The 113,370-nt window shown below is 59.7% G+C and carries 114 protein-coding genes, 1 tRNA gene and 1 other RNA gene (2 of these 116 cut by a window edge); 62 read left to right on the forward strand and 54 right to left on the reverse strand.

Features of this window, described 5'->3' with window-relative positions:
- Both J0F90_RS21410 and sstT read left to right on the forward strand, forming a co-directional pair.
- Positions 1–781 carry the 3' portion of a TerC family protein gene (locus tag J0F90_RS21410; RefSeq protein ID WP_033639316.1) on the forward strand. It extends 188 nt beyond the left edge of the window, so the window shows 781 of its 969 coding nt (coding positions 189–969); the start codon falls outside the window, past its left edge; its stop codon occupies positions 779–781.
- A gap of 262 nt (positions 782–1,043) precedes the next feature.
- Positions 1,044–2,279, forward strand: a complete 1,236-nt coding sequence (gene sstT, locus J0F90_RS21415) for a serine/threonine transporter SstT (RefSeq protein WP_033639315.1) — start codon at positions 1,044–1,046, stop codon at positions 2,277–2,279.
- Positions 2,280–2,332: 53 nt separating this feature from the next.
- On the opposite strand, the gene J0F90_RS21420 is transcribed toward sstT, so the two are convergent.
- Together J0F90_RS21420 and uxaC are read right to left on the reverse strand one after the other, a co-directional pair.
- Complete coding sequence (locus tag J0F90_RS21420; RefSeq protein ID WP_033639314.1) at positions 2,333–3,820, reverse strand: UxaA family hydrolase; 1,488 nt, start codon at positions 3,818–3,820, stop codon at positions 2,333–2,335.
- A gap of 20 nt (positions 3,821–3,840) precedes the next feature.
- Entirely contained in the window at positions 3,841–5,253 is a 1,413-nt protein-coding gene (gene uxaC / locus J0F90_RS21425) for a glucuronate isomerase (protein ID WP_033639313.1), read from the reverse strand.
- Positions 5,254–5,537: 284 nt separating this feature from the next.
- Here uxaC and J0F90_RS21430 point away from each other — a divergent pair, with 284 nt between their 5' ends.
- From J0F90_RS21430 to J0F90_RS21480, 11 genes are all read left to right on the forward strand, one after another.
- The gene (locus J0F90_RS21430; protein WP_015379157.1) at positions 5,538–6,836 is read left to right on the forward strand and encodes an MFS transporter; all 1,299 of its coding nucleotides are present in this window, start codon (positions 5,538–5,540) and stop codon (positions 6,834–6,836) included.
- A 119-nt stretch (positions 6,837–6,955) separates the two neighbouring features.
- Positions 6,956–7,732, forward strand: coding sequence for a transcriptional regulator ExuR (gene exuR, locus J0F90_RS21435; protein WP_004937137.1), 777 nt, complete (start codon positions 6,956–6,958; stop codon positions 7,730–7,732).
- 186 nt (positions 7,733–7,918) lie between these two features.
- Positions 7,919–8,365 (forward strand): hypothetical protein, encoded by a 447-nt coding sequence (locus tag J0F90_RS21440; protein ID WP_004937135.1) that lies wholly within the window; start codon positions 7,919–7,921, stop codon positions 8,363–8,365.
- Positions 8,366–8,501: 136 nt separating this feature from the next.
- Positions 8,502–9,182 (forward strand): DedA family protein, encoded by a 681-nt coding sequence (locus tag J0F90_RS21445; RefSeq protein ID WP_033639312.1) that lies wholly within the window; start codon positions 8,502–8,504, stop codon positions 9,180–9,182.
- 32 nt (positions 9,183–9,214) lie between these two features.
- Positions 9,215–9,553, forward strand: coding sequence for an EnvZ/OmpR regulon moderator MzrA (gene mzrA, locus J0F90_RS21450; protein ID WP_016930183.1), 339 nt, complete (start codon positions 9,215–9,217; stop codon positions 9,551–9,553).
- 243 nt (positions 9,554–9,796) lie between these two features.
- The gene (locus tag J0F90_RS21455) at positions 9,797–10,168 is read left to right on the forward strand and encodes a DUF1090 domain-containing protein (RefSeq protein WP_033639311.1); all 372 of its coding nucleotides are present in this window, start codon (positions 9,797–9,799) and stop codon (positions 10,166–10,168) included.
- Positions 10,169–10,332: 164 nt separating this feature from the next.
- A complete protein-coding gene (locus J0F90_RS21460) occupies positions 10,333–10,638 on the forward strand; it encodes an ElaB/YgaM/YqjD family protein (protein ID WP_004937125.1) in 306 nt (101 codons plus the stop codon).
- A 2-nt stretch (positions 10,639–10,640) separates the two neighbouring features.
- Complete coding sequence (locus tag J0F90_RS21465) at positions 10,641–11,042, forward strand: phage holin family protein (RefSeq protein WP_015379160.1); 402 nt, start codon at positions 10,641–10,643, stop codon at positions 11,040–11,042.
- A complete protein-coding gene (locus tag J0F90_RS21470; protein ID WP_016930185.1) occupies positions 11,039–11,326 on the forward strand; it encodes a YqjK-like family protein in 288 nt (95 codons plus the stop codon). The genes J0F90_RS21465 and J0F90_RS21470 overlap by 4 nt, the downstream gene beginning before the upstream one ends.
- Before the next feature lie 295 nt (positions 11,327–11,621).
- Positions 11,622–12,017: a DoxX family protein gene (locus J0F90_RS21475; RefSeq protein ID WP_016930186.1), complete on the forward strand. Its 396-nt coding sequence runs from the start codon at positions 11,622–11,624 to the stop codon at positions 12,015–12,017.
- A gap of 70 nt (positions 12,018–12,087) precedes the next feature.
- Positions 12,088–13,074, forward strand: coding sequence for a glutathione S-transferase family protein (locus J0F90_RS21480; protein WP_004937116.1), 987 nt, complete (start codon positions 12,088–12,090; stop codon positions 13,072–13,074).
- A 51-nt stretch (positions 13,075–13,125) separates the two neighbouring features.
- Here J0F90_RS21480 and J0F90_RS21485 read toward each other — a convergent pair whose 3' ends face one another.
- Positions 13,126–14,022 (reverse strand): LysR family transcriptional regulator, encoded by an 897-nt coding sequence (locus J0F90_RS21485; protein WP_004937113.1) that lies wholly within the window; start codon positions 14,020–14,022, stop codon positions 13,126–13,128.
- A gap of 107 nt (positions 14,023–14,129) precedes the next feature.
- On the opposite strand from J0F90_RS21485, the gene J0F90_RS21490 reads away from it, so the two are divergent.
- Positions 14,130–14,831, forward strand: coding sequence for a pirin family protein (locus J0F90_RS21490; protein ID WP_033639310.1), 702 nt, complete (start codon positions 14,130–14,132; stop codon positions 14,829–14,831).
- 57 nt (positions 14,832–14,888) lie between these two features.
- On the opposite strand, the gene rnpB is transcribed toward J0F90_RS21490, so the two are convergent.
- Positions 14,889–15,266, reverse strand: an RNA gene (gene rnpB, locus J0F90_RS21495) — RNase P RNA component class A.
- A 41-nt stretch (positions 15,267–15,307) separates the two neighbouring features.
- Complete coding sequence (rsmI, locus tag J0F90_RS21500; protein WP_015379162.1) at positions 15,308–16,171, reverse strand: 16S rRNA (cytidine(1402)-2'-O)-methyltransferase; 864 nt, start codon at positions 16,169–16,171, stop codon at positions 15,308–15,310.
- 62 nt (positions 16,172–16,233) lie between these two features.
- Here rsmI and J0F90_RS21505 point away from each other — a divergent pair, with 62 nt between their 5' ends.
- The 4 genes from J0F90_RS21505 to dolP are packed head-to-tail and all read left to right on the forward strand — an operon-like array spanning position 16,234 to position 19,850.
- Positions 16,234–18,273 carry a penicillin-binding protein activator gene (locus J0F90_RS21505; RefSeq protein ID WP_028128303.1) on the forward strand — a complete coding sequence of 680 codons (2,040 nt, stop codon included), beginning with the start codon at positions 16,234–16,236 and terminating at the stop codon, positions 18,271–18,273.
- Positions 18,270–18,623 carry a YraN family protein gene (locus tag J0F90_RS21510; protein ID WP_015379164.1) on the forward strand — a complete coding sequence of 118 codons (354 nt, stop codon included), beginning with the start codon at positions 18,270–18,272 and terminating at the stop codon, positions 18,621–18,623. The genes J0F90_RS21505 and J0F90_RS21510 overlap by 4 nt, the downstream gene beginning before the upstream one ends.
- Positions 18,624–18,674: 51 nt before the next feature.
- Positions 18,675–19,265 carry a DnaA initiator-associating protein DiaA gene (diaA, locus tag J0F90_RS21515; protein WP_004937103.1) on the forward strand — a complete coding sequence of 197 codons (591 nt, stop codon included), beginning with the start codon at positions 18,675–18,677 and terminating at the stop codon, positions 19,263–19,265.
- 9 nt (positions 19,266–19,274) lie between these two features.
- Positions 19,275–19,850 carry a division/outer membrane stress-associated lipid-binding lipoprotein gene (gene dolP / locus J0F90_RS21520; protein ID WP_004937101.1) on the forward strand — a complete coding sequence of 192 codons (576 nt, stop codon included), beginning with the start codon at positions 19,275–19,277 and terminating at the stop codon, positions 19,848–19,850.
- 39 nt (positions 19,851–19,889) lie between these two features.
- Here the strand turns inward: dolP and mtgA are convergent, their stop codons facing one another.
- The 4 genes from mtgA to mnmL all read right to left on the reverse strand — a co-directional run bounded on the left by mtgA (position 19,890) and on the right by mnmL (position 24,879).
- Entirely contained in the window at positions 19,890–20,621 is a 732-nt protein-coding gene (gene mtgA / locus J0F90_RS21525) for a monofunctional biosynthetic peptidoglycan transglycosylase (protein WP_004937100.1), read from the reverse strand.
- Positions 20,618–21,271 (reverse strand): isoprenoid biosynthesis glyoxalase ElbB, encoded by a 654-nt coding sequence (gene elbB / locus J0F90_RS21530; RefSeq protein ID WP_033639309.1) that lies wholly within the window; start codon positions 21,269–21,271, stop codon positions 20,618–20,620. Before elbB ends, mtgA begins: the two co-directional genes overlap by 4 nt.
- 237 nt (positions 21,272–21,508) lie before the next feature.
- Complete coding sequence (gene arcB, locus J0F90_RS21535; protein WP_016930193.1) at positions 21,509–23,848, reverse strand: aerobic respiration two-component sensor histidine kinase ArcB; 2,340 nt, start codon at positions 23,846–23,848, stop codon at positions 21,509–21,511.
- A gap of 92 nt (positions 23,849–23,940) precedes the next feature.
- Positions 23,941–24,879 carry a tRNA modification radical SAM protein MnmL/YtqA gene (mnmL, locus tag J0F90_RS21540; protein ID WP_033639308.1) on the reverse strand — a complete coding sequence of 313 codons (939 nt, stop codon included), beginning with the start codon at positions 24,877–24,879 and terminating at the stop codon, positions 23,941–23,943.
- Positions 24,880–25,570: 691 nt separating this feature from the next.
- On the opposite strand from mnmL, the gene gltB reads away from it, so the two are divergent.
- The 3 genes from gltB to J0F90_RS21555 all read left to right on the forward strand — a co-directional run bounded on the left by gltB (position 25,571) and on the right by J0F90_RS21555 (position 32,109).
- Positions 25,571–30,031 carry a glutamate synthase large subunit gene (gene gltB / locus J0F90_RS21545; protein ID WP_033639307.1) on the forward strand — a complete coding sequence of 1,487 codons (4,461 nt, stop codon included), beginning with the start codon at positions 25,571–25,573 and terminating at the stop codon, positions 30,029–30,031.
- A gap of 14 nt (positions 30,032–30,045) precedes the next feature.
- The gene (locus J0F90_RS21550; RefSeq protein ID WP_016930196.1) at positions 30,046–31,464 is read left to right on the forward strand and encodes a glutamate synthase small subunit; all 1,419 of its coding nucleotides are present in this window, start codon (positions 30,046–30,048) and stop codon (positions 31,462–31,464) included.
- A 165-nt stretch (positions 31,465–31,629) separates the two neighbouring features.
- A complete protein-coding gene (locus J0F90_RS21555) occupies positions 31,630–32,109 on the forward strand; it encodes a hypothetical protein (RefSeq protein WP_033639306.1) in 480 nt (159 codons plus the stop codon).
- A 63-nt stretch (positions 32,110–32,172) separates the two neighbouring features.
- Here J0F90_RS21555 and sspB read toward each other — a convergent pair whose 3' ends face one another.
- The 5 genes from sspB to zapE form a co-directional block, all read right to left on the reverse strand.
- Positions 32,173–32,673 carry a ClpXP protease specificity-enhancing factor gene (sspB, locus tag J0F90_RS21560; protein WP_025304365.1) on the reverse strand — a complete coding sequence of 167 codons (501 nt, stop codon included), beginning with the start codon at positions 32,671–32,673 and terminating at the stop codon, positions 32,173–32,175.
- A 5-nt stretch (positions 32,674–32,678) separates the two neighbouring features.
- Positions 32,679–33,320 (reverse strand): stringent starvation protein SspA, encoded by a 642-nt coding sequence (gene sspA / locus J0F90_RS21565; protein ID WP_004937082.1) that lies wholly within the window; start codon positions 33,318–33,320, stop codon positions 32,679–32,681.
- Positions 33,321–33,646: 326 nt separating this feature from the next.
- The gene (rpsI, locus tag J0F90_RS21570) at positions 33,647–34,039 is read right to left on the reverse strand and encodes a 30S ribosomal protein S9 (protein ID WP_004937080.1); all 393 of its coding nucleotides are present in this window, start codon (positions 34,037–34,039) and stop codon (positions 33,647–33,649) included.
- A 15-nt stretch (positions 34,040–34,054) separates the two neighbouring features.
- Positions 34,055–34,483, reverse strand: coding sequence for a 50S ribosomal protein L13 (gene rplM, locus J0F90_RS21575; protein ID WP_004937079.1), 429 nt, complete (start codon positions 34,481–34,483; stop codon positions 34,055–34,057).
- 264 nt (positions 34,484–34,747) lie between these two features.
- Complete coding sequence (gene zapE, locus J0F90_RS21580) at positions 34,748–35,875, reverse strand: cell division protein ZapE (protein ID WP_033639305.1); 1,128 nt, start codon at positions 35,873–35,875, stop codon at positions 34,748–34,750.
- A 231-nt stretch (positions 35,876–36,106) separates the two neighbouring features.
- On the opposite strand from zapE, the gene zapG reads away from it, so the two are divergent.
- The 3 genes from zapG (at position 36,107) to degS (ending at position 39,206) form a co-directional block, all read left to right on the forward strand.
- Complete coding sequence (gene zapG, locus J0F90_RS21585; RefSeq protein ID WP_004937074.1) at positions 36,107–36,508, forward strand: Z-ring associated protein ZapG; 402 nt, start codon at positions 36,107–36,109, stop codon at positions 36,506–36,508.
- A gap of 180 nt (positions 36,509–36,688) precedes the next feature.
- On the forward strand, positions 36,689–38,059 hold the full coding sequence (gene degQ / locus J0F90_RS21590) for a serine endoprotease DegQ (protein WP_004937072.1): 1,371 nt from the start codon (positions 36,689–36,691) through the stop codon (positions 38,057–38,059).
- A gap of 88 nt (positions 38,060–38,147) precedes the next feature.
- Positions 38,148–39,206, forward strand: a complete 1,059-nt coding sequence (gene degS / locus J0F90_RS21595) for an outer membrane-stress sensor serine endopeptidase DegS (RefSeq protein ID WP_016930201.1) — start codon at positions 38,148–38,150, stop codon at positions 39,204–39,206.
- A gap of 71 nt (positions 39,207–39,277) precedes the next feature.
- On the opposite strand, the gene murA is transcribed toward degS, so the two are convergent.
- The 7 genes from murA to mlaF all read right to left on the reverse strand — a co-directional run bounded on the left by murA (position 39,278) and on the right by mlaF (position 44,089).
- Complete coding sequence (gene murA / locus J0F90_RS21600; protein ID WP_004937068.1) at positions 39,278–40,537, reverse strand: UDP-N-acetylglucosamine 1-carboxyvinyltransferase; 1,260 nt, start codon at positions 40,535–40,537, stop codon at positions 39,278–39,280.
- Positions 40,538–40,592: 55 nt separating this feature from the next.
- Positions 40,593–40,847 carry a BolA family iron metabolism protein IbaG gene (gene ibaG, locus J0F90_RS21605; protein ID WP_004937066.1) on the reverse strand — a complete coding sequence of 85 codons (255 nt, stop codon included), beginning with the start codon at positions 40,845–40,847 and terminating at the stop codon, positions 40,593–40,595.
- Positions 40,848–40,987: 140 nt separating this feature from the next.
- Positions 40,988–41,290 (reverse strand): lipid asymmetry maintenance protein MlaB, encoded by a 303-nt coding sequence (mlaB, locus tag J0F90_RS21610; RefSeq protein WP_033639304.1) that lies wholly within the window; start codon positions 41,288–41,290, stop codon positions 40,988–40,990.
- A complete protein-coding gene (mlaC, locus tag J0F90_RS21615) occupies positions 41,290–41,919 on the reverse strand; it encodes a phospholipid-binding protein MlaC (protein ID WP_004937063.1) in 630 nt (209 codons plus the stop codon). The genes mlaB and mlaC overlap by 1 nt, the downstream gene beginning before the upstream one ends.
- Positions 41,920–41,933: 14 nt before the next feature.
- Complete coding sequence (gene mlaD, locus J0F90_RS21620) at positions 41,934–42,482, reverse strand: outer membrane lipid asymmetry maintenance protein MlaD (protein ID WP_004937061.1); 549 nt, start codon at positions 42,480–42,482, stop codon at positions 41,934–41,936.
- 4 nt (positions 42,483–42,486) lie between these two features.
- The gene (gene mlaE / locus J0F90_RS21625) at positions 42,487–43,269 is read right to left on the reverse strand and encodes a lipid asymmetry maintenance ABC transporter permease subunit MlaE (protein WP_004937059.1); all 783 of its coding nucleotides are present in this window, start codon (positions 43,267–43,269) and stop codon (positions 42,487–42,489) included.
- 4 nt (positions 43,270–43,273) lie between these two features.
- On the reverse strand, positions 43,274–44,089 hold the full coding sequence (gene mlaF, locus J0F90_RS21630) for a phospholipid ABC transporter ATP-binding protein MlaF (RefSeq protein WP_028127533.1): 816 nt from the start codon (positions 44,087–44,089) through the stop codon (positions 43,274–43,276).
- A 303-nt stretch (positions 44,090–44,392) separates the two neighbouring features.
- On the opposite strand from mlaF, the gene J0F90_RS21635 reads away from it, so the two are divergent.
- The 13 genes from J0F90_RS21635 to J0F90_RS21695 all read left to right on the forward strand — a co-directional run bounded on the left by J0F90_RS21635 (position 44,393) and on the right by J0F90_RS21695 (position 53,452).
- A complete protein-coding gene (locus J0F90_RS21635; RefSeq protein WP_028127534.1) occupies positions 44,393–45,370 on the forward strand; it encodes a calcium/sodium antiporter in 978 nt (325 codons plus the stop codon).
- A 16-nt stretch (positions 45,371–45,386) separates the two neighbouring features.
- A complete protein-coding gene (gene kdsD, locus J0F90_RS21640) occupies positions 45,387–46,373 on the forward strand; it encodes an arabinose-5-phosphate isomerase KdsD (protein ID WP_016930207.1) in 987 nt (328 codons plus the stop codon).
- Between the two features lie 17 nt (positions 46,374–46,390).
- Positions 46,391–46,945 (forward strand): 3-deoxy-manno-octulosonate-8-phosphatase KdsC, encoded by a 555-nt coding sequence (kdsC, locus tag J0F90_RS21645; RefSeq protein ID WP_021505108.1) that lies wholly within the window; start codon positions 46,391–46,393, stop codon positions 46,943–46,945.
- Entirely contained in the window at positions 46,942–47,520 is a 579-nt protein-coding gene (lptC, locus tag J0F90_RS21650; protein WP_016930209.1) for an LPS export ABC transporter periplasmic protein LptC, read from the forward strand. Before kdsC ends, lptC begins: the two co-directional genes overlap by 4 nt.
- Complete coding sequence (gene lptA / locus J0F90_RS21655) at positions 47,489–48,028, forward strand: lipopolysaccharide ABC transporter substrate-binding protein LptA (RefSeq protein ID WP_028127535.1); 540 nt, start codon at positions 47,489–47,491, stop codon at positions 48,026–48,028. The genes lptC and lptA overlap by 32 nt, the downstream gene beginning before the upstream one ends.
- 6 nt (positions 48,029–48,034) lie before the next feature.
- On the forward strand, positions 48,035–48,760 hold the full coding sequence (gene lptB, locus J0F90_RS21660; protein ID WP_004937040.1) for an LPS export ABC transporter ATP-binding protein: 726 nt from the start codon (positions 48,035–48,037) through the stop codon (positions 48,758–48,760).
- A gap of 52 nt (positions 48,761–48,812) precedes the next feature.
- Complete coding sequence (gene rpoN, locus J0F90_RS21665; RefSeq protein WP_021505109.1) at positions 48,813–50,246, forward strand: RNA polymerase factor sigma-54; 1,434 nt, start codon at positions 48,813–48,815, stop codon at positions 50,244–50,246.
- A 23-nt stretch (positions 50,247–50,269) separates the two neighbouring features.
- Complete coding sequence (gene hpf, locus J0F90_RS21670; RefSeq protein ID WP_004937038.1) at positions 50,270–50,557, forward strand: ribosome hibernation promoting factor; 288 nt, start codon at positions 50,270–50,272, stop codon at positions 50,555–50,557.
- Between the two features lie 155 nt (positions 50,558–50,712).
- Positions 50,713–51,174: a PTS IIA-like nitrogen regulatory protein PtsN gene (gene ptsN, locus J0F90_RS21675; RefSeq protein ID WP_016930212.1), complete on the forward strand. Its 462-nt coding sequence runs from the start codon at positions 50,713–50,715 to the stop codon at positions 51,172–51,174.
- A gap of 129 nt (positions 51,175–51,303) precedes the next feature.
- Positions 51,304–52,158: an RNase adapter RapZ gene (gene rapZ, locus J0F90_RS21680; RefSeq protein WP_015379177.1), complete on the forward strand. Its 855-nt coding sequence runs from the start codon at positions 51,304–51,306 to the stop codon at positions 52,156–52,158.
- Positions 52,155–52,427: a PTS phosphocarrier protein NPr gene (gene npr / locus J0F90_RS21685; protein ID WP_004937034.1), complete on the forward strand. Its 273-nt coding sequence runs from the start codon at positions 52,155–52,157 to the stop codon at positions 52,425–52,427. The genes rapZ and npr overlap by 4 nt, the downstream gene beginning before the upstream one ends.
- 294 nt (positions 52,428–52,721) lie before the next feature.
- The gene (locus J0F90_RS21690) at positions 52,722–53,033 is read left to right on the forward strand and encodes a type II toxin-antitoxin system HigB family toxin (protein WP_004937033.1); all 312 of its coding nucleotides are present in this window, start codon (positions 52,722–52,724) and stop codon (positions 53,031–53,033) included.
- Positions 53,030–53,452 carry a helix-turn-helix domain-containing protein gene (locus tag J0F90_RS21695; RefSeq protein WP_015379178.1) on the forward strand — a complete coding sequence of 141 codons (423 nt, stop codon included), beginning with the start codon at positions 53,030–53,032 and terminating at the stop codon, positions 53,450–53,452. Before J0F90_RS21690 ends, J0F90_RS21695 begins: the two co-directional genes overlap by 4 nt.
- A 3-nt stretch (positions 53,453–53,455) precedes the next feature.
- Here J0F90_RS21695 and J0F90_RS21700 read toward each other — a convergent pair whose 3' ends face one another.
- The 10 genes from J0F90_RS21700 to J0F90_RS21745 form a co-directional block, all read right to left on the reverse strand.
- A complete protein-coding gene (locus J0F90_RS21700) occupies positions 53,456–55,372 on the reverse strand; it encodes a BglG family transcription antiterminator (RefSeq protein ID WP_033639303.1) in 1,917 nt (638 codons plus the stop codon).
- 51 nt (positions 55,373–55,423) lie between these two features.
- Entirely contained in the window at positions 55,424–56,638 is a 1,215-nt protein-coding gene (locus J0F90_RS21705; RefSeq protein WP_033639302.1) for a lactonase family protein, read from the reverse strand.
- Positions 56,639–56,914: 276 nt separating this feature from the next.
- Positions 56,915–57,655 (reverse strand): 2-dehydro-3-deoxy-phosphogluconate aldolase, encoded by a 741-nt coding sequence (dagF, locus tag J0F90_RS21710; RefSeq protein WP_016930215.1) that lies wholly within the window; start codon positions 57,653–57,655, stop codon positions 56,915–56,917.
- Positions 57,652–58,770 (reverse strand): DgaE family pyridoxal phosphate-dependent ammonia lyase, encoded by a 1,119-nt coding sequence (locus tag J0F90_RS21715; RefSeq protein ID WP_033639301.1) that lies wholly within the window; start codon positions 58,768–58,770, stop codon positions 57,652–57,654. Before J0F90_RS21715 ends, dagF begins: the two co-directional genes overlap by 4 nt.
- Positions 58,754–59,893 (reverse strand): amidohydrolase/deacetylase family metallohydrolase, encoded by a 1,140-nt coding sequence (locus tag J0F90_RS21720; RefSeq protein WP_033639300.1) that lies wholly within the window; start codon positions 59,891–59,893, stop codon positions 58,754–58,756. The genes J0F90_RS21715 and J0F90_RS21720 overlap by 17 nt, the downstream gene beginning before the upstream one ends.
- Positions 59,894–59,953: 60 nt before the next feature.
- On the reverse strand, positions 59,954–60,604 hold the full coding sequence (locus tag J0F90_RS21725) for a DUF4310 family protein (protein ID WP_004937013.1): 651 nt from the start codon (positions 60,602–60,604) through the stop codon (positions 59,954–59,956).
- Between the two features lie 11 nt (positions 60,605–60,615).
- Positions 60,616–61,392 (reverse strand): DUF4311 domain-containing protein, encoded by a 777-nt coding sequence (locus J0F90_RS21730; protein WP_004937006.1) that lies wholly within the window; start codon positions 61,390–61,392, stop codon positions 60,616–60,618.
- 30 nt (positions 61,393–61,422) lie between these two features.
- Positions 61,423–61,719 (reverse strand): DUF4312 family protein, encoded by a 297-nt coding sequence (locus tag J0F90_RS21735; RefSeq protein ID WP_004937003.1) that lies wholly within the window; start codon positions 61,717–61,719, stop codon positions 61,423–61,425.
- The gene (locus J0F90_RS21740; protein ID WP_004937000.1) at positions 61,719–62,084 is read right to left on the reverse strand and encodes a glycine-rich SFCGS family protein; all 366 of its coding nucleotides are present in this window, start codon (positions 62,082–62,084) and stop codon (positions 61,719–61,721) included. The genes J0F90_RS21735 and J0F90_RS21740 overlap by 1 nt, the downstream gene beginning before the upstream one ends.
- A gap of 36 nt (positions 62,085–62,120) precedes the next feature.
- Complete coding sequence (locus J0F90_RS21745) at positions 62,121–62,447, reverse strand: glycine dehydrogenase (RefSeq protein WP_086013604.1); 327 nt, start codon at positions 62,445–62,447, stop codon at positions 62,121–62,123.
- Between the two features lie 444 nt (positions 62,448–62,891).
- Between J0F90_RS21745 and rnk the strand changes: the two genes are divergently transcribed.
- On the forward strand, positions 62,892–63,302 hold the full coding sequence (gene rnk / locus J0F90_RS21750; protein WP_004936993.1) for a nucleoside diphosphate kinase regulator: 411 nt from the start codon (positions 62,892–62,894) through the stop codon (positions 63,300–63,302).
- Positions 63,303–63,339: 37 nt separating this feature from the next.
- Here rnk and J0F90_RS21755 read toward each other — a convergent pair whose 3' ends face one another.
- The 3 genes from J0F90_RS21755 to J0F90_RS21765 are packed head-to-tail and all read right to left on the reverse strand — an operon-like array spanning position 63,340 to position 66,453.
- Positions 63,340–64,128: a sulfite exporter TauE/SafE family protein gene (locus J0F90_RS21755; RefSeq protein ID WP_016930220.1), complete on the reverse strand. Its 789-nt coding sequence runs from the start codon at positions 64,126–64,128 to the stop codon at positions 63,340–63,342.
- A complete protein-coding gene (locus tag J0F90_RS21760; protein WP_033639299.1) occupies positions 64,121–65,002 on the reverse strand; it encodes a formyltransferase family protein in 882 nt (293 codons plus the stop codon). Before J0F90_RS21760 ends, J0F90_RS21755 begins: the two co-directional genes overlap by 8 nt.
- A complete protein-coding gene (locus tag J0F90_RS21765; protein ID WP_033639298.1) occupies positions 64,999–66,453 on the reverse strand; it encodes an FAD/NAD(P)-binding protein in 1,455 nt (484 codons plus the stop codon). The genes J0F90_RS21760 and J0F90_RS21765 overlap by 4 nt, the downstream gene beginning before the upstream one ends.
- A 283-nt stretch (positions 66,454–66,736) precedes the next feature.
- On the opposite strand from J0F90_RS21765, the gene J0F90_RS21770 reads away from it, so the two are divergent.
- Positions 66,737–67,519, forward strand: coding sequence for an AraC family transcriptional regulator (locus J0F90_RS21770; RefSeq protein ID WP_033639297.1), 783 nt, complete (start codon positions 66,737–66,739; stop codon positions 67,517–67,519).
- Positions 67,520–67,523: 4 nt separating this feature from the next.
- Here the strand turns inward: J0F90_RS21770 and cybC are convergent, their stop codons facing one another.
- Both cybC and pmbA read right to left on the reverse strand, forming a co-directional pair.
- Positions 67,524–67,910, reverse strand: a complete 387-nt coding sequence (gene cybC, locus J0F90_RS21775) for a cytochrome b562 (protein WP_016930224.1) — start codon at positions 67,908–67,910, stop codon at positions 67,524–67,526.
- A 138-nt stretch (positions 67,911–68,048) separates the two neighbouring features.
- Entirely contained in the window at positions 68,049–69,389 is a 1,341-nt protein-coding gene (gene pmbA, locus J0F90_RS21780; RefSeq protein WP_033639296.1) for a metalloprotease PmbA, read from the reverse strand.
- A gap of 179 nt (positions 69,390–69,568) precedes the next feature.
- Here pmbA and yjgA point away from each other — a divergent pair, with 179 nt between their 5' ends.
- Complete coding sequence (gene yjgA, locus J0F90_RS21785; protein WP_004936968.1) at positions 69,569–70,117, forward strand: ribosome biogenesis factor YjgA; 549 nt, start codon at positions 69,569–69,571, stop codon at positions 70,115–70,117.
- A 27-nt stretch (positions 70,118–70,144) separates the two neighbouring features.
- On the opposite strand, the gene J0F90_RS21790 is transcribed toward yjgA, so the two are convergent.
- The 5 genes from J0F90_RS21790 to aaeX all read right to left on the reverse strand — a co-directional run bounded on the left by J0F90_RS21790 (position 70,145) and on the right by aaeX (position 74,311).
- Positions 70,145–70,444 (reverse strand): barstar family protein, encoded by a 300-nt coding sequence (locus J0F90_RS21790; RefSeq protein WP_004936963.1) that lies wholly within the window; start codon positions 70,442–70,444, stop codon positions 70,145–70,147.
- A 5-nt stretch (positions 70,445–70,449) separates the two neighbouring features.
- On the reverse strand, positions 70,450–70,917 hold the full coding sequence (locus tag J0F90_RS21795; protein WP_004936959.1) for a ribonuclease: 468 nt from the start codon (positions 70,915–70,917) through the stop codon (positions 70,450–70,452).
- Positions 70,918–71,197: 280 nt separating this feature from the next.
- Positions 71,198–73,165: a p-hydroxybenzoic acid efflux pump subunit AaeB gene (gene aaeB, locus J0F90_RS21800; RefSeq protein WP_033639295.1), complete on the reverse strand. Its 1,968-nt coding sequence runs from the start codon at positions 73,163–73,165 to the stop codon at positions 71,198–71,200.
- A complete protein-coding gene (aaeA, locus tag J0F90_RS21805) occupies positions 73,165–74,100 on the reverse strand; it encodes a p-hydroxybenzoic acid efflux pump subunit AaeA (RefSeq protein WP_028127537.1) in 936 nt (311 codons plus the stop codon). The genes aaeB and aaeA overlap by 1 nt, the downstream gene beginning before the upstream one ends.
- Positions 74,101–74,107: 7 nt before the next feature.
- Positions 74,108–74,311, reverse strand: coding sequence for a p-hydroxybenzoic acid efflux pump operon protein AaeX (gene aaeX / locus J0F90_RS21810; RefSeq protein ID WP_004936952.1), 204 nt, complete (start codon positions 74,309–74,311; stop codon positions 74,108–74,110).
- A gap of 314 nt (positions 74,312–74,625) precedes the next feature.
- On the opposite strand from aaeX, the gene aaeR reads away from it, so the two are divergent.
- Positions 74,626–75,537, forward strand: a complete 912-nt coding sequence (gene aaeR / locus J0F90_RS21815; protein WP_033639294.1) for an HTH-type transcriptional activator AaeR — start codon at positions 74,626–74,628, stop codon at positions 75,535–75,537.
- Here aaeR and J0F90_RS21820 read toward each other — a convergent pair.
- Positions 75,528–75,872, reverse strand: coding sequence for a hypothetical protein (locus J0F90_RS21820; RefSeq protein ID WP_033639293.1), 345 nt, complete (start codon positions 75,870–75,872; stop codon positions 75,528–75,530). The two genes, aaeR and J0F90_RS21820, sit on opposite strands and share 10 nt — an antisense overlap.
- On the reverse strand, positions 75,869–76,144 hold the full coding sequence (locus J0F90_RS21825; protein WP_016930230.1) for a zinc ribbon domain-containing protein: 276 nt from the start codon (positions 76,142–76,144) through the stop codon (positions 75,869–75,871). Before J0F90_RS21825 ends, J0F90_RS21820 begins: the two co-directional genes overlap by 4 nt.
- Before the next feature lie 207 nt (positions 76,145–76,351).
- Between J0F90_RS21825 and uriH the strand changes: the two genes are divergently transcribed.
- Both uriH and J0F90_RS21835 read left to right on the forward strand, forming a co-directional pair.
- Positions 76,352–77,293 carry a uridine-preferring nucleoside hydrolase UriH gene (gene uriH, locus J0F90_RS21830; RefSeq protein WP_016930231.1) on the forward strand — a complete coding sequence of 314 codons (942 nt, stop codon included), beginning with the start codon at positions 76,352–76,354 and terminating at the stop codon, positions 77,291–77,293.
- A gap of 693 nt (positions 77,294–77,986) precedes the next feature.
- Positions 77,987–79,669 (forward strand): PglL family O-oligosaccharyltransferase, encoded by a 1,683-nt coding sequence (locus tag J0F90_RS21835; protein WP_033639292.1) that lies wholly within the window; start codon positions 77,987–77,989, stop codon positions 79,667–79,669.
- 59 nt (positions 79,670–79,728) lie between these two features.
- Here J0F90_RS21835 and J0F90_RS21840 read toward each other — a convergent pair whose 3' ends face one another.
- The 10 genes from J0F90_RS21840 to csrD all read right to left on the reverse strand — a co-directional run bounded on the left by J0F90_RS21840 (position 79,729) and on the right by csrD (position 93,945).
- Complete coding sequence (locus tag J0F90_RS21840; RefSeq protein WP_033639291.1) at positions 79,729–80,493, reverse strand: CDP-diacylglycerol diphosphatase; 765 nt, start codon at positions 80,491–80,493, stop codon at positions 79,729–79,731.
- Between the two features lie 151 nt (positions 80,494–80,644).
- Positions 80,645–82,090 (reverse strand): metalloprotease TldD, encoded by a 1,446-nt coding sequence (tldD, locus tag J0F90_RS21845; protein ID WP_033639290.1) that lies wholly within the window; start codon positions 82,088–82,090, stop codon positions 80,645–80,647.
- A gap of 7 nt (positions 82,091–82,097) precedes the next feature.
- Entirely contained in the window at positions 82,098–82,958 is an 861-nt protein-coding gene (gene nit1 / locus J0F90_RS21850; RefSeq protein WP_033639289.1) for a deaminated glutathione amidase, read from the reverse strand.
- Positions 82,955–86,758, reverse strand: a complete 3,804-nt coding sequence (gene yhdP / locus J0F90_RS21855) for an AsmA2 domain-containing protein YhdP (RefSeq protein WP_033639288.1) — start codon at positions 86,756–86,758, stop codon at positions 82,955–82,957. Before yhdP ends, nit1 begins: the two co-directional genes overlap by 4 nt.
- Before the next feature lie 88 nt (positions 86,759–86,846).
- Positions 86,847–88,316 (reverse strand): ribonuclease G, encoded by a 1,470-nt coding sequence (rng, locus tag J0F90_RS21860; protein ID WP_016930237.1) that lies wholly within the window; start codon positions 88,314–88,316, stop codon positions 86,847–86,849.
- 38 nt (positions 88,317–88,354) lie between these two features.
- Entirely contained in the window at positions 88,355–88,939 is a 585-nt protein-coding gene (locus J0F90_RS21865; RefSeq protein ID WP_004936921.1) for a Maf family protein, read from the reverse strand.
- Between the two features lie 10 nt (positions 88,940–88,949).
- A complete protein-coding gene (gene mreD / locus J0F90_RS21870; protein ID WP_004936918.1) occupies positions 88,950–89,438 on the reverse strand; it encodes a rod shape-determining protein MreD in 489 nt (162 codons plus the stop codon).
- Complete coding sequence (mreC, locus tag J0F90_RS21875) at positions 89,435–90,460, reverse strand: rod shape-determining protein MreC (protein WP_028127540.1); 1,026 nt, start codon at positions 90,458–90,460, stop codon at positions 89,435–89,437. The genes mreD and mreC overlap by 4 nt, the downstream gene beginning before the upstream one ends.
- 94 nt (positions 90,461–90,554) lie before the next feature.
- Positions 90,555–91,598, reverse strand: coding sequence for a rod shape-determining protein MreB (mreB, locus tag J0F90_RS21880; RefSeq protein ID WP_003855260.1), 1,044 nt, complete (start codon positions 91,596–91,598; stop codon positions 90,555–90,557).
- A 412-nt stretch (positions 91,599–92,010) separates the two neighbouring features.
- Positions 92,011–93,945, reverse strand: coding sequence for an RNase E specificity factor CsrD (csrD, locus tag J0F90_RS21885; RefSeq protein ID WP_033639287.1), 1,935 nt, complete (start codon positions 93,943–93,945; stop codon positions 92,011–92,013).
- 203 nt (positions 93,946–94,148) lie between these two features.
- Between csrD and acuI the strand changes: the two genes are divergently transcribed.
- The 17 genes from acuI to J0F90_RS21970 all read left to right on the forward strand — a co-directional run bounded on the left by acuI (position 94,149) and on the right by J0F90_RS21970 (position 110,764).
- Positions 94,149–95,126, forward strand: a complete 978-nt coding sequence (gene acuI, locus J0F90_RS21890; protein ID WP_016930239.1) for an acrylyl-CoA reductase (NADPH) — start codon at positions 94,149–94,151, stop codon at positions 95,124–95,126.
- Between the two features lie 158 nt (positions 95,127–95,284).
- Complete coding sequence (msrP, locus tag J0F90_RS21895; RefSeq protein WP_033639286.1) at positions 95,285–96,286, forward strand: protein-methionine-sulfoxide reductase catalytic subunit MsrP; 1,002 nt, start codon at positions 95,285–95,287, stop codon at positions 96,284–96,286.
- Positions 96,287–96,886 (forward strand): protein-methionine-sulfoxide reductase heme-binding subunit MsrQ, encoded by a 600-nt coding sequence (msrQ, locus tag J0F90_RS21900; RefSeq protein ID WP_033639285.1) that lies wholly within the window; start codon positions 96,287–96,289, stop codon positions 96,884–96,886. It begins immediately after the preceding gene.
- A 287-nt stretch (positions 96,887–97,173) separates the two neighbouring features.
- On the forward strand, positions 97,174–97,626 hold the full coding sequence (gene aroQ, locus J0F90_RS21905; RefSeq protein ID WP_004936891.1) for a type II 3-dehydroquinate dehydratase: 453 nt from the start codon (positions 97,174–97,176) through the stop codon (positions 97,624–97,626).
- 32 nt (positions 97,627–97,658) lie between these two features.
- Positions 97,659–98,126 (forward strand): acetyl-CoA carboxylase biotin carboxyl carrier protein, encoded by a 468-nt coding sequence (gene accB / locus J0F90_RS21910; RefSeq protein ID WP_004936889.1) that lies wholly within the window; start codon positions 97,659–97,661, stop codon positions 98,124–98,126.
- A 12-nt stretch (positions 98,127–98,138) separates the two neighbouring features.
- A complete protein-coding gene (gene accC, locus J0F90_RS21915; protein ID WP_004936886.1) occupies positions 98,139–99,488 on the forward strand; it encodes an acetyl-CoA carboxylase biotin carboxylase subunit in 1,350 nt (449 codons plus the stop codon).
- Between the two features lie 418 nt (positions 99,489–99,906).
- Entirely contained in the window at positions 99,907–100,974 is a 1,068-nt protein-coding gene (locus tag J0F90_RS21920) for a cupin domain-containing protein (protein ID WP_028127541.1), read from the forward strand.
- Between the two features lie 25 nt (positions 100,975–100,999).
- Positions 101,000–101,953, forward strand: coding sequence for a lactate/malate family dehydrogenase (locus J0F90_RS21925; protein ID WP_033639284.1), 954 nt, complete (start codon positions 101,000–101,002; stop codon positions 101,951–101,953).
- The gene (locus J0F90_RS21930) at positions 101,953–104,184 is read left to right on the forward strand and encodes a cell envelope integrity TolA family protein (RefSeq protein WP_033639283.1); all 2,232 of its coding nucleotides are present in this window, start codon (positions 101,953–101,955) and stop codon (positions 104,182–104,184) included. The genes J0F90_RS21925 and J0F90_RS21930 overlap by 1 nt, the downstream gene beginning before the upstream one ends.
- 47 nt (positions 104,185–104,231) lie before the next feature.
- Positions 104,232–105,437, forward strand: a complete 1,206-nt coding sequence (locus tag J0F90_RS21935; RefSeq protein WP_016930245.1) for an MDR family MFS transporter — start codon at positions 104,232–104,234, stop codon at positions 105,435–105,437.
- A gap of 196 nt (positions 105,438–105,633) precedes the next feature.
- Positions 105,634–105,710, forward strand: a tRNA-OTHER gene (locus tag J0F90_RS21940).
- Between the two features lie 219 nt (positions 105,711–105,929).
- Positions 105,930–106,172 carry a YhdT family protein gene (locus tag J0F90_RS21945; protein WP_004936865.1) on the forward strand — a complete coding sequence of 81 codons (243 nt, stop codon included), beginning with the start codon at positions 105,930–105,932 and terminating at the stop codon, positions 106,170–106,172.
- On the forward strand, positions 106,162–107,607 hold the full coding sequence (panF, locus tag J0F90_RS21950; protein ID WP_033639282.1) for a sodium/pantothenate symporter: 1,446 nt from the start codon (positions 106,162–106,164) through the stop codon (positions 107,605–107,607). The genes J0F90_RS21945 and panF overlap by 11 nt, the downstream gene beginning before the upstream one ends.
- Positions 107,608–107,618: 11 nt before the next feature.
- Positions 107,619–108,500, forward strand: coding sequence for a 50S ribosomal protein L11 methyltransferase (gene prmA / locus J0F90_RS21955; protein WP_019453179.1), 882 nt, complete (start codon positions 107,619–107,621; stop codon positions 108,498–108,500).
- Positions 108,501–108,892: 392 nt separating this feature from the next.
- Complete coding sequence (dusB, locus tag J0F90_RS21960; protein ID WP_033639281.1) at positions 108,893–109,897, forward strand: tRNA dihydrouridine synthase DusB; 1,005 nt, start codon at positions 108,893–108,895, stop codon at positions 109,895–109,897.
- Positions 109,879–110,175, forward strand: a complete 297-nt coding sequence (gene fis, locus J0F90_RS21965) for a DNA-binding transcriptional regulator Fis (RefSeq protein WP_000462905.1) — start codon at positions 109,879–109,881, stop codon at positions 110,173–110,175. The genes dusB and fis overlap by 19 nt, the downstream gene beginning before the upstream one ends.
- A gap of 241 nt (positions 110,176–110,416) precedes the next feature.
- Positions 110,417–110,764 carry a YkvA family protein gene (locus J0F90_RS21970; protein ID WP_016930248.1) on the forward strand — a complete coding sequence of 116 codons (348 nt, stop codon included), beginning with the start codon at positions 110,417–110,419 and terminating at the stop codon, positions 110,762–110,764.
- A gap of 173 nt (positions 110,765–110,937) precedes the next feature.
- Here J0F90_RS21970 and J0F90_RS21975 read toward each other — a convergent pair whose 3' ends face one another.
- Positions 110,938–111,279, reverse strand: coding sequence for a hypothetical protein (locus J0F90_RS21975; RefSeq protein ID WP_016930249.1), 342 nt, complete (start codon positions 111,277–111,279; stop codon positions 110,938–110,940).
- Between the two features lie 248 nt (positions 111,280–111,527).
- On the opposite strand from J0F90_RS21975, the gene lpxO reads away from it, so the two are divergent.
- Positions 111,528–112,433, forward strand: coding sequence for a lipid A hydroxylase LpxO (gene lpxO / locus J0F90_RS21980; protein ID WP_004936848.1), 906 nt, complete (start codon positions 111,528–111,530; stop codon positions 112,431–112,433).
- Positions 112,434–112,734: 301 nt separating this feature from the next.
- Positions 112,735–113,370, forward strand: the 5' portion of a protein-coding gene (gene lpxP, locus J0F90_RS21985; RefSeq protein ID WP_016930250.1) for a kdo(2)-lipid IV(A) palmitoleoyltransferase. The gene runs 285 nt beyond the window's last position; 636 of the gene's 921 nt are visible here — the first part of the coding sequence; it begins with the start codon at positions 112,735–112,737; its stop codon lies beyond the right edge, outside the window.

Genomic DNA, 113,370 nt, shown 5'->3' on the forward strand with positions numbered 1-113,370 from the left:
CCTGAATGAAACCGCCGGGCGCGCCGTCGCCGATACCCAGGCGCTGGCCTTCCTGACCGGTTACCTGATCGAAAAAGCGCTGGCGGTGGATAATGTGTTCGTCTGGCTGATGCTGTTCAGCTACTTCGCCGTGCCGGCCAACCTGCAACGGCGGGTGCTGATCTACGGCGTGCTGGGCGCAATCGTGCTGCGCACCATCATGATCTTCGCCGGCAGTTGGCTGGTCAGCCAGTTCCAGTGGCTGCTGTATCTGTTCGGCGCTTTCCTGTTGTTCACCGGTATTAAAATGGCGCTGGCGAAGGAAGATGACTCGGCGATCGGCGACAAACCGCTGGTGAAATGGCTGCGCAGCCGCTTGCGCATGACCGACAGCCTGGAAGGCGAGCGTTTCTTCGTGCGCCGCAACGGCATCCTGTTCGCCACCCCGCTGGTGCTGGTGCTGATCCTGGTGGAACTGAGCGACGTGATTTTCGCGGTGGACAGCATTCCGGCGATCTTCGCCGTGACCACCGATCCGTTCATCGTGCTGACCTCTAACCTGTTCGCCATCATGGGCCTGCGCGCCATGTACTTCCTGCTGGCCAACGTGGCGGAACGTTTCTCGATGCTGAAATACGGCCTGTCGGTGATCCTGGTGTTTATCGGTATCAAGATGCTGATAATCGACTTCTTCCACATCCCGATCGGCATATCGCTCGGCGTGGTGGCGGGCATCCTGACGCTCACCTTGCTGATCAACACCTGGGTCAATCGCCGCAACGATCGCCTGGCGAAGAAATAACCATAATCTGTTATCCGGGGCGCTAGCCGCCCCGCGATTGTTTGGCAATTCCCCCAAAACGCCAAACGTTATTGCGATCACACAAATGTAACCAGTATGTTATCAAGTGTTGATCCGCGCTCAGAATTTCACCCTCGCCTCTTTCCAACCTCATTCGATTGCTGAATACTGATTCGGCAAACACACTTAGTTACAGAATCATATAAAGCTGTCCGGCGTCGTTCCCGCCGCGGCGGCCAGATAACATCAGGAAGAAAGCACTATGCAAAAACTACTACAAAAGATCACGCAGGGCAGCCTGGTCAAACAAATCATGGCCGGCCTGGTGGCCGGCATTCTGGTGGCGCTGGTTTCGCCGGCGGCCGCGGCGGCGGTCGGCCTGCTCGGTTCCCTGTTCGTCGGCGCGCTGAAAGCGGTGGCGCCGGTGCTGGTGCTGATTCTGGTGATGGCCTCGATCGCCAACCATAAACAGGGGCAGAAAACCAACATTCGCCCGATCCTGTTCCTCTACCTGCTGGGCACCTTCGCCGCAGCGCTGGTAGCGGTCGTCGTCAGCTTTATCTTCCCTTCCACGCTGGCGCTGACCACCGGCGCGACCGACATTACCCCGCCGGGCGGCATTGTGGAGGTGATGAAGGGCCTGTTGATGAGCGTGGTGGCCAACCCATTCCATGCGCTGATTAACGCCAACTACATCGGCATTCTGGCGTGGGCCGTCGGGCTGGGGCTGGCGCTGCGCCACGCTTCCGAAACCACCAAGGGGCTGATCAACGACATGTCCCATGCGGTCACGCTGGTGGTGCGCGCGGTGATCCGCTGTGCGCCGCTCGGCATCTTCGGCCTGGTGGCCTCTACGCTGGCGGAAACCGGCTTCGGCGCGCTGTGGGGCTATGCGCAACTGCTGATGGTGTTAATCGGCTGCATGCTGCTGGTAGCGCTGGTGCTCAACCCGCTGATCGTGTACTGGAAGATCCGCCGCAACCCGTATCCGCTGGTGTTCGCCTGCCTGCGCGAGAGCGGCGTGACCGCCTTCTTCACCCGCAGCTCCGCCGCCAACATCCCGGTGAACATGGAGCTGTGCAAAAAGCTGAACCTGAATGAGGACACCTACTCGGTTTCCATCCCGCTGGGCGCCACCATCAACATGGCCGGCGCGGCGATCACCATCACCGTGCTGACGCTGGCGGCGGTAAACACGCTGGGCATCGCGGTAGACGTCCCGACCGCCCTGTTGCTGAGCGTGGTGGCCGCCCTCTGCGCCTGCGGCGCCTCCGGCGTGGCCGGCGGCTCGCTGCTGCTGATCCCGCTGGCGTGCAACATGTTCGGCATTCCGAACGACGTGGCGATGCAGGTGGTGGCGGTCGGCTTTATCATCGGCGTGCTGCAGGATTCGGCGGAAACCGCCCTCAACTCCTCCACCGACGTGCTGTTCACCGCCGCGGCCTGCCAGGCGGAAGACCAGCGGCTGGCGAACGAAGACCCGCTGAAGGTGCGTTAACCCCGCCTTGCCTCATCAAAAAGGCGCTCCCTCGAGCGCCTTTTTTATCAGCCTTACAGCGTCACCCCGCTTTTAAATATCGCCAGCTCGCGGAAGTCGTTGGTTTCATTACGCGCCGGACGCCCGTTGGCGATCTCGACAATCAGGTCGATGAAGCGGCTGAGCAACGTCTCCATCGCCACGCCGTGAACCAGGCCGCCGGCGTCGAAATCGATCCAGTGCGGTTTCTTCGCCGCCAGCTCGCTGTTGGTCGCCAGCTTCACCGTCGGCACAAAGCCGCCGTACGGCGTGCCGCGCCCGGTGCTGAACAGCACCATATGACAGCCGGCGCCGGCCAGCGCGCTGGTCGCCACCGCATCGTTGCCTGGCGCGCTGAGCAGATTCAGCCCCGGCACGCGCAGCCGCTCGCCGTATTTCAACACGTCCACCACCTGGCTTAGCCCCGCCTTTTGGGTGCAGCCAAGCGACTTCTCCTCCAGCGTGGTGATGCCACCGGCCTTGTTGCCCGGCGACGGATTCTCATAAATCGGCTGCTGATGGGCAATGAAATAGCGTTTGAAATCGTTGATCATGTCGACGGTTTTGCCGAAGGTCTCCCCATCGCGACAGCGGCTCATCAGAATGCGCTCGGCGCCGAACATCTCCGGCACTTCGGTCAGCACCGTAGTGCCGCCGTTGGCGATCGCATAATCGGAGAACCGCCCCAGCAGCGGGTTGGCGGTGATACCCGACAATCCGTCCGAACCGCCGCACTCCAGGCCGAACTTCAGCTCGCTCAGGCGGCCCGGCTCGCGGCGATCGTGGCGCATCTCCCGGTACAGCTCGTGCAACAGCGCCAGCCCGGCCTCCACTTCGTCGTCCTGTTGTTGGCACACCATAAAGCGCAGCCGCCGCTCGTCCTCTATCCCCAACGTGGCGCGAAAGGCATCCACCTGATTGTTCTCGCAACCCAGCCCGATCACCAGCACCGCGCCGGCGTTGGGATGGCGCGCCAGATTTTGCAGCATGATGCGAGTATTGGCATGATCCTGCCCCAGCTGCGAGCAGCCGAACGGATGGCTGAACAGGTGAACGCCGTCGATCCCGTCCGCCTGCGTTTGCTGCAAAAAGCGCTGTTGGATCTGACGGGCGATGCCGTTGACGCAGCCGACGGTCGGCACGATCCACAGCTCGTTGCGGATCCCCACTTCGCCGCCGGCCCGTCGGTACAGCTGCACCTCGCGATCCGCCGCCTGCGGCGGCAACGTCGGGAACTGCGGCTGGTAACGGTAGCTGTCCAGATCGCTCAGGTTGGTTTTGACGTTTTGCGAATGAATGTGCTCCCCAGGCGCAATGGCCGCGAGCGCATGGCCGATCGGCTGGCCGTATTTGATGATGTCTTCGCCCTCGGCGATCGGGCCGAGCGCAAATTTGTGCCCGCGCGCCACCGGCTGCGCCAGTTGGATGACCGCGCCTTCCAGCTCAACGCACTCTCCGGCAGCCAGATCGCGCAGCGCCACCGCCACGTTATCCTGCTCATGAATCTTTATCGTACTTTGCATAAACCGGTCCCGGATAACGGCTACGCCAGTTCAATGGCGAAATAGTTTTTGGCGTTGTCGAAGCAGATGTTTTTCACCATCTCGCCCAGCAGCGCGATATCCGCCGGCGCTTCGCCGTCCGCCACCCAACGACCGATCATCTGGCAAAGGATACGGCGGAAGTATTCATGGCGCGTATACGACAGGAAGCTGCGACTGTCGGTCAGCATGCCGACGAAGCGGCTCAGCAGCCCGAGCTGCGCCAGCTGCGTCATTTGGCGCTGCATGCCGTCCTTCTGATCGTTGAACCACCAGCCGGAGCCGAACTGCATCTTGCCCGGCGTGCCTTCCCCCTGGAAATTGCCGATCATGGTGCCGATCACTTCGTTATCGCGCGGGTTGAGGCAGTAGAGAATGGTTTTCGGCAGGCCCCCCTGCCGCGCCTGGGCATCCAGCAGCCGCGACAGCGGTTCCGCCAGCGGCCGATCGTTGATCGAGTCGAAGCCGATATCCGGCCCGACGGCGGCCAGCATGCGGCTGTTGTTATTGCGCAGCGCGCCGATGTGATACTGTTGCACCCAGCCGCGGCGCCGGTATTCGCCGGCCAGGAACAGCAGCACCGCGCTTTTGAACTGGGCGCTCTGTTCCGGCGTCGGCAGCTCGCCGTTCAGGCGGCGCAGCAGGATCGCATCCAACGTCGCTTCATCGGCCTCGCCGAACACCACCACGTCCAGCGCATGATCGGCCACCTTGCAACCGTGGGCGGCGAAGTGATCCATGCGCTTGTACAGCGCGTCGCACAGCGTGCTGAAGCGGCCGATGGCGGTGTCCGCCGCCGCCTCCAACTGCCGCAGATAGTCGTTGAAGCCGGGCGCATCGATGGTGAAAGCCTTGTCCGGCCGCCAGCTCGGCAATACCTTGATATCGAAGCCACGATCGTCGGCGATCGCCCGATGGTGGCGCAGATCGTCGATCGGATCGTCGGTGGTGCCGACCATTTTCACGTTCATCTGCTGCATGATGCCGCGCGCGCGAAACGCATCCTGCGCCAATAGCGCATTACCGCGCTGCCAGATCTCATCCGCCGTGGCCGGCGACAGCAGCGTGCCGGTGATGCCGAACGGCCGACGCAGCTCCAGATGCGTCCAGTGATAGAGCGGGTTGCCGATGGTATGCGGCACCGTGGCGGCCCAGGCGTCGAATTTCTCGCGATCGCCCGCATCGCCGGTGCATAACCGCTCCGCCACGCCGTTAGTGCGCATCGCCCGCCATTTGTAGTGATCGCCCCGCAGCCAGATATCGTACAGGTTGCTGAAGCGGGTATTCTCCGCGATCTGCTGCGGCGGCAAATGGCAGTGATAATCGAAAATCGGCTGCGGCGCCGCATAATCGTGATACAAGCGCCGGGCAAATTCGCTGTCCAGCAGGAAATCTTCGCTCAAAAACGTCGCCATCTCGGGCTCCTTACTTGCCGTGCGGCACGGGGTTCGAATCACAAAAGTTATCACACCAATTTTAACTAGCGTCCAGCAGATTTTTCCCGATGTCTGCCGTTCATCCTCTCTCCACGCCCTTTTTCGCTCAATTTACCGGCAAAAATGCCCTATTTCACCGGCCACAGTATCGCTCAGGCGAATAATTCCTTTTGTGATATCACTCAACTTTTAAACCTGTATGACAGGTTATTGTCTCGCCAGCCGCATCGACGGCCACACCTTCAAACGGGGAGACATTTCGGATGCGTAAAATTAAAGGGTTACGCTGGTACATGATCGGACTGGTGACCATCGGCACCGTGCTGGGCTACCTGACCCGCAACGCCATCGCCGTCGCGGCGCCGACGCTGGAAGATACGCTGCACATCACCACCCAACAGTATTCCTATATCGTCGCCGCCTATTCCGCCTGCTACACCGTGATGCAACCGGTGGCGGGCTACGTGCTGGACGTGCTGGGCACCAAGGTCGGTTACGCCATGTTCGCCATTCTGTGGGCGCTGTTCTGCATGGGCACCGCGCTGGCCAACAGCTGGGGCGGCCTGGCGCTGGCGCGCGGCGCGGTCGGCATGGCCGAGGCGGCGATGATCCCCGCCGGGCTGAAGGCCAGCAGCGAGTGGTTTCCGGCCAAAGAGCGTTCGATCGCCGTCGGTTATTTCAATGTGGGTTCATCGATCGGCGGCATGATCGCCCCGCCGCTGGTGGTATGGGCCATCGTGGCGCACAGTTGGGAAATGGCGTTCATCATCACCGGCGTGCTGAGCCTGATCTGGGCCATTTGTTGGCTGCTGTTCTACAAGCACCCGAAAGATCAGAAGAAACTGAGCCAGGAAGAGCGCCGTTACATCCTCGAAGGCCAGGAAGCGCAGCACCAGACCTCTAACGCCAAAAAGATGTCCGCCTGGCAGATCGTGCGCAACCGCCAGTTCTGGGGCATCGCGCTGCCGCGCTTTCTGGCGGAACCGGCCTGGGGCACCTTCAACGCCTGGATCCCGCTGTTCATGTTCAAGGCCTACGGTTTTAATCTGAAAGAGATTGCCATGTTCGCCTGGATGCCGATGCTGTTCGCCGATCTCGGCTGCATCGTCGGCGGCTACCTGCCGCCGCTGTTCCAGAAGTATTTCAAGGTTAATCTGATCGTCTCACGCAAGCTGGTGGTGACGATGGGAGCGGTGTTGATGATCGGCCCCGGCATGATCGGCCTGTTCACCAGCCCTTACGCGGCTATCGCGCTGCTGTGCGTCGGCGGCTTCGCCCATCAGGCGCTGTCCGGCGCGTTGATTACCCTCTCTTCCGACGTATTCGGCCGCAATGAGGTGGCGACCGCCAACGGGTTGACCGGCATGGCGGCCTGGACAGCCAGCACGCTGTTCGCCCTGGTGGTCGGCGCCCTGGCGGACACCCTCGGCTTCAGCCCGCTGTTCGCCGCGCTGTCGGTCTTCGACATTCTCGGCGCCATCGTCATCTGGACGGTGTTGCAAAACCGCCCGGCCGCCGAAACGCAACCGGCCACGCTGCAGCCTGCCCCGGCGCGCAGCTGATCCCGCCGCCCGGCCGCCGCGCCGGGCCTCTTGCTCCTCTGGCAGCGGTGCCGAATAAGTGGTATAACAAATCCGATGGCCACGCGCCCCTTCCCACCGCACCGTATAGAGCATTCACTATGGAATTCACCGAAACCAGACGCCTGTATCAGCAACTGGCCGCCGAGCTCAAGCAACGCATCGAAAGCGGCCGCTACCCGGTAGGCGACAAGCTGCCGGCCGAGCGATACATCGCCGAAGAGATGAATGTCAGCCGCACCGTGGTGCGCGAAGCGATCATCATGCTGGAGGTGGAAGGCTATGTGGACGTGCGCAAAGGATCCGGGATCCACGTGGTGTCCAACCAGCAAAAGCACCTGGTGGTGCCGGGCGACAGCATCGAGTTCGCCACCGCCGGCCCGTTTGAGCTGCTGCAGGCGCGCCAGCTGATAGAAAGCAACATCGCCGAATTCGCCGCCACCCAGGTGACCAAACAAGATATCGTGCAGTTGATGGAGATCCAGGAGCACGCCCGTAAAGAGGATCGCTTCCGCGACTCGCAGTGGGATCTGAAGTTCCACGTGCAGGTGGCGCTGGCCACCCAGAACACCGCCATGGCCACCATCGTGGAAAAAATGTGGGTGCAGCGGGTCAACAACCCTTACTGGAAAAAACTGCATGAACATATCGACGAACGCTCGATCGCCAGCTGGTGCGACGATCACGATCAGATCCTCAAAGCGCTGATGCGCAAAGACCCTTACGCCGCCAAACTGGCGATGTGGCAGCACCTGGAAAACACCAAACAGATGCTGTTCAACGCCACCAGCGACGACTTCGAATACAACGCCGATCGCTACCTGTTCGCCGAGAATCCGGTGGTGCATCTGGATGGCGTGAACCACGAGCCGAAATAGCCACGGCGGTCAAAAACCGTCGGCTTATGTCAGGTAATGTAAAATCCGCTGAATCGATGCCGGAACCGCCGTTTGCCGTGTACTATTTCACCGTCGGCAACGTAGATTTCCCTGTTGCCAATCGTGCTATTTTGGTAGAGTTAGCCCACTTTTTTACCCATTGCTGCGGGGGCGGGACGCGAATAAATGCGCTGGTTGTTTGCCATGCTGATTGCTGTTTTCTGCTGGACCGGTTCGGTCTCCGGCCAACAGCTATGCGTGGCGTCACCCAAGCCAACCCCCAGCGCGCTGAGCAGCCTGCCGCTGCTGGCGGAGCCGGCGCTTTCCCCCTATGATCATGTGTATCGGGCGCCGGCCGAAGCGCGCCGCAAAGCCCCCGGCAAGTTGCCGCTGCTGCTGCCCAGAGCGCACTCTTTCTCCGGTTCGCTGCTCGCATCCTCCCTGCCGGCGCCGGTCTATACCCTGGCTGCAGAGCCGGGTTACCGAATTCGCTTCCCCCGCCAGGACACCCCGGCCCCCAACCGGCTTGCCCAGGTCGACTGGATGCTGGACGCTTCCAGGCAACAGAGTCGCCAGGCCGGTTGGAAAGAAAGCAACATGCAGTACCGTGGCACGCTGACTTACCACCTATGACCGGTGTCGCACCGCTTAGAAACCTTAAAGCAACGCCGTTTCATCGTTATCAGCACTCAGGATCGCCGCGCGCTTTCAGCTCACGCCCGCTCCGCCGCTGAGATAAAAATAAACAATGACGTTTTAGGAACACCGGATGGACATCATTAAAGAACTGATACATGCCTTATGGCTGCAGGATTTTGAGACGCTGGCGAACCCTTCGTTGGTGTGGACCCTCTACATCCTGCTGTTCATGATCCTGTTTTTGGAGAACGGCCTGCTGCCGGCCGCTTTCCTGCCGGGTGACAGCCTGCTGATCCTGGTCGGCGTGCTGATCGCCAAAGGCACCATGGGCTTCCCATTGACCATCGTTATCCTGACCGTCGCCGCCAGCCTGGGGTGCTGGGTCAGTTATATACAAGGCCGGTGGCTCGGCAATACGCGAACGGTGCAAGGCTGGCTTTCGCATCTGCCGGCTCACTACCATCAACGCGCTCACAACCTGTTCCACCGCCACGGCCTTTCCGCCCTGCTGGTCGGCCGCTTCCTGGCCTTCGTGCGCACCCTGCTGCCAACCATCGCCGGCCTGTCCGGCCTGAGCAACGCACGCTTCCAGTTCTTCAACTGGATGAGCGGCCTGCTGTGGGTCTTGATCTTGACGACGCTGGGCTTCGCCCTGGGGAAAACTCCGGTGTTCCGCAAGTATGAAGATCAGCTGATGTTCTGCCTGATGATGTTGCCGCTGGTATTGCTGGTGGTCGGGCTGGTCGGCTCGTTGATCGTGTTGTGGCGCAAGAAGCGCGCCAACAGCCAGAACCCGGGGAAAGGGGCGTGACAGCAAAGCGCCCGCGCTGGCAATACGTCCTGATGATCGCGCTCGCCCTGCTGGCGTTGGCGACGCTGTTGGTGCCCTGTATGGTGCGCACCGAGAGCGAGCTGCGCATCCGCGCCAGCCAGCAAGGGCTGTCGCTGCCCGACGGCTTTTATGTCTACCAGCGCCTGGATGAACGCGGCATCCGCATCAAAAGCATTACGCCGGAAGGCGATGGCCTGGTCATCCGTCTGGATTCGCCGGAGCAGCAATTGCTGGCGCGCGAAGCGTTGCAAACCATTCTGCCACCCGGTTACCACATCGCATTGAGCGAGTCCCCCGTGCCGTCGCATTGGGTGCGCGAATTTGCGCGCTCCCCGCTCAATCTGGGATAATCCCCCTTCATATGAAGGGGTTTCCTTTCATTGCCATAATCTTCATTTTCATTCGCATCGATTAGCTCAAGAATTAATCAGTCAGCACTGGGTCACGGCTGATTCTTTGGGGGCTCGCCGGTTTCATGACTATGCTGAAGGGTAACTTCAGCCGGCGATGAACGCCCTCCTCTCGCGCTGCCGCCTTCGGCAGCCAGGAAAGCGGATGCCTGTTCAGGCATCCCATGAACAAGGAACTGAAAGATGAAATTACGCCACTCCCTGTTACTGCTGTTGCCACTCTGCACGCTGCCGGCCCTCGCTTCGGCCGCAGAGGGCGGCTGCGCCGCCAAAGCGCAAGACATCCAACAGCAAATCGACTACGCCACCCAACACGGCAACACCCACCGCGTGGACGGGCTGAAAAAAGCGCTGAGCGAAGTGCAGACTCACTGCACCGAAGCCGGCCTGCAGGCCGAACGCCAAAAAAATATCGCGGAGAAGCAGCGCAAGGTCGACGAGCGCCGGCAGGAGCTGAAAGAAACGCAGCAAACCGGCAAGCTGGACAAGGTCGCCAAGAAGCAGCAAAAGCTGGCGGAAGCGCAAGCTGAGTTGAAACGCGCCCAGGCGGAATAATTTTTTTACACCAGCGGATTTATCGATGAGAGCCCCATCACACGGGATTTCTTAAGCATATGGAATTGATGTCTGGTGTTATCTGCTGGCCATCACCCCTTTGCTCCGGCGAAAAAATCCGCTATGTTAAAAGTCTGTCGAAATAAACGTTAAGGAATAATCACATGGCACATGATTCAAATGCAGAAAACTTACGCGCTGAACTGAAGTCCTTAGCCGATACGCTGGAGGAAGTGCTGAACTCCTCCACCGACAAGCCGAAAGCCGAGTTGGAGAAGCTGCGTTCGAAAGCGGAAGGCGCGCTGAAAGAGACCCGCGCTCGCCTGAGCGACGCCGGTGACAAGCTGGCTTCGCAAACCAAACAGATCGCCGGCCAGGCCGACGACTACGTGCGCGACAACCCGTGGACCGGCATCGGTATCGGCGCGGCGGTCGGCGTGGTGTTGGGCGTGCTGCTCGCGCGTCGTTAATCATGGCTGAACAACCGCAAGTTCGCGCGCAGGGCCCCGCCAAAGGGGTCCTGGATATCGGTCAGCGCATCATCACGATCCTGGTCGGCATGGTGGAAACCCGTGTCCGGCTGGCGGTAGTCGAGCTGGAAGAGGAGAAAGCCAACCTCATTCAGCTGCTGATCATGGCCGGCATGACGCTGCTGTTCACCGCCTTCGGTTTGATGAGCCTGCTGATCCTGATCTTCTGGGCCATCGATCCGGTCTACCGGCTGGTGGCGCTGGGCGCAACAACCGGCGTGCTGCTGTTCCTGGCCGTGGTCGGCACCATCTGGACGCTGGTCAAGGCTCGTCGCACCACGCTGCTGGGCGCCACGCGCAAGCAGTTGGAACTCGACCGCGCCGAACTGGAGCGCGAACCATGAGCCGCCGCCGCTACCTGGAATGGAAAAAAGAGAGGCTGATTCGCCAGATCCAGCAACAGCGTCTGGATCTGGCCGAACACAAGTCTTTGTGGCTGGAAAAGACCGAACGCATTGACCGCGGCTGGCAGACAGTGTTTGGCCTGCGCCGCTATCTGGTACTCGGTTCCAGCGTCATGGCGCTGTACGGCATCCGCCACCCCAGCAAGATGATCCGCTGGTCGCGTCGTGCTTTCGGCGCCTGGAGCGCTATTCGACTGTTTAAAAAGACGTTTTCCTCCAAGTAAGCCACTTAGCCTTTCCTTCAAACCTCCTGTTGCTCTGCCCGCATTTTCTTCCTTGATACAACGCGTCTAACCCCGGGGCCGGGCAACCTGCTGATCGGCGGTATTTTATTAGCACGCTAAAGATTCAGATTTTTTGAAAAATTACGACAGTTTTACTTGCTAACAACCTGAGCACTTCCCGCTTAACATTCACTCCATCAATACGATACGGAGCGGACAGGGTCAGAGACCCGCTACGCCGCCCGTTGATATGACTACCGCCGAACAGGCACACAAAAACACTTTGGAGTAGATGATGAAAAAATTAGAAGATGCAGGTTTGCTGGTTGCTCGTATCCTGATGCCAATCCTGTTTATCGTGGCAGGCTACGGCAAAATGGGTGACGCTTACGCCGGAACTCAACAGTACATGCAATCGATGGGCGTGCCTGGCTTCTTGCTGCCGCTGACCATTCTGCTGGAGTTTGGCGGCGGTCTGGCGATCCTGTTCGGCTTCCTGACCCGCACCGTGGCGCTGTTCACTGCCGGTTTCACCATCCTGACCGCGCTGCTGTTCCACACTGATTTTGCGGAAGGCGTAAACCAGCTGATGTTCATGAAAAACCTGACCATCGCCGGCGGCTTCATCGTGTTGGCGGTCGCAGGCCCGGGCGGCTTCAGCATCGACCGTCTTCTGAACAAGAAATGGTAATCTAAACTGTCATTCAGGGCCCGGCATGCCGGGCCCTGTCGTTTTTCACTCGGACACCAAGGAGATTCCCATGGGACAACTCGTCGATGGCGTTTGGCAAGACATCTGGTATGACACGAAATCTACCGGCGGCCGTTTCAAACGTTCAACCGCTCAGTTTCGCAATTGGGTGACCGCCGACGGTCAGCCCGGCGAACACGGCGCGGGCGGCTTCCAGGCCGAAGCGGGCCGTTATCACCTGTACGTTTCTCTCGCCTGCCCCTGGGCGCACCGCACGCTGCTGATGCGCAAACTGAAAGGGCTGGAGCAGATCATTCCGGTCTCGGTGGTGCACCCGCTGATGCTGGAAAACGGCTGGACCTTCGGCCAGGATTTTCCTGAAACCACCGGCGATCCGCTGTATCACGCCGACTTCCTGTACCAGATCTACCTGCGGGCAGACCCGCACTACAGCGGGCGCGTGACCGTGCCGGTGCTGTGGGATAAACAGCGGCAAACCATCGTCAGTAACGAATCCGCCGACATCATCCGCATGTTCAACAGCGCGTTTGACGGCGTCGGCGCTCGGGCTGGGGACTACTACCCGACCGATCTGCGCGGCAAGATCGATGAGCTGAACGGCTGGATTTACGATCAAGTGAACAACGGCGTGTACAAGGCCGGTTTCGCCACCAGCCAGGAAGCCTATGACGAAGCGGTCAACGGGGTATTCAACGCGCTGGAGCGCCTTGAGCAGATCCTGGGGCAACATCGCTACCTGACCGGCGATCGGCTGACCGAAGCCGACCTGCGTCTGTGGACCACGCTGGTGCGTTTCGATCCGGTGTACGTCACCCACTTCAAGTGCGACAAACACCGCATCAGCGACTATCTGAACCTGTACGGCTTCCTGCGCGACATCTATCAGATGCCGGGCATCGCCGAGACGGTCAGCCTGCCGCACATTCGCAACCACTACTACCGCAGCCATGCCACCATCAACCCGCACGGCATCATTTCCATCGGGCCGGCGCAGGATCTGGACGAGCCGCACGGCCGCGACCAGCGCTTCGGTTAAGGCGAAAAAAATCCCCTTGCCGCCCGGCAAGGGGATGTCATCCCACCGACGTTAACGTTGCGCGAACAGGCGCGGAATTTCGCGCAGGAACCAGGCCTTCGCCTCCCCCATGCTGTCGCGCCGCCAGGCCATGATGATGTCGGCTTCGCGGCTGTATTCCGGCCCCACCACGCGCAGCCGGCCGGCTTCGATATCTTTCTCCACCATCGGATACGGCATGGTCGCCACCCCCAACCCGGCCAGCAGCGCCAGACGTTTGTCTTCAATGGTGCTCACCGTCAGGCGCTGTTGCTTGTCCAGCAGCTGTACGGTCAACACCGGGCGCTCGCGAGCGGTATCCGCCACCGCGATGCCGCGGTATTTCACGCGGGTCACCTCGGACAACGGTTCCGGCTCCTGGTGGATAGGATGATCCGGCGCGGCGACATAAACGCTCATGACCTTGTACAGTTTGCGGGTGTTGATCTCCGACGACGCGCGAAAATGCATGTCCGGCGCGATCACAATGTCGGCGCGCCCCTGTTCCAGCCGCTCCCAGGCGCCCGCCAGCACTTCGGTGAAAATCGACACCTGGGTATTGGCCTTCAGCGCCAGCTTGTCCACCAGCGGGAACAGCAGGCTCGGCGGCGACAGCGCTTCACTGACGATGGTCAGGTGGGTTTCCCAACCGCGCGCCAGCGCCTCGGCGTCGGTGGTCAGCTTATCGGCCGCCTCCAGCAGCACCCGCCCGCGCTCCAGCAACATGCGCCCGACGTTGGTGAACTTGGTGCGGTGGCCCGAACGGTCGAACAGCACCACGTCCAATTCTTCTTCCAATTTTTGCATGGTGTAGCTGAGCGCCGACGGCACCCGGCCCAATTCGTCGGCGGCCGCGGCGAAACTGCCACGCCGGTCGATCGCATCCATCACTCTCAGCGCCTCAAGCGTGAGCGCCCGATCTCTGGCCATCACATCCCTCTGTCAGGAAATTTGAATATGCCGACCAGATTAACTGGCTAACAATCCGACGTCCAGATGCTTACCATTTGGATAATGAATTTAGAGAGCCGATTGCCATGATTACATGCAGAACAGCACAACAATGCGGGCAAGCTGACTTTGGTTGGCTGCAGGCTCGCTACACCTTTTCCTTTGGTCACTACTTCGATCCCAAACTGATGGGCTACGCGTCGCTGCGGGTGTTGAATCAGGAGGTGCTGGCACCGGGCGCGTCGTTCCAGCCGCGCACCTATCCCAGCGTGGATATCCTGAACCTGATCCTGCAGGGCGAGGCGGAATACCGCGACAGCGACGGCAACACCGCGCGCGCCAAAGCCGGTGAAGCGCTGCTGTTGGCCACCCAGCCGGGCCTGAGTTACAGCGAACAGAACGTCAGCAGCGATACGCCGCTGACCCGCCTGCAGCTGTGGCTGGACGCCTGCCCGGAACGCAATAACGAGCGGGTGCAGCGCCTGGCGCTGCCGGCGGCAGGCAACCTGCTGCTGGCCTCGCCAGACGGCGCGCAGGGCAGCCTGCAGCTGCGCCAGCAGGTTTGGATCCACCATCTCGATCTGCAGCCGGGCGAAGAACAAACGCTGACGATTAACGGGCCGCGCGCCTATTTGCAGTCGATTCACGGCACCATCGCCGCCACCGGCGAGCGCCACGAGGAACAGCGTCTGAGCTGCGGCGACGGCGCCTTCGTGCGTGAGGAGAATCGCCTGACGATCCGCGCCGAGACGCCGCTGCGCGCGCTGCTGATTGACCTGCCGGTGTAAGCCGACCGAAAAACGAAAAACCCCGCGCAACTGGCGTTGCGCGGGGTTTTCTTTTGTCGAGGGAGTTGACCGGTAAGCCGGGTTCTGTCGTGGACAGTCATTCCTCTAGGCCAGCAATCGCTCACTGGCTCAAGCAGCCTACCCGGGTTCAGTACGGGCCGTACCATGTGAACCCCTATTTGGCCTTGCTCCGGGTGGAGTTTACCGTGCCACGAACTGTTGCCAGCCGCGCGGTGCGCTCTTACCGCACCCTTTCACCCTTACCTGATCCCGCTTGCGCGGGCCATCGGCGGTTTGCTCTCTGTTGCACTAGTCGTAGGCTTGCGCCTCCCAGGCGTTACCTGGCACCCTGCCCTATGGAGCCCGGACTTTCCTCCCCTCCATCTGTCTCCCCGAAGAGGACGGCAATGAAGCGGCGACTGTCTGGTCAACTCCGGCGCGGATAGTAGCGTCGCGACGGCGGCAGGTCAACCGCTTTACGGCTGTTGTTGCTCCAGCGCGTGCTTATACAGCGCATTTTTCTTCACGCCGTGGATTTCCGCCGCCAGCGCCGCCGCCTTTTTCAGCGGCAGCTCTTTTTGCAGCAGCGCCAGCGTGCGCAGCGCCTCGAGCGGCAGCGCATCCTCCTGCGCCTTGTGGCCTTCGACGATCAGCACCATCTCACCGCGGCGGCGCACTTCATCTTCCTGCACCCACGCCAGCAGCTCGCCCACCGGCGCGCCGTGGATGGATTCCCAGGTTTTGGTCAGCTCGCGCGCCAACACCACATAGCGCTGCGGGCCCCAGACGGTGACCATGTCCTGCAGGCTTTCCAGCAGGCGATGGGTGGATTCGTAGAAAATCAGCGTGCGCGGTTCCTCCGCCAGCGCCATCAGCGTATCCTTGCGTCCCTTGGTTTTCGCCGGCAGGAAGCCTTCGTAGCAGAAACGGTCGGAAGCGACGCCCGCGGCGCACAGCGCGGTGGTGGCGGCGCAGGCGCCCGGCAGCGGCACCACGCGAATGCCGGCCTCACGGCAGCGGCGCACCAGGTGATAACCGGGATCGTTGATCAGCGGCGTGCCGGCGTCGGAAACCAGCGCAATGCTTTGGCCTTCCTGCAGTTTCGCCAGCAGTTGCTCGGCCTTTTGCTGTTCGTTGTGATCGTGCAGCGCGAACAGACGCGCGTTGATCGCGAAGTGTTGCAACAGCAATCCGGTATGGCGCGTATCTTCCGCCGCGATCAGATCAACGCTTTTCAGTACCTCTAACGCACGGTGGGTAATATCGCCCAGATTGCCGATGGGGGTGGGCACCACATACAGCGTTGATGCAGAAATGACTGATTGTTGGTGTTGATTCATTGTTTCATCCGGGTTGCCGATTTAATATTGAGCATCTTGAAAAAAACATCACTGGATACAGTATGCTTTCCTCAACATTCGTTCGTACCAAAGCAGGGCGTTCCAAGCCTGTCCGACTGACCGCAGTCATCGCCGCCGCCCTTTTCCTGGCGGGCTGTCCAAGTCGGGCCCCGCAAACGCCGCCCGCCAATATACAGGACGAAGCGAGCGCCAGCTCCGATTACTACCTGCAGCAGTTGCAGCAAAGCAGCGATGATAACAAGGCTGACTGGCAATTACTTGCTATTCGCGCCTTGCTGCGTGAAGGAAAACTGCCGCAGGCCGGCGACCAGTTGAATCAACTGCCGAAAAACCTCAGCGGCGCACAGCAGACTGAACGCCAGTTGCTGACTGCCGAACTGCAGATCGCCAACAAGAGCTACGTCAGCGCCCGCAGCACGCTGGGCCACCTGGACAGCGGTGCGCTGTCGCCGAATCAGAAGGTGCGCTACTACCAGGCGCAGATCGCCGCCAACCAGGGCAAAGCGTCGCTGCCGCTGATCCGCGCCTATATTGCTCAGGAGCCGTTGCTGACCGGCAAGGCGCACCAAGACAACCTGGATCAAACCTGGCAGGCCCTGCTGCAACTGCCGCCGCAGGAGATGAACAGCCTGGTGATCAACGCCGATGAGAACGTGCTGCAAGGCTGGCTGGATCTGCTGCGCGTCTATCAGGACAACAAGCAGGATCCCGATCTGCTGAAGGCCGGCATCAAAGACTGGCAGAACCGTTATCCGAAGAACCCGGCGGCCAAAACGCTGCCGGCTCGCCTGAACCAGGTGCTGAACTTCACCCAGGCCTCCACCTCGAAAATCGCCCTGCTGCTGCCGTTGAACGGCCAGGCGAAAGTGTTCGCCGACGCCATCCAGCAAGGCTTCGAAGCGGCGAAAAACGGCGGCTCCATGCCGGCGCCGCAGCCTCAAGCCGCGCAACCGGCCAGCACGCCGGCTCAAACGGCGCCGGCCGATCAGGCCACTACGGGTGACATCAACGCCAACGGCGCTGTCAGCCCTTCGGCGCAAGAGAGCCAGCCCGCCGTGACCGCCGCGCAACCCGCTGCGCCGTCCAGCGCGCCGATAACGCCGCCGCAGGCCGCCAACGCGCAGGTCAAAGTGTACGATACCACCAGCCAGCCGCTGGCCGCCTTGCTGAGCCAGGCGCAGCAGGATGGCGCCACTCTGGTGGTCGGGCCGCTGCTGAAAGAGAACGTCGATCAGTTGTCCGCCAGCACCACCACGCTGAACGTGCTGGCGCTCAACCAACCGGAAACGCCGAAAGACAACCTGAACATCTGTTACTTCGCCCTGTCGCCGGAAGATGAAGCGCGCGACGCCGCCCGCCACATCTGGGAACAGCAGAAGCGTCAACCGCTGCTGCTGGTGCCGCGCGGCGCCTTCGGCGATCGCGTCGCCAGGGCCTTTAACCAGGAATGGCAGAAGCAAGGCGGGCAAACCGTGCTGCGTCAGGACATCGGCTCCGCCGGTGAACTGCGCCAGATGGTGAACAGCGGCGGCATCCGCATGACCGGCACGCCGATGTCGAGCGCCCCGGCGCCGCAGAGCGTCACCATCGCCGGGCTGACCATTCCTGCGCCGCCGAGCGACGTGCCCGCCGCCACCGGCGGCAGCGTCGACGCGGTGTATATCGTCGCCACGCAGTCTCAGCTGACGCTGATCAAACCGATGATCGACATGGCCACCAGCTCGCGCGGCAAGCCGGCGATGTACGCCAGTTCGCGCAGCTACCAGGCAGGCGCCGGCCCGGACTTCCGTCTGGAAATGGAAGGCCTGCAGTTCAGCGACATCCCGCTGCTTGCCGGCTCAAACCCTCAGCTGTTGCAGCAGGCCAGCGCGCGTTTCCGCAACGACTACTCGCTGGTGCGCCTGTATGCAATGGGGATGGATGCCTGGACATTGGCCAACCACTTTGCTGAAATGCGCCAGCTGCCGGGCTTCCAGGTTTCCGGCACCACCGGCACGCTGAGCGCGTCGCCGAACTGCGTGATCAACCGTAAGCTGCCTTGGCTGCAATACCGTCAGGGCACGGTCGTTCCAGTCTCTTGAACCCACGCGCCTCAGGGGCGGGCTATGAGTTACTGGCCCGCCGTCACCTGGAACACGCCGGGCTCACCTTCTGCGCCGCCAATGTCGCGGTGCGCGGCGGTGAGCTCGACCTCATCATGCGCGACGGCACCACCTGGGTGTTCGTCGAAGTGCGCTACCGCCGCAACGACGCCTTCGGCGGCGCGGCCGCCAGCGTCACCTTTCGCAAACAACAGCGGTTGCTGCACGCCGCCGCCGTCTGGCTGGCGGGGCGCGGAGCCAGTTTTGACACATCATCTTGCCGTTTTGATGTTTTGGCCATTACCGGTAGCCAGTTAGAATGGATACCCAACGCCTTCAATGCGGATTAATCGGGGTTTTACGGCGCAGACCGGCCCTTTGACTTAGTGGATTAATACAACGTGCTGGATAGAATTAAAGTCTGTTTCACCGAAAGCATCCAAACCCAGATCGCGGCGGCGGAAGCACTGCCGGACGCCATTTCCCGCGCTGCGATGACGCTGGTTCAATCCTTACTCAACGGCAACAAAATCCTGTGCTGCGGCAACGGCACCTCGGCAGCCAACGCGCAGCACTTCGCCGCCAGCATGATCAACCGTTTTGAAACCGAGCGCCCCAGCCTGCCGGCCATCGCTCTCAACGCCGACAACGTGGTGCTGACGGCAATCAGCAACGATCGGCTGCACGACGAAGTGTACGCCAAGCAGGTGCGTGCGCTCGGGCACACCGGCGACGTGCTGCTGGCGATTTCCACCCGCGGCAACAGCCGTGATATTGTGAAAGCGGTCGAGGCGGCCGTTACGCGCGATATGACCATCGTCGCGCTCACCGGCTACGACGGCGGCGAGCTGGCCGGGCTGCTCGGCCAGCAGGATGTCGAAATCCGCATCCCGTCGCACCGCAGCTCGCGCATTCAGGAAATGCATATGCTGACCGTAAACTGCCTGTGCGACCTGATAGACAATACGTTATTCCCCCACCAGGACGATTAAGGAACTGAGATGAAGCTAAAAGCCACATTTGCAGTGCTGTCCAGCGCCCTGCTGTTGCAAGGCTGTATCGCCGGTGTCGTCGTCGGCAGTGCGGCCGTCGCGACCAAAACCGCCACCGACCCGCGCAGCGTAGGAACCCAGGTGGATGACGGCACGCTGGAAGCCAGGGTCGAAAGCGCCCTGAGCAAAGACCAGCAGTTGAAGAAAGATGCCCGGGTGGTCGCCACCGCCTATCAGGGCAAGGTGCTGTTGACCGGCCAGTCGCCTAACGCCGATCTCACCGCGCGCGCCAAGCAGATCGCCATGGGCGTGGAAGGCACCACCGAAGTGTATAACGAAATCCGTCAGGGCACGCCGGTCAGCCTGAGCACCGCGTCCTCCGACACCTGGATCACCACCAAGGTGCGTTCGCAGCTGTTGACCAGCGATACGGTGAAATCGTCCAACGTGAAGGTCACCACCGAAAACGGCGAAGTGTTCTTGCTGGGCCTGGTCACTCAGCAGGAAGGGCAGTCGGCGGCGCAGATCGCCAGCCAGGTCAGCGGCGTGAAGCACGTCACCACCGCCTTTACCTACGTGAAATAATCCGCCTGGCGGGAGCGGCGCCGTGCCGTTCCCGCCCGTTTAATCCAGCTTGTTCTCGCGTAAAAACGCTTCCCCGCCCAGTTGCCGCATCTGCCGCATGATCCACTGTTGACGCTGCACCACATAGCCGGACGGCGCATCGGCCCTGAAGCGATGCGGATTCGGCAATACCGCCGCCAGCAGCGCCGCTTCGGCCGCGCTCAGACGTTTGGCCGGCTTATGGAAAAAGCGCTGTGAAGCCTCTTCCACGCCGAACACCCCATCGCCGAACTCGACGATGTTCAGGTACACCGTCAGAATACGCCGCTTGGTCCACACCAATTCGATGCCCGACGTCAGCCCTGCCTCCAATCCTTTGCGCAGCCAGCTGCGGCCATCCCACAAAAACAGGTTCTTGGCGGTTTGCTGCGACAGCGTTGACGCGCCGCGAATGCGCGTCGGGCGCTTCTCGTTGTGGCTGAGCGCCTTTTCAATGGCCGCCACGTCGAAGCCCCAATGGTCTGGAAACTTCTGATCTTCCGCCGCCATCACCGCCAGCGCCATTTGCGGCGAGATGTCGTCCATCGACACCCAGTCCGAATGGGCGACATAGCCGAAGTCGCCGCTCAGCCAGGCGCTGACCTGCCGCTCCACCATCACGGCGGAAAACGGCACCGGCAGGAAGGCAAAGAGCACAATGCCCAACACCCACAGGCCGATAATCGCGATGACGCCGCGCTTCAGCCAATACCACGGGCGCAGCCGCCGCCATCCGACGAGCGATTTTCTCATTCAGCCAGTTCCAGCACCCGCGCCACCAGCTTATCGATGCCCAGGGCCGCCTGCGCGATAGACGGCGCCAGCATATAGGCCGGCGTGGTCACGATCTTATGTTCGCGATCCACCACGATGTCGTCCACCGGGCAAATCACCGGTTCGCCGCCCATGGCGTCAATCACTTCCCCCAGATCCGGATCGTTGCCAATGGTGAGCCGCGCTTGTTGATCCAGCAGTTTCGGCAACAGCACCGGCGCGATGCACATCAGGCCAATTGGTTTGTTGGACTTATGCATCTCGCGCGTCAGACGCGCCAAATCTTCATCGACCCAACATTCCGCGCCGGCTTCGGCGAAATTGCTGAGGTTCTTGGCGGCGCCAAAGCCGCCGGGCACGATCAGCGCATCCAGCTGCGCGGCCTCTGCCAGCGCCAGCGGCTGCACCGCACCGCGGGCAATGCGCGCCGATTCAATCAGAACATTGCGCGACTCCGCCGTCTCCTCACCAGATAAGTGATTAATAACATGGCATTGTGGTTTATCAGGCGCAAAGCACACCGCCTGGGCGCCGGCACGATCCAACGCCAGCAGCGTCAGCACCGCTTCATGGATCTCCGTACCGTCATAAACGCCGCTGCCGCTGAGGACTACACCCACCTTTTTCATCACTCTTACTCCTGTCGCTGCTGTCAACTGGTTCGTGCTCGGAGTTGACAAACACTAATCTACATCACACATTTTAATGAATCTTCTAACAAGAGCGCTTACATTTGCTATGTTGTTGGCTGTATGATGTTTAGGAATTCGCAACAACCTGCTCGACCAGAACACTGAAACCAATACGCAGGTTCACAATTTCCCTGGTGTTGGCGCAATATTCGCGCACCCCGGCTTAGGTCGGGGTCATTTTTTTTCAGCGTTCTCAACCCAAGCCCGCAGTACCTGCACGTCGTTGCGCCACTCTTGTTTCAGCTCATCTACCCAATCCTGCACGTTATCCCACCAGGCCGGCAGCGTCGGCGTTTGAATCTGCTGCGCCAGCTGCTGCAGATGGCGCAGACCGACCGAACCGGCGGCGCCCTTGATCTTATGCCCTTCCTCAGTGATGCCTTTCTGATCGCGCGCCGTCATGTTGGAGTCCAGCACCGCCAGATAGCCCGGCATCATCTGTTCGAACATCTCCAGGCTTTGGTGGATCAACTGCGGGCCAACCAGATCCATGTACTGTTCCAGCATCGCGGTATCGAGTAACGACTCATTAATCTGCATCGCCTTGTGCTCCGTTTTCTTTGAAGTGTGAGAAGGTTGATGATCCCAATAGTGTTTGATGACCTTGGTCAGCGCCGGCACCGACAGCGGCTTGCTCAGCACATCGTCCATGCCCGCCTCGAGATACTCTTTTTTGTCTTTCAGCACGTTGGCGGTCAGGGCCACCAACGGCGGCAGCGCCTGCCCGGCATAGCGCTCGCGCAGCGCCCGGGCGATGTCCAGCCCGGTCATGTCCGGCAGTTGAATGTCCAGCAGCACCAGATCGAACTCGTCCGGATCGAACATCGCCAGCGCATCGTGGCCGTTCATCGCCACGTCGACGCTGTTGCCCAGCTTCTCCAGCACCGAGCGCGCCACGATCACATTCAGTTCGATATCCTCCACCAGCAGGATGTGCAGCGCCGGCAACGGCAGCGCCTCTTCTTCCGGCGCCGCGCTGACGGCTTCCTGCACCGCCGGCGCCTTGATGGTTAAGGTAAAGCAAGAACCGTGCCCTTGTTCGCTGCGCACGGTAATGTCGCCGCCCATGCTCTGCGCCAGCCGCTTGGAGACCGCCAGCCCGATGCCGGTGCCGGTGGCCGGGCGGCCGCCGCGCTGATCTTTCACCTGGTAATACATGGCGAAGATCTTGTCCTGCTCGTCCTGCGGGATGCCCATGCCCGAGTCTTCCACCTCGAACACCAGTTTCTCCTGCGCCTCGCGCCGCACGCGCACCACAATTTGCCCCTGCTGGGTAAATTTCACCGCGTTGCCGATCAGATTCCACAAGATCTGCCGCAGGCGGGTGCCGTCGGTCACGATCTGCTGCGGCAGCGGCGTCTGCGGCTCCATGACGAACTGCAGCCCTTTCGGCTGCGCCAGCAGGCCCGAGAGGTTCTCCAAATCCGCCAGAAAACCGGTGAAGTCCACCGGCTGGTTGTCGAGCTGCACCTTGCGCCGCTCGAGCTTGTCCATTTCGATAATGTCGTTGAAGATATTGCCGAGGGTGATGGCGCTGACGTGGATGGTCTTCAAGTATTTCAGCTGCTCGTCGTTCAGCTCGGTATCGAGCAGAATGCGGCTCAGGCCGACGATGCCGTTAAGCGGCGTACGCAGCTCGTGGCTGATGGTGGAGATAAAGGTGGTCTTCTCCCTGCTGGCGTTCTCCAGCGCGTCCTGGTAGCGCTTACGCTCGGTAATATCGCGGCCGAAGCCCATCAGCCCGTGGCGTTTGCCTACCCGGTCGTAAAACGGCACCTTGCGCAGCTCGAAACAGGCCTTGCGGCCGTCGGGATACACCAGCCATTGTTCGTAGGTCAGCGAAACGTTGTGGCGGAACACCTTCTCGTCGGTCTCAATGACCTTTTCGGCGATCTCCTGGCCGTAGACGTCGAACGGCGTCAGGCCGATCAGCTGTTTCTCGCTCTTGCCGGTCAGCAGTTCCATCGCGCGGTTGCAGCCGGAAAACTCTTTGTCTTCGTTGCGGTAGTAGACCAGATCCGGCGAGGCATCGAGGAAGGAACGCAACAGCGCCGATTGCTGGCCCAGCTCAATCTGCGCCAGCTCGCGCTGTTCCATCTCTTCCGTCAGCTTTTCCATCACCTGCAGGCGCTCTTCTTCCGCCTTGATACGGTCGGCGATCTCCTGATTCAGCTGGCTGATATTGTCTTTGAGCTGCTGATTGAGCTCCAGATCGCGGTGGCGCATCTCTTCGAGCTTGTCCACCAGCCGCGCCAGCCGTTGGCGCGACTCTTCCAACTGTTCCACCACCACCGAGAGAAAATAGACCGCCCACGGGGTGATCAACAGGCCGAAGAAGATCGAACGCACCACGTCGATGCTTTCCACTTCGCCGCGCAGCAGCATGGTCACCGCCATCTGCACCACCATCGCCAGCACCACCAGCGCCGAGGCCAGCAGCAGCGAGAAGCGCACCAACCCCAGTTTCACCATTAAATCAACGTAGTACTGGGCCAACACCCGGATTTGCTTCATAGCGGCTCCCTTCAGACACAATCTTTTGAATCATACCGTAAAACAGCGGTGAGATAAGGCGGCAAACGCCGAAGTGTGGCAAAGATTGCACTTCAGAGCGGCATGCCGGGCCGGTAGCGCCGTTTTTCATCCAGCGCGCTGCCCTGCCCGCCGTGCCGTTGCAGATAAGCGCCGACCGCCTGCATGCCGCTCCAGCGGTTTTCGCACCACAGCGGCGCCAGCAGCGTCGGCCGCCGGGCGCTGGCGGAAAGACGGTGGTACACCACCTCGCCCGGCGTATGGCGGATCATCTCCCCGGCGCTGGCGGCGTAATCCTCCAGCGCCAGTTCGGGCAACCGCCCGGCCTGCCACGCCCGCGCCAGGATACTGCCGGTGACGACGTGCAGCGGATGCAGCTTGATGCCGTCGACGCCGGTCTCCGTCACCCGCTGCAGCGTAAGCAGATGATCGCGCTGGGTTTCTCCCGGCAGCCCGACGATCAGATGGCAGCACACCTTCAGCCCGCGCTGCCGGGCCAGCCGCGCAGTCTGCTGATAACAGCGAAAATCATGGCCGCGGTTGATGCGCTTCAGTGTTTTATCATGCGCCGTCTGTAGCCCCAGCTCCAGCCACACCTCATAGCCTTGCTCGCGGTATCCCGTCAACAGATCCAGCGCGGCGGCCGGCACGCAGTCCGGCCGGGTGCCGACGCACAGTCCGACCATGGCGCTCTGCGCCAACGCCTGCCGATACATCGCCTCCAGCCGTTCAACCTCCGCATAGGTGCTGGTATAGGCCTGGAAATAGGCCAGATAGCGCCGCGCCCGATCGACCCGCGCGGCCTGCTGCGCCAGCTGTTCGGCGATGCTCTGGCGCTGCATCGCCTCATCGGCAAACGAGGCGACGTTGCAGAACGTACAGCCGCCGCGCCCCAACGTGCCGTCGCGGTTAGGGCAGCCGAATCCGCCGTGCAGCGTGAGTTTATGGATCTTTTCGCCATAGCGGCGCTGGAGATCCGCGCCAAACATATTGACTAATTGCGGCAACTGCATAATCTTGGTGGTTCTCTGTGCTCAAAGCCGCGATGCTAATAAGAAACGGTTTTTCCCGCGATGACAGAGATCAACGCTTTCCCCGCAAGGCGCCACTAGGCATAACTATTCATCATAAATGCAAATCAATTCACTATAATTCTGATGAATTATTCTAATCGTCACGCAACCGTTAACGGCAATATGACAACACGGTGAAAAATAGTCATAAACATCAGCCAAGCAATATCTTATAGAATAAAATTCTGGCATTAACCCCCGCACTAGCATGGTGCAGAGATTAAGGGGTTGCACTATAGTGAGACAGCTCACACTTCTGCGGGGATCGGCGTTGCCCCACGATAGTGCAAAAATGCATTAAAACACTTATTTTTCAAATAAATAAACATCACCAATTCGATAAGAATCTATCTTAAGCCCACATTTGACCTGCGAATCCTTTCTCGCTAAGTTGGAAGTCCGCTGGAAGCTTTCTGGACGGGCAAACGTCTCGTCATATTTATGCAGTAATTGAAGACTCCCTCTTAAAACAAGTCCTATACCACTTGTGAGACCGTCACGAGAGGCCATTGATGGAGGGCGGAAAAGCAGATTGGCGGGGTTAACTTGCTGATTGGACTTCTGCCTGAAATTGGGAAGCCCCCTCGCAGTAGGTTGTGAGAGTCACGCAGAGCCTGGGGAGGTTCACGATATGTTGTACGATAAATCCCAAGAGAGGGACAACTGTGGTTTCGGCCTGATCGCCCATATAGAAGGCGAACCTAGCCACAAGGTGGTGCGCACCGCCATTCACGCGCTGGCCCGCATGCAGCACCGCGGCGCGATCCTGGCCGACGGCAAGACCGGCGACGGCTGCGGCCTGTTGCTGCAAAAACCCGATCGCTTCTTCCGCATGGTGGCGGAAGAGCGCGGCTGGCGTTTGGCCAAGAACTACGCCGTCGGCATGATGTTCCTCAGCCAGAATGAAGAGGAAGCGCGCCTCAGCCGCCGCATCGTGGAAGAAGAGCTGCAAAACGAAACGCTGTCGATCGTCGGCTGGCGTGAAGTGCCGACCAACCCGGACGTGCTGGGTGAAATCGCCCTCTCTTCCCTGCCGCGCATCGAGCAAATCTTCGTTAACGCCCCGGCCGGCTGGCGCCCGCGCGATATGGAGCGCCGCCTGTTCGTGGCGCGCCGCCGCATCGAGAAACGGGTGCAGGATGACAGCTTCTACGTCTGCAGCTTCTCCAACCTGGTGACGATCTATAAAGGCCTGTGCATGCCTGCGGATCTGCCGCGCTTCTATCTCGATCTGGCGGACCTGCGCCTGGAGTCGGCCATTTGCCTGTTCCACCAGCGCTTCTCCACCAACACCGTGCCGCGCTGGCCGCTGGCTCAGCCGTTCCGCTACCTGGCGCACAACGGCGAAATCAACACCATCACCGGCAACCGCCAGTGGGCGCGCGCCCGTACCTATAAATTCCAAACGCCGCTGATCCCGGATCTGCAGGCCGCCGCGCCGTTCGTCAACGAAACCGGCTCCGACTCCAGCTCGCTGGACAACATGCTGGAGCTGCTGCTGGCGGGCGGGATGGATCTCATCCGCGCCATGCGCCTGCTGGTGCCGCCGGCCTGGCAGAACAACCCCGACATGGACGGCGATCTGCGCGCCTTCTTCGACTTCAACTCGATGCACATGGAGCCGTGGGACGGCCCGGCCGGCATCGTGATGTCCGACGGCCGCTACGCCGCCTGTAACCTCGATCGCAACGGCCTGCGCCCGGCGCGCTACGTGATCACCAAAGACAAGCTGATCACCTGCGCCTCCGAAGTCGGCATCTGGGATTACCAGCCGGATGAAGTGGTGGAAAAAGGCCGCGTCGGCCCCGGCGAGCTGATGGTGATCGACACCCGCAGCGGCCGCATTCTGCACTCGGCGGAAACCGACAACGATCTGAAAAGCCGCCACCCGTATAAAGAGTGGATGGAGAAAAACGTCAAACGCCTGGTGCCGTTCGAAGATCTGCCGGACGATCAGGTCGGCAGCCGCGAGCTCGACGACGCGCAGCTCGAAACCTACCAGAAACAGTTCGGCTACAGCAGCGAAGAGCTGGATCAGGTGATCCGCGTGCTGGGCGAGATTGGCCAGGAAGCCACCGGCTCAATGGGCGACGATACCCCGTTCGCCGTGCTCTCCAGCCGGCCGCGCATCGTTTACGACTACTTCCGCCAGCAGTTCGCGCAGGTCACCAACCCGCCGATCGATCCGCTGCGCGAAGCGCACGTCATGTCGCTGGCCACCAGTATCGGCCGTGAAATGAACGTGTTCTGCGAAGCCGAAGGCCAGGCGCACCGCCTGAGCTTCAAATCGCCGATCCTGCTGTACTCCGATTTCAAACAGCTCACCACGCTGGAAGGCGAATACTATCGCGCCGAGACGCTCGATCTGACCTTCGATCCGCAGCAGCAGGATCTGGAGCAAACCATTCGCGCCCTGTGCGACGAAGCGGAACGCAAGGTGCGCGAAGGCGCGGTGCTGTTGGTGCTGTCCGACCGCGCCATCGCGCCCGGCCGCCTGCCGGTACCGGCCCCGATGGCCGTTGGCGCCGTGCAAACCCGGCTGGTGGAGAAAAGCCTGCGCTGCGACGCCAACCTGATCGTTGAAACCGCCAGCGCCCGCGATCCGCACCACTTCGCCGTGCTGCTCGGCTTCGGCGCGACCGCCATCTACCCGTATCTGGCCTATGAAACCCTGGCCAAACTGGTGGACAGCCAGGCGATCGACAAGAAATACCGCGACGTGATGCTGAACTACCGCAACGGCATCAACAAAGGCCTGTACAAGATCATGTCCAAGATGGGCATCTCGACCATCGCCTCTTACCGCTGTTCCAAGCTGTTCGAAGCGGTCGGCCTGCACCGCGATCTGGCGGATCTGTGCTTCCAGGGCGTGGTCAGCCGCATCGGCGGCGCCAGCTTCAGCGACTTCCAGCAGGATCTGCAGAACCTTTCCAAGCGCGCCTGGCTGAAACGCAAGCCGCTGGAGCAAGGCGGCCTGCTGAAGTTCGTGCACGGCGGCGAATACCACGCCTACAACCCGGACGTGGTGAACTCGCTGCAAAAAGCGGTGCACAGCGGCGAGTACAGCGACTACCAGGCCTACGCCAAGCTGGTGAACGAGCGGCCAGTCGCCATGCTGCGCGATCTGCTGGCCATCACGCCGAAAGGCGAACCGATCCCGGTCGATCAGGTCGAGCCGGCGGAATCGCTGTTCAAACGCTTCGACACGGCGGCGATGTCGATCGGCGCGCTGAGCCCGGAAGCGCACGAGTCACTGGCGATCGCCATGAACGGCCTCGGCGGCTTCTCCAACTCCGGCGAAGGCGGCGAAGATCCGGCGCGCTACCGCACCAACAAGGTGTCGCGCATCAAACAGGTGGCCTCCGGCCGCTTCGGCGTAACGCCGGCCTACCTGGTGAACGCCGACGTGATCCAGATTAAGGTGGCGCAAGGCGCCAAGCCGGGCGAAGGCGGCCAGCTGCCGGGCGACAAAGTCACCCCGTACATCGCCAGACTGCGTTACTCGGTGCCGGGCGTGACGTTGATCTCCCCGCCGCCGCACCACGACATCTACTCGATCGAAGATCTGGCGCAGTTGATCTTCGATCTGAAGCAGGTCAACCCGAAGGCGGTGATCTCGGTGAAACTGGTGTCCGAGCCGGGCGTGGGTACCATCGCCACCGGCGTGGCGAAAGCCTATGCCGATCTGATCACCATCGCCGGTTACGACGGCGGCACCGGCGCCAGCCCGCTGTCCTCGGTGAAATATGCCGGCTGCCCATGGGAACTGGGCCTGGTGGAAACCCAGCAGGCGCTGGTGGCCAACGGCCTGCGCCACAAGATCCGCCTGCAGGTGGACGGCGGCCTGAAAACCGGCGTGGACATCGTCAAAGCGGCGATCCTGGGCGCGGAAAGCTTCGGCTTCGGCACCGGGCCGATGGTGGCGCTGGGCTGCAAATACCTGCGCATCTGCCACCTCAACAACTGCGCGACCGGCGTCGCGACTCAGGACGACAAGCTGCGCCGCGATCACTACCACGGCCTGCCGGAACGCGTGACGAATTACTTCCAGTTTATCGCGCGTGAAACACGCGAGATCATGGCTCAACTGGGCGTGAGCCAACTGGTGGATCTGATCGGCCGCACCGAGTTCCTGACCGAGCTGGACGGCATTTCCGCCAAGCAGAACAAGCTGGATCTGTCGCCGTTGCTGACAACCGCCACGCCGCATCCGGGCAAAGCGGTGTACTGTACCGAAAGCAGCAACCCGGCGTTCGACAAGGGTCTGCTGAACAAAGAGTTGCTGGCGCAGGCGGAACCGTACATCGAAGCGAAGCAGGGTAAAACCTTCTACTTCGACATTCGCAACACCGACCGCTCCGTGGGCGCCATGCTGTCCGGCGCGATCGCCAACGTACACGGCGATCAGGGGATGGCAGCCGATCCGATCAAGGCGCACTTCTCCGGCACCGCCGGGCAGAGCTTCGGCGTCTGGAACGCCGGCGGCGTCGAGTTGACCCTGACCGGCGACGCCAACGACTATGTCGGCAAAGGCATGGCCGGCGGCAGCATCGCGGTGCGTCCGCCGATCGGCTCCGCCTTCCGCAGCCATGAAGCCAGCATCGTCGGCAACACCTGCCTGTACGGCGCCACCGGCGGCAAGCTGTTCGCCGCCGGCCGCGCGGGCGAACGCTTCGCGGTGCGCAACTCCGGCGCCATCACCGTGGTGGAAGGCATCGGCGACAACGGCTGCGAATACATGACCGGCGGCATCGTCTGCGTGCTGGGTAAAACCGGCATCAACTTCGGTGCCGGCATGACCGGCGGCTTCGCCTACGTGCTGGACGAAGACGGCGAGTTCCGCAAGCGCGTAAACCCGGAGCTGGTGGAAGTGCTGGAGGTCGATCAGCTGGCGATCCATGAGGAGCACCTGCGCGGCCTGATCACCGAACACGTGCAGGCGACCGGCTCTTCCCGCGCGGAAGAGATCCTGGCCAACTGGCCGGAGTGGGCGCCGAAGTTCGCCCTGGTCAAACCGAAGTCCAGCGATGTCAAAGCGCTGTTGGGTCACCGTAGCCGTTCCGCAGCCGAGCTGCGGGTGCAGGCGCAGTAAGAGGTAGGTCATTAATGAGCCAGAACGTTTACCAATTTATCGACCTGCAGCGTGTTGATCCGCCAAAGAAACCGCTGAAGATCCGCAAAATCGAGTTCGTCGAGATCTACGAACCGTTTTCGGAAACCCAGGCCAAGGCCCAGGCGGACCGCTGTCTGTCCTGCGGCAACCCGTATTGCGAGTGGAAGTGCCCGGTGCACAACTACATCCCGAACTGGCTGAAACTGGCCAACGAAGGCCGCATCATGGAAGCGGCGGACCTGGCGCATCAGACCAACAGCCTGCCGGAAGTGTGCGGCCGCGTATGCCCGCAGGATCGCCTGTGCGAAGGCTCCTGCACCCTGAACGACGAGTTCGGCGCGGTCACCATCGGCAATATCGAGCGCTACATCAGCGATAAGGCCATCGAAATGGGCTGGAAGCCGGACATGTCGCACGTGCAGCCGACCGGCAAGCGCGTGGCGATCGTCGGTGCCGGCCCTGCCGGGCTGGCCTGCGCCGACGTGCTGACCCGCAACGGCGTCAAAGCGGTGGTGTATGACCGTCATCCAGAGATCGGCGGCCTGCTGACCTTCGGCATCCCGGCTTTCAAGCTGGAAAAGGAAGTGATGGTCAAGCGCCGCGGCATCTTCAGCGAGATGGGCATCGAGTTCCAGTTGAACACCGAAGTGGGCAAAGATGTCAGCATGGAGACCTTGCTGAGCGAGTACGATGCGGTGTTCCTCGGCGTCGGCACCTATCAGTCGATGCGCGGCGGCCTGGAGAATGAGGAAGCGCAGGGCGTGTACGACGCACTGCCGTTCCTGATCGCCAACACCAAGCAGCTGATGGGGTATGAAACCGATCAGCACGAGCCTTACGTCAGCATGGAAGGCAAACGGGTGGTGGTGCTGGGCGGCGGCGATACCGCCATGGACTGCGTGCGCACCTCGGTGCGTCAGGGCGCAACGCAGGTCATCTGCGCCTACCGCCGCGACGAAGCCAACATGCCGGGCTCCAAACGCGAAGTGAAGAACGCCCGGGAAGAAGGGGTGGACTTCCAGTTCAACCTGCAGCCGCTGAGCATCGAACTGAACAGCGCCGGCCGCGTGGCCGGAGTGAAAATGGTACGCACTCAGCTGGGCGCGCCGGATGCCAATGGCCGTCAGACGGCGGAGCAGGTGCCAGGTTCCGAACACGTGATCGACGCGGACGCGGTGGTGATGGCGTTCGGCTTCCGCCCGCACCGCATGGACTGGCTGGCGGCACACGACGTGCAGCTCGATAAACAGGGCCGCATCCTGGCGCCGGAAGGCAGCGACAACGCGTTCCAGACCAGCAACCCGAAAATCTTCGCCGGTGGTGACGCAGTGCGCGGATCTGACCTGGTAGTGACGGCGATCGCCGAAGGCCGTAAAGCGGCAGACGGCATCATGAACTACCTGGAAGTGTAAACCTTCCGTACCATCAGAGGCTCGGCATATTGCCGGGCCTCTGTTTTTAGCCTGCCACGCTTTGTAACAACCTCCCCTCTCCCCACCGCCTCAACGCGCTATAGTATTGAGTTAGCACCATTGCGGGGCGCGGCTGCGCCTGACACCGAGATAAGGATAGCGAACATGAAATGCTCCATTTCCCTGTTGGCCGGCGCGCTGCTGGCCGTCAGTTTCAGCGCTTCAGCCATGGCGCTGGATTCGCAGGAGGTTGGTTACAATATCGAAGCGCGCGGCGCACGCCCGGTCGTGGCGCAGTTGGGCAAGGCCGGGCAGTTCGGCGCCGTGGAAAACAGCATCCGGCTGGGGGACGACAGCTGGATTGCCCTGGCGCCCAAGTTGGCCGGCGGCGGCAATGCCGGCTTTACCGCCGGCATCAAATCGGCCCTCTCCGCAGCCCTGATCTACAATCCGGCGGCGGTGTTGCAGGCGCTCAACAAAGGCAACGATCTGCCGCTCAATGACATTTGCACCGCGCCGCCGGAAGTGCAAGGCGATACCGCCATCACCAGTTTCCGTGAGCGTGCAGCCCACGCCCTATCTACCGTGCGCGTAGGCGATCTCAGCGCGCCGCGCGACGCCTGCATTGCCGCGTTGAAAGGCTGAGCGCGTCTGCCGGGCAAAAAAAAAGCACCCCCATGGGGTGCTTTTTCGTTTGTTCTCACGGGGTTATTTCACCACGCGCAGCGCCGGGCGGCCACCGCGCGGCGGCTGCGGCGGTTCGTCATCCGGGCCGTCATCTTCCGCGGTATCCGGGCGATCGCCGTCGATCACCGACATCAGAGTTTCCGAAGGGATCGTCTCATTGTCCAGACCTTCGAACACGCCTTCGCTCTCGTCGTAGGCGGCTTCCGGTTCGAACATCGTGCCGGCGCCGTTTTCACGCGCATAAATCGCCAGCACGGCGGCCATCGGCACCGAAACCTGACGCGGCACGCCGCCGAAGCGCGCGTTGAACTGCACGTCTTCGTTACCCAACGCCAGGTTGCCTACCGCGCGCGGCGCGATATTCAGCACGATCTGACCATCGCGCGCGAACTCCATCGGCACCTGAACATCCGGGCGAGTCACGTCGACCACCAGGTGCGGCGTCAGTTGGTTATCCAGCAGCCAGTCGTAGAACGCCCGCAGCAGATACGGGCGACGCGGCGTCATCTGAGACATGTCCATCGCGCTTAGCCCCGGGTCTGCAGGCGCATTTCACGCTCGGCTTCGGTCAGGGAAGCCAGGAAGGCGTCGCGTTCGAAGACGCGGGTCATGTAGCCTTTCAGCTCTTTGGAACCGGCGCCGCTCAATTCGATGCCCAGCTGCGGCAGACGCCACAACAGCGGCGCCAGGTAGCAATCCACCAGGCTGAACTCTTCGCTCATGAAATACGGCGCCTGACCGAAGATAGGCGCGATCGCCAGCAGCTCTTCGCGCAGTTGGCGACGGGCGGATTCCGCTTCCTGGCCGCTGCTCTTCTCGATCTTGTCCATCAGCGAGTACCAGTTCTTCTCGATGCGCAGCATCATCAGACGGCTCTCACCACGGGCAACCGGGTAAACCGGCATCAGCGGCGGGTGCGGGAAGCGCTCATCCAGATATTCCATGATGATGCGGGATTCATACAGGGTCAGTTCGCGATCGACCAGCGTAGGCACCGTCTGGTAAGGGTTGAGGTCAATCAGATCTTGCGGCAGGTTATCCATTTCGACCTGCTCGATCTCGACGCTGACACCTTTCTCCGCCAGTACGATGCGTACTTGATGGCTAAAAATGTCGGTCGGGCCAGAGAACAGCGTCATTACCGAACGTTTGTTGGCAGCGACAGCCATGAAAACCTCCAAGTTATCTAGAAAATACTGCGAATAGCCAACTGACAGGCTGCTATCCTGAATAATCTTGCCGCAGGCCGGCAGCACGCAGCGCGACCCGAGCCCATAAAAAACCGGCCCAGGAGGTCAACTGCACGGCGAACAGGCGCAAAAGTGGGTGATAGTTTACCAGATTTTGCTTGTTTTGTGGGGACGGTGCGGCGAATTCATGTTGAATTGTCTGATATGCCACAGATTTTAGTCGGGGACGGCGGATTTCAGGCATAAAAAAAACCCGGTGAAGCACCGGGTTTTTTGCGTAAATCGCACTGCCGAAGCAGCGAAAATTAACGCTTGGAGAACTGCGGACGACGACGTGCTTTACGCAGACCGACTTTCTTACGTTCAACCTGACGAGCGTCACGGGTGACGAAGCCAGCTTTACGCAGTTCAGAACGCAGAGTCTCATCGTATTCCATCAGTGCACGGGTGATACCGTGACGGATAGCGCCAGCTTGACCGGAGATACCACCACCTTTAACGGTGATGTACAGGTCCAGTTTGCCAACCATGTCGACCAGTTCCAGCGGCTGACGAACTACCATGCGGGCAGTTTCGCGACCGAAGTACTGTTCCAGGCTGCGCTGGTTGATAACGATGTTACCGTTGCCCGGCTTGATGAAGACGCGAGCGGCGGAGCTTTTGCGGCGACCAGTGCCGTAGTATTGATTTTCAGCCATTGCCATTAATCCCGATTAAATGTCCAGAACTTGCGGTTGCTGTGCCGCGTGATTGTGCTCGGTGCCCGCGTAAACTTTCAGTTTACGGAACATAGCACGACCCAGCGGGCCCTTTGGCAGCATGCCTTTAACCGCGATTTCAATCACGCGCTCAGGACGGCGGGCAATCATCTCTTCAAAGGTCGCTTGCTTGATACCACCGATGTGGCCGGTGTGGTGGTAGTACACTTTGTCTGTACGCTTGTTGCCGGTTACAGCAACTTTGTCAGCGTTCAGAACGATGATGTAATCACCGGTATCCACGTGCGGGGTGTATTCCGCTTTATGCTTGCCGCGCAGGCGACGAGCCAGTTCAGTAGCGAGACGGCCTAAAGTTTTACCATCTGCATCAACAACGTACCAGTCGCGTTTTACGGTTTCTGGTTTAGCTGTAAAAGTTTTCATTAGAAAGCTTACCCAATAATTAGTTACACGTTGGTGAACACCCAAACGCTCGAAAACAGTTGAGGCTCACACGACCATACAAGTCCAGCAAACCTACCCCTTCGAATAGCCATTGCCGGCACTATAAAGTTTTTGGGAAAAAAAACTTTGTTGTAACGTGGGGTCGCAAGATTATAGAGAAGTCGTTCACAAAGATCGAACGGTTTTTGAATGGAAAATAAATTTATCGCCGGCGGCGGACAACCGGCGATAGGCCCGGCGGGCTCAGGGCAGATGCGGCAGCTTGAGGTACTCTTCGCTCTGCATTTCCTGCAGGCGCGACAGGCAGCGCTGGAATTCAAATTTCAGCTGCACCCCCTGATAGATCTCGAACATCGACGCTTCGGCGCCGATCACCAGCTTGATGTGCCGCTCGTAGAATTCATCCACCAGCGCCAGGAAACGGCGCGCGGTATTCTCTTTCAGCGGCCCCATCACCTGCACATTATACAGGATCACGCTGTGGTACAGCCGCGACAGCGCGATGTAGTCCAGTTGGCTGCGCGCCTCTTCGCACAGCGTGTGGAAATCCACCGCCAGCACGCCGTCCACCGAACGGATCGCCTGCAGCGGCCGATGGTTGATCTGCAGCACCGGCGCGTCCTCCCCCGCCTTGCCCGCCAGCTTGACGAACATCCGATCCAGCGCCTCGCGCGTCTGGTCGCTCAGCGGCGTCAGGTAGAGGTGCGCCTGGGTCAGGGTGCGCAGACGATAGTCGATGCCGGCGTCGACGTTCATCACGTCGCAGTACTCGTTGATCAGATCGATAGCCGGCAGGAAACGCGCCCGCTGCAGGCCGTTGCGGTACAGATCGTCCGGCGGGATGTTCGACGTGGCCACCAGCGTGATGCCGCGCGCGAACAGCGCCTGCAGCAGCGTGGCCAACAGCATGGCGTCGGTGATGTCGGAGACGAAGAATTCGTCGAAGCACAGCACGTCGGTCTCGGCCTTGAAGCCGTCGGCGACGATTTCCAGCGGGTTTTCCCGCCCCTGCAACTCGGTCAGCTCTTCATGCACCCGCAGCATGAAGCGGTGGAAGTGCAGGCGCATTTTGCGATCGCTCGGCAGACTGTGGAAGAACATATCCATCAACCAGGTTTTGCCGCGCCCGACGCCGCCCCACATGTACAGCCCCTGCACCGGGCGCTGAGGCGCCGCTTCGCCGCCCTTGCCCAGCAAGCGGCTGAGCTTGCCGCGCAGCCCGCCGGCCGGCGCGCTCGCCGCCGGCTTTTGCAGCAGAGCCTGATAAATGCGATCCAGTTGAGTGACGGCCCGGCGTTGAACCTCATCGGCCTGATATTCCCCCGCCTCCAGCGCCTGCTGGTAGCGAGATAACGGTGATAGTGCCTGCATCTGTTCGATGTTCCCTAAGAACGCTTAGAAATTATTTAGCCAACGTTGGCGGCAAGTTGATGCCGATTCGCACCGTTATCGCCACAAATGCCCGCTGCGGGCGCCGCTGAAAACCCTGTGAAAACCAGGTGGAAGCGCATCAGGATTCCACTCGGACAAGGTTAACGGTTATAGTGGATATTATTAAGTGAAAAATCCCTGCGGAACAACGAAGTCAAAATAGGAGTCATCATGACCTGGGAGTATGCGCTGATTGGTTTGGTCGTCGGTATCGTGATTGGTGCGGTGGCGATGCGTTTTGGCAACCGTAAATTACGTCAACAACAAGTCCTGCAGAACGAGCTGGACAAGAGCAAAACCGAGCTGGAAGAGTACCGTCAGGAGCTGGTCGGCCACTTTGCCCGCAGCGCCGAGCTGCTGGACAACATGGCGCGCGATTATCGCCAGCTGTATCAGCACATGGCGAAAAGCTCCAACAACCTGCTGCCGGATCTGCCGATGCAGGAGAACCCGTTCCGCTATCGCCTGACCGAAGCGGAAGCGGACAACGATCAGGCGCCGGTGGAAATGCCGCGCGACTATTCTGAAGGGGCCTCCGGCCTGCTGCGCGGTCAAAGCGCACGCCGCGACTGATATTCCTTCTTCGCCCGCGGGGCCACCCGCGGGGTTAATCCCGTTTGCGCCATATTGACCTTCCTTCGCATTACCTTTACTGAACTTTGCACGCAAATTCACGGTCTTACCCTTCACTATGACAAGGCGATTGCCTTATCATCAAATTTTCATCGGCAGGTATTGAGAGAGTTATCATCAATGAAGAAAAAGTCGTTAATTCTTAGTGCATTGGCAATGAGCCTCGGCCTGGCGCTCAGCGCCGCACCGGCGGCCAACGCGGCCCTGCCCGTCGCCGTGCAGGGGCAGCCGCTGCCGAGCCTGGCGCCGATGCTGGAAAAAGTCTTGCCCGCCGTAGTGAGCGTGCATGTCGCAGGCACCCAGGTGCAGCGTCAACAGCTGCCGGAAGAGTTCAGACGCTTCTTCGGCCCCAATTTCCCCGGCCAACAGCAGAGCTCCCGCCCGTTTGAAGGGTTGGGATCCGGCGTGATCATCGACGCCGCCAAGGGCTACGTGCTGACCAACAACCACGTCATCAACAACGCCGACAAAATCCGCGTGCAGTTGAACGACGGCCGCGAGCTGGACGCCAAGCTGGTCGGGCGCGATGAACAATCCGACATCGCCCTGCTGCAGCTCAGCGATACCAAAAACCTGACCGCCATCAAGATGGCCGATTCCGACCAGCTGCGCGTCGGCGACTTCGCCGTGGCGGTCGGCAACCCGTTCGGCCTGGGCCAAACCGCCACCTCCGGCATCATCTCGGCGCTGGGCCGCACCGGCCTGAATCTGGAAGGGCTGGAAAACTTCATTCAGACCGACGCCTCCATCAACCGCGGCAACTCCGGCGGCGCGCTGGTTAACCTGAACGGCGAACTGATCGGCATCAATACCGCCATTCTGGCGCCGAGCGGCGGCAACGTCGGCATCGGCTTCGCCATTCCGAGCAATATGGCGCAGAACCTGAGCCAGCAGCTGATCGAATTCGGCGAAGTGAAACGCGGCCTGCTTGGCATCAAGGGCAGTGAAATGACCCCGGACATGGCCAAAGCCTTCAACACCGACGCGCAGCGCGGCGCTTTCGTCAGCGAAGTGTTGCCGAAATCTGCCGCCGCCAAGGCCGGCATCAAAGCCGGGGATATTCTGGTTTCCGTCGACGGCAAACCGGTGAACAGTTTTGCCGAACTGCGCGCCAAGGTCGGCACCACCGCACCGGGCAAAACCCTCAAGGTAGGCCTGCTGCGCGACGGTAAACCGCAGGAAGTCTCGGTCACGCTGGACAACAGCGAGAGCGCCTCGACCAACGCCGAAACGCTGTCGCCGGCGCTGCAGGGGGTATCCCTCAGCAACGGCGCGCTGCCGAGCGGCGACAAGGGCGTGAAGGTGGAGAACGTGGATAAAGGCTCGACGGCGGCGCAAATCGGCCTGCAAAAAGGCGACGTGATCATCGGCGTCAACCGCCAGCGCGTGGACAGTATCACCGCACTGCGCAAGGTGCTGGAAGCCAAACCGCCGGTGATGGCGCTCAATATCGTGCGCGGTAACGAAACCATTTATCTGCTGCTGCGTTAATTTGTGCAAAAACCGGGCTCGGTGACATACTGCGCCCGGTTAACTCATGCTATCCTCCGAACATCGTTCACCACACCACGAAAACTCCATGTTTGCTAAGCTCTTGCGTTCTGTCGTTATCGGTCTCATCGTTGCCGGCCTGCTGTTGGCCGCTCTGCCCATGCTGCGTTCTTCCAACGGTCTGTTTGCAGAGAAAACCGAGAATACCAGCGACGAAACGCCGGTGAGCTACAACAAGGCGGTGCGCCGCGCCGCGCCTGCCGTGGTGAACATCTACAACCGCAACCTGAACGGCGCCGCCAACGTGCTGTCGCTCGGTTCCGGCGTGATCATGAACGAACGCGGCTATATCATCACCAACCGCCACGTGATCAAAGACGCACAGCAGATCACCGTGGTGTTGCAGGATGGCCGCCGTTACGAAGCGCTGCTGGTGGGCTCCGACGGCCTGACCGATTTGGCGGTGCTGAAGATCGATCCCGGCAACCTGCCGGTGATCCCGACCAACAAAAACCGCGTTGCCCACGTCGGCGATGTGGTGCTGGCGATCGGCAACCCGTATAACCTGGGGCAGACCGTCACTCAGGGCATCCTCAGCGCCACCGGGCGCATCAGTATGAGCACCACCGGCCGGCAGACGTTCCTGCAGACCGACGCCTCAATCAACCGCGGCAATTCCGGCGGCGCGCTGGTCAACTCGCTGGGTGAGCTGATCGGTATCAACACCCTGACCTATGACAAAATCACCGACGGCGAAACGCCGGAAGGGCTGGGCTTTGCGATCCCGATCGAACTGGCCACCAAGATCATGGACAAGCTGATCCGCGACGGCCGCGTTATCCGCGGCTATTTCGGTATTCAGGGCAAGGAGATCATTCCGCTGCGCTCGTCCAATTCCGGCATCGATCGCCTGCAGGGCATCATCGTGACCGAGATTACGCCGAACGGCCCGGCGAGCAACGCCGGCTTCCAGATCAACGACATCATCATCAACGTGGATAACAAACCGGCGGTGTCCGTGCTGGAGACCATGGATCAGGTGGCGGAGATCAGACCGGGCACCGAGATACCGGTTATCGTGCTGCGCGACGGCAAACGCATTACGTTGAAAATGACGGTGGGTGAATTCCCGGAAGACAGCAATTAAAAAAGGGCCGGCATTGATAGCCGGCCCTTTGCTATTCATCCTGCCGACGCAGCCGCGCCGGCGCTAATGACTTACTCGCCTTTCACGCGTTCGATGTTCGCACCCAGCGCGCGCAGCTTGTCTTCAATACGCTCATAGCCGCGATCGATGTGATAGATGCGATCGACGACGGTCACGCCGTCGGCGATGCAGCCGGCGATCACCAGGCTGGCGGAAGCGCGCAGATCGGTCGCCATCACTTGAGCACCGGACAGCTGTTCAACGCCATGGCAGATCACGGTGTTGCTCTCGATCTCCGCGTGCGCGCCCATGCGGATCAATTCCGGCACGTGCATGAAGCGATTTTCGAAGATGGTTTCGGTGATAACGCCAGTGCCTTCCGCCACCAGGTTCAGCAGGCTGAACTGGGCCTGCATGTCGGTCGGGAAGCCCGGGTGCGGCGCGGTGCGCACGGTGACCGCTTTCGGGCGTTTGCCGTGCATATCCAGGCTGATCCAGTCTTCGCCCACTTCGATATCGGCACCGGCTTCGCGCAGCTTGGCCAGCACCGCATCCAGCGTGTCCGGACGGGTGTTGCGGCACATCACTTTGCCGCCGGAAACCGCGGCGGCGATCAGGAAGGTGCCGGTCTCGATGCGGTCAGGCAGCACGCGGTACACGCCGCCGCCCAGACGCTCGACGCCCTCGATGGTGATCTTGTCACTGCCGGCGCCGCTGATCTTCGCGCCCAGCGTGTTGAGGAAGTTGGCGGTATCGACAATTTCCGGCTCACGCGCGGCGTTTTCGATAACGGTGGTGCCGGTCGCCAGGGTCGCAGCGCTCATGATGGTCACGGTCGCGCCCACGCTCACCTTGTCCATGACGATGTGCGCGCCCTTCAGACGGCCCTCGACGGACGCCTTGACGTAGCCTTCTTCCAGCTTGATCTCGGCGCCCAACTGCTCCAGCCCGGTGATGTGCAGATCGACCGGACGCGCGCCAATCGCGCAGCCGCCCGGCAGGGAAACCTGGCCACGGCCGAAACGCGCCACCAGCGGCCCCAGCGCCCAAATGGAGGCGCGCATGGTTTTCACCAGATCGTAAGGGGCGCAAAACTCGTTCACGCCGCTGGCGTCCACGAAGACCGAACCGTTGCGCTCAATCTTGGTACCCAACTGGTTGAGTAGTTTAATGGTGGTGTCGATGTCCTTCAGCTTGGGGACATTCTGCAGCTCGACCGGCTCTTCCGCCAACAGGGCGGCGAACAGGATCGGCAGGGCGGCGTTTTTGGCCCCGGAAATAGACACTTCACCGCTCAGGCGGGTCCGACCCTGCACACGAAATTTATCCATCTGACTACTCTCTATTATCTAATCTGAAGCTGCCCGCCCGGCAGGGCAAACAGCCTTAAAATCCGTTGAGTTTGCGGTCTCGCTGCCACTCTTCAGGGGTGTACGCCTTAATAGACAAGGCATGAATGCGGTTGTCCGCAATGTATTCCATCAGCGGTGCGTAAACCGTCTGCTGTTTTTTGACGCGGCTCATGCCGGCGAACAGTTCACCGACCACAATCGCCTGAAAATGGCTACCGTCGCCCGTCACATGTACTTCATCCAGTGCCAATGCCTGCATCAGCACGTCTTTAATCTCGTTGGTTTCCATAGTATCCAGTTCTGCCGCTAAAGGATCATAAACAGCCTAGTATCTTAGTGGAATACGATGTTTTCTTAAACTAAAGAAAAAGCCCCTGCATAACAGGGGCTTTGTATCGTTTTGCCACGCAAGAGCGGCGTAAAACGCCGCTAACCGGCGGTATCGACAGGCATTATCGCCTGCAGGTTGTAGAGCGCGATCAGCGTTTTCAGGCGCTCGGTGGCGCCGAAAATTTTCAGCGCTACGCCGCGTTGGCGCTGCTCTTCCTGCAGATGCAGCAACAGCGCCAGCCCGGCGGAGTCCACGCGCTGCAGTTGCGCCACGTCGATCGCAGTTTTATCCGCCATCAGCGCGTCGCGCTGCCGCCACAGCGGCTGCAGCGTTTCCCGATCCAGTTCACCGCGCAGGATCAGCGTCTGCTGCTCTGATTCGAAGCTGAGCGCTGCCGACATCAGTTTTTCTTGTCCAGCGTGATAGGCTGCGCGGCGGCGGCCTGCAGCTGTTTGGTCAGGCCGTCGATGCCCTGAGTACGCAGCGTAGACGCCCACTCATTTTGCTTGGTGGTGATCATGCTGACGCCTTCGGCGATCATGTCATACGCCTGCCAGTAGCCGGTTTTGCTGTTCTTGCGCCATTGGAAATCCAGACGCACCGGCGGACGGCCACCGTTGTCGATGATGGTGACGCGAATAGCCACGATGTCGGCATTGCCCAGCGGCTGTTCAGGCGCGATCTGGTAAGTCTGGCCGTGATACATCGCCAGCGCCTGGCCGTAAGCCTGCTCCAGGTAAGCCTGGAAGGCGGTGAAGTAAGCTTCGCGCTGCGCAGGCGTTGCCTCTTTGTAGTAACGCCCCAGCACCAGCGCACCGGCGTATTTCACCTGAACGAACGGCATCAGTTCCTGATGCACGATGGCACGCAGGTAGTTCGGGTCCTGCTTGATCTTCGGCTGTTCGTTCTTCAAACGGCTGAAAGTCTTCTGCGCCGCTTCTTGCATCATGCTGTAAGGATTGGTTTGGTCGGCTGCGCTCGCCAGCGGTGCAACCACCAGCAGAGCCACCATCAGTAAACGTTTAAACATGCAGGTATCCTCTCTTAATGATTTGGAACAGCGGGTTGCGGTGCGGCGCCGGCAGCCGGCTCAGCGGCCGCGTCTCCCGATTTGGCGCTGTCCTGACCGCCGCTTTTATACAGGAACTGGCCGATCAGGTCTTCCAGAACCATGGCTGATTTGGTGTCCTGAATGGTGCCGCCATCTTTCAGGATGGTGGTGCCCATATCAGGATCTTCGAAGCCCACGTTAAGCGCCAGATATTGCTCGCCCAGCAGGCCGGAGGTGCGGATCGCCAGCGAGCTGGTATCCGGGATTTGGTCGTACTTTTTCTGGATATCCAGCGCCACGCGCGGCGTGTAGGTTTTCGAATCGAGTTCGATGTCCGCCACGCGGCCGATCACCACGCCGCCAATTTTCACCGGCGAACGCGGTTTCAGGCCGCCGATGTTGTCGAACGTTGCGTAAATGCGGTAGGTCGGCTCGCTGCCGATCGATTTAAGGTTCGCCACCTGCAGGCAGATAAACACGATGGCGCACAGCGCGATCAGCATAAATGCCCCAACCCAGATTTCACTCTTCTTCGTTTGCATCGAATCAATTCCCAAACATCAGTGCGGTCAGCACGAAATCCAATCCCAACACCGCCAGTGACGAATGCACCACGGTACGCGTCGTCGCCCGGCTAATCCCTTCAGAGGTAGGCACGGCGTCGTACCCATTGAAAATGGCAATCCAGGTTACGGTAATGGCGAATACCACGCTTTTGATCAGGCAGTTGAGCAGATCTTTTTTCCACTCCACGGCGCCCTGCATCGCCGACCAGAAGAAGCCGCTGTCGATGCCTTTCCAGTCCACGCCGACCACCGAGCCGCCCCAAATGCCGATCGCCACGAAAATGATGGTCAATAGCGGCATGCTGATCAGCCCGGCCCAGAAGCGCGGCGCCACGATGCGCCGCAGCGGATCGACCGCCATCATTTCCAGGCTGGAGATCTGCTCCGTCGCCTTCATCAGGCCGATTTCCGCCGTGAGCGCGGAACCGGCGCGGCCGGCGAACAGCAGCGCCGTGACCACCGGCCCCAGTTCGCGCAGCAGCGACAGCGCCACCATCATGCCGAGGCTGGCCTCGGCGCTGTAGGTGGTGAGCACGATATAGCCCTGCAGGCCCAGCACCATGCCGATAAACAGCCCGGAGACCATGATGATCAGCAGCGACTGCACGCCGACGCTGTAGAGCTGTTTCAACAGCAGCGGCCACTGCTTGCCGGGTTCCGGCCGGCCAATCAACGCGTTGAACAGCATCAACCCGGCGCGGCCGAAGCTGGCGCTGGTGTTGATGCCACTGCGCCCCAACGACGCTAACGCTCTTAATAACATGAGCTTATTTACTCCCTAAGCCTAGCAGTTCGGTCTGATAATCCCCGGCCGGATAGCGGAACGGCACCGGCCCATCCGCTATACCATCCAGGAACTGGCGCACGCGCGCATCAGGATTGTTCTGCAATTGCTGCGTGGTGCCTTCGGCGATCACCCGGTGGTCGGCCACGATGTAGGCGTAGTCGGCGATGCTCAGCACCTCCGGCACGTCGTGCGACACCACGATGCAGGTAATGCCCAGCGCATGGTTCAGCTCATCGATCAGCTTGACCAGCACTCCCATGGTGATCGGATCCTGGCCAACGAAAGGTTCGTCGAACATGATCATTTCCGGGTCCAGCGCGATCGCGCGCGCCAACGCCGCCCGGCGCGCCATGCCGCCGGAAAGCTCGTTGGGCATCAGCTGAGCCGCGCCGCGCAGCCCCACCGCTTCCAGCTTCATCAGCACCGTGCTGCGCAACAAAGGCTCCGGCAGGTTGCTGTGCTCGCGCAGCGGGTAGGCCACGTTTTCGAATACGGTCAAATCGGTAAACAGCGCGCCAGACTGGAACAGCATGCTCATTTTTTTGCGCGCGTCGTATAACTGACGGCGGGACAACGCGGGAATGTTGTCGCCGTCGAACCAAATCTCCCCGCTGTCCGGCGCCAGCTGGCCGCCTATCAGGCGCAGCAGCGTGGTTTTGCCGATGCCCGATGGCCCCATGATCGCCGTGACCTTACCGCGAGGCACCGTCAGGTTGATGTCTTCAAATATCCGTCGGTCGCCGCGCGAGAAGCTCATGTCGCGCACTTCGACCAAATTATCTGCCTTTTGGAGCATGTTAATGGACCCTTTACGACTCATCTTTTGCTGAATCTACCCGTGATGTTAAAGCAATGGGCGCAATCCGTCTCATCTTTACAAAAACTTACTGCCATTTCGCAACCAATGGTGCCATTGGTTTTACTTTTCCGCGCCACCCGGTCAAAATTGGCGCCATAACGAAAAAAAACGAAACTGTTCAACTATTAGCCGGGGAAAACCGTTGCTGCGGCTCAAACGCGCGCAACGGAGGGCAAGCAATACCGCCGCATTGACGGCTTTAACCAACGAACCGGGATAATACCCGACAAAGGACCCTGCATGTTTCTCGCGATAGCATTATTAATCGTTGGTTTATTTCTACTGGTGTACGGTGCAGACCGCTTAGTTTATGGTGCTGCCGTGATTTCCCGCTCGCTCGGCGTACCGCCGTTGATCATCGGCATGACCATCGTCGGCATCGGCACTTCGCTGCCGGAGCTGATCGTGTCCACCACCGCCGCGCTGAACGGGCAGATAGATATGGCCGTTGGCAACGTAGTAGGTTCCAACATCACCAACATTTTATTGATCCTGGGCGTGGCGGCGTTGATTCACCCGCTGGCCGCGCGCTCTGAGATACTGCGGCGCGAACTGCCGCTGATGTTAGCGGTCACAGTATTATGCGGTTTCGTGTTGATGGACGGCACCCTGAGCAGGCTGGACGGCGTGCTGCTGCTGGCCGCCGCCGCCGGCTTCATCCTGCTGATGCTGAAAATCGCCCGGCTGGCGCAGCGCGAGGGCAGCGACAGCCTGACTATGGAGCAGATCGCCGAGCTGCCGCAGGACAGCAGCAATACCGTGGCGGTGCTGTGGCTGGTGCTGGCGTTTATCATTCTGCCGCTCTCTTCCAGAATGGTGGTCGATAACGCGACGGTGATCGCGCACTATTTCGGCCTGAGCGAACTGGTGGTCGGTTTGACCATTATCGCCATCGGCACCAGCCTGCCCGAACTGGCCACCTCCATCGCCGGGGCGCTGAAGGGCGAGGATGATATGGCGATTGGTAATATCATCGGCTCCAATATTTTCAACACGGTGATCGTGCTGGGCGTACCCGCCCTGCTGTCGCCGGGCAGCGTAGACACCGCCGCCTTCCAGCGCGATTACTGGGTGATGCTGGCGGCCAGCGTGCTGCTGAGCGTGCTGTGCATCGGCCGCAAACATCGCATCGGCCACCTGGCGGGCGCGCTGTTATTATGCGGCTTTATTGCGTATCTTGCGGTGCTGTTCTTTAACCCTTTCAGTACTTTCGGCTAAACCGACGGGAATGAGTATGTCGAACATTGAGTTGCAACCGGGCTTCGATTTTCAACAGGCCGGTAAGGAAGTGCTTCAGATAGAGCGTGAAGGGCTGGCCCAGCTCGATCGCTACATCAACGCAGACTTCACCCGCGCCTGCGAAACCATCGCCGCCTGCGGCGGCAAAGTGGTGGTGATGGGCATGGGCAAATCCGGCCATATCGGCTGCAAGATCGCCGCGACCTTCGCCAGCACCGGCACGCCCTCATTCTTCGTTCATCCGGCGGAGGCCAGCCATGGCGATTTGGGCATGGTCACCCCGCAGGACATCGTGCTCGCCATCTCCAACTCCGGCGAGTCCAGCGAGATCCTGGCGCTGATCCCGGTGTTGAAACGCCAACAGATCACCCTCATCTGTATGACCAACAATCCGGAAAGCGCGATGGGTAAAGCGGCGGATATCCACCTGTGCATCAAGGTGCCGCAGGAAGCGTGCCCGCTGGGGCTGGCGCCGACCACCAGCACCACCGCCACGCTGGTGATGGGCGATGCGCTGGCCGTCGCGCTGCTCAAAGCGCGCGGTTTCACGCCGGAAGATTTCGCGCTGTCGCATCCGGGCGGCGCACTCGGCCGCAAACTGCTGCTGCGGGTTAGCGATATCATGCACAGCGGCGATGAAATACCCCACGTCAGCGCCGACGCCTCGTTGCGCGACGCGTTGCTGGAAATTACCCGCAAAAATCTGGGCCTGACGGTGATCTGCGACGATTTGATGAAAATCGCCGGCATCTTTACCGATGGCGACCTGCGCCGGGTGTTCGACATGGGCATCAACCTGCACGAGGCGAAGATCGCCGATGTCATGACGCCGGGCGGCGTGCGGGTGCGCCCCAACCTCCTGGCGGTCGATGCATTGAACCTGATGCAACAACGCCACATCACCGCGCTGCTGGTTGCCGATGGCGACCAGTTGCTGGGTGTGGTACATATGCATGACATGCTGCGCGCCGGCGTCGTTTAATTAAGGAATAGAACGGAATGGGTATGGTAGAAACCTGCTACGGGCCGGTAGAACAAGAGGTTATGGCGCGTGCCGGGAACATCCGCCTGTTGATTTGCGACGTTGACGGCGTGCTGTCGGACGGCCTGATCTTCATGGGCAACAACGGTGAAGAACTGAAGGCGTTCAACGTGCGCGACGGTTACGGCATCCGCTGCTTGAAAACCTCGGACATCGAGGTGGCGATCATCACCGGTCGCTCCGCCAAGCTGCTGGAAGATCGCGCGCAGACGCTCGGCATCACCCATCTGTATCAGGGGCAATCCGATAAGCTTTTGGCCTTCCGCGAACTGTTGGATAAACTGTCGTTAACGGCGGATCAGGTCGCCTATATCGGCGATGACCTGATCGACTGGCCGGTGATGGCGCAGGTCGGCCTGGCGGTCGCGGTGGCGGACGCCCACCCGCTGCTGACGCCGCGCGCCCACTACGTCACCCGCATTGCCGGCGGCCGCGGCGCGGTGCGCGAACTGTGCGACATCATTCTTTTGGCTCAAAATAAGCTGGAGGACGCCAAAGGGCTGTCGATATGAGTAAAACCAAACTGTGGATCACCATCCTGTTGACGGTGATCGTTCTGGCGCTGATCGGCTGGAACATGACGGACTTCAGCGACGACACGGCCCCTGGCCCGGTCAACGATCAGGATCCGACCTACCAGAGCCAGCACACGGTCACCGTGGTGTACAACCCGGCCGGCAAGCTGAATTACAAACTGGTGGCGGAAGACGCGAAGTATTACACCGCCGGCGAGCTGAGCTGGTTCACCCAGCCGGTGATGACGCTGTTCGATGAGAATGCGGTGGCCACCTGGTCAGTTCGCGCCGATCGCGCCAAACTGACTAAAGACCGAATGCTGTATCTGTATGGTCACGTCGAGGTGAACAGCCTGACCACCACCTCGCAGCTGGAAAAAATTAAGACGGACAACGCTCAGGTAAACCTGGTCACCCAAGACGTCACCTCCGATGACGAAGTCACGCTTTACGGGACCAATTTTACCTCTAACGGCATGAAAATGCGTGGGAACCTGCGGACCAAAACCGCTGAGCTGATTGATAAGGTTAAGACCAACTATGAAATTCAGAACCAAAAAACAACTCCGTAACCTGTTGCTCGGCAGCTTAGTTTTGGCCGCCAGCGCCCCCGCTCTGGCGCTGAAATCCGACTCCAGCCAGCCGGTCAGCATCGACTCGCTCAAGCAGTCGTTGGACATGCAAAGCAACGTCAGCACCTTCACCGACAACGTGGTGATCAAACAGGGCACCATCGATATTCGCGCCGACAAGGTGGTCGTCACCCGCCCGGGCGGAGATCAGAATAAGACCTATATTGAAGCGTTCGGCAACCCGGTAACCTTCTACCAGATGCAGGACAGCGGCAAGCCGGTCAAAGGCCACGCGCAGAAAGTGCGTTACGACGTGGCGACCCAGCTGGTGACCCTGACGGGCAACGCCTATCTGGAGCAGCTCGACAGCAACGTGAAAGGCGATCGCATCACCTATCTGGTGCAACAGCAGCAAATGCAGGCGTTTAGCGATAAAGGCAAACGCGTGACAACGGTTCTGGTACCGTCGCAGTTGCAAGACAAAAACGAGCAAAAAAAGAGTAACTAATCACTTATGGCAACACTCATCGCAGAAAACCTGGCGAAAGCCTACAAGGGCCGTAAAGTTGTCGAAGACGTCAGCCTGAAAGTGAAATCCGGCGAGATCGTCGGCCTGCTCGGCCCGAACGGCGCCGGTAAAACCACCACCTTCTACATGGTGGTCGGCATCGTGCCACGCGACGCCGGGCGCATCGTGATCGACGAAGAAGACATCAGCCTGCTGCCGCTGCACGCCCGCGCGCGCCGCGGCATTGGTTACCTGCCGCAGGAAGCGTCGATCTTCCGCCGCCTGAGCGTGTACGACAACCTGATGGCGGTGCTGGAGATTCGCCCCGACCTCACCAGCGAACAGCGCGAAGACCGCGCCAAAGAACTGATGGAAGAGTTCCATATCTCCCATCTGCGCGACAGCCTCGGCCAGGCGCTGTCCGGCGGTGAACGCCGCCGCGTCGAAATCGCCCGCGCGCTGGCGGCCAACCCGAAATTCATTCTGCTGGACGAACCCTTCGCCGGGGTGGATCCGATTTCCGTTATCGACATCAAAAAAATCATCGAGCACCTGCGTGACAGCGGCCTGGGCGTGCTGATCACCGACCACAACGTGCGCGAGACGCTGGACGTATGTGAACGCGCCTACATCGTCAGCCAGGGCAAACTGATTGCCCACGGCACGCCGGATGCTATTCTGGCCGACGAGCAGGTTAAACGCGTTTATCTGGGCGAAGAGTTCCGCCTCTAAACGCCGGCGCGCCCTGCGGGGCGACACCGTTAACGGAAGTAGACAGAAAACTATGAAGCAAGGTTTGCAACTCAGGCTCAGTCAACAGCTGGCCATGACTCCTCAGCTCCAGCAGGCGATCCGCCTGCTGCAGTTGTCCACGCTTGAGCTTCAACAAGAGATCCAGCTGGCGCTGGAGAGCAATCCGCTGCTTGAACAGACCGATCTGCACGACGAAATCGACGCCAAAGAAACCCAGGAGACCGAGGGGCTCGATACCCGCGAGGCGCTGGAACAGAAAGACATGCCGGAAGAGCTGCCGCTGGACGCCACCTGGGATGAGATCTACACCGCTGGCACGCCGTCCGGCACCGGCACCGACTACAGCGACGACGAGCTGCCGGTCTATCAGGGCGAGACCACCCAAACGCTGCAGGATTACCTGATGTGGCAGGTGGATCTGACGCCGTTTTCCGATACCGACGCCGCCATCGCCACCTCCATCGTCGACGCGGTGGACGACACCGGCTATCTCACCGTGCCGCTGGAAGACATTCTGGAAAGCCTGGGCGACGAAAACGTGACCCTCGAGGAAGTCGAGGCGGTGTTGAAGCGCGTGCAGCGTTTCGATCCGATCGGCGTCGCCGCGCGCGATCTGCGCGATTGCCTGCTGGTGCAGCTCTCCCAATACGCCAAAGACACCCCTTACCTGGCCGAAGCGCGGCTGATCATCAGCGACCATCTGGATCTGCTGGCCAACCATGACTTTCGCAGCCTGATGCGATCAACCCGGCTAAAAGAAGATACACTGAAAGAAGCGATGCTGCTGATTCAGTCGCTCGATCCGCGCCCGGGGCAGTCGATCAATACCGGCGAATCGGAATACGTGATCCCGGACGTGCTGGTGCGCAAGACGCAGAACAAATGGACGGTCGAGCTCAACGGCGACAGCGTGCCGCGTTTGAAGATCAATCAGCAATACGCAGCGCTGGGCAACAGCGCCCGCAGCGAAGCCGACGGCCAGTTCATCCGCAGCAACCTGCAGGAAGCCAAGTGGCTGATTAAAAGCCTGGAGAGCCGTAACGAGACGCTGCTGAAGGTCACCCGCTGCATCGTCGATCAGCAGCAGGCGTTCTTCGAGCAAGGCGAAGAGTTTATGAAACCCATGGTGCTGGCGGATATCGCCCAGGCCGTGGAGATGCATGAATCGACGATCTCGCGCGTCACCACGCAGAAGTTTCTGCACAGCCCGCGCGGCATTTTCGAATTGAAATATTTCTTCTCCAGCCACGTGAATACCGACAGCGGCGGCGAAGCCTCCTCGACGGCGATCCGCGCATTGGTGAAGAAATTGATTGCGGCGGAAAACCCCGCCAAACCACTCAGCGACAGCAAGCTGGCCACCCTGCTCGCCGATCAGGGGATCATCGTGGCGCGGCGCACCGTCGCCAAGTACCGAGAGTCTTTGTCCATCCCGCCGTCGAACCAGCGTAAACAGTTGGTTTGACCTCTATTGAGAAGGAAGACACTATGCAGCTCAACATTACCGGACACCACATCGAAATCACCGATCCGTTGCGCGAGTTCGTGAACAACAAGTTCGCCAAACTCGAACAGTATTTTGATCGCATCAATCAGGTGTATGTTGTATTAAGTGTGGAAAAAGTGCAGCAAATTGCGGAAGCAACGGTGCACGTGAATGGAGGCGAGTTGCACGCCACCTCGGAAGACGAGAATATGTATGCCGCAATTGATACGCTGATCGACAAATTGGCACGTCAATTGAACAAACATAAAGACAAATTGAAGCAACACTGACACCCTAACCCATTCCATGAGGCGGCATCCGTCGCCGCCTCACCCTTCGGCGCGTGACCCGCATGGGTGACGCGCCGAACGGTAATCAGGGTTAAAACCGACGAAAAACCGCCTTGCCGGGCGCGCCCGGCGGCGCGGTTTTAAGTGAAGATGAGATGAACAACGAATATATGCAATTAAGCTCGGTGTTAAACATCGAGTGCACCAAAAGCTCGGTACACTGCACCAGCAAGAAGCGGGCTTTGGAAATTATCAGCGAACTGGCCGCCAAACAGCTCAATCTGCCTTCGCAGGTGGTGTTTGACGCGGTTCTCACCCGGGAACGCATGGGCAGCACCGGTATCGGCAACGGTATCGCCATTCCCCACGGCAAACTGGAAGAGGACACACTGCGGGCCGTTGGCGTGTTTATCCGTCTCGACCAACCCATCGCTTTCGACGCTATCGACAACCAGCCGGTCGACCTGCTGTTCGCGCTATTGGTGCCTGCCGATCAGTGCAAAACCCATTTGCATACCCTGTCGCTGGTCGCCAAACGCCTGGCCGACAAAACCGTATGTCGCCGCCTGCGCGCCGCGCAAAGCGACGAAGAACTTTACCAAATCATCACCGAGTGATGCCCGGCCGGCGTGACTTCCAGCCCGGATAACGTTACTGTTTCACGATGATGGATCCGGCTGCGGCCGGAATAACAAAGTTTCCACCGGTGGCGATGAACGCCGCCGCGATGCCAGGGGAGTTGCCACATGGTGCTGATGATTGTCAGCGGCCGTTCCGGTTCCGGAAAATCCGTCGCCTTGCGGGCGCTGGAAGACATGGGTTTTTACTGCGTTGACAACCTGCCGGTGGTCCTGCTGCCGCAGCTCGCCAATACGCTGGCGGAACGCAATATCTCCGCAGCGGTCAGCATCGACGTGCGCAACATGCCGGAATCGCCGGAAGTGTTCGAATACGCGATGACTCAGCTGCCGGACAGCTTCTCACCGCAGCTGCTGTTCCTCGACGCCGATCGCAACACGCTGATCCGCCGTTACAGCGACACCCGCCGCCTGCATCCGCTCTCCAGCAAAAACCTGTCGCTGGAAAGCGCGATCGACGAAGAAAGCGATCTGCTCGAACCGCTGCGCTCGCGGGCCGACCTGATTATCGACACCTCGGAAATGTCGGTGCACGAACTGGCCGAAATGCTGCGCACCCGCCTGCTGGGCAAGCGCGAGCGCGAACTGACCATGGTGTTCGAATCCTTCGGTTTCAAACACGGCATCCCGATCGACGCCGACTACGTGTTCGACGTGCGCTTCCTGCCGAACCCGCACTGGGATCCGAAGCTGCGGCCGATGACCGGTCTGGACAAGCCGGTAGCGTCGTTCCTCGATCGCCATACCGAAGTGCACAACTTCATCTACCAGACCCGCAGCTACCTGGAGCAATGGCTGCCGATGCTGGAAACCAACAACCGCAGCTACCTGACGGTCGCCATCGGCTGTACCGGCGGCAAGCACCGCTCGGTGTACGTGGCGGAACAGCTGGCCGATTACTTCCGCTCGCGCGGCAAGAACGTGCAGTCGCGCCACCGCACGCTGGAAAAGCGTAAACAATGACGGTCAAACAGACGGTTGAAATCAAAAACAAACTGGGCATGCACGCGCGCCCGGCGATGAAGCTGTTCGAACTGGTGCAAAGCTTCGATGCGGAAGTGATGCTGCGCAACGAAAGCGGCACCGAGGCCGAAGCCAGCAGCGTCATCGCGCTGCTGATGCTGGACTCCGCCCAGGGCCGGCATATCGAAGTCGAAGCGACCGGCCCCGACGAAGTCAACGCGCTGGCGGCGGTGGTCGAGCTGTTCAACTCCGGGTTTGATGAAGATTAGTCGTTGAGACTCTCCCCATGCGTCGCCTCGGCGCATGTGTTGCCTCCGCCCCTCCCATAACGTAGCCCTCCCGTTTCTCACTTTGCGAATCCGCTTCCAGAATCAGCCGTAACCGCCTGTAAATTCACGTCATGGATTTACCCCCACCACGATAATCGCAATAGTGTGTAACGCAAAAACAGACAACAGGCGGGTGTTTCCCCACGCTTTGCTTACGGGACAACGAAAAGTTTACAATTTGTGAACTTCACCGGCAGTCGCTATAATGTTCACCGGGTAGGAATCGAAGGAACGATGCATATCATTTCCAGGGAACCGTTCAATAACGCAACGAAGCAATATCCCAATGAAGCCACTGCTCTCGAGGCCATTTATAAAGCATTGCGACGGGGCGAGTTCCGCACGCCGGACGAGTTAAAAGCGCTTTTTCCTTCGCTCGATCGTATGAAATACAAAGAGAAATGGTGGGTCATTGACGTCGGCGGCAACCACCTGCGGATCTTGTTCTTTGCCAGCTTCGAGACACAGAAAGTCTTCATAAAGCATATCGTTAGCCACGCCGAATACGACAAGCTGATGCAGCACTATCGAAGGAGTTCATCATGATTACAGATGCCATTAAGGCGGCCGATGCGCTACTGCGCGCCGTGCCCTTGTTGCAGGGCAGCCGCGCTCAGCAAGACTACCGGGAAGCGCTTGAATTGGTGGAATACCTGCTGGAAAACGACGAACACCATCCGCTGATTGACATGCTGGCAAAAAAGATCGCCGAATATGAAGACAACAGCGCCGAATTTACCGCATTCAACCAGCGTATCGCCCAGTTACCACAGGGGGTAGCCGCGCTTCGCGTCCTTATGGAACAGCACCAACTCAGCCAAAGTGATTTTGAACATGAGATCGGTAAAAAGTCGTTGGTTAACCAAATCCTGAACGGTAAAAGATCGCTGACCATTCCGCACATTATGGCGCTGGCCAAGCGTTTCAATCTGCCCCCGGCCCTGTTCCTGCCGGAAGCGGATTAGCCCTCAACTCCGGCTCAGGCAGTCCAGCGCCACCGCTTTGAAGCTGTCGAAGCTGTCGCTGCCCAGCAGGCGGCTCATTGAGCGTTCACGCACAAAGGTGACGAACAGCTCGTAGATCGCCATTGCCTCTTCATAGTCGCTCTTGCTGATCGCCAGCAGGAAAATCACGTGCGCGATCTCACCTTCCCCCCAGGCGACGCCCTGCGGCGCCAGCAGCGTCACCACCACGGTCTTTTTCGCCAGCAGCCCCAGCGAGTGCGGCAAGGCGATGCCTTCGCCCAGCAGCGTGGAGACGATCGCCTCGCGTTCGACCACCGACGGATAGAAGTCCGCGCCGACGTATCCTTCCCGCTCCAGCTGGCCGCATACCCGGCTGAACAGCTCCGCCTGCGTCAGCGGCTCGTCGAGCACCATGAAATGCTCGGCGTCGAAGAACTTCTCCAGCATGTACGGTTTGGTGCGATCCACCAGCACCAATTTGCCCAGTTGCTCCAGCTGATAATCGGTCGGGAACGGCGACATCACCACCACCGGCTTGTTCTTTTCGCCGATGCGGGCGTTGGAAATCACGAAGTCTTCGTCGATGTGCGCAAGCATCTCATAATCGCGCAGCGAGACGATGCGCGTCATCACCAGTTGCGGATACTTGCGCGCAATCTGCGCCTGGATCATGCGCACCGTCGAGTTGCCGGTATCGCACACCAGCATCACCTGCGGGTGGCGTTCATAACCGATGTTGTAATGCCGCTCCAGCCCCACGCCGATGTGCAACACCAGATAGCCGATCTCGTTTTCACTCAGGGTATAGGGGGTGTATTTGCCCCAGCTGGAGACCGCCGCCAGCGTCACGTCGTAAGCCATCGGATAGTGCTGCTTGATGTTGGCCAGCAGCGGATTGGGGATGTTGATCTGGTATTTCACCCGCGTAATCATGGTCTTGATATGGGTGAGCAGATCGGCCCGCAGCTGCTCGTCGCCCTGCAGATTGTAGTTATAGTGTGCGTTGATGTAGGACAGGATGTAGTCCACCAACGCTTCTTCATCGTCGGCGTTGATCTCGGTCGGTTGCACGTCCTGCACGCGGCGTGCGGCGATGTTGACCCGCAGATAGGCCTCTTCGGCCATCGAGATCTCTTTGCCGGAGACCGCGCGCAGCTCCGCCGCCAGACGGGTCGACACCTGGCGCACCGCCTCGTCGCCGTCCTCCACCTCGAAGTCCGGCAGCGGATAACCGTCGTTGATGCGCCGCAGGGCCACCGCGCAGTAGAAGATCAGGTACTGCTCGCCCTCGTCGGTCAGGCGAATGGCATATTGCGACAACAGCGGGTGCAGCAATCCGGCGAACGCCGCCACCTGCGGCTGCAACAGGATCTCGTTGTTGAGCAACGGGTTCTCGGCGTCGGCCAGCTGCAGCTGGAACAGCAGATCGGTCAGGCAGGCGCGGATCGCCATCTCCGCGCCGAACAGCTTCATGCCGTAGCGCGGCTTGGTTTCGATCGTCAATTGATAGTGCGCCAGACGCTCTCTCACCTCAGCCATGTCGTTTTGCAGCGTGCCGCGGCTGACGAACCACTCGTCGGCCAGATCTTCCAGTTTGAGAGAGAAGGCTGAGGTCAAAAAACGCACCAGCAGATAATGCACCCGCTCCTGCGCACTGCGCGGGGTAACCTGTTTGCGGCGCTCCTGATGCTGCAGGGCGCTGAACAGCGCGGCGTTATCGACCTGCAAACGATAGCCGGCCCCGCGGCTATGCACGAAGCGCGCGCCGTATTTGTCCAGGATCTCGTTCAGCGCGGTGATATCCGCCCGCACCGTGCGGGTGGACACGGCGAAACGCTTCGCCAGCTCATCCTGCGGCAAAGTCTCGGTTTGCAAAGCATCGAACAAGTAAGCCAAACGCGGGTAAGGAAATCGCACCATTCTGTGTCCGTCAATCAGGTAGCCCACCCGGCGAACCGGGCGGGCCACGGGTTACTTCGCCGGCGGCAGGAACGCCATTTGCGAGGGGCTGCCGATCGGCAGATAGCCGCCCACAAAGCTGAGTTTGCCGTCCGTCGGGTTGACGCTGAAGCGGGTGACGTTATCGCTGCGCTGGTTCAGCGCATACAGATAGCGGCCATCCGGGCTCAGCGCCAGCGAACGCGGATAATCGCCGCGGGTCCAGGTTTCCGCCACCGGTTTCAACTCGCCGCCGGCGCCCACGCTGAACTGGGCAATGCTGTTATGCAGTCGGTTGGCGACGTACAGCGTGCCGCCGTTTTTGCTGAGCGCCAGCCCCGAGGCGAAGCTGGTGCCCTGATAGTCGGCGGGCAGCGCGGAAACCGCATGCAGTTGTTTCAGAGTACCTTTTTGGCGATCAAAACGGTAGCTGGTCAACGTCGAGGCTTCTTCGTTCACCAGCAGCACGGTGTCGCCGTCCGGGTGGAACACAAAATGACGCGGGCCGGCGCCGGCGGAAGAGGCGGCGATCCACGGCGGATCGTTCGGCGTCAGGCGGCCGCTCGCGGCGTCAAAGCGCCATTGGTAGATGCGATCCAACCCCAGATCCGTGGAGAACACGAACTTGCCGCTCGGATCGCTGGCGATCATATGGGCATGCGGGCCGTTGTGATCGCTGATGGCGAAGCTGCCGTTCACCGCCGCCGCCGGTTTGGCCGCGCCCGCCGGCCCCTGCTGTTGCTGCACCGAGCTGGCGGCGCCCAGGCTGCCATCCGCTTCAATCGGGAAAGCCGCCACGCTGCCGCTGACGTAGTTCGCCACCAGCAGATGGCGGCCGTCCGGCGTCGAGGAGAGATACACCGGCCCTGCCCCCTGCGAATCCACCTGATTGAGCTGAGCCAGTGCGCCATCGGCCGGATTGATCCGGTAGGCGGTGATGCCGCCGTGCTTGCCGCCGTTGAAATCGGCCACTTCGCTGGCGACATACAGCGTCTTGCCGTCAGCGCTCAACGTCAGCTGGGCCGGATTCGGCACATTGCTGACCAGCGTGGCGTGGCTCAGCGCGCCGCTGGCCGGATCGACCTGCACCCGGTAAACGCCTTCGCCGTTGGGATTGTAGGTGCCGATATAGGCAAAATGAGATGACGTGGAGTTCATTGCATCCTCAGCATGCAGCGCCGGGCCGGTCACGGCCAGCAGCGCCAGGAACAACGCGGAGCGTCGGGTTGGAACCTGCCAGTTTCGCATAGTAATCCTCAGTATATATCCGTCATCTTTCAACCCGCAGCGTTGTTGGCTGCGCAGTTACTCGGCCCATCCATGGGCCTCACCCCTTCGGGGCCGCTGCAAGCAGCGTTTAAATCTGCTCCCGGCAGATTTTTCACCCCAGTCACTTACTTAAGTAAGCTCCTGGGGATCCTTAGCTGCAACTTGAAAGCTATAGGCTATAGGTAACGGCGGCGCGGCATGCCGCGCCACGGGAAAACCTTCGCCTCCCAGCGTTTACCTCATCCCATTACGCGTTCAGCCCACCAGCGTTTTGGTCATCGCCAGTAGGGTTTTCACGTCCTGCGGGCGCGTGTCGCCGCTGGCGGCGTCGATGATCGAGCTGTAGATATGCGGGATCACGCGTTTCACGCCGGCCGCCAACGCGATCTCGACGATCGGCTCAAAGTTCTCCAGATCGATGCCGCCGGTCGGCTCCAGCATGAAGTCATGCTCGGCGCAGGCCTTGGCGACGTACTGGTATTCGTCCTTGCACTTCAGGCCACCCATCGGGAAATACTTGATGGAGCTGCCGCCCATGTCTTTCAGCAGGGCGATGGCGGTTTCCACCGGCACGATGCCGTCCGGCGCCGCGGCGCTCAATGGGCCGGTAGAGATCTTCACCCAACCGACGCGGCCGGTCGGCGACACCAGGCCGTTGACCACGCTGTCGTTCTGGCCCAGCAGCGCGCGGCTGGCGCCGACGCCGGTAAACACCTGGTTAACGTGCTGCGGCTGCACCTGCTGAGCGATCAGGCTGACCATCGCCGACTGCTTCGGATCGCCGGCGCCCAGGCCGACCGAGAGCGCGTTTTCAATCAGGCGCGCATAGCGCAGCATGTCGGTCACCGCGCTATCGACATCCGGGTAGTTCTTGGAGAGCACGCCCACCAGCACATGGCCTTCCGCCGCGGCGTAGATGTCCTGCGCGTTGGCTTTGGAGCCGGCCAGCACGTTCAGGCAGACGCGGTCGCGATAGTAGTTAGGCTGCAGCTTCATGCTTGTTTCTCCGTAAACAGGTTTTTGATACAGCTAAAGACGGTCATCAGCTGTTGCTCGTCGACGCTGCGCACGTCGACCTCAATCTTGCCCTCGTTGGCCTTATAGCCGCGGAAGTAGATGGCGATGTCGCCGGTTTTCAGCGCCTGGACGATGTCATAGGTCGACCGCCCCAGCACCGCCTCATCAAAGGTGATCTCGGCGCGAGCGATATCGCGGCCGGCGCTGTCCCAGACGGTCTTGGCGCTGACGCCGGTCAGGGTGTTGAGGCTGTCGAGGAATGGCGTCATCCGCTCCACCATCTGTTGCCCGGTGGTTTTCTCAAGCGTCAGATAGCTTTCAATCGCCTGCGTCAGGCCGAGGATGCCCTCTTTGCCGACCTTCATCGCCCGGCCGATGCCGCCGGATTGCAACTTCACCCACTCGACGAACTGTTTCTTGCCGATCACGAGACCGCTGGTCGGCCCCTCGATGGCTTTGGCGCCGCTGTAAATCACCAGATCGGCCCCCATCTGGTAGTAACACATCAGATCTTCTTCCGCCGCGGCGTCGACGATCAGCGGCAGGTTATGTTTGCGCGCCACCACCGCCGCCTGTTCGACGGACAGAATGCTTTTCTGCACGCAGTGGTGCGATTTGACGTACAGGATCGCCGCGGTCTGCGGCGTGATGCAGGCTTCAATCTGCTCCGGCGAACATTCGTTGGCGTACCCCGCCTCCACCACCTTGCCGCCGCCCAGCGCCACCATGGTGTCCACCGGCGCACCGAAGTTGACGTTGTGACCGCGCGGCAGCACGATCTCGCGCGGCACGGTCACCGGCGCCGAGTGCAGGTTCACCAGCAGATTGGCGTTATCTTTAACGATCACCGCCGCCACCGACTGGGCGATGCCCGCCGAGGCGCAGGAGACGATCACCGCATCCTCCACGTTGAGCAGATCGGCGATGTAGGCGCCGGTCTTGTTGACCAGATCCTTGATTTCGAAATAGTGGTTCAGGCCGTAATCAACGGCGTCGATCACGTCCTGGCGCGGCGTAGAAACGCCGAGAATGGTCATGCGGCCGGAGGTGTTGATCACCTGCTTCAAACCGTATTTTTCATAAATCGAAGACATGGCTTGCCTCCCCTTGTTCGGTTAATAGGATTTCCCCAGCCACCACCGCGGCCAGCGGCACCAGCAGCCGTTCACCCTCGGCGGTTTGCCCTTCGGCGTCGGCGAACACCTGCGGTTCGCGGCGCAGTTCAAACAGTGTGAAATCGGCGTCATAGCCCGGCTCCAGCCGCCCTTTGCCGCTCAGCTGCAGCGCCGACGCGGCGTTCTCCGTCACGCAGGCGATCAACTGCGGCAGCGTCAGGCCGACGCTGAAGAACTTGGACATCACCGTCGCCAGGCTGTGCACCGGCCCGTTCATGCGGTTGCGGCAGTAAATATCGGAGCTGATGGTGTGCGGCAAAATGCCCAGCTTGATCGCCTGGCGCGCCACCTCGAAGCTGAAGCTGGCGGTGCCGTGCCCTACGTCGAGCAATACGCCGCGCCGCAGCGCGCGCTGGATAGACTCGCGCAGCGTGCCCGCCGGCGTCAGAATGCGGTTCGGTTTGCCGTTGTAGCAGTGGGTGATGATGTCGCCGCGGGTCAGCAGATCGGCGATCTCGTCCAGATCCGGCGGGTTATTGCCGATATGCACCATCAACGGCAGCTGGCGGTTTTCCTGCTGGATCTCTTTGGCCAATACCAGCGGGCGAGTGCCGTTCTTGCCCACCACGCTGCTGCTCATGCGCGCCTTGATGCCGATGACAAAGCCGGGGTGGTTGGCGATGGCCTGGCCGGCCTCGCGCTTGTCGATGTCCGTCATCTCCGCCAGCTCGTTCTGCCGCAGCAGGCCGATGCGCGAGATATTGAGGAAGGCGAAAACGTTGGTTTTGGCGCTGCGCGTCAGCTGATAAAAGGCGTCGATATCGTCGGCGCCGGTGCTGCCGGCATCGACCACGCTGGTGACGCCGCTGGCGACGCCGACCCGATCCGGCTCGTCATGGTAAATCGGCGATTCGGGATAGCAATGCACGTGCGCGTCGATCCAACCGGCGCTCAGGCGGCAGTTGCCCGCCAAATCCAGCTGGCGAACGGCGCTGACGTCCGCCGCCAACCGCCCCACCGAGGCTATTTTGCCGTCTTTCACCGCCAGATCGATCAGCGTATCGTCCGCCAGTCTGGCGCCTCTGATTACTAAGTCATACATACCGCATTGCTCCTGTTAGCCCGGGTGCCGCCGTATCGGGCGGCGCCTGGCGCAGGCCTCTTAAGAAATGGCTACCGGGAAGATCGCCCCCAGGATCATCGCGCCGAGGATCGCTCCGCCGGTGATCGGTTTACCCCAGATATAGAACAGCAGCGCGCCGAGCAGCGAACCGATGCCGATCGGGATCGAGGCAGTCATCGCCGACAGGATGATCAACGGCCCGAGGAAACGGCCCGACGAGTTGCCCGCCCCCATCATCACGTCCGCCCCGTAGGTGGAGTTGCTCTGATTGATGGTGAATTTGCGCGCCAGAATGATCACGTAACCGATCGCCAGGCCGATGATCAGACCGGTGGCCAGCGAAGCGGCGAAGTTGGCGACCGGGAACACGATGCCGGCCCCCAAAAGCAGCGCCGGCACGCCCAGCCCGACGCCGGTCTGGATCGCGCCGCCGATGTCGAGGATGCCCACCAGCGAGCCTTCGATGATGCGCGCGAACAGGAAGCTGGCGCCGAACGCCGCCACCGCGCCGTATACGCCGGTATCCATCCCCGCCCGCAGCATGGAGACGAACGCCACTTCGTTAAAGGCGCCGATGCCGTACAGGTAGTACATGTGCGTCCCGGCGAACACGCCGGAGGACAGCAGGCCAACAAAAATCGGGAATGACCAGTCGGCGTACCAGAAGCCTTTTTGGGTTTGCTCTTCCATCATCCCGCTCCTTATTTACCGCTCAGGGTGTTGTGAATGGCGTCCAGCCAGCCCGGCACGCCGAGGCTGAAGGACTCGAGAACTTTCATGTCGAAGCCGCGGAAGAAGCCGCTCAGCACGAACAGCAGCACGATCACCGCCATCATGATCTTGGTGATTTTGTTCCAGCCGCTCTCTTCCACGCCCTTGCCGATCAAAATGCCCAGCACCAGGCCCGGTACGGCGTTGCCCATGATCAGCTGCGCCAGGCCGCCGAAGATGGTGCCCCAGAAGCCGGAACGGCGCCCGGCGTCGATCGCCGCCAGCCAGAAGATCACCGGCATCACGGTGTTCACCAGCAGGTTGGCCGCCGGCACCAGCACCTTGATGGCGGTGACCTGCAGCGCGGCAGGCACGGCGGAAGCGGTAGTATTGAGGAAGGCCACCACCAGCATGCCGATGATGCCGCAGGCAATGGCCATTTTTTTCGGATCGTGCAGCGTTTGCGCCAGATTGCGGTTCTTGACCATCAGGGCCGCCGCGCCCCAGTGCGGGATGATGCGGTGATCGACGTCCTGCGTGAAGGAGCCCGCCGCCACGGAAGACGCCCAGGCGTTGAAGAAGAAGCCCAGACCGAATGAGAAGTGGGAAGCCGGATCGCCCTCGCAGGAGTTCAGCTCGCCCAGGGTGCGAAACGCTCCCATGCCCTGTGTTGTCGGCGCGTGGAACATGCGTGCGGCGCCGGCCCCTACGCCGACCCCCACCAGCCCACCGATAATAATCGATTTAAATAAGATGATTAAAAACATCAGTATACCCTTTCATTTATGCTAACGTTTTTATTTCGTGACGAAGACAACCTTCTCGGTATTGATAATGGTTACGTTCACGGTTATTTCCAGAGAAACGGCATAGCTCTTTCTTTCGCGCGGCAAAAAGAAGAAAAGAAATTTCTCTTTAGTTATTTTCTCTTCCGCCTTCACTACGCTGACGTCCTGCGGCTCGATGCGCAGCAGAATATTGTTGGTGGACTTTAATACCGCGCCCTGCACATTAGCCAAGGCGGAAGCAAAAGCTTTCGCTTTGCTGTCGCCTTTACCCTCCACCTTTACCGATGTGGTATATTGCTCTTTCATTATGGGTTGCCATGTTTTTTGACGTAGGCTTCCACCAGTTTCTGGCCCAGCTCTTCTTTATCCATAAAGCCGAAACCCAGCACGTTGCAGCCTTCGTTAATTGCCGTCACGCCCTCTTCCACCGAACGCATGCCGTATTTGGCCTTGTAGCCGTATTTGGTTTGCGCGGTAATCGCGCCTGCGCCGCCGCTGCCGCAAAAAGAGATGCCCAGCTGCGCGTTTTCCGCTTTCATGACGTCGCCCAGCTTCATGTCGGCCGCCACGCCGGGGATGACCACCGCTTTTCCGCCTGCGTTTTCAACGCCCTGGCCGACTTTTTGCCCTTTGCCCAAACGATCGCCGATCACTACGGTAATTTGACCCATGGTATATTCTCCTGATTGAAATCGATGCGTTAACCGCTATGCGTTATTATCTTTCGCCACTTCGAAGTGCACGGACAGCAAATAGGCTTCTTCGATAGGCAATGTGCCAAACTGATTCACCACGCGTTCCGCCATTTGCATGGACTCGGCGGAAATTTCGTCGAAAAGCGATTTATCCACCTCCGGCAACGGCTCACCGGTTATTGAACGCAGCACCATGGCGCGAATATGCGATTCCAGCATCTGTTGCTGCACCGCATTGGTATAAATATTCTCAGCATTCAGCATCGCGGTAATATCCGCCAGCACCCGAGCGGTGATCTCACCGGCTTCGCTGACATCGGATTGTTCAATTTCTTTTATCGAAGCAGATCCATCATTCACTTTTCAGTACCCCTAGATCCCACATTAATCAGTAAGCCGTAAAGCGCATCACCTGAATAACCCGCTTTCTGTGATGTCTTTACCCTACCCCCGGCAAGATTTTCTGTGTAGACCGGTTTTTTCCAGTTCGAAGTGGAAATCGAATGACGCGCGGGGATCCATTTCGCAAAACGGCGTTATGGCGAAAAAGTAAATGAGATAACAATTACATAACCCGGCTAACGGTTTTTTTTGCCTCGATTGACGATAAAAGCCTTCGTGATCGGGATCTCTTTCTTTTCTCGCCCCAACCGCCTACTATCAATGGGACAAATCGACATTACCCACACCCCCGCTCCTCTGGCGCGGGGGTGTTGCTTTGTGTTGTTTTTCCGAATTTATGGGCGCACAGACTGGCGCCCTTTGATTTGACTGGAGAGTGGAATGACCAAACCCATCATTACTATTAATGAGCTGGATGCGGAACGCCTGGATGCGCTATTGGAACAACCGGCCTTTGCCAACACCGACGTCGCCGCCGCGCTGAACGACGAGTTGGATCGCGCGGAAATCCTGCCGCCGGAGAAAATGCCGGCCAACGTGGTGACCATGAACAGCCGCGTGCGTTTTCGCGATCTGCACACCGATGAAGAGCATGTGCGCACGCTGGTCTACCCAGCCTCGCTGAAAGACAGCCACGATCAGCTGTCGGTGATGGCGCCGCTGGGCGCAGCGCTGCTCGGCATGCACGTCGGCAAGCAGATCTCCTGGCAATTGCCGAACGGTGAAGAAGCGCGGATTGAAGTGCTGGAATTGCTGTACCAGCCGGAAGCGGCGGGCGAATACCACCGTTAAGCGGTTTTCAGGGCGGCATCCGGCCGCCCTTTCTGTCTCAGATGCAGATAGCGATCAGCACGGCGATCAGCAGCAGCACGTAGATTTTGGCATGCAGCGCATCGCTCACCTTCGGCAAACAGCGCCTGGCAAACACGATCCCCGCAATCCCCGCCACCACCAGCAGCCCCAGAATGTTCAGATTGACGTAACCCAGATACTGCGGCCCGCTCATCTCACGCCATCCCAACACGATATACATCAGCGCTCCGATCACCGCCACCGGGATCGACAGCGGGTTGGCGGCGCTGACGCAATATTTCATGTCGTAACCATGGCGGCGCAGCAGCGGCACGGTCATCACGCTGCCGCCCACCCCCAGCAGGGTGGCGATGCCGCCGATCAGCGGCCCGCCGCCCCACAACGTGGCGGGAGACAGTTCGGCGCGCGCCGGTTTGATCAGGAAGCCCCGGCGGAACAGACAGTCGGCGATGGTCACCGCCATATAGACCACAAACAGCCCGCGGATCACGCCGTCCGCCAGCAGCGAGGAAGCGAACGCGCCCAGCGCCGCGCCGATGCCGATGAAAAAGATCAGCGGCACGATGGTTTCTCGCAGCAGGTTGCCGCTGCGCCAGTTGGTCAGGGTGGCGTAACTCGCGTTGAGGATCATCACCGCTGTCGAGGTCGCTACAGCAATATGCATCGCCTGGCCGGGCTGCTCGCCCGAGGCGGAGATCAGGTGATAGACGAAAGGCACCACCACAAAGCCGCCGCCGAAGCCAAACAGAATGGTGGTGATGCCGGTCAGAAAACCGGCGCCCAGTACAATCAACGTTTCAATCATGGCCGTGCGCCCGCACGAAGTCGTCGAACCCGGCGCAGAACTGCCCCGCCAGCGGGTGGAAGCGCTCGCCGACGAACAGCCCCAAATACTGCTCGCGCACGGCGTCGTGATCCACCAGCTCAATGCCCGCCTGTTCCGCCCGCGCCAGCGTCTGTGCGTCCGGGAAGCCCCAATAGCGCGAATCACCCTGCTTTTCCGCCGCTATCGCTTCGCTCCGTTCCGCCCGCATGAGCTGGCGCGCCAGGAAGGTGCCGCTTTGCACGCCCAGCAACATCATGTTTTCCAGGAACGACAGATCGTGACGCAGCTCGGCGGGCAGACGGGCGAGCACCGGGCCGGCGTCCCAGTGTTCATCCATTTCATGCAGCGTCACCGCACAGCCCTTGTCACCGTTCATCATCGCGCGGAATAGCGTCATCACCCCGCGATAACGCGGCAAGTCGCCGGGGTGCAGGTTCCACAGCAGCTTGCCGCGTCGGCTGAAGGCGCGCACATAGTCGGCGGAGAATTTCTGATAGCAGCGCAGGGAGATCACCGCGTCCATATGCTCCAGGCTGCTGATAAACGTGGCGTCATTGATGTCGAGAACGCGATGCGCCTTGACCCCGGCGGCGGCCAGGAACAGGGCCGGCGGTTGATAGGCCCCCTCACAGGCGGCGGCGTTGCGGCCAACGAACGGGAACACAAAATCGTTCAGCACCTCGCGCTCATACAGCCCCAGGCGGCGAACCGCCGGCTCCTGGGTGCGGCCGCCGCTTTTCGCCAGGGGGAAATACACCGTAAAAGCACACTCGCCTTTCAGGGCGGCGATCAGATCCTGACACACCAGCCAGGAGAAAATGTCGTTGCCGACAAAGAGCGCTACGTTCTTCATACTTCAGCCTTCTTTGCGTTGAAAATAGGGTTGTTGAACACGATTTTGCTGATATCCCGCGTGATGGATTCCATCGCCGAGGTGTAAAAAAGATCGCCCTTTGCGGGCGCGCCGAGCGAGTAAAGATGCTGCTCACGGCCGCGTCGGTCGGCGATTTTCAGCGTATGCGGGTTGCACTTCACGCCGCCGAACAGGTTCTCTTGCACCAGCCCGTCTTGCAGCAGCTGCTGGCTCAGGCGGTTGGGCGGCAGTTGATAGGAAGGCGTGGTGCAGTTGAACAGATACTGCGCGCGCACCCGCGTCTCATGGCAACGAAGGATAAACCCGTCCGTTGCCTTGCTGATATCCACCAGGCCGCCGCAGGCGCGCAGGCGTTGGCTCTCCAGCGCCGCCACGATCTTGTTGGCATTCTTGATCGGCATGGCGTGCCGATTGCGCATCCAGGAGGAGTTGTAAAAGCGCATGAAGACCTGCCGGTTGTTGGCATCCATCTTGACCCAGGCGGCGCACACTGCCGGGTGGATCGCCGCCAGATAGCTGCAGATATGCTCCCGGGCAAAACGCGCGCGATCGAGGCTGTCCGCCAGATCGCGGTAGCAATCGCGCCTTTCCCCCAGCGCCGAGAGCACCGTCAGCCGCTCCGGCCCCGGATAGTGGCGCGCCAGCGCGGCGTTGATCGCATGCACCAGCTGATGCGCGTCAATAAAATCGCGGCCGGCGACAAAGCGCCGCAGCGCCTCAACAAACGCCTCCGGCGGCGGACGCATCAGCGCCGGCTGCACGCTGGGGAACAGGCCCGAGCGCGACAGGGCGCAGATGTCGGTCGCTCCCAGGCGCTCCATCAGTTCAACGATGGCGTCAATCGCCGTCAGGCTGCAGCCGATCACGCCGATGCTCGAATAAGGGTTGATCGGCGGCAAGTCCTGATGGGCCTGATAAGCGATCACCCCATCCACCGGGTAAAGGCACTCCGGCGGGTTGTGCCCCGAACACAGCACCAGCGCGTTCATCTGCTCGGCGCCGCCGCAGGCGGTGGTCAGCCGATAGCCGGCTTCGTGCGGCGCGATGGCATTCACTTCGGCAGTGACGAAATTCAGCGCGACGTTACTGTCCGCCGCCATATATATTGTCATGTCGCGAATAAAATCGAGATATTCCCGATACAGCCAGCGCGGCGGATAACGATCCTGGCAAAACTGCGGGAAATGCATGGCGATCCAATCAACGAAGTGCGCATCGTCGAAAATATCCGCCGACATATTTTCCGGCGTCATATTTAATATATGGCTGTCAAAATCGCTGCTGTATGCCATGCCGCCTTTAAATCCCTGCTTGTCGAAAACCGTCAGGGAAAGCGGCCTTTTGCAATGATTAACCGACTTATTTTTTATAAAGTTATACGCAAAAGAGATGCCGGCGGCCCCGCCGCCAATCACACCGAACTTATACATGAAATATCACCTTATAGTCATTGAACTGCGCTAAGAACTATTGCTTCAGGTGTTGGAATAAAATGACGCTTTATTCCTTATTAACTTCTTGTATTGCGAGAACGAGAACCTTCGTCCCACCCTGGTGTGAAGACTTGCACGGGCTTCATGGCCGATAAAATAACGGCGCCCCGAACAAGCGTTATTTTTCTGCTCCGATAGTAGGGCGACCGTCGCTGGCTTGCTTTATATGAAGGGCCAACTATCATTGCGTTTCGGCCAATCTGCCCGCCAAAGGGAACACATGCGCAACGTCCGCATTGATGACATCGACCACGTAACCCGCGCGGTGATCGCCATCGGCACCGATTATCCGCCGGGGCATCTGCTGCCAATGCACAGCCACCGGCGCGCGCAGTTGCTGTACGGCGCTACCGGCGTCATGCACGTTTTCACGCAGCAAGGCAATTGGGTCGTTCCGCCGCAGCACGCGGTGTGGCTGCCGCCGCAGATGCCGCACGCGGTGCGGATGGTCGGCGTCACCACCCGCAGCCTGTACCTTGAACCCAGCGCGTTGCCCGCCGAACGGCCGCAGGTATGTCAGGTGGTCAGCGTCACTCCGCTGATGCGCCAGCTGTTGATGGCGGCGGTGGATATGCCGCTGGAGTATGAACAACAGGGCCGCGACGGAGCGCTGGCGGCGCTGCTGCTGCACGAGCTGGCCAGGCTGCAGCCCTTGCCGTTGCACATCCCGCTGCCCGCCGATCCTCGGCTGGGTGAGCTGTGCCGCGCCTTTTTGCAGCACCCCGACGCCCACGACTCCGCGCAGCGGTGGGCGCCTCGTCTGTACATGAGCATTCGCACCTTCAGCCGCTTCTTTCGCGCGCAGACCGGCCTGCCGTTTTCGCAATGGCGTCAGCGCGCCTGCGTGGTGCTGGCGTTGGCGCTGCTGGCCGAAGGACGCAGCGTGACACAGGTGGCGATGGAAATGGGGTATGACAGCAGCGCGGCGTTCTCAACCATGTTCCGCCGCGTGCTGGGGCAGGCGCCCTCCTCCTATCTGACGGAAGACGGGCGCGACGGTTGACGGATTAGCGGAATTTCTTGTGGTTGGCGTCGCGGGTTTGCTTGAAGCCCTGCGCCAGCTGCTTCGCTTCGGCGACTTTGCCCTGATTGGCCAGCGCCAGCGCCTGATCGATTTGGCCGATCAGGGTATCCAACCCGCTGCGGAAATCTTTCATCTCCGGGCTGTCGGCGGCTTTGTCTTCCAGCTTCGGCGGGGTGCCCTGTTTGGCATCCTGCGCGGCGGCGCGCATGTTCTGCAGGCTCTGTGTGAGGGTAGCGGCGGAGTCGGTATTCAGCACCGTTTTGTAGTTTTCCGCCAGGGTGTCCATATCGTCGCCAAGATCGGCGGCGACCGCCAGCGAACTGGCTGCCAGCAGCGTCAACGCCGCCAGCGCTTTCAGGGTATTCTGCATGTTTGCTCACCTTCCAGTTATTGTTTTAATTAACCCACCGTTACCATAGGCAAGGCCGGGAAAAATCGAAACCGGAGATTTGTAAGCAAGGTTAAGACGGGATAACGCGCAGCCGGCGGGCGCCGGCCGCGCAGCGGATCACTGGCCGGCGATCTTCATTTCCGGCAGCAGCACCGAACCGCACTGGATATTGCTGCGGGTTTCGATATCGCTGCCGACGCTGACGATGTTGCGCAGCATGTCTTTCAGGTTGCCGGCGATGGTGATCTCGCTGACCGGATATTGGATCTCACCGTTTTCCACCCAGAAACCGGCGGCGCCGCGCGAGTAATCGCCGGTGACGCCGCTGACGCCCTGGCCCATCAACTCGGTGACCACCAGGCCGGTGCCGAGCTGCTTCAGCATGCCGGCGAAGTCCGCGCCCTGCCCGGCAATGCGCCAGTTATGGATACCGCCGGCATGGCCGGTGCTGTGCAGGCCCAGCTTGCGCGCCGAGTAGCTGGTCATCAGCCAGGTTTGCAGCACGCCGTCCTTGACGATATCGCGCCTCTGGGTGCGCACGCCCTCACTGTCGAACGGCGTCGACGCCAGCCCTTTCAGCAGGTGCGGATGCTCCTCGACGGTCAGCCACTCCGGCAGGATCTGCTTGCCGAGCGAGTCCAACAGGAAGGTAGATTTGCGATAAACGCTGCTGCCGCTGATGGCGCCCACCAGATGGCCGAACAATCCGGTGGCCACCTCGGAGGCGAACAGCACCGGCGCCTTCATGGTCGACAATTTGCGCGGCGCGAGACGCGCCAACGTGCGGCGGGCGCACTCCTGCCCCACCCACTCGGGGCTGTGCAGATCGCCCATCGCACGGCCGATGGTGTAAGCGTAATCCCGCTCCATGTCGCCGTCCTGCTCCGCAATGACGCAGCTGGACAGCGAATGACGGCTGGAACAGTAGCTTTGCAGCATGCCGTGGCTGTTGCCGAACACCTTGATGCCGTAGTGGCTGTTGAAACTGCCGCCTTCGGTGTTGGTAATGCGTTTGTCCGCCGCCAGCGAAGCCTGCTCGGCGCGCGCCGCCAGCTCGATGCCGCGCTCGGCGTCCAGCTCGGTCGGGTGGAACAGATCGAGATCCGGCGCCTCGAACGCCAGCAGATCTTTCTCCGCCGGGCCGGCGCAGGGATCTTCAGAGGTGTAACGCGCGATGTCCAGCGCCGCCTGTACGGTGCGGGCGATGGCATCCGGGCTGAGATCGGTGGAAGAGGCGCTGCCTTTACGCTGACGGTGATACACGGTGATGCCCAGCGCGCCATCGCTGTTGAACTCGACGTTTTCCACTTCGCCGAAGCGGGTGCTGACGCTGATGCCGGTCGATTTGGTGACCGCGACTTCCGCCGCGTCGGAACCGGCGCGGGCCAGCTCCAGCGCCTGAGAAACGGCCTGTTCCAGCGCCTTGCGCTGTTCTGCAACTTGAGTGACTACTTTCATCAATCTGCCATAATTAATCAGAAAATCGTTGAGAAAAGTGCCGGAGCGGCGTAGTTGTGCACGCGGGGCGGCGCGCAAAAATCCTGAGATCTCTGCCGTTGAGTCTAACAGGAACCGCGTTGAATTTCGCATAAAGCCGGCAACCTGTTAGGATTAGCCTCTTTTTAACGGAGCCTACCATGAACAAACAGCCTGAAGACTGGCTCGACGATGTCCCGGAGAATGAAAACGAGGACGATGACGAGATTATCTGGGTCAGTAAAAGTGAAATTAAACGTGATGCCGAAGCGCTGAAAGACCTGGGGGCCGAAATGGTCGATCTGGGCAAAAACGCGCTGGACCGCATTCCGTTGGACGAAGATTTGCGCGCCGCCATCGAGCTGGCGCAGAAGATCAAGAAAGAGGGCCGTCGCCGTCAGCTGCAGCTGATCGGCAAAATGCTGCGCGCCCGCGATATCGAGCCGATCCAGACCGCGCTCGACAAGCTGAAAAACCGCCACAACCAGCAGGTTTCCCTGTTCCATAAACTGGAAGCGCTGCGCGACCGTCTGGTCGAAGAAGGCGATGACGTCATTCCGTCGATCCTGGATCTGTATCCGGCCGCCGATCGCCAACAGCTGCGTTCACTGGTGCGCAACGCGCAGAAAGAGAAGGCCGCCAACAAGCCGCCTAAGGCTTACCGCCAGATCTTCCAATACCTGCGCGAGCTGGCCGAAGCGGCCGACTAAGCGCCGCCATCCCGGGATGAACCCGTTTCATCCCCGGTGATGCGCCGGTTCGCCGCTGCTTTCGCGGATATTGAAGCGCAGGCTGCCTTCCAGCTCTTCTTCCGCCTCTTCAAACAGCAGAATGATCGCGCCGAAACGACGCTTGCTGCGGGCATTCAGGTGAGTGAACTCGATTTCCACCGGCAGACCGATATCGCCGGTCACTACGTCCCACAGCGCGTCGAGGTTGGCGCCGAATCCCTCGTCCAGCGCAAACTTGTGCGCAAAATCGCGGTAGAAGGTCGGCACATCCTGGATCTGTTCAAAATCAAACTCTACTTTTGCCATCAAACTCACTCCACACGAATGAAGTTTTTGTAATGGTCGCGCGTGACGAAGATCAGACCGTCGCTCGAATACAGCAGGCGATCGGCACCGCGCCGGCCACACTGGTAATTGATGTCCGCTTCGCGCCAGACCCGGCCGCCGGCGCTCGGCAGTTGTCCTTCACGGTTAGAGAATCGATCGCCGCCAATCGCCTTGCCCGGCAATACCGCACAAAGGTTGCCTGAACGCGGGTCCCAGCCCTGCTCGCGCGCCTGCTTCTTGGTGACGTAATAGCCCGGCAGCCGCTGATGCTGCTGCAGGTAGCTCACCACCGTTTGCTGCTGCGTGAGCCGATCGATGCTCTGCTGTTGCCCCGCCGGCGCTTGCACCACCGTCGCATTGCCGCCGATCGCACGGTGCTCGTTGCCGCGCAGCGCGCTGAAGACGGCGATGACCACGGCGATGACAATCGCCAACAGAATCCGCTTGTTCATGACATTCCCTGAAATTATGCCGCCGAAGGCGCCGCAGCTCCCCCAGGCTAGTTAGGTATATAGTCGACCTGGATGAAACTAAGATGACCGGCACGTCACGTTTTCGCGGCGGTGAGCGTTTCATCCATTCATGACAATGATGCCACTTTCCAGTCGTTCTGGCACTCGGAGTCTCTCTGAAAACAGGCCGCCTCACATGAGACGGCCCGCCATGTCAGGCACTGCTTTCAGTATAGTCAGGGAAGGCGCCGCACAACGCGGCGCAACAGGAGGGAACGCATCAATCGATCAAGGCGTGACGATAGCGATGCAGCATGTCGGCCAGGCGTTTCACCGGCCCGGTGACGCTGAGCGGCGCCTGGTTGTCCACCAGCTTCTGCTGGTACTCGTTCATTTCACCCAGCAAGCGATCGTAGTAATAGGCGCGCTTGACGTCGTTCTTGGCGGAGACCACCCGATCGGCGGTGCTGCGGATCTGGCGGTGGAAGGCCGACAGCTCTTCGCTGACCGGAATCTCCGCCCGCTGCATGCGCTGGTGGGCAATGATCAGGTTCAACGCCAGACGATACTTGGCGATGTCGTTCGGGAACATCATCAGCAGTTGGTTAAGCTGCTGATACAGCGCAGGCAGATGGTTTTGCCGACGACGCGCCGCCTTGGTGGTCAGCGCCGACACCGCGCTGCTGACGAACTGGTTGAGCAACGTGCGCCCGGTGCGTTCACGCGAATTGTCGCGGATCAGCAGCAGTACCATCAGCCCAACGCAGCTGCCGAGGAACTGGCCCAGCGCCCCGTCGAGAAACTGGGTGACGTTGAACTCCATCGGGTTGCTCAGCACCAGAATGTTGATGGTCCCGGCCAGCAGCCCCAGCGAACCGAGCCGCCGCTTCTGCACCTCGATGCCGATGAAAAACGCCAGCAGGCCGAGGCTGAGACACAGCAGCAAAATGCTCTGCTGCGTCGCCGGCAGGATCACCATGAAGAACAGGGAACCGACCGGGATCGCCGCCAGCATGCCCAGCACGAAATCCATCGCCACCATGCGCGGCGCCGGGGTGCGCATCGCCAGCGAGGTGATCACCGCGATGATCACCATAAAACCGCTGCCGGACGTCCAGCCGGTCCACAGCCACAGCAGGCTGCCGAAGGCCGTCGCCACAAAGGTGCGCAGGCCGTTGATCATCGCGTGATGCCCTTCCGCCGAAGTCGGCTTGACCACGGTTTCGTTGCTCAACACCCCCTCTTCCACCGCGCTGATGCTGCAGTTGGCGTGCACGCCTTTCGACAGCAGCAGGTAGCGCGTCGCCGCGCCGACCCAACCGGTGATGGTCGGCAGCGTTTCCTCGGAACGATGCGTGGTCAGCACCTGGCGCAACAGCTTCATGCGCTTGTGGATCTCCTGTGGGGTTTCCGCCGGGACCATCAGCTGCTCCCACAGGCTGTCTTTCAGTGCCTCCGGGTGATTCACCAAGATCAGATAGGTTTCGCAGGCCTGGGTGATCAGCGTCAGCGACAGCGTATGCAGCGCTTTTACCCGGCGGTTGACCTTCTGCCAGCGCGAGGACTCCATCATCAGATTGTTGCGCATGCCGTCCAGCGCCGTGGTGCTCTTCACCAGATTGCTCCAGGCGCGGTCGATATCCTCTTTGTCGGCGTTGCTGATGCACATCTGCATCAGGCGGTATTGAGCCACCAGCAGCTGATCCACCGCCCGATCGATGTCCTGTTTGATCGAACGCGGCGAGAACAGCAGATCCGCCAACACGGCGCTGACGATCCCCAGCACGATCTCGCTGCAACGCTCGATGGCGAACTGCGGCGCTTCCAGCAGATGAGACTCACTGGTGGCGACCGTCACGATGATGATCAGCGCGGTATACCCGGCCAGCCCCCAGGCATAGGAGTTCTCCACCTTGATGAGCGAAGAAAGCCAGGTGCAGAAACCGGCCCAGATGCAGCACAGCAGCAGCATCACCACCGGCGCGCGGGCGGTGGTGATGATAATGATCAGACCGACGAAGCAGCCGATAAAGGTGCCGATGATACGCAGCCAACCGCGGTGGCGGATGGCGCCGGAGAAGGGTTCGCCGCCGGCGGCAAAGGCCGGGCCGGCGGCGACGATGGCGGCGGTCATCGCCGACCAGCGCGGGGTTTCCAGATTGAGATGGAAGCCGACGAACAGCGCAAACACAATCGCGAAGCTGAGTTTGAAGGCGAATCTCAGCCGGATAAAGGTTGGGCTGCTCATTAGCCGAACTCACGCAGCCGGTGCATCAGGCGCACAAAAGGCGAGCCGCTGTCGGCATTGCGATCGTTCTTGCCGACGATCACCACGGTGGCGGTGGTGCCGGCCGGGTACGGATGCTGTTGGTCCTTGGCGTCCAGCAGAATCTTCACCGGCACGCGCTGCGCCAGGCGCACCCACTCCAGGTTGCTGTCGATCGAGGCCAACCCTTTGTTGTTCACCGTGCTGCTGCTGTTGTTCACCGCCGCCGCCACGCTGTCGACGGTGCCGTGCATGATGCGGTTGCTGCCGAGCGGAGTGATCTCCGCGCGATCGCCCTTATTCAGGCCATTCAGCTTGGTCTCTTCCAGGTACGCCAGGATGTAGAAGGAATCTTTCTTCACCAGCGCCACCGCCACCGAGCCGCGGGTGATGTATTCGCCGGCATGGACATTGAGGTTGGTGATCCAGCCATCGGCCGGAGCCCGCACCGTGGTGCGTTCCAGATCCAGCTGCGCCAGCTCGCGCGCCGCCACGGCCTTCGCCAGCTGGTGCTGCACGGTCTGCAGCGAGTTGTTCGACTGGTCAATCTCTTCCTGCGACATCGCCTGCACGCCCAGCTTCACGCGGCGGCCGGCCTCGCGCCGTTTTTCCGCCGCCAACGCTTGATAGTAGGCGACATCGGCGCCGGCTTCCGCCAACGCCTGCTCATAACGCGGCCGATCGACCACGAACAGCACCTGGCCTTTCTTCACCAGTTGGTTATCCACCACCGGCACGTCGGTCAGCAGGCCGCTGACGTCCGGCGCGATCGCCACCACATCGGCGGTAAACTTGGCATCACGCGTCCACGGCGACTCGGTGTAGAACACCCAGGCCTTGAATATCGCGGCGATGCCCAACAGCACAAGAATCAAAGTGATCGCGATTCGGGTTATTTTTATCGAAAAATTTTTCACAGCGACCTCAAACAAAAAGACATGAAATCAGATAAAACAAGCAGCAATACAGCGCAGTGTTAAACAGCGCCGGATGCCAGACAAAATCGTAAATCCCCGTCGGCTGCAGCAGGCGGCGCAAGAGAAAAAACAGCGCCAGCGACACCAGCAGCTCGAAAAACACCGGCGGAAACGACAGTCCGAAGATGACCATAACCGGAAGCAAACTCATCACTTTTTCCTTATTGTTCACTGCGCCGGGGAAAGACACATCTCGCCATTCACATTCTCTTTACATTTTAGCGTGCGCGCGCCACAAATCTTGACCAGACAGCTTGTCCAGGTCACGAACCCGAAAAAAGGTTAAACTTTGGGGCAGACGTCCACGACAGGGATTGCGAGGGTGCCGGAGGAGCGGCAGGATTACGTCGCCGATCGCTCTCGCACGTTGGTAAGGTCTATTCACCCGACCACGTTATATTAGCCTGCTTACTATCAAGGCATCAACAATCTGTGATCTAAATCACTTTTAAGCCAGAGTGAATAATGGAAAGATTAAAACGGATGTCGGTATTCGCCAAAGTGGTTGAGTTCGGGTCGTTTACCGCGGCCGCGCGCCAACTCGGCATGAGCGTTTCATCGATCAGCCAAACCGTCTCGAAACTGGAAAATGAGCTGCAGGTCAAGCTGTTGAACCGCAGCACGCGCAGCATCGGCCTGACCGAGGCCGGCAAAATCTACTATCAGGGCTGCCGACGCATGCTGCAGGAAGTCAGCGAAGTGCATGAACAGCTGTATGCGTTTAACAATACGCCCGCCGGCACGCTGCGCATCGGCAGCTCATCCACCATGGCGCAAAACGTGCTGGCGAACATGACCGCCGAGATGATGAAAGAGTACCCGGGCCTGACGGTCAACCTGGTAACCGGCATTCCGGCGCCGGATCTGATCACCGACGGGCTGGATCTGGTGATCCGCACCGGAGCGCTGCAGGACTCCAGCCTGTTCTCTCGCCGCCTGGGGCAGATGCCGATGGTGGTGTGCGCCGCCAAAAGCTACCTGATCCAGCACGGCACGCCGCAGAAGCCGAGCGACATGGTCAACTTCTCCTGGCTGGAGTACAGCGTGCGGCCCGACAGCGAATTCGAACTGATGTCGCCGGAAGGCATCACCACGCGCATTTCCCCGCAGGGGCGCTTCGTCACCAACGACTCCTCCACCATGATCCGTTGGCTGAAAAACGGCGCCGGCATCGCCTACGCCCCGCTGATGTGGGTGATCGAAGAGATCAAACGCGGCGAGATCGAGATCCTGTTCAAAAGCTACCATTCGGATCCACGGCCGATCTACGCGCTCTATACCGAGAAGGACAAACTGCCGCTGAAGGTGCAGGTGTGCATCAATTATTTAACCGACTATTTCGAACGCGTAGCGGCGGTCTATCAGGGCTATCGCTGAGCAGCGCTCAAATAGCGTCGCGCCAGCGCGGCCAGCAGCGTCAGCGCCACCATGCCGAAGCCCCACAGCAGCCAGATGGCGTAGCCCGCCCAGGTCAGCAGCGCAGGAAAATAGCTCGCCAGCCCGCTGCCCAGCTGTTTCAGCCACGGCAGCCAGGCGTCCAGCACCGCCTGCGGCACCAGGCTCAGCGCACCGTTCACCGGCAACGATGCATTCCCGGCTGCCTCCGCCAACGCCGGGAGCCAGGCCAGCACCCCGGCTACGCCCCAGGCCAGCAGCGTCCATAGCGCCATGGCGCCCAGCAGCAGCGCGAGTGTCCAACCGCCCCGGTTCACGGCACACCGCCGCCGCACTGCGGACAAAAGCGGCTGCCCGACGGCAACGGCGCGGCGCACTGGCCGCAGGTGGCGCTCACCGCGGCAAACGGCTGACCGCAGCGGTGGCAATAACGCGCGCCCGATTTATTCACAGCCCGGCATTCCGGGCACAGCGGCCCCGGCTCGCCATGCTGATTATAGCGGTTGCCATGATGCCCGCCGCCGTGGCCCGCGCGCTGATGACCGCCGTTAATACCGCCTTGCCCCAACAACCGTTTCAGTAAGCTCATCCCGCCTCTCCTCTGTGCATTGACGCTGAACCTCACTGTAAACCCTGGAGTAAACTCCAGGGTAAAGCCCGGCGAGCAGGATTTACGTTTCATTACATCGTAAAAGTGGCAAGGCTTTGATGCCGTTAACAAAAGCGCCATCGGCATTATCCCACGCCGCCGCGCTGCGTTATGCTGCGGAAACCTCTCCCTGCATCAGGAATAACCATGAAAAAAATCATACTGGACTGTGACCCGGGGCATGACGACGCCATCGCTCTGTTGCTGGCCTGGGGCAATCCGCAGATCGACCTGCTGGCGGTCACCACCGTGGTGGGTAACCAGACGCTGGACAAAGTGACGCGCAACGCCCTGGCGGTGGCCCGCATCGCCAATATCACCGGCGTCCCCTTCGCCGCCGGCTGCCCGCGCCCGCTGGTGCGCAATATCGAAGTGGCGCCCGACATTCACGGCGACTCAGGCCTCGATGGCCCGGTGCTGCCGGCACCCCACCTGCAGTTGGACTCACGCCATGCGGTAGACCTGATCATCGAGACCGTGATGGCCCACCCGCCGGGCAGCGTGACGCTGGTGCCGACCGGCGGCCTGACCAATATCGCCATGGCGGTGCGTAAAGAGCCGCGCATTGCCGAACGGGTCAAGGAAGTGGTGCTGATGGGCGGCGGCTATCATGTGGGCAACTGGAGCGCGGTGGCGGAGTTCAATATCAAAATCGATCCCGAGGCGGCGCACATCGTGTTCAACGAAAAATGGCCGCTCACCATGGTCGGGCTGGATCTCACCCATCAGGCGCTGGCCACGCCGGCAGTCTGCGAACGCATCGCCGCCCTCGGCACCCGGCCGGCCGCCTTCGTCGGCGAACTGCTGGCATTCTTTGGCCGTATGTACCAACAGGCGCAAGGCTTCAGCGCCCCGCCGGTACACGATCCTTGCGCGGTGGCCTACGTGATCGACCCGAGCGTCATGACGGTGCGCAAAGCGCCGGTGGATATCGAACTGACCGGCACCCTGACGTTGGGCATGACGGTCACGGACTTCCGCGCGCCGCCGCCGCCGGACTGCCACACCCAGGTCGCGGTCAAACTGGATCAGGATAAATTCTGGGATCTGGTGGTGGATGCGCTAAAGCGGATCGGTGAGGTGGAGTAAGCGGACGGGAGACAAGACTAACGCGCTTGGGCAGGCGCGTTAGCCTGTATTCTGCCGCGGCAACGGGGAGGCTCAAGACATAACGTCTTTTATTTCCAATTCAGCAGAACAATCCTAACAATAAATCATTTTATAAAAACCCAAATAAACAGATAGAGACAAGAAGAATCTTAATAAAAATAAAACCATGAAAATCACTTTTAATTTAAAAATCAGCAATGGGAAACGATGAAATAAACCTCCTCCGTCACGCCGCCGCTGACGAAACAAATTAAACAAGCAGATACCTATTTTATTCTTCACATTACCTGCCGACATAGGCCATTGCCGGGATGTCTCACGATATTCACACTCGCCAACACAAAGACCAACCAACTGATTTTAATAAATAAAAACAATATTTAGATTAAAAATTGACTGAATCGCAATAGATTTGAGAAAATAGCGCGTCTGTTTTTGAAAAAACAAAAATGCCTTTTGCGGGTGAAAAATACGGCTTAACCTTTCTTTAGGCGCACAGCCTCACGCATTCTCAGGGCAAACATTATTTATCGCTTCACCATGACGACGACTTAAATTTCCCGTAAGACATTTTCGAATTGAACATTACACACATTTCAACATCAGGATAAAAGATAGGGAATAATCAAAACATGCATTCAATAAACGCTATCAGGCCTTGGCAGGTTAACCATGGCCGATAAATCTCCCGCTAACGCAGCGACCATCGCCGTGCTGCCCCTGCTGCTGATCTGGATGGCGGCGCTCCTGCCGATCTATCATCCCAATATGGGCGGCGACGGTCTGGCGCTGCCGCAAAACATTCAGGCCTGGGGCGTCATGGCGCTCACTACGCTGATCGTGACGTTTACCGTTTGCCTGGGTCGCATCCGCCTTTCGCTTACCCCCACCGCCCGGCTATTGCTGCTCGGCATCGCCGTGCTGGCGCTGCCGCTGCTGTATACCCGCCCCGAGTGGCGCGAAGACGCCCTGTGGCGCTGCGCCGGCCTGCTCGGCGGTTGGCTGTTCTATGTCGCCTGCCTGCAGCTGCGCCTAACCCCCAGGCAGCGCAACCTATTGCTGTACGGTCTGCTGTTCGCCGCTGGCGTTCAGGCGCTGCTGGCGGCTCTGCAACTGTTCGCCCCCGCGCTGGCGTGGGTATCCCCTTACGGAAGCCGGGTCTACGGCGTCTTTCAGCAACCGAACGTGCTGGGCAGCTTTATCGCCACCGGGCTGGCTTTGGCGCTCTGGCTGCTGCTTGCTCCCCTCTCTGCGCCGATGCGGCGGCGGCAAATCCCGCTGCTCGCGCTGTTGGCCGTTTTCTCCGCCCTGCTGGTGCTGATCCAGTCGCGCGCCGCCTGGCTCGGCGGCGCCTTGGCGGCGGCATTGCTGCTGTGGCGTTTTGCCCGCCAGCGCCCGGCCGCAAGCCGCTGGGCCGGCGGCGCGCTGCTGTTGGGTATGGCGATCGGCCTCACGGTGCTGTTCACCGGTTTCGGTCTGGAGGGTCACACCGGCCTGATCGGTCGGGGGCTATCCAACAGCGCGCGTCTGACCATGCTGCACGACGTCGGCGCCATGATCCTGGCCAAGCCGCTGCTGGGCTGGGGTTACGGCGGTTTTGAATACGGCTTCGCGCACTTCCGCCTGCAGGAAATGCCCTGGCGAGAAGTGCTGGAAGTCGCCGGGCATCCGCACAATGAAATCCTGCTGTGGTGGGTTGAGGGTGGTCTGCCGGCGCTGGCGGGTATCATGATCGTCCTCGCCGCCGGCGCGCTGCTGCTGAAATGCGCCTGGCAACGGGATCGCGCGCAGCGGGACGGCGCGCGCGTCGGGCTGTTCCTGGTGCTGCTGCCAATGCTGGTGCATACCCAGCTGGAATACCCTTTCTATCTGTCTGCGCCGCACTGGCTGGCGTTTCTGTTGCTGCTGGCGTTGCTGGACGGCCAAACCGGCGAGCCCCGCCCGCTGCCGTTCGCCAAAGCCCTGAGCCTGCCGGTGGCGATGGCGGCGGTCGGCGTGCTGGCGATGGCGGTCTTCGCCTGGCAAGGGCGCATGGCGCTCACTCAGTCGGAACGCACTATGCTGGCCAACATCGACAGCATCGAGCAGATGCCGCCGCCAGCCGCCTGGATCTACCGGGAGCGCAAAACGTTCGACGAGCAATCTCACGCGCTGCTGGTCTATAACCAGACACGTGATGATGCCCTGTTGACCGGCTATCGGCAGTGGGCCAATGCCTATCTGCAGCGCCGTATCGACGCCAACGTCTACGCTACGCTGATCATGATCTTGCGCTATCAGGGGGCCCAGGCGGAAGCCGACGCTCGCCTGCGGGAAGCCGCTTTCCTGTTTACGCGGGATGCGCGGTTTAGGTAGGGACAACAAGGTGAGAGCGATGCCTCGTCGCTCTCACCTGCGTCATTTATGTAGCACAATTAACGCGGCAAAATCGCGCACTCTTTATCCAGCAGCGATTCTACCGACGCGCGATTGCCGACGTCCCAGCCGCGCTTCGAGGCCAGCAAAATAAACCCTTGCCGGCCGGCAAACGTCGTCGGAACGACGACCACGCCATATTCCGCCAGCTGCGGCGGCGACAGATGGAAATAATCCGCCAAATCCTTAATCGGGTAGATGCCCATCACGGCTGGCTGCATCACGCGGCGAGCATAATAGGTGTGGCGTAACAACTTATCCGGCAAAGGCCGCCATTGCTCCTGTATGTAGGGGCGTTCCGCCTGCAATTGGCGCCGCACATCTTCGCGCAGACAGGTCAGGTGAATATGCAATTGGTTCTGGCTGCGGCCATAAGCGGAGTTGATCGCCATGCCCAACATATCATCCGGCACCGGCCCGCCATACTCAGCGGCCAGCCGGTAACGCATCAGCCATGCATAGCCAAAATAGTCCGTCCGTTCCCCGGCCAGCAGCTGCGGGCTTTCGATGCCGGAGAGCGGCGCCGTCGGCACCAGGATGAAGTGATAGGGATAACGCGGGTTTTGCAGCACGCTGAAGCCCTGCGCTTTCCCCTGCGGCATATAAATCTGCTCACACGGGGCCGGATCGCGCTTTTGCTGATAGTTGGCCATGCAGAGCTTATCGACCACGCCCCACAACGCATCGGAACGGGCGCACCCCGTCAGAGAGAGAACCCCCAGCACCAGCAGCCAATGCCGGGCGGATAAAGCCAGGCGCGTCATTCTCGTAGTGATCTGTTTTTTCGCCACGTCAATTTTATTCCATTATGTCGTGCAGGCTACGGCGTCCTGCCGCGCTTAGCGTTACGAATGCGAGAAAGGCCGCAAAATGGAGAATGGTTGAGGGGCCAACGCGCGGCCCCTTGAGGAAAGATTACGCCGTGCCGCCGACGGTCAACGTATCCAGTTTCAGCGTCGGTTGGCCGACGCCTACCGGCACGCTCTGGCCTTCCTTGCCGCACACGCCCACGCCTTTATCGAGCGCCAGATCGTTGCCGACCATCGAGATCTGCTGCATCGCCTCAATGCCGGAGCCGATCAGCGTCGCCCCTTTCACCGGCTTGGTGATACGGCCCTTTTCGATCAGGTAGGTTTCGGTGGTGGAGAACACGAACTTGCCGGAGGTGATGTCCACCTGGCCGCCGCCAAAGTTCGGCGCGTACAGACCGTACTCGACGCTGGCGATGATCTCTTCCGGCGTCGATTGGCCCGCCAGCATGTAGGTGTTGGTCATGCGCGGCATCGGCAGATGCGCGTAGGACTCGCGGCGGCCGTTGCCGGTCGGGGCGACGCCCATCAGCCGCGCGTTGAGCTTGTCCTGCATGTAACCTCTCAATACGCCGTTTTCAATCAGCACGTTGTACTGGCCCGGCACGCCTTCGTCGTCGATCGCCAGCGAGCCGCGGCGCCCGTGCAGAGTGCCGTCATCCACCACGGTGCACAGTTCGGACGCCACCCGCTCGCCCATATGGCCGCTGAACACCGAGGTGCCGCGTCGGTTGAAGTCGCCTTCCAGGCCGTGGCCCACCGCCTCATGCAGCAGCACGCCCGGCCAGCCGGCGCCCAACACTACCGGCATATTGCCGGCCGGCGCCGCCACCGCGCCAAGATTAACCAGCGCCATGCGCACCGCTTCTTTGGCGTAGGCATCGGCGCGCACGTCGCCGTCGACGGTTTCCAGGAAATAGTCATAACCGAAACGACCGCCGCCGCCGCTGGAGCCGCGCTCACGCTTGCCGTCCTGCTCCACCAGCACGCTGACGGAGAGGCGCACCAGCGGGCGAACATCCGCCGCCAGCGTGCCGTCGGTGGCGGCCACCAACACCTGCTCGTAAACGCCGGTAATGCTGGCGTTCACTTCCTGCACTCGCGCATCGGCGGCGCGCGCCACCTTGTCGACGCGGTGCAGCAGGGCGATTTTCTCTTCGCGCGGCAGACTTTGCAGCGGATCGAGCAGCGGATACAGCGCCCGGTAACCGATCTCACCCAGGGTATGCGCCCGCCCGTCGCCCTGCTCACGCACGATGCTGCGCGCCGCCTGGGCGCTCTGCTGCAGCGCATTCAGGGTGATCTGATCGGCATAGGCGAAGCCGGTCTTCTCACCGCTGACGGCGCGCACGCCGACGCCCTGGTCGATATTGTAAGAGCCATCCTTGATGATGCCGTCCTCGATCACCCAGGCTTCGTGATAGCTGGACTGGAAATAGAGATCGGCGTAGTCGATACGGCGTTCTGCCAGTTGACCCAGTACCCTGTACAGGTCTTGATGACTCAGCTTGTTGGTAGCGAGTAACTGCTCACTGACAAACGTCAGGCTCATAATGGTTTCACTCTTGATTGGAGGATAGCTTGTCAGACGGCGCCGTCAGCGACGTCTGGAATCGGTTGTGCTGCAGCACCGGCATCTGCGCACGAATATTTTTCAGGCTTGCGGCGTCCACACGCACCTTCAGTGCCGCCACGGCGTCCGCGTTCTCGGCCAGCACCTTGCCCCAGCCGTCGACAGCCATCGAGTGGCCCCAGGTGCGGCGGGTCGGCCCGTGGCGCCCCACCTGCGCCGGCGCCAGGATCATGCACTGGTTTTCGATCGCCCGGGCGCGCAGCAGGATTTCCCAATGCGCCTCGCCGGTCACCCGGGTAAAGGCCGCCGGCACCGAAATCAGTTCGGCGCCCTGCGCCCGCAGCGCCTGGAACAGCGCAGGGAAGCGCAGATCGTAACATATGGTCATGCCCAAACGCCCGACCGGCGTATCCACCACCGTCAGGTGCTGCCCGTGCTGGTAGGTATCCGACTCGCGGTAATGGCCGTGCGCATCGTTGATGTCCACATCGAACATGTGCAGCTTGTCGTAGCGGGCGCGGATCTCGCCCTGTTCGTCGAACAACAGGCTGCTGGTGGTGATAAGTTCCGGGTTTTCACGGCTGATCAAGGGCATCGAGCCCACCAGCAACCACACGCCATAGCGGCGCGCCAGCTCGCGCACCGCGTTCTGCAGCGGGCCATCGCCCTGTTTTTCCGCCTGTTGGCGGTAGGCCGCGGAGTTGGCGAACAGCAGCGCGTTCTCCGGCGTCATGACCAGTTTTACCCCGGCATTGAGCTGCTTGATCTGCTGTTCAATCTGGGCCAGGTTATCGCGCACCTGATCGCCACTGCACAACTGCAACAACGCAACGTTAGCATTCCTCATGACGCCTTATCCTCCTTTGCCTTACGAAGTACCTCATTGATCTTCGGCTGGTCGAGATCGCCGCCGATATGGTAGCGAATCAGCGAAATCTTGCTCCACAGCGGCCCCAGCACCTGCGAGGCGGCAAATACCGCCGCGCCGACGATCGGGTTGACGACAAACGCCGTGGCCACGCCGACGGTCGCCGAAATCGCCGGCGCCACCACCGCCTCCATATCGATGCGGCGGCGCGCCAGATCGATCTGGCCGCTCATGGCGATATCCGCCGCCAGGCCGTCGATCAATAGATTATCTGTATGCATTATGCCATCTTTCAGCCAGGCGGTACTGCGGATGGAATCAAAGTAGAAGCCTTTGCCGAAGGTATCGCTGAAATCGAACTGCAGCTTGCGCAGCAGGGCGTCGAAACTGACCAGCCGCAGCAGCTGACCGGCACGGCCACCGCCCATACTGTCGATCTCGCCCTTGCCCATCTTGACCTGCAGCGCGCCGCTCAACGTATTCACCTGCGGCTGCCACGGCGCGCCGTGCCAGTACAGATCGAAGTCCACGTCGTAAGGCGCCCCTTTCAGCGGGATAGTGATGCCGAAGAAGGCGGCGGTTTCATCGATCTTGCCGCCGAGCAGCTTGCCTTTCAGCGAGCTGCGCTCTTCCTGCGCGTTTTGTTTCCACAGGCCGGTGGCGCTCATGCGCCCTTTGCCGGTATCGACCAGGCCGTGATCCAGCGTCAGGGTATCTCCCCGATTGGTCAGATCCGCCTCGACCCTGCCGAGGTTCTGCCCCAGCACCCAGCACGACTTGCAGCGCAGCATCAGCGAAGGCCAGTCGCGGAAAGAAAGTTTCTCGGTCGACGGCGCCGCCGCGCCCGCCGCGTTTTTCGTCTCAGCGAACTGTGGGTTGTAATACAGGTAGTTGATATCGGCGCGCCACGGCCCGCGATCGGCCACCCGCAGGCTGCCGTCCACTTCGTCGCTCTTGGCGCTCACCAGGGTAGCGCCAAGCTGTTTTTCGGCCGACAGCGTCAGCTTATGCCAGGCCTGGCCGCCCAACAGCAGCTGCGGCGTGGTCAGCGCCACGGTGGTGGGGAAGCTGAAACCGCCCACCTGACCGCTGCCGCCGCCCTGTTTCAGCGCCGGCGCCAGCAGCGCCAGCCATTGCTCGCCGTCCAGCGCCGGCAGGTTCAGCGTCATCGATTTGCCGGCCGGCAGCGGCGGGGTGCCGCCACCGTTGGTTTGCCAGGCGGCGCGCGCCAGATTCACCTGTTTTTTGTCGAAGTTCCATTCACTGTTGAAGCGGTTCTGCTTGCCCGCGCTGCCGGTCAACATGAAGCCGTTCAAACCGCCTTTGACCTTGACGTTCACCGGCAGCGCTTCGCCCGGCGCCTTGTCCAGCGGTGAAGGTAAGTGACTGCTCACTTTCTTCAGGTCTGCGTCAAGGCCGATATCGTAGCTGGCCGAACCTTGGTGCGGCAGCGTGATGGCCACCTGGCTCTGCCAGGGCGCGCTGCCGCTGAGCGCATCGGCGGCCTCTTTCGGCAGGCCGGGGAACTTGCCCGGCTGCCAGTCTCCTTTCAGGCCGACGTTGACCTTGTAGTCACGCTCGCCTTCCTGCGTAGTGAAGTTGACCGCCACCGGTTGCCCGAACCAGTTGGCCGACAGGGTGTCGCTCTCCAGATTGCCATTGTCGAAGCGGAACTTGCCGCTGAGCTTCTGCAGCTCGCTTTCCAGCGGTTTTATCAGCAACGAATTGTTGTTCAGCGCCACTTCGCCGGTGGCTCTGACCTGCTCGCCGTCCAGGGGGATATCAAGATGTAAGCGCCCACTGACATCACCGCCAATCTGCAGCTGCTCCAGCGCCGCCCCCAGCGAATCGTGCAACGGTGTCTGCATGAAGTAATCATGTACGTCGCTGCCCGCACCCGCGACGTCGGCGTCGATCAACAACCGCTCTTTCAGGTAATCCGGGATCACCGCGCTGATATTTTTGCCCGCCACCTTGCCCAACCGGGTTTGCGGCGCATGCATCCACAGCCCCTCGTTGGCGAAATCGAGATCGATCGCCAAATCGGTCAGCGCCGGCCAGCCCGGTTGGAACTGGAAGGTGGCGTGACGCAGCGGCACGAAGACTTCGAACTGCCCTTCGTTTTTGCGGTACGGGAAATGCTGCGGATCGCCGGAATAAATCAGCGTGGCGTTATCCACCTGGCCGCCCTGAATGGCGCCGCCCAGGTAGTCCACCAGATGCTTGCCCATCAACGGCTCCGGGAAATAGCGCCAGGCGTCGGCGCCGTCATACAGGCGGATGCCCGCCAGAATGTTCAGCCACGGCTCGCCCTTGGCCGGCTGCTGATAACGGAAATCACCGTTGACCCACAGCGACTTCGCCTTGACGTCCAGCCCCTGGCTCGCCAGCTCCCAACCTTGGTCGTTGTAACGCCAGGTCAGCGCGCCGCGCGCGCTGCTGATTTCAAGCGGCGCGCGGAACATGTCGCCGTAAGGCAGGGTGCTGTCAGTGAGCCCCAGCGTCAGGCGGCCGTTCTCCACCCCGCCGCTCAACGCGCCGGAGAAGTGGTTGACGCCCGGCAGCAGTTCCCAACGCTGCCAGCTGACATCGCGCCACAGCGCCTGAAAACGGCTCTTTTCCGGCTGCTTGAGCGGGATGTCCAGCGCCAGCGCTGCCACCTGCCCCTGCGGCTGCAGATCGTTCCAGCGCTCGAGCGCGTCCGGACTGAGGAACGAGAAGGTCGGCAGCAGCGCCGACAGGCGCTCCAGTTGAAGGTGAGTCGCGCGCACCCGCAGCTCTTCATTCTGCGCCGGCCCCATGAATTCGGTGTTTTCCGGCAGCCACAGCGCGGAAAGCGCGCCCTGCGGCCAGGCCTGGCCGTCGGTGCTCAACCGCAGCTGCGGCACGTCGAGCTGCCAACCGGTGCCCTGGCGGCGCAACGACAGCGCCAGATTGTCCACGTCCAGCCGGTGCTGCGCGGCGCCGGTATTCCAGTTGGCCGCCCCCTGCTTGAGCAACGCATGGCCGCCGGCGATTTCGCCGTTCTGCACCTGCAGCCAGGCCGCCAGGCTGAAGTCGGCGCTTTCCAGCCCGGTATTGGCGCGCAGCCAGCGGGTAAACCAGGGTTTCATGTCGATGTTATCGGCCTGCAGATAGACCGTGCCGGTGTCCAGCAGGCCCTGATTATCGCGCAGGTCCATGCGCAGCTGCACCACGCCGTGTTGGCCGTTCAGCGTCGACAGGCTGATCTGCCCCTCGGCGCGGTGGCGATCGCGGCCATTGAGCCAGGTCAGTTGGGGAATGTCGAATTCGGCGCGCGCGCCGGCAGGTGTCAGGAACGAGATACGGCTGTCGCGCAGATCGAAATGGTCGAGCTGGCGCAGCATCAGATCGCTGATTTTACCGGGCTCAAGGCCGTCGCCCTCACGATCGCCGCCCAGCGTGGCGTTCAGATCGAGGCGGAATTGATAGAAGGTCAGATCGCGGAACTGCCAGCGCCAATGCAGCAGCGATTGCCACACGTCCAGCGCCAGCGTCACGCGTTCGATATGCACATCGCTTTTGGGCAGCGTAACGCTCAGGTTGCGCACTTCAAGCTGTGGGCCGAAGGTTTCCCAACTGCCCTGCAGGAAATCCATCTGCACAGGCACACCGGATAGCTTCTCCACCTGCGCCAGCAGTTGGGGACGATAGTCGTTCAGCTTCGGCAGCATCAGGCGCAGCCCGCTGATCAGCAGCGCCACAATCACGATTAGGGTGGCGCCTGTTGCTAACAGAATCCCAGGCAGTCGCCTCACGCAGTTCTCCTTGCTCCGCTGCCTGGCAACGGGAATATCTATGCACTGACGGGCCCGGCGTGCCGGGCCCCTACCGATGTCGGGCGGGCTACATCATGACGACGTCGAACTGCTCCTGGCTGTACAACGGTTCGATCTGCACCTTCACCTGTTTGCCGACGAAGATCTCCACTTCGGCCAGCGCATGCGACTCTTCGCTCTTCAGCGCTTCGCCGACCGCCGCGGAGGCGTACACCAGGAAGCGATCGGAATCGTAAGCATGGTGCACGCGCACAATCTCGCGCAGGATCTCGTAGCACACGGTTTCCACCGTTTTCACGGTGCCGCGCCCATTGCAAGTAGGACAATCGTGACAGAGCACATGTTCAATGCTTTCACGCGTGCGTTTACGCGTCATTTCAACTAAGCCTAGCTGAGAGAAGCCGTTGATCGTGGTTTTTACCCGATCTTTACTCAACGCCTGCTCCAGCGAGTGCAGCACCCGGCGGCGATGCTCTTCGTTGTTCATATCGATAAAGTCGATGATGATGATGCCGCCCAGGTTGCGCAGCCGCAGCTGGCGCGCGATGGCCTGCGTCGCCTCGATGTTGGTATTGAAAATGGTTTCGTCGAGGTTGCGGTGGCCGACGAAGGCGCCGGTGTTGATGTCAACCGTGGTCATCGCCTCGGTCTGATCGATGATCAGATAGCCGCCGGACTTCAGCTCCACCTTGCGCTCCAGCGCGCGCTGGATCTCGTTTTCCACATCGTACAGATCGAAAATCGGCTGGCTGCCGGTATAGAGCTCGAGCTTGTTGGTGATGTCCGGAATGTACTCGCCGGTGAACTCCACCAGCAGATCGTGCGTCAGCCGCGAATCGACGCGAATGCGATCCAGCGCCGCGCCGGCGAAATCGCGCAAAATGCGCTGCGCCAACGCCAGCTCGCCGTACAGCTTGTATTTGGTCTGGTTGCGCTTCTTGCGCTCCATCACCTTGGTCCACAGGCGTTTGAGGAATGCGGCGTCCTGCGCCAGCTCTTCCTCGCCGATGCCTTCCGCCGCGGTGCGGATGATAAAACCGCCCAGCTCGTCGCAGTGCGGCGCCACGATCGCCTTCAGGCGCTCGCGCTCGGCTTCGCTTTCGATGCGCTGCGACACGCCGACGTGCGCCGCGCCCGGCATGAAGACCAGATAACGCGAAGGCAGCGTGATATCGGTGGTCAAACGCGCGCCCTTGGTGCCAAGCGGATCTTTCACCACCTGCACCATCAGGTCTTGCCCCTGGCGCACCAGCTCGGCGATGTCGCGCACGTGGAAGTTTTTCCGCTCGTCGCCGGCGACGCATTCGGTATGCGGCATGATGTCGGAGGCGTGCAGGAAGGCGGCCTTGTCCAGGCCGATGTCGACGAACGCCGCCTGCATGCCCGGCAGGACGCGGCTGACGCGCCCTTTATAAATATTGCCGACGATGCCGCGTTTGGATTCGCGTTCGATATGGATCTCTTGCAGAATGCCGCCATCGATATAGGCGACCCGCGTTTCAGACGGTGTGATATTAACCAGTAGCTCAGCTGTCATGCCTTCTCCTCAGAGCCGGTCGATAATGGCAGCGCCCATCAACCGGTTCTTACATCACGTAATGCGACAAAATTACTGAGCAGCTCATGTGTTTCGACCAGCGGCAGACCAACCACTGCGTGATAACTCCCGGTTATCGTTCTGACGAAACAACCACCCTTTCCTTGAATTCCATAGGCGCCCGCCTTATCCATCGGTTCGCCCGTAGCAATATAGTCGCGGATATCCTGTTGTGACAGGCTGCGGAACGTCACGTCGGTCACCACCAGTTGGCAACGCACGTCGTGGCGATCGGCGATCGCCACTGCCGTCATCACCTGATGCTGCTTGCCGGACAGGGCCGCCAGCATGTCCGCCGCATGGGCTTCGTCGCGCGGCTTCTCCAGCACCCGGCCGTTGAGCACCACGATGGTGTCGGCGCCCAGCACCGGCCGATCTTCCTGCGCCAGCGCCACGCCCGCTTTGGCCTTGTCCTGCGCCAGGCGGCGCACATAGGCCTCCGCGGCTTCGCCTTCCCGGCGCTGCTCTTCGGTATGCGTCAGCAGAATGTCGAACGACACGCCCAGCAGGGTCAGCAGTTCACGTCGACGTGGGGAGCCGGAGGCCAGATAAAGCGAAGTCATTGATATACCCTTACTGTACGGCGAACTGACGGCGGATTTTGCGCATCAACAGGAATAACCACGGCCACAAAATGCCGTTTACCACACTACTCCAGAACACCTCTGGGCGGAAAGAGACGTTGATCACTAAAAACTCAGCCCAGAACACCACCACATCCATCGACAGCGACAGCAGCACGACGATAAGCGCCTGTTGCCACAGCGCCATATTGCGGAACAGTTGGAATTTGAACGCCACCAGATAGGCGATGATGCCCAGCGCCAGCGCGCGCACGCCCAGCGTGGAACCGAGGATCAGATCCATGATCAGCCCCAGCACGAAGCCGGTGCCGACGTTGACCCGGTGCGGCAAGGCCATCACCCAGTAGATCAGGATCAACACCAGCCAGGAAGGCCGGAACATGTAGATCTGTTCCGGCCACGGCATGATTTGCAGCACCAACGCCACCAGGAACGACAGCCAGATTATCCAGCGCCCGTGGCTGCGGTAGCTGTTCATTGCACCACCCCCGCCGCCGCGGGCTGAACCTGAGGCTGAGCAGAGGCCGGAGCCGTGGTTTGCGGCGCCACCCCGGTGGCCGGAGCCGGCAGTTGCGGCCCGACGGAACCGGCAGGCGGCAGCACCTGCGGCATCATCTGCATCAGGCGTTCATTGGCCACGCGGTGCACTTCGTCCGGCGGCAGCGGCATGTCGCCGTTGCGATCGGCGCCCCACAGCAGCAACAGGTAACGCAAGCGCTGCAGACCGGCGGTCGGCCGCGCCTGAATCACAGTGTAAGCGCGCTGGTTGTCGACCTTGACCGAGGAGACCACCGCCACCGGATAGCCTTCCGGGAAGCGGCCGCCGAGACCGGAGGTGACCAGCACGTCGCCAACGCGGATATCGGTGTTGTTCGGCAGATGCTCCAGTTGCAGATCGTCGGCGCAGCCGCTGCCTGCGGCGATCACCCGAATATCGTTGCGCAGCACCTGGATCGGCAGCGCATGCGAGGCGTCGCAGATCAGCAGCACGCGGCTGGTGACTTTCGCCACCGCCACCACCTGACCGACCACGCCCTTGTCGCTGATGACCGGCTGGCCTTCATAGACGCCGTTGTCCGACCCTTTGTCGATCACCACCTGATCGCTATACGGATCGGAACCGGTGGAGATCACCTGGGTGACCATCTTGTGTTCGTCCTGACGCAGCGGAGAACCCAGCAGCTCGCGCAAGCGGGCGTTTTCCTGCTTGAATTGGCCAAGAAGAAGAATATCGCTGTTTTTCAGCAGCAGTTCCTGCCGCAGAGCGCGGTTTTCCAGCTCCAGCTGTTGGCGGGTGGCCAGCGTCTCTGACACGCTGTCCAAAACTTTACGTGGCCCGTTGGCCAGAAAATAGAAAGGGCTGACTGCGGTGTCCATGTAGTTGCGTATCTTCACGAACGTGCCGAGCCGGCTGTCGGCAACGATCAGGCCAATGGCCGCAATCACCGCCAAAAAAAGTCGCAGTTGCAGGGAAGGCCCCCTGCTAAAAATCGGCTTCATAAATTATGCGAGTTCCTCGACAACAGAAAGAGGAACCGTACCCGATTCTCGCTGTGCGCATTCATCCGATACGATTCCTCCTTCCAGGGGCTGACTATTCTTCGCTGAACAAATCGCCGCCGTGCATGTCGATCATTTCCAACGCCTTGCCGCCGCCGCGCGCCACGCAGGTCAGCGGATCTTCCGCCACTACGACCGGGATGCCGGTTTCTTCCATCAGCAGGCGATCGAGGTTGCGCAGCAGCGCGCCGCCGCCGGTCAATACCATGCCGCGTTCGGAAATGTCGGAGGCCAATTCTGGCGGGCACTGCTCCAGCGCCACCATCACCGCGCTGACGATGCCGGTCAGCGGCTCTTGCAGGGCTTCGAGGATTTCATTGGAGTTCAGAGTAAAGCCGCGCGGTACGCCTTCGGCCAGGTTACGGCCGCGGACTTCGATTTCGCGCACTTCGTCGCCCGGATAGGCAGAACCGATTTCGTGCTTGATGCGCTCGGCGGTGGCTTCGCCGATCAGCGAGCCGTAGTTGCGGCGCACATAATTGATGATCGCTTCATCGAAGCGGTCGCCGCCGATGCGCACGGAAGAGGAGTACACCACGCCGTTCAGCGAGATCACCGCCACTTCAGTGGTACCGCCACCGATATCCACCACCATGGAGCCTGTCGCTTCGGAGACCGGCAGACCTGCGCCGATCGCCGCCGCCATCGGCTCTTCAATCAGAAACACTTCGCGCGCGCCGGCCCCTTGGGCGGATTCGCGGATCGCGCGGCGTTCAACCTGGGTCGCGCCGACCGGCACACAGACCAGCACGCGCGGGCTTGGGCGCATGAAGCTGTTGCTGTGAACCTGTTTGATAAAGTGCTGCAGCATTTTTTCGGTCACGAAGAAGTCGGCGATCACGCCGTCTTTCATCGGGCGAATAGCCGCGATGTTGCCGGGGGTGCGGCCCAGCATCTGTTTGGCGTCATGACCGACGGCCGCAACGCTCTTTGGGGAGCCGGCACGATCCTGACGAATGGCAACCACCGAAGGTTCATTCAGTACGATGCCTTGCCCTTTAACATAAATCAGGGTATTGGCGGTACCCAAGTCGATGGACAAGTCGTTGGAAAACATGCCACGAAATTTCTTAAACATAACGAAAGGATAATCCTGCAAGCTGGGGGCGGAAAATAAAATCCGCCTACTTTACCAACCACACGAAGCAGCGACAAGGCGCAAAAACGTTCTACTTCGGTGAAAAATAGTCTGTATTGTTTCTGCTCGAATGCACGGAAATTGGATGAGGCCTGAATTCCCTGAACAAAGGCTCAGTTTACCACCCTGTCAACGCACGAAACGGCGTAACACAGCTCATAAAATCTAACATATTCCCTGATTGCCGCCGATGGTAAGCACCTACCAACGCCAACCAGATAAAAGCTGACAAGAGCCTATCTCAAATAGGCGTTGTTGTCGCAGGCAGTTTGGAAAAAACTCCAAAAAGACGGTAACGAGGCCCAGATGGATCCGGCCCTCATTCTACGTCAATTTTTGTCCGTCAATCAGCTTAAACGCGATAACGACGTGAATATTTTTTACGCCCCGCGTCGATAGGTTCCGGCGATGCGAAAAAGTCGCCCTGCCCGCCATGGATCCCACGCTCTTTCAGCGTCTGCCATTCGTTGCGCGTGCGTACGCCGGCGGCGAACACCTGAGCGCGCGTGCCCGCGCAGGCGCCGGTCAGGCTCTGCACGAACAGCTGGTTTTCGTCCCGCTTATCGATGCTCCGCACCAGCCCCGGGTGGAGCTTGACGATCTCCACCTGCAGCGACTTGATATAGGACGTACTGACCACGGTTAAACCCGCTTTGGACACCGCGAGACGGCAGCCCAGCCCTGACAGCAGCCTCAGCACCGGACGCAAACGGTCGATATGTTGACACACATCTGCCTCCGCAAGTTCAATCAGAATTCGCCGACGTTGGCTTTTTTCGCATTGCAACAGCGTATCGCGCAGCCAGCGCTGGAAAGAGCGCTGCAAAATCGAGTCCACGCACAGCGGAAACGCCAGCGTTTCCTCGGGCCACTGCGCCAACAAGGGAATGATGCGGCTCACCTGTTGGCGATCGTAACTCTCCGCCAAGCCGAGCTGCTGCACCAGCGGCATATATTCCGCCGGCAGCAATTCCTGGGTGCCGTCATAGATCCGGCTCATGATCTCACGATGGTGCACCTCGCCTTCCACGGTCACCGCCGGTTTCTGATACAGCCGCGGGCCACCGCGCGCCAGCACCTGTTCCAGCAGCGTGCGCCACTTGACGCTGCCGCGCCCCTTTTCCGGCACCTGGCTGTCGTACACATACCACCCGTTTTCGCCCTGCAGCGTAGCGTGGCGCGTCGCCTGCTCCGCATAGTCGATCACCTGCTCGGTGGTTTGACCGCTGCGGTACGCCACGATGCCGATGTGCAGGAAGGCCTCGCGATCGATCAGCGCCGTGGAAGGCAAGGCATCGATGGCGTTGACCAGCTGTGAAGCGATGCCGTCGGCTTCCTTCAGGGTTCGATGCGGCAACAGCACGGTAAAATCGCTGTGGAAGTAGCGCGCCAGCAGCGCCGACGGGTAGCGCATCACGAAGGTAGACAGCAGGTTGACCAGCGAATACATCAGCTCTTGCACCGCCACGCTGCCGTGCGTCTCGCGCAGGGTCTCGAAATCGGGCAGCCGCACCATCATCACGATGCCGTGCGAGCCTTCATCTTCCAGCTGAGTGGTCAATTGGTTATCGAAGAACAGGCGATTATTCAGCCCGGTTTTGGCGTCCTGCGCGGCGAAGGCGCGGATCAGCGTATCGACCCGGCTGCGCTCTTCCCGCGCTTCCGCCAGATCGGCCAGCAGGCGGTCGAGCGCGCCGCTGACGTTGGCCGGCCACTCACGCACGTCGCCCTGCATGACGTTTTCACGCTCGCCGTTCAGAATGCGCCGCGCGCGGCGTTCCAGACGATCTTCGCCATCGGCCTGCTCACGCAGCCAGCGCAGGCTGAACAGCAAAATCACCACCATGACGACGATCGACAGCGTGACGGCGGCGGTGGATTGCAGCGTGCGCACGTCGCTGGCGAAGGGATCGAGGTAGGTGATGTGCAGCGTACTGCCCGGGTGCTGCAACAGAGTTCGCGAGACCTGACGATAGCCGTTCAGCGCATCCCAGGGCTCTTTTTTCAGCGTCGGCAATTTATAGTCGAGCAGTTGGCTGGTCCCGGCCTCTACGCGGATCGACACAATGCCGAGCGGGCGCATGACAATCGGCAACCACTTCTCCTGATCGCGCGGCGATTCATGCAACATGGCTTGATCGAGAGAGGTGGCCAGCGAATCAAAGCGGCGCTCCTGGCGATCCTGGGTAACGTAAAAGAAGCTGTATGAGCATCCCATCAGCATCAAAAACATCGCCAGCGCGACCAACAGAGTGATCAATGCAGAGAGTTTGGTGGTAAATCGCATCCCTGTGCCTTGTCCGCTATGGTTAAGTGAGTGTGCCCCTTTAGCTAAAAGGAGCCGTCCAACCCTAACAAGCCTTGCCGAGGAATAAAACCTGCAAGCGCCGTTTTTGTCCTTTATCAGGACTTGGGCCGCTTATTATGCATATAGTCAAATAAATGTGATTCAGCCATTGATAGAAAAGTGTAAACGAGAGGAAGAGTGACATGCGTGCACTGTTATTGGAACAACAAGACGACCAAACTCTGGCTCATATCAAAGATATCGGCAGCGATCGGTTGCCGGAAGGCGATGTCACCGTCGACATCAACTGGTCCAGCCTAAATTATAAGGATGCGCTGGCGATCACCGGCAAAGGCAAGATCGTGCGCAACTTCCCGATGGTGCCGGGCATCGACTTCGCCGGCACCGTGCGCCACAGCCGCGACGATCGCTTCAAAGAGGGGCAAAGCGTGGTGCTCACCGGCTGGGGCGTGGGCGAACACCACTGGGGCGGCCTGGCCGAGCAGGCGCGCGTCTCCGGTGAGTGGCTGGTGCCGCTGCCGAACGGGCTGGATGAGCGCAAGGCGATGATCATCGGCACCGCCGGCTTTACCGCCATGCTGTGCGTGATGGCGCTGGAGGAAGGCGGCGTGCACCCGGACGACGGCGATATCCTGGTCACCGGCGCCAGCGGCGGCGTGGGCAGCACCGCCATCGCCCTGCTGGCGGCGCTGGGTTACCGGGTGACCGCCATCAGCGGCCGCGACAGCAATACCGAGTACCTGAAAGCGCTCGGCGCCAAAGAGGTGATGTCTCGCGATGGCTATATCGAAACGCCGCGTCCGCTGGAGAAACAACTGTGGGCCGGCGCAGTGGACACCGTCGGCGACAAACTGCTGGCGCGGGTGCTGGCGCAGATGAACTATAACGGCACCGTCGCCGCCTGCGGCCTGGCGGGCGGTTATCAGCTGCCGACCACCGTGATGCCGTTCATTCTGCGCAACGTGCGCCTGCAGGGCGTGGATTCGGTGCATACGCCGCTGCACCGCCGCCAAACCGCCTGGGAACGGCTGGCCGGCATTTTGCCGGACAGCTTCTATCAGCAGGCCACGCATGAAATCGCCCTCGAGCAGGCGCCGGCCACCGCCGCCGCGCTGCTGAACAACCAAATCACCGGCCGCACCCTGGTGAAAATCCGCTGACCTTCTCCCCCCGACAACGGGGGGAGTTCTCCCGCTTCTGCGAAATTTCATATTTTCCCGCGCCCCCTCGCTTCCGGCCGGCTTTAGCGCCATGCTTATTTCATGAAGACCCGTCAGCCGCTCGCGGACGGCGGGCATCAGTCGTGGAGAACATAAGCATGAACAAAAACCCGAAATTAACCGAGGCCGACGTCACGCCGGAGAGCGTGTTTCACCAGCGACGCAAGGTGCTGCAGGCGCTCGGCATCACCGCCGCTACGCTGGCGCTGCCTACCGGCGCGCAGGCGGACCTGCTGTCGTGGTTCAAGGGCAACGATCGCCCCAAGGCGCCGCCGGGCAAAGCGCTGGCATTCAGCAAACCGGCCGCCTGGCAGGCGCAGCTGGCGATGACGCCGGAAGACAAGGTGACCGGCTACAACAACTTCTATGAGTTCGGCCTCGACAAAGCCGATCCGGCCGCCAACGCCGGCGGGCTAAAGACCGAAGGCTGGAAAGTGCGCATCGATGGTGAAGTGGCGAAACCGATCACGCTGGATATCGACGATCTGATGAAGCGTTTCCCGCTGGAACAGCGCATTTACCGTATGCGCTGCGTCGAGGCCTGGTCGATGGTGGTGCCGTGGATCGGTTTCGAACTGGGCAAGCTGATCAAGCTGGCCGAACCGAACAGCAACGCGCGCTACGTGGCCTTCCAGACGCTGTACGATCCGGAGCAGATGCCCGGCCAGAAAGATCGCTTTATCGGCGGCGGCCTGAAATATCCCTACGTCGAAGGGCTGCGGCTGGACGAGGCGATGCATCCGCTGGCGCTGCTGACCGTCGGCGTATACGGCAAAACCCTGCCGCCGCAAAACGGCGCGCCGCTGCGGCTGATCACGCCGTGGAAATACGGCTTCAAAGGCATCAAATCGATCGTGCATATGCGTTTGGTGCGCGATCAGCCGCCGACTACCTGGAACCAATCCGCGCCGAACGAGTACGGTTTTTACGCCAACGTGAATCCGCACGTCGATCATCCGCGCTGGTCGCAGGCCACCGAGCGCTTTATCGGCTCCGGCGGCATTCTCGACGTCAAACGCCAACCGACGCTGCTGTTCAACGGTTATGCCGACCAGGTAGCGTCGCTGTATCGCGGCATGGATCTGCGGGAGAATTTCTAAGTGCGCCTGACGCCTGTTCATATCAAATGGCTGAAAGCCGCCCTGCATCTGGCGGCGTTTTTGCCCTTTTTGTGGTTGGTGCTGGCAGTGGATCAAGGCTGGTTCAGCGCCGATCCGTCCAAGGACATCCAGCATTTCACCGGCAGGATGACGCTGAAACTGCTGCTGACCACGCTGGCTATCGCCCCGCTGGCGCGCTACGCCCGCCAGCCGTTGCTGATCCGCTGCCGCCGTCTGATGGGGCTGTGGTGCTTTGCCTGGGGTACGCTGCACCTGATAAGCTACTCCACGCTGGAGCTGGGGCTGAGCAATCTCGGCCTGCTGGGCAGCGAACTGGTGAACCGGCCCTATCTGACGCTCGGCATCCTCACCTGGCTGATCCTGCTGGCGCTGGCGGCCACGTCGACGCTGTGGGCGATGCGCAAACTGGGCGCCAAATGGCAAACGTTGCACAACTTCGTCTATCTGGCGGCGATCCTCGCCCCCATCCACTACCTGTGGTCGGTCAAAACCTTTTCTCCCCAGCCGTTCATTTACGCGCTGTTGGCGGTGGCGCTGTTGGGCCTGCGTTACAAGAAATTCCGCGCCTGGTGGCGCTGAATCGCACGGCGATACGCGTTATCGCCGTAGAAAAACGCACGCCGCCGTCGGGAACTTTTTCTGTGTTCCAGCGCTCATATTCCCGTCGCGGCCCCCCGAGTTGGTCGATTTGGGGTTGAATATCTTCGCTGATAAGACCAGTATTTAGCTGCGAATTGCTACGATATCGTTATAATGCCCGACCTTGTTTCTGTTCTCAGGGTGAATTTGCCCCTTAACAGGTGACAAATCGGTAACATCGGGTTATTTTCTACGATGATGGTTTTATTGCCGGAGATACCAGCACAATGGCGGATAAGTTTCACATTTTGCTTCTGAACGGCCCCAATCTCAATCTGCTGGGGACGCGTGAGCCGGAGAAGTACGGCAGCACGACGCTGACAGAGATTGTTAACGGATTGGAAAACCAGGCATCCGCATTGGATATTACCCTGAGCCATCTGCAGTCCAACGCCGAGCATCAGCTGATCGATCGCATCCATCAGGCGCGCGGCAACACCGATTTCATTCTGATAAACCCGGCGGCGTTCACGCACACCAGCGTGGCGTTGCGCGATGCGTTGCTGGCGGTGCAGATCCCGTTCATCGAGATCCACCTGTCCAACGTGCACGCCCGCGAACCTTTCCGCCATCACTCTTATCTCTCAGACGTAGCGGTAGGCGTGATTTGCGGCCTCGGCGCGGATGGCTACGCTTTCGCTTTACAGGCAGCGGTTAACCGTCTGTCGAAAACCCACTAATTGCTCCACAAAAAGAGTACGGAATCACACTCATGGATATTCGTAAAATCAAGAAACTGATCGAACTGGTTGAAGAATCAGGCATTTCTGAACTGGAAATCTCTGAAGGCGAAGAATCGGTTCGCATCAGCCGTGCCGCACCGGCGCAGGCTTATCCCGTCATGCAGCAGGCTTACGCGATGCCGGCACAGCAGCAGCCAGCCCTGGCTACCGCCGTTGCCACCGCGCCTGCGGCAGAAACCCCTGCAGCACCGGCGGCCGTGAGTGGCCACGTCGTTCGTTCCCCAATGGTAGGCACCTTCTACCGCACCCCAAGCCCGGACGCGAAAGCCTTCGTGGAAGTGGGCCAGAAAGTGAACGCCGGCGATACCCTGTGCATCGTTGAAGCCATGAAAATGATGAACCAGATCGAAGCGGACAAGTCCGGCGTCGTGAAAGCCATCCTGGTGGAAAACGGCCAGCCGGTCGAATATGACGAGCCGCTGGTCGTCATCGAATAACGAGGCGCCCCCATGCTTGATAAAATTGTTATCGCCAACCGCGGCGAGATCGCGCTTCGCATCCTGCGTGCCTGTAAAGAACTGGGCATCAAGACCGTTGCGGTTCACTCCGCGGCCGACCGCGATCTGAAACACGTGCTGCTGGCCGACGAGACCGTCTGCATCGGTCCTGCGCCATCGGTAAAAAGCTACCTGAACATCCCGGCCATCATCTCGGCGGCGGAAATCACCGGCGCGGTGGCGATCCACCCTGGCTACGGCTTCCTGTCCGAGAACGCCGACTTCGCCGAGCAGGTTGAACGCTCCGGTTTCATCTTCATCGGCCCGAAAGCCGAAACCATTCGCCTGATGGGCGACAAGGTTTCCGCGATCAACGCCATGAAAAAAGCCGGCGTGCCATGCGTGCCGGGCTCCGACGGCCCGCTGACCGACGACATGGATAAAAACCGTGCCTTCGCCAAGCGCATCGGTTATCCGGTGATCATCAAGGCCTCCGGCGGCGGCGGCGGTCGCGGCATGCGCGTGGTGCGCAGCGACAAAGACCTTGAGCAGTCCATCAACATGACGAAAGCGGAAGCCAAAGCGGCTTTCAACAACGACATGGTGTACATGGAAAAATACCTGGAGAATCCGCGTCACATCGAGATTCAGGTATTGGCCGACGGCCAGGGCAACGCCATCTATCTGGCCGAGCGCGACTGCTCCATGCAGCGCCGCCACCAGAAAGTGGTCGAAGAAGCGCCGGCGCCGGGCATCACCAGCGAAATGCGCCGCTACATCGGCGAGCGCTGCTCGAAAGCCTGCGTGGAAATCGGCTACCGCGGTGCGGGCACCTTCGAGTTCCTGTATGAAAACGGCGAGTTCTATTTCATCGAAATGAACACCCGTATTCAGGTAGAGCACCCGGTTACCGAAATGATCACCGGCGTGGACCTGATCAAAGAGCAGCTGCGCATCGCTGCCGGTCAGCCGCTGTCGATCAAACAGGAAGAAGTGAAGATCCACGGCCACGCGGTAGAATGCCGCATCAACGCCGAAGATCCGAACACCTTCCTGCCGAGCCCGGGCAAGATCACCCGCTTCCACGCGCCAGGCGGTTTCGGCGTGCGTTGGGAATCTCATATCTACGCCGGTTATACCGTACCGCCGTACTATGACTCCATGATCGGCAAACTGATCACCTTCGGCGAAAACCGTGACGTGGCGATCGCCCGCATGAAAAACGCCCTGGCTGAACTGATCATCGACGGCATCAAAACCAACGTTGAGCTGCAGCAGAAGATCATGAACGACGAAAACTTCCAGCACGGTGGCACCAACATCCACTATCTGGAGAAGAAGCTGGGTCTGCAGGAAACCTAAGGCAGCCACGCAGCATCGTCTGACGAAAGGCCGGTTAATCACCGGCCTTTTTCTTTTCTCACGCCCGCCTGATTTTTTCATTCAATCGCGCAAAATAGAATCAAATCTTCACAGATAACTTTCTCTTCACATTCATCGAGCGCCTCCCCCGCAGCACCACAAAAAACATAACAAACTGTTTTTAAACTAAAAATATTTAACCCATAGCTTTAAAATAAATATTAGCAAGAAAAAAACTCAACTCCTCGCATTTTCACACGCCATAAGCTTTAACAAAATTAACGTATTAATTACAAAGCTTGACCCCGATCACATCCGCTCGGTGATAGCCCGTGCTATTGTCGCCGTCGATCGAATGCAGCGCGCTCTTTTTCTCTTTTTATTTATCCTTTTTATTGACTTAGATGAGTATGTCTTAATGAGCCATGTAACTGAATACGACCGTAAGCCCGTGTTTTCCCAGTACCACCGTGCTGACATGGAAACCATAAAAAGCATTAAGGAAAACGGGATTGAGAAGCTTTTGGGCGAAGTGAAGAATTTCCGCGCCAATGAGGAAATGAACCGCTTTATTCCCGAACAGGCACGCCTGGCAGTAAGCTGGGTGCGTCTGGCGAAAAACGAAAAGCTGGATGTGCATGTTCATCCAATATCTTCGCTGTATATCATTTGTGAAGGGGAAGCGATCCTGCTGGGAGACGGCGTTGACCGCCGGGCCGTTCCAGGCGATGTCATCTGCATTCCGCCAGGCGCGGATCACGGCTTCATCGGCGCGGGCGACAACGGCTACTGGGGGCTGTCAATCCAGTTTGAGGAGCGCGGGCTCTATGAAGATCCAAGCAAGCCGCTGGTGACTTTCGATCAAGATCCCTACGCTTACTACCATCAGCTTAAAGCGCATAACGCCCGCTACATCGAGCGCTACCAGGACAACAAGATCTTTACCGCATTCGCCAAGGATAAAACGTTCTCCGAGGCGAAAAAATCCTTGTTCCTGGACTACCTGCAGATCCTGTCCGATCAGTTCCAAAAAATGGTGCTGCTGCGTAGCGCACTGTGTGAAGACGTTCGCTTCTCACGTTTCTTCAGTGAGCATCTGAAAGAAGAATTCGGCCATGACGAGGTGCTGCGCAACAGCCGCGATAACCTCCAAGTTCGCGAAGACGCGATCTTTGAAGCACTGTGCATCTGGTTCAACCACCAGATGATCACGCTGGATAATCTGGAACAGGCTATCCTGGTGCACTTTGTCATCGAAGGTTCGGCTTTCGTTTTCTATAACAACATCAAACACGTGTTCGATCCGAGCAAACAGAACCATTTCGAGGATCACTCCGAATTCGATGGCGATCATCAGGAAGTGGATAAAGCGTTCTTCAAGGGGATGACCGAAGAACAATTCCAGCGTGTCAAAGCCGTACTCGATAAAGGGTGGAGTATGGTTGAGAAGCAGTATGCAAGACTGGCCGAACTGATCGAAGCATAAGCCGGGCAGGTCATCAGGAGCGGTCATGAAAATTGTTTTATTGGGATTCGGCGGCATTGGGCAAGAGACGCTAAACGCGCTGTTAAGTACGACTGAGCGACGTGGCAGCGTCAAAGAAGTCGTGATCATCTGCCGAAATACCGAAAAGTATTCAGCCGTTTGCGAAGATATTCTTGATGGCCTGCTGGCGGAAGCGCTCTTCTCACGCCATAACCGAACGTCTTTACCCAAGATTGTTGTGACGGATGACTACCGCCACATCGAGGGGGCTGGCGTGATCCTCTGTTGCTATGGCGTGCCTTCAACCTTTCCGATGCATGACCGCCAGGCGTTGCTGGACGATCACGTACGGCTCAGCGAGGCCATTTTTAGCCGAGCCAAACCCTTCATTGCTCCCGGCTGTCACATCATCAATGCGGTCAATCCGGTGGATAGCATCAGCTATTACATCGATAAAATCCTGCTCGACTCTCGCTGCCGGGTGATAGGTATCGGCGCCGCGCACAATACCGCCAGGCTGCTGAAAAGCATCTGCCGCATTTCCGGGATCGACATGCAGCGCATCGACGCGCGTAGCCTGACAGTCTGCGGCGAGCACGGCGCCGGGTTGGTGCCCTTGCTCAGCCAGGTAACAACCGACGAGGGACCGTTGAACCAGGTACTTTCGGCACAGGCGCTGGCGCAAATCGTCACCGATACCCGCAATCAAGGGTTGGACATATTTCACAAAATGCGGCGCCCTCCTAAATATGGCCCGTCCGCCTCCATTCTTATCTTGCTTGAGCGCATCATCCAACGGGACGAAACCCCCTGCTGCGGTTCGGTCTGGCTGCCGGAACTGGGCGTGTTCATGTCCTGGCCGCTGGCTCTGCGCGACGACGTCTTTACGCCGCTGTCGCTGATGCCCAATCAGGATGAACAACAACAAATCCACCAGGCGGCGCTCAAGTTAAAAAACATCATCCAAGGTTTTAGCTGATGACGACCGATCAAACCAGACAGACTTTCCGCGATCTCTACATGCCGTTACGCCCTGAGTATCGTTTTCTTTCGCCACTGTACGGGGTGCTCTGGTGCAACAACGAACTCGCGGAAAAGTATTACCGTTTTCTTGGCGCCGATCACCCGATCGGCCAGGTAGCGCGCGCGTTGTTCTACCGTACTGACCTGGTCGAGTTTGACGTAAGCAAAGAGGTGAAGAACCCGTTCACCTGGTTTTCCCCCTCTACCCTTGCACGGCTGGTGGCTTTCATGAGCAGCCAGCGTTTCACCGACAATGATATCGCCTCGTTATATCAGCATGTACGAGATGAAACGGACTTTCACGCTGCCATTGAGCAGCAACATCGGCTTTCTGTGCAAATACGCCGGCTTTGCGACAGCGTGCTGCAACAGTTCGAGGACACAAAAGCGCAGATCGCGGCCGCAGAACGCGAAGCGCTCTCCCTCGGCGCCCATGTGAAAGCGCAAGAAAAAGCGCTGAACCAGATCCTGCAACAGGCGGAAAATGCCGCCAAAGCGCAGCCGTCACGGATCCCGCCACTGCGAACCGCGATCGCCGCGCTAAAAGCCGGTAAAAAAGCGCTGGGCAAGAGCGCTGCGGAAAATAAAGAGGCGCAACTGTTGGCGCTCAATGCCGAAATCGCCGAACTGGAAGCACGCGTGAATGCGGCGCAGCAAGAAGCCGTGCATCAAGCCGGCCTGCTCCCCGACTGGCAAAACGCGCAGGCCGCCGTCGAACATGCCCGCCGGCAAAAAGATGAAGCCACCTTGCGCGCCAGCATGCTGGCGGAAAGTTTTACCGAAAGCACCGTCGCACGGCTGCAAACTGAGGGATTCAGCGCCGACTTCATTGCATTGCATCTGCCTTTCAACAAGTATCACCGCTATCTGCCGCGACGTGTGCAGGATTACGTCGGTATCCACTGTGCAGATCGCGACAGCTTGCTGGCCGAGTTGCACAGTTTATGTCGTTTACTGATCGCGGCCAGCCGCACCGCCGGGCACGACAGAGAGGTGTTTCATTTGCTCAACGCGGCGCTGTGGCTGAAATGCAAGGGTAACTTCGGCAAGTTGACCGCCTACATGCAGCAACTGCGGGAGCTGAGCGGGGAGCTGTTCGGCGAAACGGCGACGGGCGAGACGCACTTCCCCGATCGCTGCCATGACTACTACGATCGCGAAGTGTACGGCCGCTATTTTCCGCCGCTGTGCATCACCAAAACCTGCCGCCCCGCGCCGGATTCTGACGTCTCGTTCTCAGATTGCGGGGAGAGTTCGCTGCGCAACTTCATCAATGTCCTGGTGAAAAACCAAGCAAGCGCGCAGCTTGACGCCGGAATACTCAAACGCAGCGGCCTGGCTGTCGATCCGCGCGTCATCGCGTTCTATGAAAAAAACCCTCGTTTGGAAACGATCAGAAGCCAGGAAGTACATAACCAGTGGGCTGAAATTGCCTCATCACTCAATGCGCGCGACAGCCGAATCAAATACCTGACGCCAGGCAAAGACGCCTATTGCGAGTTGGCCGCCGGCGGCAACAACATGCAGCATATGCTGCAAGCGCTATTGGGCGAAGCTGATATCGCCACCATTTGCCGCCGAATCGCCTCCTCTTCCGGCATCGATATTCGTTGCGATCTCAGCGAATTCCACCCGGAACGGCACGATCTGGAAGACTTCACCAACGTTGTTCGCCTTGAATTCGACGGCAAATATGTCTTTCACTGGTATTTCCTCAAACAGCATTTCCGCTGCGCTTCGGCAGATCTGTTCAACGAAGAGGAAAATTATGTACGCCAGGCACTCGCCATGCTGAATGACGAGATGAAACAGGGCCGTCTGAATCGCGACCAGTTCCGCGCACTGCTCAGTTTCCATCTGAAAGAGAAACCCGTGGCGCAAGTCAAAATGATATTCGACAGCCTTGGCGCTACCCTCGTCGGAGATGAAATGACGTTCTTGATGTTGGGTAAATTGAACTCCGTCGATTCCATGTTTGAATACTGCATGAACGTTCTGGCGATTCCAACGCTGGCGCATAGCGCGCCAGTCTCGGCGACTGTCGCCGCGATTATTCAAGGCATCAGCCCGCATCCGGTTATCTTCGATCAGCGGAAAAATCTCATCGCGAGGATTAGAGAGGCCGGAGTGACGCCGTTACTCACTCTGGCTAACCGATGGGAAAAGGAAAGTTTGGAAAAGGTGTAATACACTCGGTTCAACAGACGACGAGCAACATTTAAGGAGAAACCGCCTTGAGGTCAACATTCATCCCTTATTTCCCAAAAGAAATATGGGTTATCTTTATCGGGACGTTTTTGACGCGCGCCTGCTTTTTCATGATTTGGCCATTCATTACCATTCTCATGAGAAATAACTACGCGATGACTCCGGTGGAAATCGGCGTCATGATGAGCGTATCACTTATCGTGTCTATTTCTTTCGGCTATCTCTTCGGTGGCGCTTCAGACAAATATGGCCGTCGCACGTTGATTATTCTCGGTGCAATTGCCGCTATCATTTCATTTAGCGTACTTGCGTTGGCCAACTCACCGGCGTGGTATTTTGTCGGCATTTTACTCAATGGCATTTCGCGCTCATTGATCGAACCCGCCAGCAAAGCGGTGATCGGCGATATTCTCCATGACAGGCAAGAGCGAGAACGCGCGTTGAACATCCGCTACTTCCTGATGAACGTGGGCGCAGCCGTAGGCCCATTAGTGGGTGTCGCTCTCGGGCTGACGGCGCAGAAGGCCACCTTCTTCGTCACCGCATTGTCGTTCCTTTGCTATTTGCTGCTGGTGCTCGCGGTATTCAAAGCGGGGCACGGTAAAGAAACGCGCAACGCCACCTTCTCGTTCATTGGCTCTTTGCGGATTATCTGGAACGATCAGGCGTTCAAGGTTTTGGTTGTCGCCAACATTTTGGTGATGCTAGTCTACGGGCAGATCGACGTGACGCTGCCGCAATACCTCATGATCAGCCAGGTGCACAACCCCGAATACCTGCTCAGCGTGCTGATATTCATCAATGCAGCCACGGTGATAACGCTGCAGTATTTCACCGAGCGCTTTACCCGTCGCATGTCATTGGCACTGAAAACCAGCCTGGGCGTGTTCTTTCTCGCGCTTTCACAAATTGTCTTCCTGCTGGTTTCCAGTGAAAGCTGGGGGCTGTGGTTGGTCGCCATGTTCCTGCTCAGCCTCGGCGAAGTCATCCTGTTCCCTACGCTCAATATACAAATTGATCGTATGGCGCCGGCTAACCTAAAAGGGGCTTACTTCGGTGCCGCCACGTTTTACGAATTTGGCCTGGCGCTCGCCCCTTTTGTCGGCGGTTTGCTGTTAAAACAAGGTGGCGGTGGCGCCCTGTATGCCGTGATGTTCTTTTTATGCATCGGCGTCATCGTTCTTTATACTATTTCAGAAAGAATATCTGAGAAAAGAACGATAACCGTGTGACATTGTTAATCCGCTAATTAACGCCGCCCTTGTTTAAGCACATTAACGGGGCGGCTTTATCGTGATATTAATCACAGTAAATAAATAGCAAAGGATATGCAGGTTATTATTTAATCGAACGATTTATTTAATACCAAAAAATAAAAGAAATCTATTTACATGAATGATTAGGAGATGTTATAAATTTGTTTATTGCAGGCGTGTAGCTCAGTGGTAGAGCGCTGTGTCATACTTCACAGAGGTCACCTGGTTCGATTCCGGTTGCGCCAACCAATATAAAACCCATTCCTTTCCCATTCTATTTAATTATTTTCTCATCGAAATAAACCGGCAAAAATTTATATATTTACCCCTCTCTTTTCTTTCCATCGCCCCGTTGCGTTCACCGGAAAGGTGAATAATTTATTAGCCAAACGCCGCACATTCCGTACAATCCTGTTCCTTCATCTGTTCTTGTCACAAGCCATCATCGTAAACCTATGGGGGACACTGATGGACAAACGCTTTATTCAGGCGCACCGCGAAGCGCGCTGGGCGCTGGGGCTGACGCTGCTCTACCTGCTGGCCTGGGGGCTGGCGGCCTACCTGCCGGACAGCGCCATCGGCGTCACCGGACTGCCGCACTGGTTCGAAATGGCCTGCCTGCTGGTGCCGCTGCTGTTCATCGGCCTGTGCTGGCTGATGGTGCGCACGGTGTTCCGCGACATTTCGCTGGAGGACCGCGATGCAAACTGAAGTGATCCTGCCGCTGGTCGCCTACCTGTTGCTGGTGTTCGGCCTGTCGGTGTACGCCTATCGGCGCCGCCAGAACGGAAACTTCCTCAGCGAATATTTCCTCGGCAACCGCTCGATGGGCGGCTTTGTGCTGGCGATGACCCTGACCGCCACCTACATCAGCGCCAGTTCGTTTATCGGCGGGCCTGGCGCCGCCTACAAATATGGCCTGGGCTGGGTGCTGCTGGCGATGATCCAACTGCCGGCGGTGTGGCTGTCGCTCGGCGTGCTGGGCAAGAAATTCGCCATCCTGGCGCGGCGCTACAACGCCATTACTCTCAATGACATGCTGTATGGCCGCTACCAAAGCCGCCTGCTGGTGTGGCTGGCCAGCCTCAGCCTGCTGGTGGCGTTCCTCGGCGCCATGACGGTGCAGTTCATCGGCGGCGCACGCCTGCTGGAGACCGCCGCCGGCATTCCTTACGACACCGGCCTGTTGATCTTCGGCATCAGCATCGCGCTGTACACCGCCTTCGGCGGCTTCCGCGCCAGCGTGCTGAACGACGCCATGCAGGGGCTGGTGATGCTGATCGGCACCGTGCTGCTGCTGGTGGCGGTGATCCATGCCGCCGGCGGACTGGACAGCGCTGTGAGCAAACTGCAGCAGATCGATCCGGCGCTGGTGTCGCCGCAGGGCGGCGATCAGATCCTCAGTCTGCCGTTTATGGCGTCATTCTGGATCCTGGTGTGCTTCGGGGTGATCGGCCTGCCGCACACCGCCGTGCGCTGCATCTCCTACAAGGACAGCAAGGCGGTGCATCGCGGCATTCTGCTCGGCACCGTGGTGGTGGCGGTGCTGATGTTCGGCATGCACCTGGCCGGCGCGCTCGGCCGCGCGGTGTTGCCGGATCTCAAGATCCCCGACCAGGTGATCCCGACGCTGATGATCACCGTGTTGCCGCCGTACGCCGCCGGGATCTTTTTGGCGGCGCCGATGGCGGCGATCATGTCGACCATCAACGCCCAACTGCTGCAGTCCTCCGCCACCATCATCAAGGATCTCTACCTGGGCGTGCGGCCGCAGCAGATCCACAACGAGCGGTTGATCAAGCGCTTCTCCAGCCTGACCACGCTGATCCTCGGCCTGCTGGTGCTGCTGGCGGCCTGGCGCCCGCCGGAGATGATCATCTGGCTCAACCTGCTGGCTTTCGGCGGGCTGGAGGCGGTGTTCCTGTGGCCGCTGGTGCTGGGTCTGTATTGGGAACGCGCCAATGCTCAGGGAGCGCTTAGCTCAATGGTGTCGGGTGCGGTATGCTATACGCTATTGGCCAGCTTCAACCTGCAACCGGCGGGGCTGCATCCTATCGTGCCTTCGCTGTTGCTCAGCCTGTTGGCGTTTTATCTCGGTAACGTCGTCGGCGAAAAGCGCCGGGCGGCGTCATCATTACCCTCTTGAAGAGAATTGCTATGCCTTGGATCCAACTCAAACTGAACACCACCGGCAGCCAGGCGGAAGACCTGAGCGACGCGCTGGTGGAAAGCGGCGCCGTGTCGGTGACCTTCCAGGACACCCATGACAACCCGGTGTTCGAGCCGCTGCCGGGTGAAACCCTGCTGTGGGGCGATACCGATGTGATCGGCCTGTACGACGCGGAAACCGATATGGCCGAGGTGGTGGCGATGCTGGAGCAGCACCCGCTGCTGGGCGCCGGTTTCCGCCACAAGATAGAACAGCTGGAAGACAAGGACTGGGAGCGCGAATGGATGGACAACTTCCACCCGATGCGCTTCGGCGAGCGCTTGTGGATCTGCCCGAGCTGGCGCGACGTGCCGGATCCTGACGCGGTTAACGTGATGCTCGATCCGGGCCTGGCGTTCGGCACCGGCACCCACCCGACCACCGCGCTGTGTCTGCAGTGGCTGGACGGCCTCGATCTGGCCGGCAAAACCGTCATCGACTTCGGCTGCGGTTCCGGCATTCTGGCGATCGCCGCGCTGAAGCTGGGTGCGGCGCGCGCTATCGGTATCGACATCGATCCCCAGGCCATTCAGGCCAGCCGCGACAACGCGCAGCGTAACGGCGTCTCAGAGCGTCTGGAGCTGTATCTGCCGAAAGACCAACCGGCGGACCTGCTGGCGGACGTGGTGGTCGCCAACATCCTCGCCGGCCCGCTGCGCGAACTGGCGCCGCTGATCGGTTGCCTGCCGAAGGCCGGCGGTCATTTGGGGCTGTCCGGCGTGCTGGCCAGCCAGGCGAGCAGCGTTGCGGAAGCCTACGAAGAGAAGTTCGCGCTCGATCCGGTCGCCGAGCGTGAAGAGTGGTGCCGCATCACCGGCCGCCGTAAGTAAGCGCCACGGTCTATTGCCCCCTCATCCACCGGCCCCGCGCCGGTGGATTTTTTTTGTCCGGCGATCGGCCACGGGCAAGACAAAATTTTATGCAATTTTTCGCCTTTCAACGATGGATCGCCCTGACAATGCGCCTTCCAGGCAGGCTATCCCGGCAAAAATAGCGGGCGAATGCAGATAATATTCTGCGCAAAGGCGAATATTTTACCGCACACAAAACAAGCGACTTTCGTCAACTCATTGTAAAATATATACAATATTTTTATGAATCACTGCGCAGCGCATTTTTTGCCCTAATAGCGAGCCAATTGGTTAAAGTTTGGCCTTTCATCTCGGCGCAAAAATGCGTAATATACGCGCCCTTGCGGACACAGTATGGTCACTCTTTGTCTATGCGCATTGGACACCACCAGCTTACTAATTGCCTGATTGCGGCCCCGATGGCCGGTATTACAGATCGCCCGTTCAGAACCCTCTGTCATGCAATGGGTGCTGGGATGGCCGTATCCGAAATGCTCTCCTCCAACCCGGAGGTGTGGCGGACGGATAAGTCGCGTCTGCGTATGGTGCATAGCGATGAACCAGGGATCCGCTCCGTGCAGATTGCCGGATGCGATCCTGATGATATGGCCGCCGCCGCGCGTATCAACGTGGCCAGCGGCGCGCAGATCATCGACATCAATATGGGATGCCCGGCCAAAAAAGTGAACCGGAAGCTTGCCGGGTCCGCTTTGTTGCAGTACCCGGATCTGGTTAAACGGATCCTCCACGCGGTGGTTGACGCGGTGGATGTGCCGGTAACGCTGAAGATTCGCACCGGCTGGGCGCCAGAGCATCGTAACTGTGTAGAGATTGCCCAACTGGCCGAAAACTGTGGTATTCAGGCCCTGACGATTCACGGCCGAACCCGCGCCTGTCTGTTTAACGGCGACGCGGAATACGACAGCATTCGGGCAGTTAAGCAGAGTGTTTCCATTCCGATTATCGCGAATGGGGATATTACTGACCCGCATAAAGCCAGAGCAGTGCTCGACTACACCGGGGCCGATGCCCTGATGATAGGCCGCGCTGCTCAGGGGAGACCCTGGATCTTCCGGGAAATCCAGCATTATCTGGACACTGGGGAGTTGCTGCCGCCGCTGCCGCTTGGCGAGGTGAAGCGCTTGTTGATTGGGCACATTCGGGAATTGCACGGCTTCTATGGCCAAGGCAAGGGATTCCGGATTGCTCGTAAGCACGTGTCCTGGTATCTCCAGGAACACGCTCCGAATGACCAGTTTCGGCGCACATTCAACGCCATAGAGGATGCCAGCGAACAGCTGGAGGCGTTGGAGGCATATTTCGAAAATCTTAGCGTAAAAAAAGAGCTGACAGAACTATGTTCGAACAACGCGTAAATTCTGACGTACTGACCGTTTCTACCGTTAACTCACAAGATCAGGTGACTCAAAAGCCTCTGCGTGACTCGGTTAAACAAGCACTGAAGAACTATTTTGCTCAACTGAACGGTCAAGACGTAAATGACCTGTATGAGCTGGTACTGGCTGAAGTTGAACAGCCACTGTTGGACATGGTGATGCAATACACCCGTGGCAACCAGACCCGCGCAGCCCTGATGATGGGCATCAACCGCGGCACGCTGCGCAAGAAGCTGAAAAAATACGGCATGAACTGATACTAGTCAGTTAACGTGTTGATAAAAGGCGCTTTATCTCATTTGATAAGCGCCTTTTTCTTTTGGGTAATTTCATTTCCAAGCGTACTATCCTTCCTCATCTCATTGCTGCTCATCTTACAAATGGTATTCTGGCAGCCGCATTCAAAGCAGGATGCTTGCCAATCCTCAAATAAGTTAAAGAACAATAATCAAACTCAATAATAATTAGTATAATTAATTGTTTTAAAAGGAAATTAAATTGGAAAACAAACATACTACAGCAGAAGATTTCGACGACAGCAGCTTCTGGAATAAAATCATGCGTTACGCAAAGAAAGCAGGAAGCGAGGTGATTGAGAAAGCACTTTGGCTTTACTTTGCCGCTCAACGTCCTAATACCCCACTGTGGGCCAAAACAGCCATCTATGGGGCGTTGGCGTACTTTGTATTGCCAATTGATGCGATCCCTGATGTCGTGCCTGTGGTGGGATACACGGACGATCTGGGTGTACTCGCTACCGCTTTAGCTTCTGTTGGCATGCATATCGACGACGAAGTAAAAAATGATACAAAGGAAAAAATGGCTGATTGGTTTGATGCAAAATAATCATGACAACCAGGCATATATGTCCCAGTAAAAAGCGTTAGCTAATACCAGTCGTTAACGTGTTGAAAAGGCGCCCTCTTGCAAGAGGTGGCGCCTTTTTCTTTTGTGGCCTGCCCGGTTTGCGGGCAATAAAAAAGGCCGCGGCGCGGCCCTTGGGGTAAAAAGCGGAGACCTTACTCGGTCGCTTTGTTCTTGAGGCTTTCCGCCCCTTGCTTGGTCTTGTCCCAAGCCTTCTCCGTACCTTGTTTGGTGGAGTGCCAGGCTTTTTGCGAGCCTTCGCTCACTTTGCTGCCGACGCTGTCGCTCTTGCCTTCAGCGGCGTGCTTGGCTTTCAGCTTCAGCTCTTCACCCTTGTCCTGAGACTGGTGCAGCTTTTCTTTGGCGGTATCCGCCCCTTTATGCGCCTCAGCGACGACCTCGTTGCTGGCGTGAGCGGCGGTGTCGGTCGCGGTTTCAGCAGCGAACACCGGGGAAGCGAGCAGCAGTGCAGACAAGGCAATGATTGATTTCTTCATAAGTCCCTCTTTTCTCAGATACGTGCCATTCGTCATGACACAAGATGGCATGAAACACCCCTTGAACGATTTAAGAATAGGACTAAAACCAAAAAAATCGATATAAAATTTCATTACCAACGGTTTTATTGATTTTTTATGCCACCAAGCAGTATGAGCGGGGAAAGCGCACGAAAAAGTTAAATTTTTCCTGTCACAAAACTATAATTTGTACGAATTTTTAACACGCACCAACAGGGATGGATTCTATGGTTGCCGCGATCATTATCGGCATTTTTATCATCAGCTTCCTCTACGCACACTCCCGCGGCAAAGAGAAACAAAAGCTTACCCGCCAACTGTTCGATCACTCCACCTTTATGGGGCCGATCAACATGTTTATGACCGGCTTCTCCCGTTTGCCCGCCAAACAGCCCTATTTCGACGAAAAAGGCTTCCCGGAGCTGCAGACGCTGACCGACAACTGGCAGGTGATCCGCGAGGAAGCCGTGCGCTTGCAGGATCACATCAAAAAGGCGCAGTCGCACAACGACGCCGGATTCAACACCTTCTTCAAACGCGGCTGGAAACGTTTTTATCTGAAGTGGTACAGCGACAGCCACCCTTCGGCGCAAACGCTGTGCCCGAAAACCGTCGAACTGCTCAACCGCATCCCATCCGTAAAGGCGGCGATGTTCGCCGAGCTGCCGCCCGGCAGCCATTTGGGTAAACACCGCGATCCTTACGCCGGCTCGGTGCGCTATCACCTGGGGCTGATGACGCCCAACGACGATCGCTGCTTCATCGAGGTGGACGGCGAGCAGCACAGCTGGCGCGACGGCCAAGCGGTGATCTTCGATGAAACCTACGTGCACTGGGCGCAGAACGCCACCGATCAGACGCGCATCATTCTGTTTTGCGACGTCGAGCGGCCCATGAAATGGCGCTGGGCGCAAGCGGTCAACCACTGGGTCGGCGCTACGCTGATGTCGGCGGCCAGTTCGCCGAATGACGATCAGGACCGCACCGGCGGCATCAACCGCATCTTCAAATACGTCAACGCGGTGCGCGACGCCGGCCAGCGCCTGAAGGCGCGTAATCGCCGCGGTTACTACCTGCTGAAGTGGCTGGTGATCGCCGCCATTTTCGCCGCCATCATCCTCCCCAGTCTGTAAACCGCCGCCAATCGTCAATCCAGAGGCAACGCGAATGAGAATATTCGCATGCCTCTCTTCCTCTGTACCCCGTACCCTGTGTTAACATACGCATTCCTAGAGCCGCCTCCGCTGGCCAACAGCTATCCCTCCGAAGCCTGATAGCAGCGCAAACCGCCCTTCGAATGTAAATGTTTAGTCAATTATGGAATTCCGACTAAACCCTGGCCGTACCTGGGTGTCTGAGTAGTCGTATCGCTATCGAGTGGAACCTTTATGCGTTACAGCTTGCTGCCCCTTTTAACGTATAAAAAGAGTTTCTATGAAATCAGCCAAAGCATTTCAACTGGCCTTGCTGCACCCGCGCTACTGGTTAACCTGGTTCGGCCTCGCCCTGCTGTTCCTGCTGGTCCAGCTCCCCTACCCGTTGCTCAATCGGCTGGGAGTGTGGATGGGGCGCACCTCGATGCGATTTCTCAAACGCCGCGTCACTATCACCCGTCGCAACCTCGAACTGTGCTTCCCCGAGATGGACGAAGCGCAGCGCGAGCGCAAGGTGGTGGGCAACTTCGAATCGCTCGGCATGGGCCTGTTGGAAACCGGCATGGCCTGGTTCTGGTCGGATAAACGCGTCAAACGCTGGTTCAACGTCTCCGGCATCAACCACCTCAAAATGGCGCAGCGCGACGATCGCGGCGTGCTGGTGATCGGCGTGCACTTCATGTCGCTGGAGCTGGGCGGCCGGGCAATGGGCCTGTGCCAGCCGATGATGGCGATGTACCGTCCGCACAACAATAAAGCGATGGAGTGGGCGCAGACCAAAGGCCGCATGCGTTCCAACAAGGCGATGATCGACCGCAAGGATCTGCGCGGCATGGTGCACGCGCTCAAGCGCGGCGAGGCGGTATGGTTCGCGCCGGATCAGGACTACGGCCCGCGCGGCAGCGTATTCGCGCCG

This window comes from Serratia marcescens subsp. marcescens ATCC 13880, from assembly GCF_017299535.1.
Classification (GTDB): Bacteria; Pseudomonadota; Gammaproteobacteria; order Enterobacterales; family Enterobacteriaceae; genus Serratia; species Serratia marcescens.

Coding starts and splice junctions, on each gene's coding strand:
- sstT (WP_033639315.1), top strand. CDS start 1,044: ATGCAAAAACTACTACAAAAGATCACGCAGGGCAGCCTGGTCAAACAA.
- J0F90_RS21420 (WP_033639314.1), bottom strand. CDS start 3,820: ATGCAAAGTACGATAAAGATTCATGAGCAGGATAACGTGGCGGTGGCG.
- uxaC (WP_033639313.1), bottom strand. CDS start 5,253: ATGGCGACGTTTTTGAGCGAAGATTTCCTGCTGGACAGCGAATTTGCC.
- J0F90_RS21430 (WP_015379157.1), top strand. CDS start 5,538: ATGCGTAAAATTAAAGGGTTACGCTGGTACATGATCGGACTGGTGACC.
- exuR (WP_004937137.1), top strand. CDS start 6,956: ATGGAATTCACCGAAACCAGACGCCTGTATCAGCAACTGGCCGCCGAG.
- J0F90_RS21440 (WP_004937135.1), top strand. CDS start 7,919: ATGCGCTGGTTGTTTGCCATGCTGATTGCTGTTTTCTGCTGGACCGGT.
- J0F90_RS21445 (WP_033639312.1), top strand. CDS start 8,502: ATGGACATCATTAAAGAACTGATACATGCCTTATGGCTGCAGGATTTT.
- mzrA (WP_016930183.1), top strand. CDS start 9,215: ATGATCGCGCTCGCCCTGCTGGCGTTGGCGACGCTGTTGGTGCCCTGT.
- J0F90_RS21455 (WP_033639311.1), top strand. CDS start 9,797: ATGAAATTACGCCACTCCCTGTTACTGCTGTTGCCACTCTGCACGCTG.
- J0F90_RS21460 (WP_004937125.1), top strand. CDS start 10,333: ATGGCACATGATTCAAATGCAGAAAACTTACGCGCTGAACTGAAGTCC.
- J0F90_RS21465 (WP_015379160.1), top strand. CDS start 10,641: ATGGCTGAACAACCGCAAGTTCGCGCGCAGGGCCCCGCCAAAGGGGTC.
- J0F90_RS21470 (WP_016930185.1), top strand. CDS start 11,039: ATGAGCCGCCGCCGCTACCTGGAATGGAAAAAAGAGAGGCTGATTCGC.
- J0F90_RS21475 (WP_016930186.1), top strand. CDS start 11,622: ATGAAAAAATTAGAAGATGCAGGTTTGCTGGTTGCTCGTATCCTGATG.
- J0F90_RS21480 (WP_004937116.1), top strand. CDS start 12,088: ATGGGACAACTCGTCGATGGCGTTTGGCAAGACATCTGGTATGACACG.
- J0F90_RS21485 (WP_004937113.1), bottom strand. CDS start 14,022: ATGGCCAGAGATCGGGCGCTCACGCTTGAGGCGCTGAGAGTGATGGAT.
- J0F90_RS21490 (WP_033639310.1), top strand. CDS start 14,130: ATGATTACATGCAGAACAGCACAACAATGCGGGCAAGCTGACTTTGGT.
- rsmI (WP_015379162.1), bottom strand. CDS start 16,171: ATGAATCAACACCAACAATCAGTCATTTCTGCATCAACGCTGTATGTG.
- J0F90_RS21505 (WP_028128303.1), top strand. CDS start 16,234: ATGCTTTCCTCAACATTCGTTCGTACCAAAGCAGGGCGTTCCAAGCCT.
- dolP (WP_004937101.1), top strand. CDS start 19,275: ATGAAGCTAAAAGCCACATTTGCAGTGCTGTCCAGCGCCCTGCTGTTG.
- mtgA (WP_004937100.1), bottom strand. CDS start 20,621: ATGAGAAAATCGCTCGTCGGATGGCGGCGGCTGCGCCCGTGGTATTGG.
- elbB (WP_033639309.1), bottom strand. CDS start 21,271: ATGAAAAAGGTGGGTGTAGTCCTCAGCGGCAGCGGCGTTTATGACGGT.
- arcB (WP_016930193.1), bottom strand. CDS start 23,848: ATGAAGCAAATCCGGGTGTTGGCCCAGTACTACGTTGATTTAATGGTG.
- mnmL (WP_033639308.1), bottom strand. CDS start 24,879: ATGCAGTTGCCGCAATTAGTCAATATGTTTGGCGCGGATCTCCAGCGC.
- gltB (WP_033639307.1), top strand. CDS start 25,571: ATGTTGTACGATAAATCCCAAGAGAGGGACAACTGTGGTTTCGGCCTG.
- J0F90_RS21550 (WP_016930196.1), top strand. CDS start 30,046: ATGAGCCAGAACGTTTACCAATTTATCGACCTGCAGCGTGTTGATCCG.
- J0F90_RS21555 (WP_033639306.1), top strand. CDS start 31,630: ATGAAATGCTCCATTTCCCTGTTGGCCGGCGCGCTGCTGGCCGTCAGT.
- sspB (WP_025304365.1), bottom strand. CDS start 32,673: ATGGACATGTCTCAGATGACGCCGCGTCGCCCGTATCTGCTGCGGGCG.
- sspA (WP_004937082.1), bottom strand. CDS start 33,320: ATGGCTGTCGCTGCCAACAAACGTTCGGTAATGACGCTGTTCTCTGGC.
- rpsI (WP_004937080.1), bottom strand. CDS start 34,039: ATGGCTGAAAATCAATACTACGGCACTGGTCGCCGCAAAAGCTCCGCC.
- rplM (WP_004937079.1), bottom strand. CDS start 34,483: ATGAAAACTTTTACAGCTAAACCAGAAACCGTAAAACGCGACTGGTAC.
- zapE (WP_033639305.1), bottom strand. CDS start 35,875: ATGCAGGCACTATCACCGTTATCTCGCTACCAGCAGGCGCTGGAGGCG.
- zapG (WP_004937074.1), top strand. CDS start 36,107: ATGACCTGGGAGTATGCGCTGATTGGTTTGGTCGTCGGTATCGTGATT.
- degQ (WP_004937072.1), top strand. CDS start 36,689: ATGAAGAAAAAGTCGTTAATTCTTAGTGCATTGGCAATGAGCCTCGGC.
- degS (WP_016930201.1), top strand. CDS start 38,148: ATGTTTGCTAAGCTCTTGCGTTCTGTCGTTATCGGTCTCATCGTTGCC.
- murA (WP_004937068.1), bottom strand. CDS start 40,537: ATGGATAAATTTCGTGTGCAGGGTCGGACCCGCCTGAGCGGTGAAGTG.
- ibaG (WP_004937066.1), bottom strand. CDS start 40,847: ATGGAAACCAACGAGATTAAAGACGTGCTGATGCAGGCATTGGCACTG.
- mlaB (WP_033639304.1), bottom strand. CDS start 41,290: ATGTCGGCAGCGCTCAGCTTCGAATCAGAGCAGCAGACGCTGATCCTG.
- mlaC (WP_004937063.1), bottom strand. CDS start 41,919: ATGTTTAAACGTTTACTGATGGTGGCTCTGCTGGTGGTTGCACCGCTG.
- mlaD (WP_004937061.1), bottom strand. CDS start 42,482: ATGCAAACGAAGAAGAGTGAAATCTGGGTTGGGGCATTTATGCTGATC.
- mlaE (WP_004937059.1), bottom strand. CDS start 43,269: ATGTTATTAAGAGCGTTAGCGTCGTTGGGGCGCAGTGGCATCAACACC.
- mlaF (WP_028127533.1), bottom strand. CDS start 44,089: ATGCTCCAAAAGGCAGATAATTTGGTCGAAGTGCGCGACATGAGCTTC.
- J0F90_RS21635 (WP_028127534.1), top strand. CDS start 44,393: ATGTTTCTCGCGATAGCATTATTAATCGTTGGTTTATTTCTACTGGTG.
- kdsD (WP_016930207.1), top strand. CDS start 45,387: ATGTCGAACATTGAGTTGCAACCGGGCTTCGATTTTCAACAGGCCGGT.
- kdsC (WP_021505108.1), top strand. CDS start 46,391: ATGGGTATGGTAGAAACCTGCTACGGGCCGGTAGAACAAGAGGTTATG.
- lptC (WP_016930209.1), top strand. CDS start 46,942: ATGAGTAAAACCAAACTGTGGATCACCATCCTGTTGACGGTGATCGTT.
- lptA (WP_028127535.1), top strand. CDS start 47,489: ATGAAATTCAGAACCAAAAAACAACTCCGTAACCTGTTGCTCGGCAGC.
- lptB (WP_004937040.1), top strand. CDS start 48,035: ATGGCAACACTCATCGCAGAAAACCTGGCGAAAGCCTACAAGGGCCGT.
- rpoN (WP_021505109.1), top strand. CDS start 48,813: ATGAAGCAAGGTTTGCAACTCAGGCTCAGTCAACAGCTGGCCATGACT.
- hpf (WP_004937038.1), top strand. CDS start 50,270: ATGCAGCTCAACATTACCGGACACCACATCGAAATCACCGATCCGTTG.
- ptsN (WP_016930212.1), top strand. CDS start 50,713: ATGAACAACGAATATATGCAATTAAGCTCGGTGTTAAACATCGAGTGC.
- rapZ (WP_015379177.1), top strand. CDS start 51,304: ATGGTGCTGATGATTGTCAGCGGCCGTTCCGGTTCCGGAAAATCCGTC.
- npr (WP_004937034.1), top strand. CDS start 52,155: ATGACGGTCAAACAGACGGTTGAAATCAAAAACAAACTGGGCATGCAC.
- J0F90_RS21690 (WP_004937033.1), top strand. CDS start 52,722: ATGCATATCATTTCCAGGGAACCGTTCAATAACGCAACGAAGCAATAT.
- J0F90_RS21695 (WP_015379178.1), top strand. CDS start 53,030: ATGATTACAGATGCCATTAAGGCGGCCGATGCGCTACTGCGCGCCGTG.
- J0F90_RS21700 (WP_033639303.1), bottom strand. CDS start 55,372: ATGGTGCGATTTCCTTACCCGCGTTTGGCTTACTTGTTCGATGCTTTG.
- J0F90_RS21705 (WP_033639302.1), bottom strand. CDS start 56,638: ATGCGAAACTGGCAGGTTCCAACCCGACGCTCCGCGTTGTTCCTGGCG.
- dagF (WP_016930215.1), bottom strand. CDS start 57,655: ATGAAGCTGCAGCCTAACTACTATCGCGACCGCGTCTGCCTGAACGTG.
- J0F90_RS21715 (WP_033639301.1), bottom strand. CDS start 58,770: ATGTCTTCGATTTATGAAAAATACGGTTTGAAGCAGGTGATCAACACC.
- J0F90_RS21720 (WP_033639300.1), bottom strand. CDS start 59,893: ATGTATGACTTAGTAATCAGAGGCGCCAGACTGGCGGACGATACGCTG.
- J0F90_RS21725 (WP_004937013.1), bottom strand. CDS start 60,604: ATGGAAGAGCAAACCCAAAAAGGCTTCTGGTACGCCGACTGGTCATTC.
- J0F90_RS21730 (WP_004937006.1), bottom strand. CDS start 61,392: ATGTTTTTAATCATCTTATTTAAATCGATTATTATCGGTGGGCTGGTG.
- J0F90_RS21735 (WP_004937003.1), bottom strand. CDS start 61,719: ATGAAAGAGCAATATACCACATCGGTAAAGGTGGAGGGTAAAGGCGAC.
- J0F90_RS21740 (WP_004937000.1), bottom strand. CDS start 62,084: ATGGGTCAAATTACCGTAGTGATCGGCGATCGTTTGGGCAAAGGGCAA.
- rnk (WP_004936993.1), top strand. CDS start 62,892: ATGACCAAACCCATCATTACTATTAATGAGCTGGATGCGGAACGCCTG.
- J0F90_RS21755 (WP_016930220.1), bottom strand. CDS start 64,128: ATGATTGAAACGTTGATTGTACTGGGCGCCGGTTTTCTGACCGGCATC.
- J0F90_RS21760 (WP_033639299.1), bottom strand. CDS start 65,002: ATGAAGAACGTAGCGCTCTTTGTCGGCAACGACATTTTCTCCTGGCTG.
- J0F90_RS21765 (WP_033639298.1), bottom strand. CDS start 66,453: ATGTATAAGTTCGGTGTGATTGGCGGCGGGGCCGCCGGCATCTCTTTT.
- J0F90_RS21770 (WP_033639297.1), top strand. CDS start 66,737: ATGCGCAACGTCCGCATTGATGACATCGACCACGTAACCCGCGCGGTG.
- cybC (WP_016930224.1), bottom strand. CDS start 67,910: ATGCAGAATACCCTGAAAGCGCTGGCGGCGTTGACGCTGCTGGCAGCC.
- pmbA (WP_033639296.1), bottom strand. CDS start 69,389: ATGAAAGTAGTCACTCAAGTTGCAGAACAGCGCAAGGCGCTGGAACAG.
- yjgA (WP_004936968.1), top strand. CDS start 69,569: ATGAACAAACAGCCTGAAGACTGGCTCGACGATGTCCCGGAGAATGAA.
- J0F90_RS21790 (WP_004936963.1), bottom strand. CDS start 70,444: ATGGCAAAAGTAGAGTTTGATTTTGAACAGATCCAGGATGTGCCGACC.
- J0F90_RS21795 (WP_004936959.1), bottom strand. CDS start 70,917: ATGAACAAGCGGATTCTGTTGGCGATTGTCATCGCCGTGGTCATCGCC.
- aaeB (WP_033639295.1), bottom strand. CDS start 73,165: ATGAGCAGCCCAACCTTTATCCGGCTGAGATTCGCCTTCAAACTCAGC.
- aaeX (WP_004936952.1), bottom strand. CDS start 74,311: ATGAGTTTGCTTCCGGTTATGGTCATCTTCGGACTGTCGTTTCCGCCG.
- aaeR (WP_033639294.1), top strand. CDS start 74,626: ATGGAAAGATTAAAACGGATGTCGGTATTCGCCAAAGTGGTTGAGTTC.
- J0F90_RS21825 (WP_016930230.1), bottom strand. CDS start 76,144: ATGAGCTTACTGAAACGGTTGTTGGGGCAAGGCGGTATTAACGGCGGT.
- uriH (WP_016930231.1), top strand. CDS start 76,352: ATGAAAAAAATCATACTGGACTGTGACCCGGGGCATGACGACGCCATC.
- J0F90_RS21835 (WP_033639292.1), top strand. CDS start 77,987: ATGGCCGATAAATCTCCCGCTAACGCAGCGACCATCGCCGTGCTGCCC.
- J0F90_RS21840 (WP_033639291.1), bottom strand. CDS start 80,493: ATGACGCGCCTGGCTTTATCCGCCCGGCATTGGCTGCTGGTGCTGGGG.
- tldD (WP_033639290.1), bottom strand. CDS start 82,090: ATGAGCCTGACGTTTGTCAGTGAGCAGTTACTCGCTACCAACAAGCTG.
- nit1 (WP_033639289.1), bottom strand. CDS start 82,958: ATGAGGAATGCTAACGTTGCGTTGTTGCAGTTGTGCAGTGGCGATCAG.
- rng (WP_016930237.1), bottom strand. CDS start 88,316: ATGACAGCTGAGCTACTGGTTAATATCACACCGTCTGAAACGCGGGTC.
- J0F90_RS21865 (WP_004936921.1), bottom strand. CDS start 88,939: ATGACTTCGCTTTATCTGGCCTCCGGCTCCCCACGTCGACGTGAACTG.
- mreD (WP_004936918.1), bottom strand. CDS start 89,438: ATGAACAGCTACCGCAGCCACGGGCGCTGGATAATCTGGCTGTCGTTC.
- mreC (WP_028127540.1), bottom strand. CDS start 90,460: ATGAAGCCGATTTTTAGCAGGGGGCCTTCCCTGCAACTGCGACTTTTT.
- mreB (WP_003855260.1), bottom strand. CDS start 91,598: ATGTTTAAGAAATTTCGTGGCATGTTTTCCAACGACTTGTCCATCGAC.
- csrD (WP_033639287.1), bottom strand. CDS start 93,945: ATGCGATTTACCACCAAACTCTCTGCATTGATCACTCTGTTGGTCGCG.
- acuI (WP_016930239.1), top strand. CDS start 94,149: ATGCGTGCACTGTTATTGGAACAACAAGACGACCAAACTCTGGCTCAT.
- msrP (WP_033639286.1), top strand. CDS start 95,285: ATGAACAAAAACCCGAAATTAACCGAGGCCGACGTCACGCCGGAGAGC.
- aroQ (WP_004936891.1), top strand. CDS start 97,174: ATGGCGGATAAGTTTCACATTTTGCTTCTGAACGGCCCCAATCTCAAT.
- accB (WP_004936889.1), top strand. CDS start 97,659: ATGGATATTCGTAAAATCAAGAAACTGATCGAACTGGTTGAAGAATCA.
- accC (WP_004936886.1), top strand. CDS start 98,139: ATGCTTGATAAAATTGTTATCGCCAACCGCGGCGAGATCGCGCTTCGC.
- J0F90_RS21920 (WP_028127541.1), top strand. CDS start 99,907: ATGAGCCATGTAACTGAATACGACCGTAAGCCCGTGTTTTCCCAGTAC.
- J0F90_RS21925 (WP_033639284.1), top strand. CDS start 101,000: ATGAAAATTGTTTTATTGGGATTCGGCGGCATTGGGCAAGAGACGCTA.
- J0F90_RS21930 (WP_033639283.1), top strand. CDS start 101,953: ATGACGACCGATCAAACCAGACAGACTTTCCGCGATCTCTACATGCCG.
- J0F90_RS21945 (WP_004936865.1), top strand. CDS start 105,930: ATGGACAAACGCTTTATTCAGGCGCACCGCGAAGCGCGCTGGGCGCTG.
- panF (WP_033639282.1), top strand. CDS start 106,162: ATGCAAACTGAAGTGATCCTGCCGCTGGTCGCCTACCTGTTGCTGGTG.
- prmA (WP_019453179.1), top strand. CDS start 107,619: ATGCCTTGGATCCAACTCAAACTGAACACCACCGGCAGCCAGGCGGAA.
- dusB (WP_033639281.1), top strand. CDS start 108,893: ATGCGCATTGGACACCACCAGCTTACTAATTGCCTGATTGCGGCCCCG.
- fis (WP_000462905.1), top strand. CDS start 109,879: ATGTTCGAACAACGCGTAAATTCTGACGTACTGACCGTTTCTACCGTT.
- J0F90_RS21975 (WP_016930249.1), bottom strand. CDS start 111,279: ATGAAGAAATCAATCATTGCCTTGTCTGCACTGCTGCTCGCTTCCCCG.
- lpxO (WP_004936848.1), top strand. CDS start 111,528: ATGGTTGCCGCGATCATTATCGGCATTTTTATCATCAGCTTCCTCTAC.